Origin of the sequence: Pseudomonas sp. UMAB-08 (assembly GCF_900095225.1) — a bacterium.
GTDB lineage: Bacteria > Pseudomonadota > Gammaproteobacteria > Pseudomonadales > Pseudomonadaceae > Aquipseudomonas.
Genome location: NZ_LT607427.1, coordinates 1 through 109,184, shown reverse-complemented (window position 1 = coordinate 109,184; position 109,184 = coordinate 1). Strand labels below are relative to the sequence as shown.

Sequence of the window (109,184 nt, the reverse complement as noted above, 5' to 3'; positions counted from 1 at the left end):
AGCCGTTTGAGCAGCCGTTACCCATCACGCTGTATTGGAGGGTGTGACGCTGACCTTGATGGTCTTCGTAAGTCATGTGCACTGGAACAACACCGCAGGTATCCGGAACCGCATCCATGCTGATAACTTTAGCAACATCAAGTTTCATGGAGTACGTGTATTGTTCAACAGCTGCGTTGTTAACAGCTTGCACTTCGTCAGCAGCGGCGATTGTAGAGAAACCGACCAACGCAAGTACGATTAAGCTTTTCATTTTATTTACAGGCCTTTAAATCAATCACAACTGACTGACTTCACTTGCCGAGGAGGCGGAAGAAGTTGTTAAACCGTTTAGAGTTAGGTCTAACACGAAGTACCATCCCTGCGGGGTTCGTGTGCTAGGGAATGTGCGTAGTTTACAAGGATGGTTATTTAGTTATACCCAAAAGAAGCATAATGTTCTTTACCGAAACGGTAACAATCCCTGGCGCAGCGTTTTGAGGCCGGCAAACCGGCCTCTGGCCCCCGTCTTAAGGCAGCAGAACTACCTTGTTCCCGCTCCCCTTATTGACCTCCTCATACCGCGCCAGCCCCTCACTCAATGGCGACTCAAACAACCCGGTCGGCAAGGGCAATAATCCTTCATCAAAAAACCGCCCGAATTGATCGAGCATTCCGGCACACGCTTCTGTCCCGTAGAGCAATGAGTTGATCCCCACAACAGACCCTCCTTTGCGATACAGCGCCAACGCAGGCAGGTGCACGTGCCCATCCGCAGGCGCAGCGATGATGGCGATGCGGCCGAAAGGGGCCAGGGCAGTGACGGCGGCAGGGAGCCAGAAGCCCGTGGTGTCGAAGATGACGTCGGCGCCGCCGGTGAAGACTGTGTTGACGCTGGCGGCGAGGTCTTCGGGTGTGTCGAGCTGGATGGCGTTGAAGCCTTGGTCGTTGAGCGCTTTAACGTGCTCGGGGCGACGCACCGCGCCGAGCACGTGGGCACCACGGATTTTTGCCAAGGCCAGGGCGGCGCTGCCGACTGCACCGTTGGCGCCGATCACCAGCAGGCGCGTGTCAGCGGTCACCAGGCTACGTTCCAGTGCATCCCACGCAGTGGTGAACGGGACGCCGAGGCTGGCAGCCTGGGCAAAGCTCAAGGCTTTGGGTTTGAGGGCGACGCCTTTGGCGGGCAGAGTCAAATACTCCGCATGCGAACCGTCGCGGAAGAAGCCCGGCTCTTTACCGGTCCCCCAGACTTCCTGACCGATCAGTGCCTGCGGACCTTCCACGACGATACCGGCGAAGTCCCGACCAGGGATGCGCGGCAAGGTGGTGTAGGGAAAGCGCCCGAGTACATTTTTCACGTCGCTGGGGTTGAGGCCGGCGGCTTTCACCTGGATCAGTACTTCGCCCTGAGCAGGAGTGGGCTTGGGCACGTTGAGGTAGTGCAGGGCCGCGAGGTCACCGGTTTTGGCAAATTGCAGGGCATTCATGAGGGCTCCATCTCTGGGTGTCGCGTTGCGCTATGGGGTTGAGCGACCGCGTTTTAGGTGTCCAGAGTGTAGGAGGGAGCGCAGATAGCTGTCGGTCAACTGCTTCTGCTTTACTGCCAAACAACGTCAGACAATCGCGCAGACCGTCGTCAGACCGCACCTTCGCCGACCGGGTACTGCGAAGGGCTCATGCCAAGTTCACGACGGAACATATCGCTGAAACTGCTGGGCGAATAACCGAGATCACGCGCGATGGTGCTGATCGGCACCCCCTGAATCAACTCGGCGATCGCCGTTGCCAATTGCACCTGTCGCCGCCACTCAGCGAAGCCCATGCCCAGTGCAGCTTGAAACAGACGCGCCAGCGTACGCACGCTGGCGCCGGCATTTTCCGCGTGCTGCTCGAAGGACACATCCAGCGACGGCGACGCCATTACCGCCTGGCACAGGTTGATCAGACGACGGTCAGAGCTATCGGGCATGGGGATTTTCAGCACGGTGCGCCTGGCTCGCCTCAACTCCAGCAACGCAAGGCCTACAACCGCGTCGTAATAGTCCTGGCCCTGTTGATCCTGCCCCTCTTGAGCCTGAGCCTGCCCCACCAGATTGAGGATCAGCTCACGCAGCAGGCGCCCGACTTCGATGACCTGCACGGTGCTTTCCAGCGTCGCGGCAATCGCCGGGCGCAGGTAGATGTTGCGCATTTCCAGGTCCGACACCACCCGAATCCCATGCACCACGCCCGGCGGTAACCACACCGCACGTTGCGGCGGCACGACCAGCGCTTCGTGCGGGGTTTCAAGCCACATGACGCCGGACATGGCGTACAGCACTTGCCCCCAGACATGCTCGTGCGGCTCGATGTACAGGCCACGCGGGTACGTCCGCGCCAGAGGCTGCACGGGGACGGCGGTGTCACTGAGGTCGGGCGGTGCAGCGAGGGCCATTGCGGTGACCGGGAGCGAGAGGATGTGCGCATGGTAACGAGCGCCATGAGTTGTCGCCATCAATGCGTGATGGCTGCATCTACGCGCTTAAAGGCAAGCTGCGAGTACGCCAACCCAAACTAAGCACAGCCTAAAAAGGCGGCCGTATCACCCACCCAGCGTGCTTGTCGCTGAGTAATGTAGTCCTCGGATTGAAGAGCGCAGCGAAGCACGGCGCAAAACACGGGACTGGGAAGGGTTTGAGTGATCAGGCGTTTGCGACCTGCATTGGCATGAAGCGCCAAGTCAAAAACATCCAACGTTTCGACGCTGCTGAACTCAACCCAGCTCTGCAATGGCAGATCACTCCCTTGAACGCCCACGTAATATCCAGCGCGCGGCGGGCCAAGGAAACAGGCTGGATTTTCGATCAGGCCATTGGATTTTGAGGTGAATACGGCAGTGACTGCATCCCCTGTTTGAGGATCCACCGCGAGGATCAGTACATATTTACGCTTACATTCGCCTGTGTTCGAGTCGAAGTAGTAACAATCGTCTCGCCAGATTTGCCCCGCGACAGCAACAACCTTAGGCATCAAGCCTCCAGGCTCGAACGCGCGGCATCTAACGCGGATTGATACATAGCCTGCTCGGAAGCGATTTTGAGGAATGCATCACGGTCAGGCATATCCTCTGCTATGGCCAACGAATAGGGGATGACTTTATGACTCCCCCTGCCACCATTCCAAATCTTGTCCCATGCACCGTTTTGCTCATGGGTGACATCGATCATTTTCGGAGAAAAGGTACTTTTGTAACGGGCTGCCAGCGCTTGCATAATATTTAGCTGACGAGTGGTGAAGTCATCAGGATCGAACTGGACAGCAGGATTAACCTCAACCGTCAGACGTTCAAAGTCCACAACCTTCTCAGGAACGATGCGAATCGCCCGAGCGAGGTCTGCCCCCAAGTCCTCCCACTCCTCCATAAGATCCACGGGTACCGGACCGAATTTCCAAGCCTGATATTCAAAACCTGTGACGCTTTTACCCGTCTGTTTGAAGTGCTCGAAATCCAGCAGATATAGCAGTTTGAAGAGCTTTATCTTGCCGCAGCACTGCGTGTTCTCTGCAAAGAAAACAATCGCATTGATCAGACGGTATCGATTAGCTTTGGACATAGGCGCTCTGTTGGATCCTGGAACATTGAAGCGTAGACGATGCAAACGCTGCATTCTACCCCTATTAATACCGCAGGCGGCGGTCCAGTTTCCCTGCATTGATACACCCCACACACAAAAACGCCCCGATCAACTCGAGGCGTTTTATCAGCGCTTCACACGTTCAAGCATCAGAAAATGTTGATCGGGTAGTCGACGAAGATACGGGTTTCGTTACCTTCGTCGTTGTAGGCGCTGGCGTTGTCCGAGACGCGCAAGAAAGAGTTGCGCAGGCGCACGGAGAGGTTTTTCGCCGGGCCAGTCTGTACGACGTATTGCAGCTGGCTGAAGATTTCGCGCTCTTCGCCATTGCCGCGGCCAGTGCCGTCGTCGATGTGGTCGCCACGTACGTAGGCGACTTTATAGGTCAGGCCTGGCACCACGAGCGTGCCCAGGTTGATCCCGTAACCCAGTTGCCAGGAACGTTCGTCTTTGGCGTTGAAGTCAGACCAGTAGGAGTTGGCGAGGTAGATGGTGTTGCCGCCGTCGCCCGTACCGCCCGCGTTGCGATAACCGCCGTAGTTGTAGCCGGTATCGCCGGTGCTGCGCTGGTGAGCGAGGGTGAAGGAATGGATACCGAGGGCGTAGGTCGCCGCCAGGCTCCAGATTTTGTTGTCGCGCGCGTCGTCAACGGCGAAGTCTTTGTCCAGCCGGGTTTTGTACCCGTTGAAATCGAACGTCAGCGACTCATCGTTCTGGAGTGCAACCACGTAGTTGAGGTTGAGGTATTGCTTCTTCAGTACGTCTTCATCGTTGGACGCGTAGAACGCGGCGCTGAAGCTGTCGGTAAATTTGTAGCTACCGCCGTAGACGTCGATCTTCTTCAGATCGCCGCTGTCATGGCCTTCGGCGCTTTTACGAGATTCAGCGGTGAATCGACCCAGGTTCAGTTCAAGGCCTTTGATTTCCTTGGACGTGATCAGCGTGCCGGTGTAGCTCTCCGGCAGCAGGCGCGAGTTGTCGTAGCTCAATACCGGCAGCGACGGCATTTGATCGCCGTACTTGATCACTGTATTGGAGAAACGTGCCTTGATCGCTGCGCCACCTTTGGACAGGTCGCCAGCCGCTTCGCCGCTGTCGCCCTGCTTGAAGAAGTCGATGCCGGCTCGGCCGCTTTTGCCCTTGCCGCCGTCCAGGCGAACGCCGTACAGCGCGAATGCATCGACGCCCACGCCGACAGTGCCTTGGGTGAAACCGGATGCGAAATCGGCAGTAATGCCTTGGCCCCATTCGGCCTTGTCCTGAACGCCGTTCTTGTAATCACGGCTGATGTAAGCGTTGCGCAAGAGCAGGTTGAGGCTGCTGTCTTCGACAAACCCTTTGGAATCCGCTTGTCCATCGGCCATAGCCTGAGTGGCGCACATGACGCCCAAGGCGATCACGCCAATACGTACATTCAACATCTTGTTTTCCTTAATACGAGTTGATCACGCGCTGTGGCCTTGGCCGAACAGGGGTTGCGGCCTTTGAGTCTGGTCAATCGGACCGACTCAGAAGGCCCGCACGAAATCATCGCAGTGGACTACTGATGCTACGTACATGGCGGGTAGCCACAGGCGGGCGCGAATCCTAGCCGTGGGTTGGCCGGGGTGTCAATTTTGAAAACTCAGTGATCCAGAATCAGTATCAATACATCCAGCTCGGCGTCGCTGATCAGCCCAACCGGGTAGCGAGCCTGCAGCAATTGTCGTGAATCAGGCTCCGGCGCCTGGGATCTTCTGGTTGTCCTTAACCAGTCCGCCATCAACTGGCGTGATTCGCTACTTGCAGACAAACTACGAGCAAGGGGCTGCTCAATACCTGCGTTCATGGGGACAACCTCTTGAGTCTTGAGCGGCTAAATGTACCTGTGCTTTATGACAGCGCCGCGAAGGACAGTGCAGGTCAGCGATTTGACGCCAACAAAAAGCCCATCGATTGATGGGCTTTAGAAAGCAAGAACAAGACCAACTCAGCCCTTGTGCGGGGCCGGTTGCTGCTGCGTCAGGCAATGGATATTCCCGCCACCCAGCAACAGTTCGCGACCCGGCACCATGACGACCTCATGCTCCGGAAACAAACGCTGCAAAATCTCACGCGCCGTTTCGTCGAGAGGGTCGTCGAAGCTAGGCGCAATAAGGCCGCCATTGACGATCAGGAAGTTAACGTAAGAGCCGGCCAGCCGCACAAAAGGGTTGCGTTCCTGACTGCCGTGCACCTGATCGACGCCTGCGCACTCTTCTTCGGTGGCGAACAGCGGGTCGGGGATTGGCATTTTATGCACAATAAACGGGCGGCCCTTGGCGTCGCGCGCGTGCTCCAGGACACGCATTGCCGCCTGGCAACGTGGGTAGTTGGGGTCTTTTGGATCATCGGTCCACGCCAGTAACACTTCGCCGGGACGCACGTAGCAACAAAAGTTATCCACATGGCCGTCGGTTTCGTCGTTGTACAGGCCGTCCGGCAACCAAATGACCTTCTCTACCGCCAGATGATCACGCAGCACCGCTTCGATCTCTTCGCGAGACAGGTGCGCATTACGGTTGCGATTGAGCAGGCATTCTTCGGTGGTAATCAGCGTGCCTTCGCCGTCGACGTGAATCGAGCCGCCCTCAAGCACAAAGCCTTCGGTCACATAGCGTGGGCTGCGTTCGATTTCCAGCACCTTGCTGGCCACCTGCTCGTCGAGGTTCCACGGCGAATACAGCCCACCGTCGAAACCACCCCACGCGTTGAAGCCCCAGTCGACGCCGCGCACTTCGCCCTTGTCATTAATGACGAAGGTCGGCCCGGTATCGCGTATCCAGGCATCGTTGTTACTGATCTCAACGACGCGAATGTTCGGCACATCGAGGCGCGCACGAGCGTTGTCGTACTGCGCGGCAGAAACACCCACGGTCACCGGTTCGAAACGCGCGATGGCTTTGGCCAGCGCGACATGGGCGCTCTGTACCGGCTTGCCGCCCAGGCGCCAGTTGTCCGGGCGCTCGGGCCAGATCATCCAGGTCTGGGTCTGCTGCGCCCATTCGGCCGGCATGTAGAAGCCATCGGCGCGTGGCGTGCTTTTCAGCGTGGTCATGGCGATCAGGACTCCAGCGAACCGTCGAGCGTTTTGATTGCGCCGTACAGGTTAGGGCGACGATCACGGAAAGTGCCCCACGCGCTACGGGTGTGCTCAAGTTCGTCGAGGTCGAAGCTATGGACCAGCACGCCCTCTTCTGTTTCATTGAGTTCTGCGACTTTTTCGCCGAACTGGTTAGCGATAAACGACGAGCCGTAGAACGTGATGTCGTAGCCGTCCTGCTCTTCGTTACCGATACGGTTGCTGGCGATCAGCGGCATCAGGTTGGCGCCGGCATGGCCTTGTTGCACACGCTGCCAGTGGTCGCGGGAGCTGATGGTTTTGTCATGCGGCTCGCTGCCGATGGCCGTTGGGTAGAACAGGATTTCCGCACCCAGCAACGCCATGCTGCGGGCGCATTCCGGGAACCACTGATCCCAGCAAATGCCCACGCCGATTTTTGCGTAACGGGTTTGCCAGACTTTAAAGCCGGTGTCGCCCGGGTTGAAGTAGTACTTCTCGTGATAGCCAGGGCCATCCGGGATGTGGCTTTTACGATAAATCCCGAGGTTGGTGCCGTCAGCGTCGATGATCACGATGCTATTGAAGCGTGCACGTCCCGCCAGTTCGAAAAAGCTGATCGGCAGCACGACTTTCAATTCTTTGGCGATTTTCTGGAAGTGCTTGATGGCAACGTTTTCTTCCATGGACGTGGCCAACTGCAGATAGTCCGGGTTCGGCTTCTGGCAGAAATACGGGGTCTCGAACAATTCCTGAATCAGGATGATCTGCGCGCCTTTGGCAGCGGCTTCGCGCACCAGCTTTTCAGCGGTTTCGATGTTTGCTTCAAGATCCCAGGAACAGGCCATCTGGGTGGCGGCGACGGTAACGATACGGCTCATGGAAATCTCCTCCTGGGAAAATGCGGTGGGGCCATCACCTTAGCAGACGGCCCGTGACAATCTTGGCAACTTTATAGCCGATAAAAATCGGCTTTGGAAGGGCGATTAGACGACATGCCAAAATAATCAGCCTTTTAGGTCGATAACAATCGATTATCAGGCTTGATTTCCTTGTCTCCCGCCTCGCGAATGAATTCGACTCAGCCGAGCTCGTCCAACACCTTCGACACCGTATCCACAAAGAAATCCACGCTCTGCCGGGTGGTGCACATCGGCGGCTTGATCTTGAGGATGTTCAAGTAGTCACCGGTCGGCTGCATGAAGATCCCCAACTCACGTAGACGATCACACAGGTAGGCGGTTTCCTCAGTGGCCGGCTCGAGGGTTTCACGGTCGCGGATCAGCTCCACGCCCAGATAGAAGCCAGAGCCATGCACCGCACCGACTAATGGATGTTTATCGATCAAGGCTTCGAGGCGCGCCTTGAAATGACCGCCCACCACTCGGGCGTTTTCCCACAGCTGTTCCTTGTCCATCACATCCAGGACGGCCAGGCCGATGCGGCAACTGACCGGACTACCGCCCGCCGATGAGAAGAAATAACCCTCGGCCTCCAGCGCTTCGGCAATTTCCCGACGGGTGATGACCGCGCCCAATGGCTGGCCGTTGCCCATGCCCTTGGCCATGGTGATGATGTCCGGCACCACGCCCTGCTCTTCGAAGCCCCAGAAGTAATGGCCCAAACGGCCGTAACCGACCTGCACTTCGTCCGCGATGCACACCCCGCCTTGCGCGCGGACCTTGGCGTATACCTGCTGCAGATAGCCCGGTGGCAACGAGATTCCGCCCGCGTTGCCGTACACCGGCTCACAGATGAACCCGGCCACCTGACGTTCCTGCCCGGCCAGCTTCGCCAGCGTGTGCTCGACGCTGCGCACGTAATCCGGCGCGCTGTCGCTGCCACGGAACTCACCGCGATAGGTATTCGGCGCCGTCACCGGGTGCACCCAGTCAGGCCGGGTGCTCAGGGCTAGCGGGTTGTCGGCAATCGAGGTGGAGATGGCATCGGTCGCCACCGACCAGCCGTGATACGCCTCCAGCACGCTGAGCATGTCGCGCCCGCCGCTGTAAGCCCAGGCGAGGCGAATCGCCAGGTCATTGGCTTCGGTGCCGCTGTTGACCAGAAACACCCGGTCCATGGCGTCCGGCGCCAGTTCCAGCAAGCGCTCGGAGAATTCGGCGATGGCCGCGTAATGAAAGCGCGAGTTGGTGTTTAGCAACGACCACTGGCGTGCCGATTCTTCGGCCATGCGCGGATGCCCATGCCCCAGCACCGCGACGTTGTTGAGCATGTCCAGATAAGACCGGCCCTGCATATCAATCAGGTGATTGCGCCAGCCCCGCTCGATCTGCGGCGGATCCTGGTAATAGTGCTTCTGCGACCGGGCAAAGCTGGCATCGCGACGTGCCAGCAGCTTCGCCGAGTCTTCAATCGGCGGCGCATCACAATCGAATCCCAGTAACGCGGCGGGCGAAGGGCACACCACTTGCCAGGCCGACGCCCACGAAGGCGTACTGAACAACGGCGGACTGATATCGGCCACGCGACACAGCTGGACCATCAACGAGCCGCTGCTCTGGCCAATCTCCTGACCTGCACGCACGGCACACCCTGAGTCCAGCGCCGAGGTCACGCCCCACACGCGCAGATTCATCTGCTCGCCGACCAGCCACAGCGCAGCATCAGCGGTCAGGCGCAACGTACCGCCGAATGGCGCATGCAGCTCAGTGCCTGAAGGCACATGCAGTTCGACATGCAAGGCGCAGGTGTCAGGCTCTTTAGCGCTGTCGGGGACGGTGCGCGACAAGCGATATTCGCCGTATCGGGTGGAGGCCAGCCCGCTTTTGATGCCCGCTTCAAGCAACAACTGCTCATCGATACCGGGCTGCTCCCAATTGCCAGCGGTGAAGTGCGCGCTGAGTACACCCAGGTCGACAGGGGTGAATTCGCGACCACTCAGGCTCGGTAGCAAGGGCAAGAACGACTCAACACCGGTCTCTGGTTGAGCCAGCCCGACGCTGGCCAGAATCGCCGCTTCCATCAATTCGAGAGGCACCGAAGTGGCCACATCGAAGATGCCCCACTCGCTCTGCAAGTTGGCCTGGATGTAGGTGTTGTGCGGCTCGATGCTGGCCTGCTGCTCGCTGCTGAGCACCAGAATCGCCGCCCGCGCGACGATCAATGGCCACAGCGCCTGCAACTCTTCGGGTTGCAACGGGTTGATGGCCTGATACGCCTGGATCGCCGGCAGGATGTACAGCGGATTGCCATCGGCATGGTGCAACAACGCCGCGCACGTCACGGAGAGATCGGCAACTCGCCAGGTCGTGACCAAATCCCCGAAATCAATCAAGCCCTGCAACTGCCATTGGCGCTGCTGATCGCGCTCCCAGACCACGTTGTATTCGGTGATATCCAGGTGAATCGCCTGCACCGGCAGCTTCGCCACCAGCGGCCGTAAGCGGTGCTGCGCCTGCTCGGCAGCGTGCGCAAGCAAGGCGCGCTCTTCGGGGTTTTTGATGACCGGTAATAGATGCTTGATCAGTGCATCGGCATGCCGCGGGTCCCACTGCAGGGTTCGCTCCAGGCCCGCGTGTTGAAAACTCACCAGCGCCCGATCGACCTGAGCGCACAGCTCGCCCAACCCCACCACCACGTCGCGGCTCAGGTGGGGCAAATGGGCCAACGACTGGCCGTCGATGAACTCAAGCAACCGCGCCTGCACAGCCCGACCACCGATCTCCAGCGAGAGCAATTCCTCACCGTTGCTGGCCGCCATCACCCGAGGCACACGCACCCCTGGCTCCGCCCCTAAATGCCCCAACGCCGCGTGCTGTGCCTGAAGCTCGCGCAGCGAATAATCACCGTGGCAAATCTTCAAGACATAGCGCCCTTGAGCGCTGTCGAGCAGGTAGTTACGGTCCTGCTGACTGCCCAGCTCCTTGAGCGTCCCGCTCAACCCGTAATGCTGTTCAAGCAACAGCAACGCCTGCTCGGCGCTGACTTCCGGGCACGGCAGACTGGAACGATGAATCAACGTGGCGAGCGGCATAACGACCTCAACGGTTCTTGTTAGCGGCCTATATCGCCAGTTGGCTGGGCGATGCGCAAGGGGTGTGTTCAGAAAAAACCACAATGAGGAAGAAATGGACGGCTTCTATGAACGGCAGAGAGGACGTAGGGGGCATGCTCATTAAGGGTTAATACGGTATCTACAGGATCGTCGGCGATCTTCAGCGTTTTTTTCGCCGCACTTAACTCGCGGGAAAACTCAAAAAATTTAGGCGTTTATGGTCACCGACTTCAGCCGCGACAGTTTTATGGCGCACCGCCCGCTCCCCATGTGTTTTTTTCATGGCTTTGTAGCCGTTTCTCGATCAATCGCACTTGCACCGACCCTCTCCTGCCGACAAGCTATGTCTCATCCGCTTAACGTCCATCCAAGGAAGAAGGCAAACCCATGCGAATACTCGTTACAGGCGGTGCCGGCTTTATCGGTTCGGCGCTGATCCGTCACCTGATTCAGAACACCGATCACGAAGTCCTCAATTACGACAAACTGACCTACGCCGGCAATCTGGAGTCGCTGCAAAGCATTGCGACCAACACCCGCTATGAGTTTGTGCAGGCCGATATCGTTGATCAGGCCGCTGTCAGCGCTGTGCTGGCACGCTTCAAGCCCCACGCGATTATGCATTTGGCTGCTGAGTCCCACGTTGACCGTTCTATCGATGGTCCGGCGGAATTCATTCAGACCAACATCGTCGGGACCTACAGCCTGCTCGAGGCCACGCGCGCCTACTGGGGCAAGCTGCCTGAAGCCGAACGTGCTGCGTTCCGCTTCCACCATATTTCCACCGACGAGGTGTACGGCGACCTGCACGGCGTCGACGACCTGTTCACCGAAACCACGCCTTACGCACCCAGCTCGCCGTATTCGGCCAGCAAAGCGGCGTCCGATCACCTGGTTCGGGCCTGGCATCGCACCTACGGCTTGCCGGTGGTTGTCACCAACTGCTCCAATAACTACGGGCCGTTCCACTTCCCGGAGAAGCTCATCCCGCTGGTGATCCTCAACGCGTTGGCCGGTAAACCGCTGCCGGTGTATGGCAATGGCCTGCAAGTGCGTGACTGGCTGTATGTTGAAGATCACGCCCGGGCGCTGCTTAAAGTGGTCACCGAGGGTGTTGTCGGCGAGACGTACAACATCGGTGGCCACAACGAGCAAAAGAATATCGATGTGGTGCGCGGCATCTGCGCGCTGCTGGAAGAGTTGGCGCCAGAGCACCCGCCAGGTGTAGCGAATTTCGCTGATCTGATCACCTACGTAACCGATCGCCCGGGCCACGATATGCGCTACGCCATCGACGCCAGCAAGATCGAACGCGAGCTGGGCTGGACCCCTGAAGAAACATTCGAATCGGGTCTGCGCAAAACCGTGCAGTGGTATTTGGATAACCTAGACTGGTGCCGCAGGGTCCAGGACGGCAGCTACCAAGGCGAACGACTGGGATTCACTGACCTAAAGGATTTGATCGCATGATGAAAGGCATCGTTCTGGCTGGCGGTTCGGGCACGCGCCTGCACCCCATCACCCTTGGTGTTTCCAAGCAATTGCTGCCGGTCTATGACAAACCGATGATCTATTACCCGATCTCGGTGCTGATGCTGGCCGGCATCCGTGAAATTCTGGTCATTTCCACCCCGCAGGACTTGCCGCAATATCGCAACCTGCTGGGTGATGGCAGCCAGTTTGGCGTGCATTTTCACTACAAGGAACAGCCCACTCCGGACGGTCTGGCCCAGGCGTTTCTGATCGGCGAAGAATTCATCGGCGATGACCCGGTGTGCCTGATTCTCGGCGACAATATTTTCCACGGACAGCATTTCAGCGAGCAGCTGCAAAGTGCCGCCGAGCACCCTAAAGGCGCAACGGTCTTCGGTTACTGGGTCAAGGATCCAGAGCGTTTTGGCGTGATTGACTTCGATGAGAGTGGCCGTGCGCTGTCCATCGAAGAAAAACCGAAAAAGCCGAAATCCAGCTATGCCGTGACCGGTCTGTATTTCTACGACAACGATGTTATCGAGATCGCCAAAGCGGTGAAACCTTCGCCCCGTGGCGAGCTGGAGATTACCGACGTCAACAACGCCTACCTGGAACGCGGCGATCTGCGGGTCGAGCGCTTCGGTCGGGGTTTTGCCTGGCTTGATACCGGCACCCACGACAGCCTGCTGGAAGCTTCGCAATACGTTCAGACCATCGAACATCGTCAGGGCCTGAAAGTGGCTTGCCTGGAAGAGATCGCGTTCCAGAACGGCTGGATCGACCGCGAGCACCTGCTCAATCGCGCCGATGCATTCGGCAAGACCGGCTATGGTCAATACCTGTTCAAGCTTGCCGGGGAATATCAATAATGAAGGTGGTACCGACTGAGCTGCCAGGGGTCCTGATTCTGGAACCCAAAGTATTTGGCGACGAGCGCGGGTTTTTCTATGAAAGCTTCAATGCGCGCGACTTTAAACAAGACACAGGCATAGAAGCGGACTTCGTTCAGGACAACCATTCACGCTCGCAAAAGGGCGTGTTGCGAGGCCTGCATTACCAACTGGAACAAGCCCAAGGCAAATTGGTTCGGGTCACGGCGGGTGAAGTGCTGGATGTCGCGGTGGATATTCGCCGCAGCTCGCCGACCTTCGGACGCTGGGCCAGCGTCCTGCTTTCCGCCGAAAACAACCGTCAGTTATGGATCCCGCAAGGCTTTGCCCATGGGTTCCTGGTACTCAGCGACTACGCCGAATTTCTCTACAAGACCACCGATTACTATCAGCCTCGTGCCGAGCGCTGCATTCGCTGGGATGACCCGGACCTGGCAATCGACTGGCAGCTCACCGACATCCCGAAACTGTCGGAGAAGGATCAAAACGGTAGAAGCCTGAACGAGGCTGAGCTGTTCTCATGACGCAATCCTCCACACCACCCCTGAAGATACTGATCAGCGGACAGCACGGTCAGGTGTCACGTGAGCTGCAGAACAGCCTGGCTGATCTCGGCGAACTGCACGTGCTGGGGCGCGATCAACTGGACCTTGGCCAGCCCGAGGCCATTCGTGACCACGTGCGTGCACTACGTCCGGACTTGATCATTAATGCGGCAGCGCACACCGCCGTTGATCAGGCTGAAAACGAGCCCGAGCTGGCCTTCGCGATCAATGCCACGGCACCCGGCATTTTCGCTGAAGAGGCTGATCGGCTGGGCGTCCCCCTGATTCACTACTCCACCGATTACGTGTTCGACGGCAAAAAAGACTCGGCCTATACCGAGCAGGATGTGCCGAACCCGCTGGGTGTGTATGGCCGTAGCAAACTGGCAGGCGAACAGGCGATTGCGGCGGGGGGGGGCAAACACCTGATCCTGCGCACCAGCTGGGTTTACTCCCTGCACGGGCGCAACTTCCTGCTGACCATGCAACGCCTGCTGCAAGAGCGGGCAGAGTTGCGCATCGTCTCGGACCAGATCGGCGCACCCACCTGGGCTGGCACCATCGCCCACAGCACGCGTTTGCTGATCGAACGCTGGCGCGACGGACAGGCTGGCGCCTGGGGTACGTATCACCTGGCCGCCAGCGGCGAGACGTCGTGGTTCGGTTTTGCTCAGGCCATTGGTGAGCAACTGATCAAACAAGGCAAGCCTTGCGCGACGCTGGAAGCGATTCCGTCCAGCGCCTACCCGACTCCCGCCGAACGCCCGCTGAACTCACGCCTCGATTGCAGTCTTCTGCACCGCGAATGGCAGGTGCAGCAGCCTGATTGGCATCACGCGTTGCTGGAGTGCTTAGCCGGTCAGCAGTAGGCATAATGGGTTGATCAGCTTCTGCCCGGAGGGCGTGGGCGCTGACGTGTCTGCGAACGGCGTCACGCGGAGTGCCTGAGGCACCGCGTTCGCAGACACGTCAGCGCCTGCCAATAATCCGTGTCAGGCGAACATCATCTGGCGCATTTTTATGATCACGACGTCCACCGTTGCCCGACGCCCCCGCTGGCGTAGCCTTGCGTTGCTGGCGCTTTGTCTTGCGCCGCTGTTGTGGCCACTGCAGCATCTGGCCGAACGCTATTACCGCAATGAGCTGGTCAGCCAGAACCGCCAGACGCTTGATCTCTACGTCGCCAACCTGCTCGGCACCCTGCATCGCTATGAAGTATTGCCACAAATTCTCGGCGATCTGCCAGCCCTGCGCGCGGTGTTGGCGAACCCGGAGCAAAAGGTCACCCTGGAAGACGCCAACCGGTTGCTCAAGGATATATGCGAACAGACCGGGGCAGAGGTGATGTACCTGATGGACCCCAGCGGCAATACGCTGGCAGCGTCCAACTGGGACAAACACGACAGTTTCGTGGGCCGCAACTTTGCCTTTCGCCCTTACTTCAGTGAAGCCATGGCCGGCCGCCTGGGGCGTTTTTTCGGCTTGGGCACGACGTCGGCCAAACGTGGTTACTTCTTTGCCGGTGCCGTGCACGATGGCGACAAGGTGATCGGTGTGCTGGTGGTCAAGGTCGATCTGGATCGCACCGAGACCTTGTGGGGCAAGACCCCGGAGCAATTGCTTCTGACCGATCACAATGGCGTGGTGATCCTGACCTCGAACCCGGAATGGCGCTTTCGTGCGACCCGTCCGTTGAACCAGGACGAACAGCAAGCCATCAACGCCATCCAGCCCTATCCGACCCGGAACCCGAAGCCGCTGAACCTCGACGCAAAGGCCTGGCTGACGCAAACCCAGCAGATCGACGAGACCGGCTGGACCGTGAACATCCTTGCCCCTCGCGGGCTGATCGACCGACCGGTGCGCACCGCCGTCGCTGTCGGCGGCGCGACCCTGTTGGTGCTGATGCTGCTGCTGGGTCTGATGATGCAACGCCGACGCCATTACCTGGACCGCATTGCCTTCGAAGCCAAGGCCCGTCGCGAGCTGGAAATGCGCGTAATCGAACGTACCGCCGACCTCGAAGGCCTGAACAGCCGACTCAAGCAAGAAGTGCTGGAACGCGAGCAGGCGCAGCAGGAACTCGTCCGCGCGCAAGACGAACTGGTGCAGGCCGGCAAACTCTCGGCACTCGGGACCATGTCCGCGAGCATTAGCCATGAACTCAATCAACCGCTGGCGGCGATCCGCAGCTATGCGGAAAACGCCGAAGTGTTGCTCGATCACGAACGCACCGAAGACGCTCGGGGCAATCTCAAGCTGATCAGCGAACTCACCGGACGCATGGCCTCGATCATCGCCCACCTGCGCGCTTTCGCCCGACGCGACCGGCATGCACCGGAAAGTGTCGCCCTGCAACCGGCGCTCGACGATGCCTTGGCGCTGCTGTCCAAACGCCGTCGGGCGATGGAGGTCGAACTGATCCGCGACTTGCCGGACGCGACATTATGGGTTCAGGCCGGTGAAACCCGCTTGCGTCAGGTACTCGGTAACCTGTTGGCCAATGCCCTTGATGCGCTCACCGAAAAAGGTCCGCCACGCAAACTCTGGCTGAGTGCCGAACAGACCCCCGAAGGCGTCAATCTGTATATCCGCGATAATGGCCCGGGGTTTTCCAAAGAAGCACTGGCCCGTGCCCGCGAGCCGTTTTTCACCACCAAGACCCGCACCCAGGGTTTGGGCCTCGGCCTGGCGATTTGCGATACGCTGATGCGCGCGTTGGGCGGCGAGTTACTGCTCGCCAATCATCCTGACGGCGGCGCCCTGCTGACCCTGCACCTGCGGGCCGGGGCGTCCGGGGTCAATCTTCAACCGCCAGAGGATCTATCTGCATGAGTACGGACCACGCCATCGACAGCCGGATTCAGGTGGTGCTGATCGACGACGACCCACATCTGCGAGGCGCCCTCAGCCAGACCCTGGACCTTGCCGGCTTGCACGTTCTGGCGTTGGCCGACGCCAAGGGCCTGGCGAGTCGCATTGAGCGCGACTGGCCGGGCGTGGTGGTGAGTGATATCCGCATGCCGGGCATAGACGGGCTCGAACTGCTCACGCAACTGCATACTCAGGACCCGGAACTGCCCGTGCTGCTGATGACCGGTCACGGCGACGTGCCGTTGGCGGTGCAAGCCATGCGCGCCGGTGCCTATGACTTCCTGGAAAAACCGTTCTCCAGCGACGCGATGCTCGACAGCGTGCGCCGCGCGCTCGATCTGCGCAGCCTGGTGCTGGACAACCGCAGCCTGCGCCTGGCCTTGAGTGATCGTACGCAATTGAGTACGCGCCTGGTCGGCCAGTCCGCGCCAATGTTGCGTCTGCGTGAACAGATCGGCGCCTTGGCCGCGACCAAGGCCGACGTGCTGATACTCGGCGAAACCGGCACCGGCAAAGAAGTGGTTGCCCGCGCCTTGCACGACCTGTCCAACCGCCGTGCCGGTCCTTTTGTCGCGATCAACGCCGGCGCTCTGGCCGAGTCCGTCGTCGAAAGCGAGCTGTTCGGGCATGAACCGGGGGCGTTCACAGGCGCGCAAAAACGCCGGATCGGCAAGTTCGAATTCGCCAACGGCGGTACGCTGTTTCTCGATGAAATCGAGAGCATGAGCCTGGAGGTACAGGTCAAATTGCTGCGCTTGCTGCAAGAGCGCGTGGTCGAGCGCCTGGGCGGCAATCAGCAGATTCCACTGGATATCCGGGTAATTGCCGCGACCAAAGAAGACCTGCGTCAGTCTGCCGATCAAGGACGCTTCCGCGCCGACTTGTATTACCGGCTGAATGTCGCGCCGCTGAAAATCCCACCGCTGCGCGAGCGTGGCGAAGACGCGTTGATGCTGTTCCAGCACTTCGCCGACTCAGCCAGCACTCGCCACGGGTTGCCCAAACACGAACTGCAACCGGGCCAACGCGCCCTGCTGTTGCGGCACACCTGGCCGGGCAATGTGCGCGAACTGCAAAACGTCGCCGAGCGCTTTGCCCTTGGCCTGGAACTGGCCCTTGAAGGCAATGAAGTCCCTAACATGCCAACCACCGGAGGCGGGCTCAGCGAGCAGGTTGAAAGCTTCGAACGGTCTCTGATCGCAGCAGAGCTGACCCGGCCTCACAGTTCCGTGCGCAGCCTCGCCGAAGCCCTGGGGCTGCCACGCAAAACCCTGCACGACAAGTTGCGCAAACACGGCCTGAGCTTTGGTGACAGCAGCGGCAGCGCTGCCGATGAACTCGATTGATTGAAAGGAGCCCGCATGAATAATGACAGCCATCATTTGCAGAAGGTGCTGCACCACGACATTCCGCTGACCCGCGAGATGGGCCTCAAGGTGCTCAGCTGGCAAGGGCGACAGCTGCGTCTGCAGTTACCCCTGGCCCCCAACACCAATCACAAAAGCACGATGTTCGGCGGCAGCCTGTACTGCGCGGCCGTGCTGGCAGGTTGGGGCTGGCTGCATTTGCGCCTGCGCGAAGAAGGGATCGAAGACGGGCACATCGTGATTCAGGAAGGGCAGATCAGCTATCCGCTACCGGTCACCGTCGATGCCATCGCCACGTGCGAGGCGCCGGAGGATGCGGTATGGGAAAAGTTTCTAAGCACATACCGCCGCTATGGCCGCGCCCGCTTGACCTTGCCGACGCACATTTTCAATCAGGGCAGCGACGACGCGGCAGTACGTTTCAGCGGGCAGTTTGTGTTGCACCGTTAAGCCCTATAGCCCGGACTTGGCCAGCGCCAACAGCTTGCTGCGCCACGGCGCATTCGCCGGCAACGCGAGAAACGAGGTATTGAGTAGCGACTCACGCGACGGGTAGCTGAACGTCTCGCCTGCCAGGTCGAGCACTTCGCCGCCTGCGCCTTCGAGTACACCTTGAGCGGCGGCGGTGTCCCACTGCGACGTCGGCGCCAGGCGCGGATAACAATCGGCGGCACCTTCGGCCAGCAGGCAGAATTTCAGTGAGCTGCCCACGCTGGTCAGTTGCAAATCACCCAGGCTCTCGGACAATCCCGCCAACAAGCGTTCCTGTTCCGGGCTGGTATGACGACGGCTGGCGACCACGGTAAACGCTTCGCCGGGTGCTGGCGCCGTTCGCACGCGGATCGGCGCAGCATGGTCCTCATCGTCACTGCGCCACGCGCCCAACCCTGCACCGCCGAAGTAGCAGCGATTGTTGGTGGGCATCGAGACCACGCCAAACACCACACGCCCCTGTTCGATCAGGGCGATGTTGACGGTGAATTCTTCGCTGCCGGAAATGAATTCCTTGGTGCCATCCAGTGGATCGACCAGCCACCATCGCTCCCAGGTGGCGCGCTCACGGAGGGGAATGTCGGCATCTTCTTCGGACAGCACATGAATGTCAGGCGCCAGCGCCTGCAAACCCGCGACCAATAGATGATGGGCCGCTATATCCGCAGCGGTGACGGGCGATGCATCGGCCTTGGCGACAACGGCCACATTTGCGCGCCAATACGGCAGGATCACTTCGCCGGCACGTCTGGCCAGTTCAATCACGGGCGCCAACAACGGATGCGGCAGATGGGCGAACACTTGAGTCATGGCTGGAATACTCCACGCTGGGTCAATAAGTCACGGACCAGGTACAGCGCCGCCAACGCACGGCCCTCGCTGAACTGGGGGTGTTGAATCAGGCTGGACAGTTCGCGCAGATTGACCTTGTCGACGCGCATCGGCTCTGGTTCATCGCCCGGCAGGCTCTCTTCATACAAATCAGTGGCCAATACCACCTGAATCTTCTGGCTCATGTAACCGGGCGACAGCGACAGCTCGGTCAGATGCTCAAGCTGATGAGCGCCAAACCCGGCCTCCTCCTTGAGCTCACGATTGGCAGCGGCCAGAATGTCTTCACCCGGTTCGATCAGGCCCTTGGGCAAGGACAACTCGTACTCGTCGGTCCCCCCGCAGTACTCCTCGACCAACACCGCGTGGTCGGCATCGAGCATCGCGACGATCATCACTGCGCCATAACCAACGCCTCTGCCCACTAGACGCTCGTAAGTGCGCTCAACGCCGTTGGCGAAACGTAACTGCAACGCTTCGACACGGAACAGATGGCTACTGGCGACGATTTCGCGGGCGAGGATGGTGGGTTTCTGTCGCATGGCAAGCTCCTTGGCGTGGACGGAGTACTATACCGTGGCTTTCCCGATTGTCTGTGTCGGATATGCTGACGTGGCTCATTCACCGCCCGAGAGACCTGAATGCCTTCTTTACCCTGGCGCGACATTGATACCGTTCTGCTCGATATGGACGGCACCCTGCTCGACTTGCATTACGACAACCATTTCTGGATGGAACACCTGCCACAGCGCTACGCCGAACTGCACGGGGTCAGCCGCGCCATGGCCGAACTGGAAATGGCGCCGCTGTTCGAGCAGAACGCCGGCACGCTCAACTGGTACTGCCTGGACTTCTGGAGCGCCGAACTGAAGCTGCCGCTGCGCGAGCTGAAACTGGAAACTGCGCACCTGATCTCCCTGCGCCCGGATGCCGAAACGTTTCTGATGGCGATCAAGCAGGCCGGCAAACGCGTGATCATGATCACCAACGCCCACCGCGACTCGCTGTCATTAAAGATGGAGCGGGTGCAACTGGCGCCCTACTTCGAACGCATGATCAGCTCCCACGACTATGGGTTCGCCAAAGAGAACGCGCAGTTCTGGGACGCGTTGCACGCCGACATCGCCTTCGAACCGGGTCGCAGCCTGTTTATCGATGACACCCTGCCGATCCTGCGCAGCGCCCGGACATTCGGGGTCGCCCATCTGCTGGCCGTCAGCCAACCCGACAGCCGCAAAGGCCCGAAGAACACCGAAGAGTTTGCCGCGGTAGCGGATTATCGGGCATTGATTGCGGGGCTTTAGCTGCGCGGACTGGAGCGGGCTTGCCCGCGATGGCGTTTTAACTGAGACACCGCGTCAACCTGATCGCAGGAAAGCCAGCTCCTACGGGATGAACTGCCTGCATAACGCCCCCGGAGCGTAGATGGACATCAAACAGCTTAAATTCCTCATCGCCCTCGACGAGACCCGGCACTTCGGCCAGGCGGCGGCGCGCTGCCACATTACCCAGCCGACCCTGTCGATGCGCCTGCGCAGCCTGGAAGAAGAGCTGGAATTGCCGCTGGTCAATCGTGGTCAGCGCTTCGAAAGTTTTACCGCGCCGGGTGAACGGGTACTGGCCTGGGCGCGGACGGTACTCGCCGCCTATGACGGCTTGTATGCAGAGGCGGCAGCGTGTCGGGGGCATCTGGTCGGCACGTTGCGCCTGGGCGTGGTGCCGCTGTCGAGTTTCGATCCACTGCAACTGATGCAACGCATGCATCAGTTGCACCCCAACCTGCGCTTCGAACTGTCGGCGCTCAGCTCCGAGCAGATTCTGGAGCAACTGGCGAGCAATCAGCTGGATCTGGGCGTGTCATATCTGGACAGGCTCGACGGCGAGCGCTTTGATTCCCTGGCACTCGCACAAACACGCATGGGCCTGCTTTACGATCACCGTCACTTCAGCTTCGGTGAAGATCCACTCAGCTGGGAAAGCCTGATCGAGCTGCCCCTCGGCCTGCTGACCAGCGGCATGCACTTCCGTCAGTCCATCGACCACAATTTCCACAGTCGCGGCCTTAACCCCCTGCCCTTGTTGCAAACCGACGCGGTCCATCAATTGCTGCAAGCGGTGCATGGCGGTTTCTGTTGCGCGATCATGCCGCTTGATGGCGGTCTGGAGACCCTGACCGAGCACCTGCGCCTGCACCCCATCGCGGATGCCAAGACCCTGGCCCGGCTGGGTTTGATCATGCGTCGCAGCGCGCCGCGATCCGCACTGGCCGAAGCATGCTTCGCTGCTTACCAGAAAATCATCGAGGCATCTTGATCGACGTCATCTATCAAGGCATCAGCACTAGCGATTAGACGTTATCGGACGACAGGCCTAGGCTAAAGGCTACTAATCTGCCGGTACTTTCCCATGCCCGCCAAGCGCACGGTCAGCACGGCGCCCGCATTGCACTCGCCAGCGTCCGCCGCAAGCCACACCTACAGCTACTCAAACCTTGAGCGCGAAGACTCGGGGAGCACGGCGCTGGCTGAAGAGGTGGCGCTGGCCATTGCCTACAATGGCATCAGCCAGGCGGTGATGCTGGTCAGCCCGACCGACCTTGAAGACTTCATCGTCGGCTTCAGTCTGGGCAGCGGCATCATTGCCTCTCCCGACGAAATCTATGACCTGAAGCTCAGCGGCTCGGGTTCTGCGCAGCACGCGCAGGTGGAGATCGCCAGCCGTGCCTTCTGGAACCTCAAGCAGCAGCGTCGCCAACTGGCCGGGACCAGCGGCTGTGGCCTGTGCGGCGTGGAAGCGGTCGAGCAAGCGTTACCCGAACTCGATGTATTGCCGGGCGCGCCATTGCCGCCGGCGATCTGGCTGGAAGGGCTGCGCCAACGCATCAGCGCATTCCAGCCGCTGGGCCAGCATTGCGGCGCGGTACATGCCGCGCTGTTCATGGACAGTACTGGAGAGCTGCTGCTGGGCCGCGAAGACATTGGCCGGCACAACGCCCTCGACAAACTGATCGGTGCGTTGACCCGCCAGAACATTCCATTGACTGGCGGGATTGCCATCGTCACCAGCCGCTGCAGCCTGGAACTGATCCAGAAAGTACTGCGCGCCCGGATCCAGACGCTGGTCAGCCTGTCCTCACCCACCGGCCTCGCCCTGCAATGGGCTCGCCGACACAACCTCAATTTAATCCACCTGCCGCAACACAGTGCGCCGCGGGTCTATAGCCCTGCGATGGAGAATCAAGCGTGAGCACTCGTCACCAAACCGACAAAGCCCCGACACCCCGCTACAAACCGTACAGAGGCGCGGCGGGCGGCTGGGGCGCACTGGTCAGTGTGACGCAGGCCTGGCTGGGCAGTGATAACGCACTGAAGAACCTGCGCATGATGCTCAAGACCAACCAGAACGGCGGTTTCGACTGCCCAGGCTGCGCGTGGGGTGATTCGCCGGAAAGTGGCATCGTGAAGTTCTGCGAGAACGGCGCCAAGGCGGTCAACTGGGAAGCCACCAAGCGCCGCGTAGACGCCTCGTTCTTCGCCCGCTACAGCGTCAGCGCCCTGCGTGAGCAAAGCGACTACTGGCTCGAATACCAGGGTCGTCTGACCGAGCCGATGAGCTACAACGCTGAAACCGATCGTTACACGCCGATCAGTTGGGACGACGCGTTCGCCCTGATCGGCAAGCATCTGCGCAACCTGCCAAGCCCGGACATGGCCGAGTTCTATACCTCGGGCCGGGCCAGCAATGAAGCAGCGTACTTGTATCAACTGTTCGTGCGCGCCTACGGCACCAACAATTTCCCCGACTGCTCGAACATGTGCCACGAGGCCAGCGGTGTTGCCATGGCGCAAAGTGTTGGCGTCGGCAAAGGCACGGTAACGTTCGATGACTTCGAACACGCCGATGCGATTTTCGTCCTTGGCCAGAACCCTGGCACCAACCACCCGCGCATGCTCGAACCGCTGCGTGAAGCCGTCAAACGTGGCGCGCAAGTGGTGTGCATCAACCCGCTCAAAGAGCGCGGCCTGGAACGTTTCCAGCATCCGCAACACCCGCTGGAAATGCTCACCAACGGCTCGGAACCGACCAACACCGCGTACTTCCGCCCGGCATTGGGTGGCGACATGGCGCTGTTGCGCGGCATGGCCAAGTACCTGCTGCAATGGGAACGCGAAGCTCAGGCCAACAACGCACCGTCGGTCTTCGATCACGCCTTCCTCAACGAACACACCCACGGCGTGCTTGATTACCTGGCGACCGTCGATGACACCTCGTGGGAAGCGATCATTGAGCAGTCCGGCCTGCCCCTTGCCGATATCGAGCAAGCGGCAAAGATGTACTGCAAGGGTCAGAAAGTCATCATGTGCTGGGCGATGGGCATCACTCAGCATCGCCATTCGGTGCCGACCATTCAGGAAATCGCCAACCTGATGCTGCTGCGCGGCAACATTGGCAAGCCTGGCGCGGGCCTGTGCCCAGTGCGCGGTCACAGTAATGTGCAGGGCGACCGGACCATGGGCATCAATGAGCGTCCACCTGCGTTCTTCCTTGATGCACTGGAAAAACGCTTCCAGTTCAAAGCTCCACGCGCACCGGGTCATAACGTGGTGGAAGCCATCCACTCGATGCTCGCGGGCAAATCCAGGGTCTTTATCGGCCTGGGTGGCAACTTCGCCCAAGCCACACCAGACAGCACACGCACCGTTGAAGCCTTGAACAACTGCGACCTGACGGTGCAGATCAGCACCAAGCTCAACCGCAGCCACCTGACTCACGGCGCACAAGCGCTGATCCTGCCGTGCTTCGGCCGCACCGATATTGATATCCAGGCCGAAGGCCCGCAAGCGGTGACGGTGGAAGATTCGTTCAGCATGGTCCATGCGTCCAACGGCCAGCTACAGCCCTTGTCCAGACAGATGCGTTCGGAGCCGGCAATCATCGCCGGTATCGCTGCCGCGACCTTGGGCACGCAGCCTGTGGACTGGTTGTGGCTGACCTCGGATTACAGCCGCATTCGCGACCTGATCGCCGACACCATCCCCGGCTTCAAGGACTTCAATGAGCGCCTGAAAAATCCGGGGGGCTTCTATCTCGGCAACGCGGCCAGTGAGCGCCGCTGGAACACACCCACCGCCCGAGCCAACTTCAAGGCCAACGTCCTGCCGCTGGACCTGGTGCATGAGAACGTACGCTCTACCGGCCGGATTCCCGACCTGATCATGCAGTCCATGCGCTCGCACGATCAGTACAACACCACTATTTATGGGCTGGACGACCGTTATCGCGGGGTCAAAGGTCAGCGGGATGTGCTGTTCGTCAACGAGGCCGATATTATTCGCCTGGGCTTCAAGCCGGGGCAGAAGGCGGACCTGGTGTCGATCTGGGACGATGGTCGCGAGCGCCGCGTAAAAGGCTTCACCCTGCTGGCATTCGATATTCCCGCCGGACAAGCAGCCGCTTATTACCCGGAAGTGAACCCGTTAGTGCCACTCGAAAGCGTGGGTGACGGCAGCCATACACCAACGTCAAAGTTCATCGCTATCCGCCTGGAAACAGCAAGTGACGACGGACGGATTATGTAAACTGACAAGGAACAATGGCATACAGCGACTAACGGCATGTATGCCAAGTAAGCTCAGAGTGCTATTTACAACTAAAGTTCCCGTTAAAAAACAGCATGTTAGTGTTTTCTTATAATACGTGTTACTCGTCGGATTTAGATTGTAGCAATACTGACATGGCCTCAGGATCGCGCCGTCATCCCTATGAGGTTCCATACATGAAGTATTCCTCGATTCTGTTGTTGTCTCTCTCCCTGGCCAGTGGTTTTGCCTCAGCTGGCGGCACCGCTGAAGCCGGCGTGGGCGGTGCATTGGGTGGGGTACTCGGTTCCGTTGTCGGCCAACAATTGGGCGGCAGCACAGGTTCAGCGATTGGCGCTGGCCTAGGCGGTGCGGCAGGTGGCGCAGTGGGCGCAGACCGTCGCAACCGTGGTGAAGCAGCTATCGGTGGTGGCTTGGGCGCAGCAGGCGGTAACGTGCTTGGCCGCAGCGTCGGCGGCACTACCGGCAGCCTGATCGGCGCAGCAGCCGGTGGCGGCGCAGGTGGTGCTCTTGGTAACTACATGGGCAACGAAAGCCGCGACGATGGTCGTGACGACCGCCGCTACCGTGGTCGCGATGACCGTCGTGATTACCGTGGCGACCATCGCGGTCGTGGCCATGCCTATGGTCATCGCAAACATTGGGATCACGATCGTCGCCGTTGAGTGATCGCACGTGTCGCTACATTGCCGCTGGCTGCACTCCCCTGCAGCCAGCGCTGCTTTAAAGTCCGCTAAAACCAACCCTTCAATCAACACCGGTCGCCTGCCCGCTGGGGAGCCGTGTCGGTCATATACAGTCTAATTGGCGTTCGAGTAGGCCAACTCCGTCAAACCTGACGCGCCACTCTTACAGCCTTTCTGACATTTCCCAGACAAACAAAAACGCCCCCGACCTTGCGGTCGGGGGCGTTTTTTTAACAGCTAACTAATGAATCAGTTGCCGTTTTTCTTGGCAGAGCGGGTACGCTCGCTTTCGCCAAGGATTTTCTTACGCAGGCGGATCGACTTCGGCGTTACTTCGCAGAGTTCGTCTTCTTGAACGAATTCCAGCGCTTGTTCCAAAGTGAAGCGGATAGGCGGAACCAAAGCGATGGTTTCGTCTTTACCGGAAGCACGCATGTTGTCGAGCTTCTTGCCTTTGGTTGGGTTAACGCCCAGGTCGTTGTCACGGCTGTTGATGCCGACGATTTGACCTTCGTACACGTCTTCACCGTGACCCAGGAACAGCTTGCCACGCGCCTGCAGAGTTTCCAGCGAGTAGGTCAGAGCCTTACCGGTAGCAACCGAAACCAATACGCCGTTCTGACGACCGGACATGTCGCCGGACTTCATTACATCGTAACGGTCGAAGATGCTGGTCAGGATGCCGGCACCGGACGTCAGGGTCAGGAATTCGTTACGGAAACCGATCAAGCCACGAGCCGGGATGTTGTACTCAAGGCGAACGCGCCCTTTGCCATCCGGAACCATGTTGGTCAGGTCGCCTTTACGGATACCGATTTGTTCCATGATCGCGCCTTGCGCAATTTCCGGCAGGTCGATGGTGACGTTTTCGTACGGTTCGTGCTTAACGCCGTCAACCATACGGATGATCACTTCTGGACGACCAACACCCATTTCGAAGCCTTCGCGACGCATGGTTTCGATCAGTACCGAGAGGTGCAGCTCACCACGGCCGGAGACTTTGAACTTGTCAGCCGAGTCGCCTTCTTCAACGCGCAGAGCAACGTTGAACAGCAATTCTTTGTCCAGACGTTCCTTGATGTTACGGCTGGTGACGAACTTGCCTTCTTTACCGCAGAAAGGCGAATCGTTTACCTGGAAAGTCATGGAAACGGTTGGTTCGTCAACGGTCAGCGGCTTCATCGCTTCGACGTTCAGTGGGTCGCACAGCGTGTCGGAGATGAACAGCTGGTCGAAGCCGCTGATGCAGACGATATCGCCGGCAGCTGCTTCGTCAACGTCGATACGGTGCAGACCGTGGTGACCCATCAGCTTGAGGATACGACCGTTACGGCGCTTGCCGTCGATGTCGATAGCCACAACCTGGGTGTTCGGCTTGACGCGACCACGAGCGATACGGCCAACACCGATGACGCCCAGGAAGCTGTTGTAGTCCAGAGCGGAGATTTGCATCTGGAACGGACCGTCACGGTCGACTTTTGGAGCCGGTACGTGGTCGACGATGGCCTGGTACAACGGGGTCATGTCTTCAGCCATATCGGTGTGCGACAGACCGGCAATACCGTTCAGTGCAGACGCGTAAACGACGTGGAAGTCCAGTTGCTCTTCAGTAGCACCCAGGTTGTCGAACAGGTCGAAGATCTGGTCCAGAACCCAGTCCGGACGTGCGCCTGGACGGTCAACCTTGTTGATCACGACGATCGGACGCAGGCCGGCTTCGAAAGCCTTCTTGGTCACGAAACGGGTTTGCGGCATAGGGCCGTCTTGAGCGTCAACCAGCAGCAGAACGGAGTCAACCATCGACATTACGCGTTCAACTTCGCCGCCGAAGTCGGCGTGGCCCGGGGTATCCACGATGTTGATGTGGTAGCCGTTCCAGTTGATAGCGGTGTTCTTGGCAAGAATGGTAATACCGCGTTCTTTCTCCTGGTCGTTGGAGTCCATCACGCGCTCGTCGTTGAGCTCGTTGCGCTCCAGAGTGCCGGATTGACGCAAGAGTTTGTCTACCAGGGTGGTTTTACCATGGTCAACGTGAGCAATGATGGCGATGTTACGTAGATTTTCGATCACTTGTGTATCTCGATCAGAGGATTCGGTCAGCTACCTATTGTAGGCAGCTATTAACAGTAGAGTCGGCGAAAGCCATGACGGCTTGACGACTGGCGTCGGGGGGCCGGTGACGCAAGCCACAGGCAAACAGCCCCGGGCACTTAGCTCGGTCGATAAACGCGCACATTGGCATGCCCCTCACTGAGCAAATGGTGGGCATGCAGGCGACTCATCACGCCTTTGTCGCAATACAACAGGTACTGGCGAGTTTCATCCAGTTCCTTGAAGCGGCTGTTCAATGCATAGAACGGCAGCGTCTGTATTTCAATGCCAGGCAACTCCAGCGGTTCGTCATGCTGAGCATCCGGATGACGGATGTCGACGATGACCTGACCGGCCAGTGCTTCACTGACTTCCTCGATTTCAATGTCCTGGCCCAATTCGTCGATAACGCGATCGATCGGCACCAGCTTGGCTTGCTCGAGCGCACGCTCGAGTACCGCCATATCAAACTGCTGTTCTTCATACTCCACGCGGTTGCGCTTGGCGTGGGTCTTGGGGTTGACCGAAATCACCCCACAATACTCGGGCATGTGCTTGGCGAAATCGGCAGTGCCTATATCGTAAGCCTGATCAATGATGTCCTGCTTGTGGCTGGCGATCAGTGGACGTAAAACCAGCTTTTCCGTGACCGAATCGATCAGCGACAGATTGGGCAGGGTCTGGCTGGAGACCTGTGAGATCGCCTCGCCTGTTACCAGCACATCAATCTCGAGCCGATCAGCAATACGGGTTGCTGCGCGCAACATCATACGCTTCAACACCACGCCCATATGACTGTTATCGACTTTACCGAGAATTTCTCCCAGTACTTCTTCAAACGGGACGCTGACAAATAGCACGCGTTGCGAGCTACCGTACTTCTTCCACAGGAAATGGGCGACTTCCATCACCCCCAATTCGTGGGCGCGACCACCGAGATTGAAGAAGCAGAAGTGGCTCATCAGCCCACGGCGCATGATCTGGTAGGCCGCGACAGTCGAATCGAAACCGCCGGACATCAGCACCAGCGTCTGCTCGAGCGCACCCAGCGGATAACCGCCGATGCTGTTGTGCTGACCGTGAATCACAAACAACCGTTGGTCGCGAATTTCCATGCGCACTTCGATTTCGGGTGCTTTCAGGGAAATTCCGGCAGCGCCGCACTGCTGACGAAGCTGGCTACCGACGTATTTCTCGACATCCATGGAGCTGAAACTGTGTTTGCCGGCACGCTTGCAGCGCACCGAAAACATTTTACCGGCCAGCGATGCGCCGACGTGTTCTTTACACTTGGCGACGATGTCGTCCATATCGCCCAGCGGGTATTCATTGACCTGCAAAAAATGGGCGATGCCCGGCATGCAGCTCAGGCGCTCAATCATCTCCTGCAAGGCTTTCGGCTCGCTAACCCTGGTTTCAACCTCAAGGTTGTCCCACACGCCTCCCACCACCAATGCCGGGTCCAGATCACGGAGCACGGTACGGATGTTTTTGGCCAACTGGCGGATGAAACGCTTACGCACCGGCCGGCTTTTGATAGTGATTTCGGGGAAGACTTTTACGATTAGTTTCATGTAAAAAACGCGCGAGGTGCCAGCCGAAAAAGAGGGGGCAGGATTATAGCGGAAATTGTTCAAGGTTTAACCAGTTATCGTACAGTCAATATTGCACGCACCAAAAAAGACCGTCCGCCCGGCAATGCGCATCATATCGGTGCATCTAATTTTCGATTTATCAGCTTTAATGCGCGCAATGCCTGCGTTTGGCGCGAAAAACCCAAGTCGGGGCACTGGCATGCAATTTGCTCCCTTGTGAGGCAGGTTGCCTTGGCAGAGTATTCGCGCCGGCATCACCCAAATTCTAAGGGCCAAACCACTACGTGGCCCGAAGCCACCCGGAGGACACCATGTCGAAGTCGGTTCAACTCATCAAAGATCATGACGTTAAATGGATTGATCTGCGCTTCACTGATACCAAAGGCACTCAGCACCACGTGACCATGCCGGCTCGCGATGCGCTGGATGAAGATTTCTTTGAAATCGGCAAAATGTTTGACGGTTCCTCCATTGCTGGCTGGAAAGGCATCGAAGCGTCCGACATGATCCTGATGCCTGACGACAGCACTGCCGTGCTCGACCCGTTCACCGAAGAGCCAACCATCATCCTGGTTTGCGACATCATCGAACCTTCGACCATGCAAGGCTATGACCGCGACCCACGCGCCATTGCCCGCCGCGCCGAGGAATACCTGAAGTCCACTGGCATCGGCGACACTGTTTTCGTGGGTCCAGAACCAGAATTCTTCATCTTCGACGAAGTGAAGTTCAAGTCCGACATCTCCGGCTCCATGTTCAAGATCTTCTCCGAACAAGGCTCGTGGATGTCCGACCAGGACGTCGAAGGCGGCAACCGTGGCCACCGTCCAGGTATCAAAGGCGGCTACTTCCCGGTTCCACCGTTCGACCACGACCACGAAATCCGTACCTCCATGTGTAATGCCATGGAAGAAATGGGCCTGGTCATCGAAGTTCACCACCACGAAGTGGCGACTGCCGGTCAGAACGAAATCGGCGTGAAATTCAACACCCTGGTTGCCAAGGCTGATGAAGTTCAGACCCTGAAATACTGCGTACACAACGTAGCCGATGCCTACGGCCGTACCGCTACCTTCATGCCTAAGCCTCTGTATGGCGACAACGGTTCAGGTATGCACGTACACATGTCCATCTCCAAAGAGGGCAAGAACACCTTCGCAGGCGAAGGCTATGCCGGCCTGTCCGATACCGCCCTGTTCTTCATCGGCGGCATCATCAAGCACGGTAAAGCACTGAACGGCTTCACCAACCCGTCGACCAACTCCTACAAGCGTCTGGTCCCAGGTTTCGAAGCACCGGTAATGCTGGCCTACTCGGCTCGCAACCGTTCCGCTTCGATCCGTATTCCTTACGTGTCCAGCCCTAAAGCTCGCCGTATCGAAGCTCGCTTCCCGGATCCAGCAGCTAACCCGTACCTGGGCTTCGCTGCACTGTTGATGGCTGGCCTGGACGGCATCCAGAACAAAATCCACCCAGGCGACGCTGCTGACAAAAACCTGTACGACCTGCCGCCTGAAGAGGCGAAAGAGATCCCACAAGTTTGCGGCAGCTTGAAAGAAGCCCTGGAAGAGCTGGACAAAGGTCGTGCATTCCTGACCAAAGGCGGCGTATTCAGCGATGACTTCATCGACGCTTACATCGCTCTGAAAAGCGAAGAAGAAATCAAAGTACGCACCTTCGTACACCCACTGGAATACGAGCTGTACTACAGCTGCTAATCCAGTTACGTCAGCCGCATCGACGTAATAGAGGCCTCCTTCGGGAGGCCTTTTTTATGCCCGCGATAAACCGAACGATAAAATAGAGCCGTTCGTAAGGCCCTGTTTCCGAATTTTCTTGAAACCGTCAAAGGCTGGTGCTTGATCCACCACATAACGTTAACTCGGCGACGTCCGGGACATTCGTCCCTGACAACACAAGGACGTTTGGAATGATCAAATACGCTCTACTTCCCATTGCGGGCCTGATGATGGCGGGTATCGCCCACGCGCAACCGGCCGAAGCGATCAATTCGCAGATTCTGCTGAAAACCACATCATCCTGGGACGGCACGCCCTATGTTGCTTACCCACAGGGACAACCAGAGCTGACTGTTCGAAACAGTAACCATGGCACCCGGCAGCAGCTTCGATTGGCATTCCCACCCAATGCCGTCGGCCGGTTATGTGGTCTCGGGCGAGCTGATCGTTCAAGCGCGGGATAGCGATAAAACCGTAACATTGACAGCCGGACAGGTTTTACCTGAAATGAAGAACATTGTTCATCGCGGCCTCAGTGGCAATAGCCCCACCGAACTCATTGTGTTCTATGCTGGCACCCCCGGCATGCCGATATCGGTGGAGCCCGCCAACTAAAACCCGCGCTATTGCCATTGGACGATTCCATGCATCGAAGCCTTATATTTCTGCTGCTGTTGATCGCCTTGCCCGCCGCAGCGCAGATATATAAATACATCGACGCCAATGGCAATCCCGCCTACAGCAATCAACCACCCGACGGCACGCCAAGTGAAACCGTGCAGTTGCCGCCGCTGAACAGTGTCGATACCAAGAAGCCTGCCGCTCAGCAAAATAGCCCCACAACCAGCGCCAATCAGGGCCAGTCATCCGACGCCTATGGCGTGCTGACGCTGAGTGACCTGCCGACCGATGAAGCACTGCGCGCCAACAACGGCACCTTCACGATTGGCGTCCAGCTGCAACCGCGCCTGCAACCCGGGCACCTCTTGCAACTGGTGCTCGACGGCAACGCTTACGGACAACCCAGCAACGTCCCACGGCTCCAGGTAGTGAACATTGACCGAGGGGAACACAGCCTGGCGGTCCGCGTAATAAACGACCAGCAGATCATCCAGCAAAGCCCGACCGTCACGATCACCGTGCAGCGCGTCCATCTCGGTAAACCTTAAGATGCCCTCCCGACCAAACCCTGTGCGCAGCCTCTTATTGCTGTGCCTGCTATTGATCGCGTTGCCAGCAGCTGCCGATGTCTATACCTACGTCGATTCGCAAGGCAATCGGGTGTTCACCGACCAGGCGCACCCTGGCAACGCGCGTCGCGTCGAGATCCCGCCCAGCAACATGAGCTCCCAGCCACGCAAGCACGCCGTGCAGAAAGCCCACGCCCCCGCAAAACCCGCGCCCATATTCCGCTACCAACTCCTGCGGATCCTGGTGCCCGAGCCGGACGCAACGGTGCGCAGCATGACGGGCGAACTGATCGTCAGCGTCAGCAACGACCCGGCCCTGCAGAACGGTCACACGTATCGCTTGCTGGTCGACGGCCAACCGTACGGGCAAGCAGGTCGCAGCCCGGTGTTCCCGCTGATTAACATTGATCGCGGCACGCACCAGTTGGCCGTCGAAATTCTGGATGAAACGGATCGCATCGTAGAGCGAACACCCAACCAGCCCTTCCATATGTTGCGCATCACCCTGGCGCAAAAGCGTCTGGCGCAGCCGTGCAAAGAAGCGGATTACGGCGTACGCCCCGAATGCGCCCTTGCTGACAAGCCCGCAGAGAAAAAAAGCAGCCTCCTGCCTTTCTTCTGACCACTCAACAGCGCAAGGCACTATATTGGTGCGATAGCTTGCAGCGTGATCGACGACGCCACCCATTTTGGTTCGAAAATCCCTGCGGAGAGCGGCCCGAGACGACCCAATGTCCGAAAAAAGCCCGATTTTGCGGGTTTGGCGCTTCTTTTCGGAGCCTTGGTTTGGTTTTTGCAGATTCGTACTATCTGTTCCGTATCAGCGGCTAAACCCATGCTGGCGAAGACCAACCAGCGCCTGCGATCCGGGCCCGCCTGGGGTTGCAATGTGCCAAAAGAGGTCAACGACAAGTAATGACTATCAGTGACGCGCTGCACCGGCTTTTACTCGACAACCTGACCACTGCCACCATTCTACTCAACTCGAATCTGCGTCTTGAGTACATGAATCCAGCAGCGGAAATGCTGCTGGCCATCAGCGGCCAACGCAGCCATGGACAGTTCATCAGCGAGCTGTTCACCGAATCGGCTGAAGCACTGAACTCGCTGCGGCAGGCTGTCGAACAGGCTCACCCGTTCACTAAGCGCGAAGCGATGCTCACGGCGTTGACCGGGCAAACCTTGACCGTCGACTACGCCGTCACGCCGATCCTCAGCGGCGGCGAGACCATGCTCCTGCTGGAAGTCCACCCACGTGATCGCTTGCTGCGAATTACCAAGGAAGAGGCTCAGCTGTCCAAGCAGGAAACCACCAAAATGCTGGTGCGCGGCCTGGCCCACGAAATCAAGAACCCGCTCGGCGGGATTCGCGGCGCCGCCCAACTGCTGGCGCGGGAGCTGCCTGAAGAGAGCCTCAAGGATTACACCAACGTCATCATCGAAGAAGCCGACCGCCTGCGTAACCTGGTCGACCGCATGCTGGGTTCCAACAAATTGCCTTCGCTGGCAATGACCAATGTGCATGAGGTCCTGGAGCGCGTGTGCAGCCTGGTCGATGCCGAAAGCCAGGGTTGCATCACCTTGGTGCGCGATTACGACCCGAGCATCCCGGACGTATTGATCGACCGCGAGCAAATGATTCAGGCCGTCCTCAACATCGTACGCAACGCCATGCAGGCCATCAGTGGTCAGAACGAGCTGCGCCTGGGCCGGATCAGCCTGCGCACCCGCGCCTTGCGCCAGTTCACCATAGGCCACGTTCGCCACCGCCTGGTGTGCAAGATCGAGATCATCGACAACGGCCCGGGCATTCCGGCCGAGCTTCAGGAAACCATTTTTTACCCCATGGTCAGCGGCCGCCCAGATGGCACCGGGCTCGGCCTCGCGATTACCCAGAACATCATCAGTCAGCATCAGGGCCTGATCGAGTGTGACAGCCATCCTGGCCATACCACCTTCTCGATCTTCCTGCCGCTAGAACAAGGAGCCGCGTCGACATGAGCCGTAGTGAAACTGTATGGATCGTCGATGACGACCGTTCTATCCGCTGGGTGCTGGAAAAAGCCCTGCAACAAGAAGGCATGACCACGCAAAGCTTCGACAGCGCCGATGGAGTGATGAGCCGCCTGGCCCGCCAGCAGCCTGATGTGATCATTTCCGACATTCGTATGCCGGGCGCCAGTGGCCTGGAGTTGCTGGCCCGAATCCGCGAACTGCATCCGCGCTTGCCGGTCATCATCATGACCGCGCATTCGGATCTCGACAGCGCGGTAGCGTCGTATCAAGGCGGTGCATTCGAATACCTGCCCAAGCCGTTCGATGTCGATGAGGCCGTATCGCTGGTCAAACGCGCCAATCAGCATGCCCAGGAACAACAAGGCATGCAGGTTGTGCCAACCCTGACCCGAACCCCGGAAATCATCGGTGAAGCACCGGCGATGCAGGAAGTGTTTCGCGCCATCGGGCGTCTGAGCCATTCCAACATCACCGTGCTGATCAACGGCGAGTCCGGCACCGGTAAAGAACTGGTCGCCCACGCATTGCACCGCCACAGCCCGCGCGCCGCGTCGCCGTTCATTGCGTTGAACATGGCAGCGATTCCTAAGGACTTGATGGAGTCCGAACTGTTCGGCCACGAAAAAGGCGCCTTTACCGGCGCGGCCAACCTGCGCCGCGGCCGTTTCGAACAAGCGGACGGCGGCACGCTGTTCCTTGATGAAATCGGCGATATGCCGGCAGACACCCAGACGCGCTTGCTGCGGGTACTGGCTGATGGCGAGTTCTACCGTGTGGGTGGGCATACCCCGGTCAAGGTCGATGTACGCATCATCGCCGCGACTCACCAGAACCTGGAAATTCTGGTGCAAGCGGGTAAATTCCGTGAGGACTTGTTCCACCGCCTCAACGTGATCCGCATCCACATTCCACGGATGTCCGACCGTCGCGAAGACATTCCGACCCTGGCCAAGCACTTCCTCGCCCGTGCCGCGCAAGAGCTGTCGGTCGAGCCGAAACTGCTCAAAGCCGAAACCGAGGAATACCTCAAGCACCTGCCATGGCCGGGCAACGTCCGTCAGCTGGAAAACACCTGCCGCTGGATCACCGTCATGGCGTCCGGGCGCGAGGTGCACATCAGCGACCTGCCGCCGGAGCTGCTTAGCCTGCCGCATGACGCCGCACCGGTTACCAACTGGGAACATGCGTTGCGCCAATGGGCCGATCAGGCGCTGGCACGTGGTCAGTCCAGCCTGCTGGACAGCGCGGTGCCGACGTTCGAGCGGATCATGATCGAAACCGCCCTCAAGCACACCGCTGGCCGCCGTCGCGATGCCGCCGTGTTGCTGGGCTGGGGCCGCAACACCTTGACCCGCAAGATCAAGGAATTGGGGATGAAGGTCGACGGCGGCGACGAGGACGAAGGCGACGACGCCTGAGTTGTGACCATGCTCCTGCAGAGGGTTCTTAGTCTCTGTGGGAACGAATTCATTCGGGAAGCAGGTGTAGCGGTGTGTCAGACACACCGCTACACAATCCCCGCTACTGATCAGTCGACGGTTTTTCCCAAAGATTGATCCCGCCTTCAACAGCGAAGCGGTCGATTTCGGCCAGTTCTTCGCTACTGAACGTCAGGTTTTTCAAGGCGCCAACGTTTTCGATGATTTGCTCCGGGTGACTGGCGCCGATCAGCGCCGAGGTCACGCGTGGATCACGCAGGGTCCAGGCCAGCGCCATTTGCGCCAGGCTCTGGCCACGACGCTGGGCGATTTCATTGAGGGCACGCACGTGAGCGATGTTGCTCTCGGACAGGTGCGACGCCTGCAATGACCCACCGCCCGGGCGATTGACCCGCGAATCCTTCGGCACGCCATTCAGGTATTTGTCGGTCAACAAACCTTGCGCCAGCGCCGTAAAGGCGATCACCCCTGCGCCGAGTTCTTCGGTGGCGTCCAGCAGGTCCTTTTCGACCCAGCGGTTGAGCAGGTTGTAAGCCGGTTGATGAATCAACAGCGGCACTTTCCATTCTTTGAGCAACGCCGCCATTTCGCGGGTTTTCGCCCCGGAATAAGACGAGATGCCGATGTACAGGGCCTTGCCTTGCTGCACGGCGGTTGCCAGGGCGCTGGCGGTTTCTTCCAGCGGGGTCAGCGTGTCGAAGCGGTGCGAATAAAAGATATCGACGTAATCGAGGCCCATGCGCTGCAAGCTCTGATCTAGGCTGGCCAGCACGTATTTGCGCGAGCCGCCGCCCTGACCATAAGGCCCCGGCCACATGTCCCAACCGGCTTTGCTGGAGATGATCAGCTCATCTCGGTAATGCTTGAAGTCTTCGCGCAGCAGACGACCGAAGTTGATCTCGGCGCTGCCATAGGGCGGGCCATAGTTGTTGGCCAGATCGAAGTGGTTGATGCCCAGATCGAACGCGGTGCGCAGCAGTGAACGCTGGGTGTCCATCGGCGTGCTATCGCCGAAGTTGTGCCAAAGCCCGAGGGACAAGGCCGGCAAAACCAGGCCGCTACGGCCGACGCGGCGGTACGGAATGGATTCATAACGGTTTTCGGCAGCGATATAAGTCATCGAATCCTCTTTCGTTAAAGGTGCATGGGTGCGACCCCTGAAAGCAGCTCGCAGTTCCTGCTTTCTATGCGCACTGATCGCTTCATCTGAGCCAGTCGAGTTGGCCGAGCATACGCGCAAGCGCCCGACACTCAATAGTCCGACTAATCAAGATGTCCAGCATGGCGCTTTATTGTTGAGATTTATTGAACAGTAAAGGCAATTTACGGCCATTTATCGCCCTGAATAAACATGTGAATCTACAACCACATTCAGTCAGGAGGTGCCGCATGATCCCTACTACTCAGAACCAGGCCACTCACACTCCCGCGCGCAAAGTCGCCATCGTTACCGGCGCATCACGCGGCATTGGCGCTGAAATCGCCAAACGTCTGGCTGCCGACGGCTTCGCCATTGCCGTCAACTACGCTAACAGCGCTGCCGAAGCCGATACCTTGGTCGCCCGGATCGTCGCCAGCGGCGGTCAGGCCGTCGCCATCAAGGCCGATGTGTCGAACGCTGCCGACGTGCGCACGCTGTTCGACGTGACCGAACAGCAACTGGGCCGCGTCGACGTGCTGGTCAATAACGCTGGCGTGATGAATCCCACTCCCTTGGCCGACACCAGCGACGAGCTGTTCGAACAGACCTTCGGGATCAACACGCGCGGCACCTTCAACACCCTGCGTGAAGCCGGTACACGGATGAATGACGGCGGTCGTATCGTCAACTTCTCCAGCACCGCCCTGGCGCTGAAACTTCCGGGCTACGCGATCTACAACGCCACCAAAGCGGCCGTCGAATCCTTCACCCATGTGTTCGCCAAAGAACTGCGCGGCCGCAGCATCACCGTCAACGCCGTCGCGCCTGGGCCCGTTGCGACTGAGCTGTTCCTGCACGGTAAAAGCGAAGAGCAGATCCAGCAGTTCGCCAAGATGCCACCGTTGCAACGTCTGGGTCAGCCCGAAGACATCGCCAACGTCGTCTCATTCCTCGTTGGCCCGGACGCTGGCTGGGTCAACGGGCAGATTTTGCGCGCCAACGGCGGGCTGGCCTGAAGCCCGATCATCAGGGCATTCAGGCGTTTTTTGCCTCAGCGCACCAAGTGCAGGAACTGCAAGTGCCGCTCGTACTGGTCGAGAATGTCGTTGATCACCTGCTCCTTGGTGTAGCCGACCAGATCGTAATCCTGGCTGCCTTCACTCAAGTGAACTTCGGCGCGGTAGTAACGCCGATTGTTCATGCCTTTCGAACCCATGCCGGCGCGAGCAAAGGTCGGCGTGAAATAACCGCGCATCATCACGTGATAGATGAACGGACGCTCTTCGCCGTGGCCGACTTCCAGACTGACACTGTCGTTGCTCGGATCGGGTTGGGTCACCACCTTCAGGCCCTTCTCGACGAACACCGCCGTGACCTCTTCAATGGCAGGACGCACCGTCTGCTCAAGGAAACGATAAACCTCGTCGCGTGACGGAAAATGCACCGCCTGGGTCAAGCGCTGTCGCCATCCGCCACGCCCAAGGCGCGAACCGGACACCGGCGCCAGCGAATGCAGCTGGGCAATTTGCCGCTGCGACTCTAGATAGAAAGCCTTGTGCAGCCCCCACATCATCAACAACAGAATCAGCGAGAACGGCAGCGACGTCAGCACCACCGCCGATTTCAGCGAATCGATACTGCCGGCAAACAACAACCCGCTGGTGATCAACGCCGTCGCCACGCCCCAGAACACCCGCAGCCATTTCGGTCCGTCCTCGTCGGCACTCCCGCCGCGCGCGGACAGAGTCGACAGCACCACGGTGCCGGAATCCGCCGAGGTGACGAAGAACACAAAGCTGATGAACACCGTCACGGCAATGACGGTTTTGCTCCAGGGGTAGTTTTCCAGCAGCAGGTAGAGGGTCATCGAAGGGTCGTCGATGGCTGACTGCCCGAGCGCGACCATGCCGTGATTGAGCACCTGGTCGATGGCGCTGTTACCGAAAATCGACATCCAGGCCAAAGTGAAACCCAGCGGAATCAGGAGCACGCCGCAGACGAACTCACGGATGGTGCGGCCACGAGAAATACGCGCAATAAACAGCCCGACAAAGGGCGACCACGCGATCCACCACGCCCAATAAAACACCGTCCAGCTACCCAGCCAGTCGCCGGTTTTGTCGTAGGCATAGACATCGAAACTCTTGGTGGGCAACGCGCCCAGATAATCACCGATGTTCTGCACCAGCGTGTTCAGCAAATGCTGGGTGGGGCCCGCGAACAACACGAACAGCAGCAGCGCGCAGGCCAGCAACATGTTGATGTCGGACATGACCCGCACGCCCTTGTCCACGCCCGCGATGGCCACCAGAATCGCCGCGCCCATCATCAGGGTGATCAACCCCACCTGAATCCATTGGGTATGCGGCACACCGAACAGGTAGTCGAGGCCTGAATTAAGGTGAAGTACGCCAAAGCCCATGTCAGCGCCCAGCCCGAACACCGTGGCGATAATGCCGAAACCATCCACCGCATAACCAATCGGGCCGTTGATGCGCTTGCCGATCAGTGGATACAGCGCCGAGCGCAAGGCCAGCGGCAAATTGTGTCGATAGGCGAAATACGCCAGCGCCATGCCGACAAACGCGAACACCCCCCAACCGTGCAAACCCCAATGCAGAAACAGCAGCTGCATGGCCTGTCGCGCCGACTCGGTGGTACCACCCTCGCCCTGCGGCGGTTGCAGCATGTGGGTCAGAGGTTCTGAAACGCAAAAGAAGAACAGGGTGATGCTGATCCCCGCGGCGAACAACATGCCGGCCCAGGACAAATAGCTGAACTCGGGTTCGTCGTGGTCGGCACCGAGCTTGATCTTGCCGTAGCCAGACAACGCGGTGACCACCACGAAGACCAGATACAGGGTCATCGCCAGCATGTAATACCAGCCAACCGTGTTGGCCGCCCAGTTTTGCGCCGCCAGCAACCACTCGCCGGAGCGTTGCGGAAAGACAATCACCAGCAGCCCGAACAGCAGAATAAAACCCGCCGCAAAGTAAAAAACCGGCGGATTCATCCGGACCTGGCTGCTGACCTGCGGGGTGGGCGCACTCATAAGGACTGCGCCTCATGGAAGAGGGAAGTAACGGGGAAAAACGAACTCAAGGGGTAAGCCTCCTGTTGTGAGCGGGCAGCGAACCACCGGGTTTAACTTGAACGAACGGTCAAGTTAAACATGAATGGCCCCGCGAGGACTAATCGCAGGCGGGTTGCCGCTCGCTTGGCATGGAGGTCTGACGCATGGAGGGCACTGATCGTTCCCACAGAAGATCGCAATCTCTGTGGGAGATTCTATGGGTGTGATCAAGCCCTACTTCTGACACCCATCATCCTGTTGCAACAGGTTGGCCTGAGTCAGGTTGCAGCCCGCCGGAACGCTGCGGGTCAGCCAGACGTTGCCGCCGATGGTCGAGCCTTCACCGATGGTGATGCGCCCAAGAATGGTCGCGCCGGCATAGATCACCACGTCGTCTTCGACTATCGGGTGACGGGCGTGGCCTTTTTGCAATTGACCGTCTTCGTCCGCCGGGAAGCGTTTCGCGCCCAAGGTCACAGCCTGATAGATGCGCACACGTTCGCCGATGATCGCGGTTTCGCCGATGACCACACCTGTCCCGTGATCGATAAAGAAGCTCTGGCCGATCTGCGCGCCGGGGTGGATGTCGATGCCGGTGGCCGAGTGCGCAATCTCCGAACTGATCCGTGCCAGCAACGGCAGACCAGCGCGATACAGGTGGTGCGCCAAGCGGTGATGAATGACCGCCAGAATGCCGGGATAGCACAGCAACACTTCGTCGACGCTGCGCGCAGCCGGGTCGCCGTGATAGGCCGCCAGTACGTCGGTGTCCAGCAAACGGCGAATCACCGGCAAGGCGCTGGCGAAATCCTGAATCAGCTGCACCGCGTGCGTGTCGGCAGCACTGACGTTCTCGCCATGCTGACGCGCCACATAGCGCAGCTCCAGGCGAGCCTGCGCCAACAGCGCATTGAGCGACACGTCGAGGGTATGGCCGACGTAGAAGTCCTCGCTCTCTTCGCGCAAGTCCACCGGGCCGAGGCGCATCGGGAACAACGCTCCACACAGCGCTTCGAGAATATCGCGCATGGCCGCTCGTGAAGGCAGTTCACGACCGCCATGCTCACCACTCACACGGCCATTACGCGTGCGCCAGTCATCACGGGCTGTACGCAATTGGTTGACGATTTGCTGCAACTGCCAGTTATCGGTACGGCTGTCGGCCGATGCCTCTGGAATATCGCTCACGCTCACTACTCCTTCTGCTTTCAAGGTAAGAGCCAGGATCGCGGTCAAGATGACGGCCGCTGATGCCCCCACTCTACGGCAAACTTTTGCGCCGAAAAATTAACAATTTCCGTAGGGCCTTTGCCGAACACCGTCCATTCCTGCAAATGTTGCGCAGGGCTCTGTCGGTTGCCTATAGTCCATCGACTTACTTCCCGGCCAATTGACCACCATGATTAAACACCAGCTCGCTCGTTTTAACCGTCTGGAACTACTCGGCGCCCCCACTCCACTGGAAAAACTGGAGCGTCTGTCTGCCTGGGCCGGCCGGGATATTTATGTCAAACGCGATGACACCACAACGCTGGCACTGGGCGGCAACAAGGTGCGCAAGCTTGAATACCTGGCCGCCGACGCGTTGGCCCAAGGTGCTGACACCTTGATTACCGCCGGCGGAATCCAGTCCAACCACGTGCGCCAGACGGCCGCGCTGGCGGCACGTCTGGGCCTGGGTTGCGTCGCGCTGCTGGAAAACCCCATCGCCAGCACCGACACCAGTTACCTGAGCAATGGCAACCGCCTGTTGCTGGACCTGTTCGACGCCAAGGTCGAGCTGGTCGAGAACCTGGATAACGCCGATGAGCAACTGCATGCCCTCGCCGCCCGCCTGCGGGCTGGCGGCAAAAAGCCTTATTCGGTGCCGATTGGCGGCTCCAACGCGTTGGGCGCGCTGGGGTATGTGCGTGCAGGGCTGGAGTTGGCCGAACAAATCGAACAGACCGGGCTGACATTTGCCGCCGTGGTCCTCGCGTCGGGCAGTGCCGGTACGCAAAGCGGCCTGGCCTTGGGACTCAGTGAAGCGTTGCCCCAGTTGCCGGTGGTGGGCGTTACCGTGTCACGTAGCGAAGAAGCCCAGCGGCCGAAAGTCGAAGGACTGGCGCAGAGAACCGCAGAGTTGCTGGGCATCAACCTGCCGAGCAGCTTCAAGATCGACCTGTGGGATGAGTATTTCGCACCGGGTTACGGCGCGCCTAACGCGGGCACCCTGGCCGCAATCAAGCTGGTCGCCAGCCAGGAAGGCCTGTTGCTCGATCCGGTGTATACCGGCAAAGCCATGTCAGGCCTGCTCGATGGTATCGGTCGCCAGCGCTTCAATGAGGGCCCGCTCATCTTCCTGCACACAGGCGGCGCGCCGGCCTTGTTCGCTTATCCCGACGTCTTTTCGGGCTGATTTTCTAGCCGGCCTTTATAGATCAATTAGAAATATATAAATCATTTTTAATTATTTTAATTCATATGCAACAGCCCCTATAGTCACACGGCGTGCAGGATCAGCCACGCCCTGTGAAGGTTCACGAAGGGAATAAGGTCGCCTGAAATAGCTGGATTAAGTTTCAAGGCCGCAGTAGCGTTCGTTGGGTCTGATTCTTGCCTGACGCTCAAAACACCATAAGGGGCTCGTCATGAACATTGCTGCCATCCGCCGGACATTTCTTCTTTCCACATTGAGCCTTGTGCTCGGCTCCAGCCTGATAGGGCAAGCCGTCGCCGGGGACCAGCTGCAAAAAATCAAGGACAGCGGCACGATCAATGTCGGCCTTGAAGGCACGTATCCACCGTTCAGCTTCGTGGACGAGAAAGGTGATCTCAACGGCTTTGAAGTCGAGTTCTCCCAAGCCCTGGCCAAAGAGCTGGGGGTGAAAGCCAAACTGCAACCGACCAAATGGGATGGCATCCTCGCGGCGCTGGAATCCAAACGCCTCGATGTGGTGATCAATCAGGTGACCATCTCCGAAGAGCGCAAGAAGAAGTACGACTTTTCCGAGCCCTACACAATCTCCGGGATTCAAGCGCTGACCCAGAAGAAGGACGCAGGCAAGTTCCCGACACCTGACTCCCTTGCAGACAAGAAAGTCGGCGTCGGCCTGGGCACCAACTACGAACAATGGCTCAAGGAAAACGTACCTAAAGCCATCGTCAAAACCTATGACGATGACCCTACCAAATTCCAGGACCTGATCGCAGGCCGCACTGACGCGATCCTCGTTGACCGTCTTGCCGCATTCGAAATGGTCAAGAAAACCAATGACAAACTAGCCGTGTCCGGCGCGCCGTTTTCCCGCCAGGAGTCCGGTATCGCGATACGCAAAGGCGAGCCTGAGTTGGTCGCCGCCATCAACAAAGCCATCGACAAACTGCGTGCCGACGGAACCCTCGCCAAGTTGTCGCAGAAGTACTTTGGCTCTGACGTGACCCAATGATTGAAGAGAGTCTGAAGCTAGCGCTGGACTCCGCGCCCTTTCTGCTCAAGGGCGCGTATTTCACGGTCATCCTCAGTCTGGGCGGGATGTTCTTCGGCTTGCTGCTGGGCTTCGGCCTGGCATTGATGCGTTTGTCACACCTCAAACTGCTGAGCGGCATCGCGCGGGTGTATGTGTCGTTCTTTCGCGGCACACCGTTGCTCGTCCAGTTGTTCATGATCTATTACGGCCTGCCGCAACTGGGGATTGAACTGGACCCGTTGCCCGCAGCCCTGATCGGTTTCTCCCTGAACATGGGCGCTTATGCCTGCGAAATTCTGCGTTCAGCCATTGGCGCAGTGGATCGCGGGCAATGGGAAGCAGCGGCCAGCATCGGCATGACCCGTGCGCAAACCATGCGTCGGGCGATTCTCCCGCAAGCAGCGAGAACCGCCTTGCCGCCGTTGGGCAACAGCTTCATTTCACTGGTCAAGGACACCGCGTTGGCGGCAACCATTCAGGTGCCCGAGCTGTTCCGTCAGGCACAGCTGATCACTGCGCGGACCTTCGAAATTTTCACCATGTACCTTGCCGCCGCACTGATCTACTGGATCCTTGCCAGCCTGCTCGCGCACCTGCAGCACCGCCTGGAAGCGAGGGTCAACCGACATGATCAGGAGTCTTGAAGCATGATCGTGGTTGAAAAACTGACCAAGAAATTCAAAGGGCAAACGGTGCTCAACGGCATTGATTTGACCGTCGAAGCCGGCGAGGTAGTGGCCATCATCGGCCCCAGCGGTTCCGGCAAAACCACCCTGTTGCGTTGTCTCAATTTTCTCGAAGAACCCACCAGCGGCAAGATCATCGTCGGCGACATCGAGATCGATGGCAGTCGCCCGCTGAGTCAGCAGCAAGGCTTGATTCGGCAACTGCGCCAGCACGTGGGTTTCGTCTTCCAGAACTTCAATCTGTTCCCCCATCGCACTGCGCTGGAAAACGTGATGGAAGGCCCGCTGGTGGTAAAAAAAATGCCACGCCCGCAAGCCGAGGCGCTGGCGCGTAAGCTGCTGGCGAAGGTCGGCCTGGCTGGCAAGGAAGACGCGTACCCACGGCGACTGTCCGGCGGCCAGCAACAGCGGGTAGCGATTGCCCGCGCCTTGGCCATGGAGCCTGAGGTGATTCTGTTCGATGAGCCCACCTCTGCGCTGGACCCGGAATTGGTGGGTGAAGTATTGACGACCATCCGCGCCCTGGCGGAAGAGAAACGCACCATGGTCATCGTGACTCACGAGATGAGTTTTGCGCGGGATGTGGCCAACCGGGTGATCTTTATCGACAAGGGCGTGATCGTTGAGCAAGGCGACGCCAAGGCGCTGTTTGCCAACCCCAAGGAAGAGCGGACTCGCCAATTTCTGGAACGCAGCAGGAACTGATCAGCCCTGCAGATAACAAAAAAACAGCGCCCATGCAGCGCTGTTTTTTTTTGCGCCTGACATTTCTTAGGGTTGCTGAGTAGGACGCAGTACTGAGGCCCAAGTAACCCACAAGCCGTACAAATGTAGGAACCGTCTGATTCCATCCGACGCTCGCGTTTCACTCGCGCACTGCCTTGACACTCGTTCCCATCCTCTCTTAGCTGGCTATCAAGATTCATCAACATCCATTCATAGAGGTATCCGCGGCACCGCGTGTCAGCCGCTGATCATGAGGAGTATTCAACATGGCTTGTGAGACCCCAACGTCCCATCAGATCAAACTGCATGCCCCTTATTTGCCCCAGGCAAACAAACACGGTATCGGCGTGAGTGCCGCCGCGCATCTGCGGGTCACTATCAAGCCTTATGCGGCCATGGACGAGGGCGATCTGATTGAACTGTTCTGGGGTGGCCGTTACGTTGCGTCCAAGCTGCTGACGACTGCCGATATCGGCCAGACCCTGGCCCTGCGTGTGCCTGAAAGTTTTTTACAGAGCGGCAAGGTCAAAACCTGGTACCAGATCCAGAAGGTCGGCAGTGCGCCGTCGCTCTCCGCGAGCGTGGATGTATGGGTAAAGCTCGATTGCCCTGGTGGTCACCCCAACCCGTTGAGCCCGGAAGAAAACCAGAGCCTCGCGCCCTTGGCTGTACCCGACGCCCTGCTGCGCCACGGGTTGACTGCAACACAGCGGCGACGGGGTATCGAGCTGACCATCGAGGCGTATCAAAACATGGCCGCCAAAGATGAAATCACCCTGCGCTGGGGGGATGTACGCATGGATCTACCGGCCATCGATGCCAAGGATGTTGGCAGGCCCATTACATTGAATGTTCCGCCAGCATTGATTCTGGAAGGCGGCGAAGACCATCAGCTGGAAGTGACTTATTGCATTATCGACCGGGTGGGCAACACGTCACGCTGGGCGCCACCACGCGCACTTAACGTCAGTGGCGCCGCTGATTAAATATACAACGGAGCTTTAAATCACGACCTGCAACTCTCCCGTCTATGCTTATTCCAAAAAGTAAGTTTATTTAATTTTTATACACGCTTAGGGTATATAGACCGGACCACCGGACCACCGTCAGTTTGTTTTCGCCGCAGAGACGCGGCTTATGTCGATGTGAGGTTTGGAATGGTCACTGTCACAATTACCCCCGTGCAGATCGCCAGGGCATTGCGTACCGCCACGGAGCGGCGCTGATGTCGGATCTCGTGGCTACACCCCTCCAGAGCGATCTGGACATCGCCCCGCTGCTATTGCCAGCGAAGGTCCTGAGTAACGACGCCCAAGCCATCGCCGCCGCTCACGAGCTGGCGCAACTCGCGCGCTTACAGGCGGCACAACGTGATCGTCAGCGCAAATTGCCGTGGGCCCAAATCGAACACTTCACCCGCAGCGGGCTGGGGAGCATTTCCATCCCCCGTGAATACGGCGGCCCGCAGGTTTCATTCGTGACCCTGGCGGAGGTGTTCAAGATCATTTCCGCCGCCGACCCCGCGCTGGGGCAGATCCCGCAGAACCAGGTCGGCATTCTCCATTCACTGCTGGGCAGTGCCAGCCCGACACAAAAGAAGCAGCTGTTTCAAAGCGTGCTGGATGGCTGGCGCATCGGCAATGCCGGGCCTGAACGCGGCACCAAAAACACCCTGGATATCAAAGCGAGAATCACCGCCAAGGGCGACGGGTTTGTCCTCAACGGCCAGAAGTTCTACTCCACTGGCGCACTGTTCGCACATTGGGTCGCGGTCAAGGCGCTGAACGATGACGGTCAACAAGTGCTGGCATTCGTCCCGCGTGGCACGCCGGGTTTGCGCATCGTCGATGACTGGTCCGGCTTTGGCCAGCGCACCACCGCCAGCGGTACGGTGCTGCTCAATAACGTGCCGGTGGAAGCCCAGCACATCGTCGAGAACTGGCGCCTGGCACAAACGCCGAACATTCAGGGGGCCGTATCGCAATTGATCCAGGCGGCCATCGATGTCGGGATCGCTCGAGAAGCCATCGACGACAGCATTCGTTTTGTCCGCGAGCGCTCGCGTCCGTGGATCGATGCCAACGTCGAACGCGCCAGCGACGATCTGTACGTGATCGCCGACATCGGCAAACTGAAACTCGAACTGCACGCCGCCGAAGCATTACTGCGCAAAGCGGGTCAGGTGCTGGATGAGGTCAACGCCGCGCCCGTGGACGTAGCCTCTGCCGCTCGCGCCTCGATTGCCGTTGCAGAAGCCAAGGTCCTGACCACTGAAATCTCCCTGCTCGCCAGCGAAAAGCTGTTCGAGCTGGCAGGCAGCCGCGCCACCCTGGCCGAGTTCAACCTCGACCGCCACTGGCGCAACGCTCGCGTTCACACGCTCCACGACCCGGTGCGCTGGAAATACCACGCCGTCGGCGCCTACCACCTGAACGGCACTGTGCCGGCCCGGCATTCCTGGATCTGACCAGACCACTGGAGAACGTATGAGCCTTTTATCGCACCTGCCGCAAAAGACGGCAGTGATCGACAGCGACGCCCAAGCCTTGAACGTGGCCGCCGAGCTGGCTGAACATTTTAAGCGCGACAGCGCCCTGCGTGACCGTGAACGCCGTCTGCCGCACGAGGAACTGGAACTGTTTTCCCGCTCTGGCCTGTGGGGCATCAGCGTGCCGAAAGCCTTCGGCGGCGCGGGTGTTTCCACCGTCACCCTGGCCAAGGTCACACAACTGATCGCCGAGGCTGACTCGTCCCTCGGACAGATTCCTCAGAACCATTTCTATGCCCTTGAGGTGCTGCGCGTGAATGGCAGCGCTCAGCAGCAAAAACGCCTCTACGCAGACGTATTGGCCGGGCAACGCTTCGGCAATGCACTGGCCGAGTTGGGCACCAAAACCGCCCACGACCGCACTACGCGCCTGACCCGGGACGGCGATGGCTATCGCATCAACGGCCGCAAGTTTTACGCGACCGGCGCCTTGTATGCGCAGCGCATACCGACCTCGGTGGTGGACGAACAGGGTGTGCAGCAACTGGCCTTCGTCCCGCGTGACGCAGCGGGCCTGACGGTGATCGATGACTGGAGCGGCTTCGGCCAACGCACCACCGGCAGCGGTTCGGTGGTGTTCGATAACGTGTTTGTCAGCGCCGATGACGTAGTGCCGTTTCAAACCGCCTTCGAACGGCCGACCACCGTAGGCCCGCTGGCACAGATTCTTCATGCGGCCATCGACACCGGCATCGCCCGCGCAGCCTATGAAGACGCGTTGCACTTCGTCCGCACGCGCACCCGGCCATGGATTGATTCCGGTATCGAAAAAGCCGTGGACGACCCGCTGACCCTGCACAGCTTCGGCAAGCTCGGCATTCGCCTGCACGCGGCCGAAGCGCTGCTGGAACGTGCCGGTGAGTTCCTTGATCGCGCTCAGGCCGACAGCACCGTTGAATACGTCGCCGCCGCGTCCATTGCGGTGGCCGAAGCACGCGCCATCAGTACCGAAATCTCTCTTGCAGCGGGCAGCACTTTATTCGAGCTGGCTGGCAGTCAAGCCACATTGGCCGAGCATGGCCTGGACCGTCACTGGCGCAACGCCCGCGTGCACACCCTGCACGACCCGGTGCGCTGGAAATATCACGCCATCGGCAATTACTACCTCAACGATACAAACCCGCCGCTGCGGGGGACCCTCTGATGACCAAGAAAAAGATCCTCCTTAATGCGTTCAACATGAACTGCATTGGCCATATCAACCATGGCCTGTGGACGCATCCCAGGGACAACTCCACCGAGTACAAGACCCTCGAATACTGGACTGAGTTGGCGCAACTGCTGGAGCGCGGTTTGTTCGACGGCTTGTTCATCGCCGATATCACCGGCGTGTACGACGTGTATCAGAACTCGGTGGATGTAACGCTCAAAGAGTCGATCCAGTTGCCGGTCAATGACCCACTGATGCTGCTGTCGGCCATGGCCGCAGTCACCAAGAATCTGGGGTTCGGCCTGACCGCCAACCTCACATATGAAGCGCCGTATCTGTTTGCCCGGCGCATGTCGACCCTCGACCACCTGAGCCGTGGCCGAGTGGGCTGGAACATTGTTACCGGTTACCTGGACAGTGCGGCGAAGGCCATTGGCCTGAGCGAACAGGTCGAACACGACCGTCGTTATGATCAGGCCGATGAATACCTGGAGGTGCTGTACAAACTCTGGGAAGGCAGCTGGGAAGATGACGCGGTGATCAATGATCGCCAGCAACGGATCTATGCCCAGCCCGAAAAAGTGCACAAGGTTCGGCACAAGGGTGAGTTCTATCAGGTCGAGGGTTATCACCTCTGCGAACCGTCACCGCAGCGCACGCCGGTGTTGTTTCAGGCAGGCACTTCTGATCGCGGTTTGCAGTTCGCCGGACGCCATGCGGAGTGCGTGTTCATCAGCGGACAAAACAAGGTCGCGACCCGCGAGCAAGTGGACAAGGTTCGCGCCAGCGCCAAGGCCGCCGGGCGTAACCCCGAGGACATCAAGGTGTTCATGGGCTTGAACGTGATTGTCGGCGCCACCGAGGAGCTGGCACGCGCCAAGCAGCGGGAGTATCTGGAATACGCCAGCGCCGAAGCAGGCGTTGCACACTTTGCGGCCTCTACCGGGATCGACTTCGCGGAGTACAAACTGGACGAGCCGATCCAGTACGTGAAAAGCAACGCGATCCAGTCGGCGACCAAAAACCTGAAAAACAACGACTGGACCCGCCGCAAACTGCTCGATCAACACGCGCTGGGTGGACGCTACGTCACCCTGGTCGGTTCGCCTGAACAGGTCGCTGACGAGCTGGAATCCTGGATCGCCGAAACCGGCCTCGACGGCTTCAACCTGACCCGCACCGTGACCCCGGAAAGCTATGCGGATTTCATCGATCTGGTGATTCCGGAACTGCAACGCCGTGGCTCTTACAAAACCGCTTATGACAGCGGCACCCTGCGGGAGAAACTGTTTCCCGAGGGTGGAGCGCGGTTGCCGGGGCAACACCCCGGAGCAGGCTACCGGCATGTCTCCGAATATCGGGGCGACCGCTGCGCAGTCGATCGCGGGCAAGCCCGCTCCTACAAATGATCGAGGTCCTTGTAGGAGCGGGCTTGCCCGCGATGACGGCCTATCGAATGACATCAAACTCCAGCCCTTATTACTCCCAGGATTTCAGCCATGACCAAAACCCTCATCACCCTGGCCCTCGCGCTTTTCACCCTCAACGCCCACGCCGACGATAAACCGCTCAAAGTCGGCACCACCGCCGCCTTTGCCATCCCGCTGGAAGCAGCCGTCGAAGAAGCCGGCAAGCAAGGCCTGAAGATCGAGCTGGTGGAGTTCAGCGACTGGATAGCCCCGAACGTCAGCCTCGCGGCCGGCGATATCGACGTGAATTACTTCCAGCACGTCCCGTTCCTGGAAAATGCCAACGCCGCAGCGGGCTTCCATCTGGTGCCTTACGCGTCCGGGATCATCAACAACGTCGGGCTGTATTCGAAGAAATACAAAAGCTTCGATGAGCTACCGACTGGCGCCACCGTGGCCATCGCCAACGACCCAATCAATAGCGGACGCGGCCTGCAACTGCTGGCCAAAGCCGGGCTGATCACCCTCAAACCGGGCGTCGGCTACAAGGCCACCGAAGAAGACATCATCGCCAACCCGAAAAAAATAAAACTGATTCAGGTCGAAGCCGTGCAACTGGTGCGCGCCTACGATGACGCCGATCTGGTGCAGGGCTACCCGGCCTATATTCGTCTGTCGAAAACCTTTGATGCCGGTTCCGCGTTGCTGTTCGACGGGCTGGATCATAAGGAATACGTGATCCAGTTCGTGATCAAGCCCGAGAACAAAAATGACCCGCGTCTGGCCAAGTTCATCGACATCTATCAGCACTCGCCGGTTGTTCGCGCCGCCCTGGATAAAGCCCACGGCAAACTCTATCAAGCAGGCTGGGAAGGCTGAACATGAACGCGACTGCCCAACGCCAGTTACCGCATGAGTCCCCCAAGGCCGAGCAGCCCTCGGAGCTGCACCCTGACTTGAATCGGGCCCATGTGCGCTTTATCAACCTGGGCAAAACCTATGACAGCCAGCACGGGCCGGTGGATGCACTGCAGAACATCGACCTGGCGATTCAACGCGGCGAAGTGTTTGGCATCATCGGCCGCAGCGGCGCGGGCAAGTCATCATTGATTCGGACCATCAACCGTCTGGAGCGCCCGAGCAGTGGTCGGGTGCTGATCGATCAGGTGGACATCAGCGAGTTCGACGAAGACCATCTGGTGCAGCTGCGGCGACGCATCGGGATGATCTTTCAGCACTTCAACCTGATGTCGGCCAAGACCGTGTGGCAGAACGTCGAGCTGCCGCTCAAGGTCGCTGGCGTGCCACGTGAACAGCGCCAGCGCAAAGTCGCCGAACTGCTGGAACTGGTCGGTTTGCAAGACAAGCACAAGGCCTACCCGGCGCAACTGTCGGGCGGACAAAAACAGCGCGTGGGGATTGCCCGCGCCCTGGTCCATGACCCGGCGATTCTGCTGTGCGACGAGGCCACCTCGGCGCTCGACCCGGAGACCACGCAATCAATCCTCGGCCTGCTGCGCGAGATCAATAAACGGTTAGGCCTGACCATCATTTTGATTACTCATGAGATGGCGGTCATCCGCGATATCTGCGACCGGGTGGTGGTGCTTGAACACGGTCAAATCGTCGAGCACGGCCCCGTGTGGCAAGTGTTCGGCAACCCTCAGCACGACGTCAGTAAAACCTTGCTGGCGCCGCTGCAACACGGGCTCCCCGAAGACGTGCAAGCACGCTTGAACCCCGAGCCACAGCACCCCACGGCTGCGGTGGTACTGGACCTGCATTTCACTGGCGTTGGCGGCGAAGAGCCGGACCTGGCCGCGCTGTTCAATTCCCTTGGCGGGCGGATCAGCCTGTTGCAGGGTGGGGTTGAGCGCATCCAGGGCCGTGCACTGGGGCATCTGGTGATCGAGGTCGCCCACTCGCCCCATGACCGAAACGAATTACTCAATCGCGCCCGCACACTGGCGCAACGCGCGGAGGTATTGGGTTATGTGGTTTGATCGACTGCTTCAAGGCGTCATCGATACGTTTTTGATGGTCGGTGTGTCGTCATTGATTGCCCTGCTGCTGGGGATTCCGCTGGCGGTGATTCTGGTCACCAGCGCCAAAGGCGGGATCTATGAAGCGCCCACTCTGAATCGCGTGCTGGGCGGCTTCGTTAATCTGTTCCGCTCGATTCCGTTCCTGATCCTGATGGTCGCGCTGATTCCGTTCACCCGGCTGATCGTCGGTACTACCTACGGCGTCTGGGCGGCCGTGGTACCGCTGACCATCGCAGCGACGCCGTTCTTTGCACGCATCGCTGAAGTCAGCCTGCGCGAGGTCGACCATGGCCTGATCGAAGCCGCGCAAGCCATGGGCTGCCGCCGGTGGCACATCATCTGGCATGTGCTGCTGCCCGAAGCGCTGCCGGGTATCGTCGGCGGATTCACCATTACGCTGGTGACGATGATCAACTCGTCGGCCATGGCCGGGGCTATCGGCGCAGGTGGATTGGGTGACATCGCCTACCGCTATGGTTATCAGCGCTTCGACAGCCAGGTGATGCTCACTGTGATTGCCTTGTTGGTGGTGCTGGTCGCAGTGATTCAGTTTGGCGGTGATCGGCTGGCTCAGGTGCTGAACAAACGTTGAGTGATTGAACAACGGCTGGGCGGGGGTATATTTAACGCTTACCCACGCCCAGACAGACCCGCAATGAAACTCGCCCCGCAGGACCTCGCCAAAATCACCGCCACCACCGTCGGCCACTACAACGAAGTGGCTGACGACTTCCGCGAAGGCACCCGTGACCACGACGTCAGCCAGAACATAGCCGCGCTGCTGCGGCATATCGAAGGCGAGGCGCCGTGGCATATCCTCGATTTTGGCTGCGGACCGGGGCGCGATCTGAAAACCTTCAGCGCCATGGGCCATATTGCGGTGGGTCTGGACGGCGCTGAGCGTTTCGCCGACATGGCCCGCGCCGAGACCGGCTGTGAAGTCTTGCAGCAGAACTTTCTCGAACTCAATCTACCGGCCGAGCGCTTCGACGGCATCTTCGCCAACGCGGTGTTGTTCCACGTCCCCCGCCAGGAGCTGCCACGGGTCTTGCGCGAACTGCACGCAACGCTGAAACCGGGCGGGGTGCTGTTCAGCTCCAATCCACGGGGCGAGAACCAGGAAGGCTGGAACGGCAGCCGTTATGGCGCTTATCACGACCTGGAAACCTGGCGCGAACTGCTCAATGACGCAGGCTTCACCGAGCTCGAACACTACTACCGCCCCGAGGGCCTGCCCCGCGAGAAACAGCCGTGGTTGGCGAGTGTGTGGCGCAAGTGATGCTTGATGAGCCAGCGTGCATCGGCCGGACAGAGCGGGAGGTTTTAAAGCCGCGTAACCTGTAAGTCACTGCGGATTTCCTGACCGGTTTTTATGACTCCGTTGGCAACCTTAAAAAGCGACAGCATATTTTTATTAATCGCAGTCTTTGTTGCGATCCTGGCCTGCACAGCCGCTGCCCTTTGCCCTACTTTGGTGACCACCTGCGCTGAAATACGCAATCCCAGGGACGGAACGCCAAAACCCACCGCGACCCACATGAGCGGTTCCAGCGCAGCAGAGCCAGGCTTCATTTCGTTAATAATCCGGTTCGCCGTAAACGCAGTGCTGGCCACCACCTGTGCAGTCGCCCCCACAGCGGCAAGCATCTGCGCAGTAGGGACAGGAGCCCCGCTTTTTAGCGCTTTCGTGACCGCTTTCATGGCGGGCACCGCCGCATAAAGACCTAGCGCCGCCCCCGCGAACCCCACGCCAACCCAGACAAACCCCAGAATTTTATTCCTGTCGGCCGCATGCCCGGTTGGATCACGGCTATTGATCGGATCTCCAATGCAGTACGCATAAGCATTCAATCCACCCTCACCAAACGGACTCAAGCTGTCGGGGCTGTTGAAGCGCATCAACACCGGGTTGTAGGCCCGATAGCCGTTGCCGAGCAAATAGTGCCCCGTCACAGGATCGGGTTGTTCGCCGTTGAAGCCGGGTAAGCCTGGCACCGCGTCGACAACGTCGTGATGACCGTAGGGGGAGTAGGCCATGCGCAGGTGTTGTTCGGCAGTCACCGCGTTCAGCACAGAGCTCTGCTGGTCAGTGGTCATCAACGCGCAGCTGACCCGATCCCTCACTTGATTATTCTGTGCAGCCATAGCAATTTTCGGCTTTGGAACAACGGACTATTAGAGTGGGCGGCTTCGTTCACGTCGTCTAGCTAGCAGAAATGCTAGGTTTTTACAGCGCGCCTGTGTCAGCTCCCCGGCGTGCCATGTGCCTCTTCGAAGAAGAAGTCTTTCCAACTGTCAGCCTTGTTTTTCAGTACGCCCAGTTCGTGCAATTTGCTGGCGTAGATGAAGGTGCGCTGAGGGGTGATGGTGAAATCGATTTCCGGGTCGGCGACGATTTTTTCGACGAAGGCCAATGGCAATTTCGATTGCTCTACCCGGAGGTAGGTTTGGGCGGCGGCAGGCTTGTCGACCTTGATGATGTGCTCGGCTTCAGCCAGGGCGTCATAGAACGCCTTGTAGGTCTTGGGGTTTTCATCGTGAAATTTTTCGGTGGTGTAGAGCACGTTGAACGTGGCCTGACCGCCGAGCACGTCATAAGAGCTGAGCACCTTATGCACCTTCGGGTTTTCCAGCTCCTGATACTGGAACGGCGGGCTGGAGAAGTGTGAGCTGATTTCAGACCCGCCGGCGATCAATGCCGAGGTGGCGTCCGGGTGCGGCAGGCTGACGGAGATCGTATCGAAGCGTTTGAAGTCGGCATCGCCAAACTGTTTGGCCGTTTCGATCTGCAACGTGCGTGACTGGAAGCCGACACCTGCGGCGGGCACGGCGATACGGTCCTTGTCAGTGAAGTCTTTCAACGACTTCACGTTCGGATTGTTGCTCAGCAGGTAGTTGGGCATCGAACCCAGCGAAGCGATGGCCTTGACGTTCTGTTTGCCCTTGGTCCGGTCCCATAGGGTCAACATCGGAGGAACCCCGGCCGAGACCACATCCAGCGCACCGGCCAGCAATGCTTCGTTCATGGCCGTAGACCCCGAGATGCTGTTCCAGTCGACCTTGATGTCCAGGCCCTGCTGTTTGCCGTGTTTCTCGATCAACTGCTGATCGCGCACCACGTCGAGAATCAGGTAACCGATACCGAATTGTTGGGCGATGCTGATGCTGCCTTCTGCTTGCGCGCCGCTGCTCAGGAGTGCCCCGAATAAACCGAATGCCGTCGCAAGTGCTGTAAGCGCCGGACGCTTGAAAGAAGTGGCCATGAAATCCTCACACTGTAGATAAGAAGGTAATAAGAGAGGCGACATGTCCGGTGGTCCGGTCCATACGGCGTGTTGTCAGCGCTGCATGCCCCAGCGTTTTACGGTCAGGCGTTCGATGTTGTTGAACAGCAGGTTTTCCACCAGCAAGCCGATCAAAATCACCGCTGCCAATCCGGCGAATACTTTGTCGGTGTACAGCTCGTTGCGATTCTGAAAGATGTACCAGCCCAATCCGCCTTTGCCCGACGACGCACCAAACACCAGCTCTGCGGCGATCAACGTGCGCCAGGCGAAGGCCCAGCCAATTTTCAGCCCGGCCAGAATCGATGGCAGCGCGGCAGGGATCAAAATGAACCAGACGAAGCGCAGCCCCTTGAGACCGTAATTGCGCCCGGCCATGCGTTGGGTTTCCGAGACGCCGAGAAAGCCCGCATACGTATTCAGCGCCAGCGCCCACAGCACCGAATGCACCAGCACGAAAATCAGGCTGTTCTCACCCAGGCCAAACCACAGCAACGACAACGGCAGCAAGGCAATCGCCGGCAGCGGATTGAGCATCGCGGTTAGCGTGCTGAGCAGGTCGCGGCCCAATTGCGTTGACACCGCCAGCGTCGTCAAGCCGAACGCGAGGACGATCCCGATCAGGTAGCCCTTGACCAGCACGGTCAAGGAAATCCAGACCTTGCTCAGCAATTCACCGGTGATGATGCCGTCGTAGAAAGCAGCGGCGGTCTGCAAAAAACTCGGCAGCAGCAGGTCATTGTTTTGCACACGCGCAGCCAGTTCCCAGATCACCGCCAGGGCGATCAGGATCACGCTTTTGCGCACCCAGCTCAGTTGCCAGATACGTTGCGTCAGCGGGATATCACGCGCCAGTGCCGCCTGGGTAAAAGGCGCCAGGGTGATTTCGTATTCCTCTCGGATACTCATGCTCGAATTCTCTTTGTGGATCATGTTTAGGAACTCGGCGTTTCAGTACGCTATGCGCACATCCTGGAAGCTCAGTTCGCGGTCTGTCGGTTCGGTCCCGGCCTCATCGAACAGCAGGCGATGAATACGTTGCGCGGCGGTCTGAAAACCGACACCACCGAGGCTATTCAGGTCGTATTGATGGCTGTTGATTTCAGCCCGAACGCGGCCCGGATGGGGCGACAGCAGCAAAATCCGGTTACCGACCACCAGCGCTTCTTCGATGGAGTGGGTGACGAACAGCAAGGTAAAGCGCACCTCGTCCCACAGCGCCAGGAGCTCTTCCTGCATCTTGCGTCGGGTCAGTGCATCGAGGGCGGCAAAGGGTTCGTCCATCAACAGGATTTTTGGCTGCATGGCCAAGGCGCGAGCAATCGCCACCCGCGCTTTCATACCGCCAGACAAGGTGTGCGGATACGCATCGGCAAACGCGCTCAGGCCGACTTTGTCCAGGTAGTAACGCGCACGCTCTTCGGCCTCGCGACGCTTGAGGGTGCGAGACGCCACCAACGGGAAAATCACGTTCTGGATCACGGTTTTCCAGGGCGGCAACTGATCGAACTCCTGGAACACCACTATCCGGTCCGGGCCAGGTTCTTTGATTTGCACGCCCGCCAGACGGATCTGCCCTTCGCTGGGCTGAATGAAGCCGGCCACCGCTTTGAGCAAGGTGGATTTGCCGCAACCCGAGGGCCCCAGCAGCACGAAGCGATCCGCCGGGTCGATTTCAAAACTCACTTGATGGGTCGCCCGCACCACCCGCTCGGGGGTGCGGTACTCCAGGCTCACGCCCTGTACTTGCAACAAGGGCTCAGCGGTCCGCTGATTGACCTTGTCTGCGATCAAGCTATCGCTGGCCGTGTGGCCCTGCAAAACGGCATTCATGAAACAGACCCTCGATCAGAACGGCGCATCACCTTGAATGGTGGTACGGAACAACTTGCGGCGCAGTTCAGTGGGGCAACCCGCAGCCAAATGGATCAGCGAGCGGTTGTCCCAGAACACCAGATCATGGGGCTGCCATTGGTGCCGATAGACATGCTCTGGACGCACGCTGTGGGCGTAGAGCTCATCCAGCAGCTGGCGACTTTCGTCCTCCGGCAGGCCAACGATGCGCGTGGTGAATCCTTCGCTGACGAACAACGCCTTGCGCCCGGTTTCTGGGTGGGTGCGCACAATCGGGTGAGTCACTTCAGCCACTTGTGCAAGCTGCTCGGACGTCAGCGTCGGGCGCCAGTTCGCAGCATTTTTGCCTTCGCTGTAGCGCGAGGTGTAGGAATGCACCGCCGAGAGGCCTTCGACCGCCTCACGCAGGGCGTGCGGCAACGTATCCCAGGCAAGGTGCAGGTTGGCGAACAACGTGTCACCGCCTTCGTCAGGCAGCTCCTGAGCGTGCAGCATCGAACCGAGGCTCGGCAGTTCCTTGTAGGACAAGTCCGAGTGCCAATACTTGCCGGCATCACCCAGGCCAATCGGCTGACCGTCCTCGACGATGTTCGAAACGATAAGAATTTCCGGGTGATTTTTTAGCAGGAACTGCTTGAGCACATGGATTTGCAGGACGCCGAAACGCCGACTGAAATCAATCTGCTGCTGCGGGGTGATGTGTTGATCGCGAAACACCGCGACGTGGTAGTCCAGGTGCGCCTGATGGACACGGGCGAAGTCCGCATCGCTGAGAGGCCGGGACAGATCCAGGCCGATGATTTCCGCACCCACTTTTTCGGCGAAGGGGCGTATGTCGAATGCTTGATCGGCTAGGTATGCAGATGAGGACGCTTGGGAGGCTGCTGGCATGAGAACTCCGACTCCAGGTGTGCTGGGTAACAAGAGTCAGAACTTTATAGGTATAAGAAACTTAATTTAAATACCGTTAAGGAATATTGATATCACTGAACACGCTAGCGATCCGGCTGCGCAGGTCATGGAGATAACCTCCTGCTCCAAACGCAAAAACGCCGACGCTAATGAAAGCCGCCGGCGTAAAAAACGTTAACGCTTGAATTCAGATCAGAACGCCGGCAGTACCGCGCCGTCGTACTTCTTGGCAATGAATGCTTTGACTTCAGGGCTGGTCAGCGCCTTGGCCAGTTTCTGGATTGCATCGCTGTGGGCGTTGTCTGGACGCGCCACCAGGAAGTTCACGTAAGGCGAATCAGCGCCTTCGAGAATCAGTGCATCCTTCTTCGGGTTGAGCTTGGCTTCCAACGCATAGTTGGTGTTGATCATGTCCAGATCAACCTGGTTGTAAGCGCGCGCCAACATGGCCGACTCCAGCTCCTTGAACTTCAGGTTCTTGGGGTTGGTCTTGACGTCCTTTACCGTTGCCAGTGCGTCAGTCGGGTCGTTCAGGGTGATCAGACCGGCTTTCTCCAACAGCAGGAGTGCGCGGCCAGCGTTGCTGCCTTCGTTTGGAATGGCAACAGTTGCGCCGTCCGGCAGGTCAGCCAGGGATTTGTACTTGGACGAGTAGCCGCCGAACGGTTCGACGTGAACGCCGACGACGGTGACCAGATCAGCCTTCTTGCCTTTGTTGAAGCCATCCAGGTACGGCTTGGTCTGGAAGTAGTTGGCATCGAGCTTCTTCTGGAAAACCTGCAGGTTCGGCTGCACGTAGTCGTTGAAGACTTTGATTTCCAGGTCCACGCCTTCTTTTGCCAGCTCAGGCTTGATCAGCTCAAGAATCTCAGCGTGCGGAACCGGTGTAGCGCCGACGACCAGTTTTTCACCCGCGTGGGCCAGGCCAATCGAAAGCGCAGCAGCGAGGGCGGTCAACAACAACGTCTTTTTCATGCGGTGTCCTTAGCGAAAATCGCGGTCGTCACAAACGACGGCTTATCAGTGAGTTGCCGCTGCTCATCGGTTGAACCTGATGACTCAGCGGCGTGAAACGGACATTACCGATATTTCTTATTCCATGACAATATTTTTTATGCGACTGCTTATGCTTTTTTGTGCTGATTAGGGTCAAGCACCATTCTCGGCACGAAACACAGCGTCTAACGTGGGGCTTGCGACACGCGTTGGCTCAGGCGCTCGAGCAATCGTTGCAATTCCGACAGCTGACCGGGACGCGCGAAAGCGAGCAATTGCTCAACCTGTTGCTCGATCTGCGTCAGAGGGTTGGTACTGTCGGGCAGATTGAGGTGTTCGGGGAGAATTTCATCGCCACTGCTGACCAACAGCGCGAAGTGAATAACGTTCTCCAGCTCGCGGGTATTGCCCGGCCAACTGTGTCGCTCCAATACCTGTTGCGCGGCTTCACTGATCAATGGCACCGGCAAACTCAAACGCTGGCTGTAGATGCCGAGGAAATATTCGGCCAGTGACAGGATGTCACCCACTCGTTCGCGTAACGCGGGCAGGTCCAGTCGACCTTCGCTGAGGTAGTGATAGAGCCGCTCGTTAAATTTACCGACGGCCACCGCCTGCGCCAGATCGATGCTGGTGGCGGCGACCAGGCGCACGTCCACCGGGCTGGGTTGCTGGGCGCCAACGCGGGTCACTTCATGGTTCTCCAGCGCAGCCAACAGTTTGATCTGTATCGGCAGCGGCAAATCGCCGATTTCATCCAGGTACAAGGTCCCGCCATTGGCCGAGCCAAACCATCCCGCACGGCTGCTGGCGGAACTGCTGTGAGCGCCGGCGGCATAGCCGAACAGCTCGGCATCAGCGTACGTCGGGCTGATCGCCCCGCAGTTCACTGACACGAACAAGCCCCCACGGTCGCTGGCGCGGTGGATGTGCCGGGCCAGCAGCTCCTTGCCGCTGCCGGTTTCGCCCCGGATCAGCACCGGTAACGAGCGCGGCGCCAGTTGCTCCAGCTCTTCGCGCAACTGACGCGAGCGTGGGTCGACGAACACCAGCGCCTTGGCGCGAATGCTCAGCGGGCTTTTTTCCGCATCGGGGAAGGTCAATAACGGCTGACCAAAGGTTTCGTGAAGGCTCATGGCAAACTCCCGCCTGAGCCCTTGCGACGACTCACGCGTTAAAAATAGACAATAGGGCCCAAGGGCCCGGCGTAAAAATTATTGAGGTCGATGAGTGAAGCGCGACATCTGCCGCGCCGATTGAATTCAAGCGCGACGCAGAGCGTGGTGTTCCATTCGGTTTTGCAGGCGGTACAGATAGGCGAAGCCCTGCTCCCAGCGCTGATGGCCGGACTTCACATTGATGTGCCCAGCCCCCCTGAGAATGCCGGCTTCGGCGCCCCAGTTATGGGCCAGTTCCAGTGCGCGCTGAGTACAGACCGCCGTGTCGTTATCCGAGCTGACCACTTGGGTCGGGAACGGCAGCAGGTGCCCTGGAATCGGTGCGAAATTACGTAACGCAGGCGAGCAGTTCGGCCGTTCAACGTCAGCCGGCGCCACCAGCAAGGCACCGCGCACCTGACGCAGCGACTGCAAAGGTGCGAGCTCGGCCCAATGCGCAACGGTGATGCACCCCAGGCTATGAGCGATCAGGATCACCGGTGTGCTGTCAGCGGCAATCGAGCGCTGCAATTCACCGACCCAATCCTCGCGCCGTGGTTTGAGCCAGTCGGCCTGCTCCACGCGCGCGCTGTTGGGCAAACTGTTCTGCCAATGCGTTTGCCAATGGTCGTCAGGCGACCCCTGCCAGCCTGGCACGATCAGATAGCGGATCGACTCGTTACGCATGGGGTGCGCCTCCTGCCTGTTTGCGTTCATGGGCAAAGTATAAGGACGCGACATATATTCGTTAAGGAATAAGAAGCTATTTGTTAAGACCCTAAAAGAATATAAGGATTGGCGATTCGGCAGGCAAAAAAAAGGGCCGCCCCCTGCCTAAGGAGCGGCCCATAAATAAACTTACAATTCGAGCTTATCCACACGCTGTGACAGAAACGTTACCGGGCAGTCAGGCTGCCCCAATGTCGTTAACCGCAATCACTTTGTGCGCCACAGGCGCAGCCATCTGACGGACATAGAACGGCCCCTTCAACACGTAGTGATGAAGGGGCCGTTCTACCGGGAGGGGTTGGGCAGATAGATAACGTCAAGCCCTTCACCAACACGTTGGCGCCTACAGATTTTAGAGCTTAAGTGCTAGATGCAATGTTGATTCTTTCTGAATATTGTAATCGGACAACGTACGGCCGTCTTCTAACTGTTTTCCGGCACAAATAAGGCGTTGGCGAATGGCGGGGATGCCTTCATTTTTCTCAATTGTAGCTTTAACATGCTCGATGGAGTCAATGGGCTCCACGTTTAATTCAAGCGTTTTTCCTTCAAGTGTTATTATAAAAATAAGCATGCGATATTCTCCAATGGATCACGGCAGGGTATTTTCAGGACAACTTGTTGGAACGATGGTAGCGCCACATTCCATTTTGATTGCTCCCGTCGATTTATTTTTTCTGAGAGGCCCATCATTTTGTTAATAGACCCCTCACTGCATTTCAATGCTTATCTAGTTAATCATTAACTTCAACGCTATCGAACTCAATTGCTACGGGACGGATAACAGGTTCACCCGCTTTACGATTATGGATTTCTCGCTCAAGGGGTGGGATACCGACGTGGCGTCTAGTTAGAAACCCGACAGCAAGCCAGCCGGCGGAGTGAATTCGTACTCTAGGCTGGACCATTCGCTGCACGCGCGCCCTACTAAAGGCACTATAAAGCGCTCGTTTCCGGTTCCCCCCGGCAAGTAGCACTCCGTAAAGCTCGATTTCGTCAGGGACTTTAAGATCGGAGGCTCGTACACTGAGTTTCACGATGAACATGTTCTGTGGGGCATTTTATATTAGCTGTTCGTTCTGAGCGCCCGGACTAAACCTTATAGCAGCATGGCCATGCCACGAAGGGGCCCGCTTGATAAGCTTTATATTCGGAGTATTCTAATCGGCAAATCTTTTGATAAAGTCACCGTTGAGCACATGACTGCGGAGAATGGTACTGATTGAGACTGGCATACGGTTACATCCTTGTTCAATAGCAGGTTTTATTATTTCGCCATCCAATGTTTGCGAAAACAAAATATAAAGCTTTTTGTTTTTATTAGGTACTGTCAAAAGTAACAGGTTTCTAGAATAATTAGCGATAACCCACACACGCTCAATATCGGTTGATCACCAAAAGTTGGCTCCTACAGGGGTTCTGCAGGAGCCAGCCAACAGGGCTCAATCAGTCTTCCAGCACCGCTAACTGATAGCCCACAACACCTTCGGTATGGATCAGTTTAGGCAGGTAGCGCTCATCGATTTTCGAGCGCAGGCGATGGATGGCGATTTCGACCTTGTCGATGTCATTGTTGAACACCTGCGAAGCGATCAGCGTGCGTGAAATGACATCGCCCTGACGGCTGACCAGCAACTGCAGGAGTTCGAACTCCTGATCGCTCAACGAGATCCGTTGCCCGCCACGGCTAACGCGCTGGAGTGGCACGTCGATTTCCAGGTCGGCGATAGAGTAGCTGTCGGCAGTGCCGGTTGGCCCGCGTCGCAGCAAGGTCCGCACCCGGACCAGCAGTTCTTCAAGGGTAAAGGGCTTGAGCAGGTAATCATCGGCACCCAGTTCCAGCCCGCGCAGCCGGTCTTCCATGGTATCGCGGGCAGTCAGGAACAACACGGGCGTGTTGCCGCGCTGACGGACCAGTTGCAGCAGTTGCCAGCCATTCAGGCCCGGCAACATGGCATCGAGGATGATCAGGTCGTAGGCCTTCTCTTCAACGAAATGGCGGCCGGACAGGCCGTTTTCCGCGACGTCGACCCTAAACCCCGACTCGCCAAGCCCCTTGGCCAAGTGATTGGCGGTACTGAGATCGTTTTCCACTAACAGCAAACGCATGGTGCACCTCATTTATCGTGCGTCTAGGCTAGGCTGATTACGAGGCCGCCGCACGCAGTTTATCCAGGTCTAGAATCCTGATTTCGCCATAACTGATGTCCAGGATGCCTTGAGCCTGAAAATCGTTGAGGATTTTGTTGATGGTCTGGCGAGACATCGACAGCATTTGCGCCAACTGCTCCTGGGGCAGCTCGATCACCTCTCGCGAGCGATTGATCTCGCCATACCCTTCGGCGATCAACAGTAAGCGACAGGCCACGCGGGCGGCAGCGGGCAACAGGCTTTGCTGCTCGAGGTGAACGAACGTCAGGCGCAGCTTCTGACTCATCAACAAAGCGAAATGGCGCCAATACTGAGGCTCTTTTTCCAGCAGAGTCACCAGCGCCGACTGCGGGACCTGCAACAGAATACTGTGGGCTTCGGAAAATGCATCATAGGTGCGCGGCAGGCCGTCGAACAACGACACTTCGCCAAACCAGTAAGGCAGCTCGATCCGCGACAGCAACGTCTGCTTGCCTTGCTCGCTGACCGAGCCAATACGAATCGCGCCTTCGAGCACCGCATACAACCCGCACGGCGGATCGCCGCGCCGGAACAAGGGCTTGCCTGGCGTCAGGCGTCGCGTTTTCGCGGCATCGAGCAAGCTGTCCTGTAAACCAGCCGGCAGATTGCTGAACCAGTACCCGGTCAGCAGTCGGGTCCGCCATACGGCTCCGCTCATATGAACTCCTTAATTGCAGACTTTGTCGGGTAACAGACAAAGCCCTTTCAAATCCCGAGGCATGATCATCGTTCCACAGGAGGAATAACAATGAAAAACCTCGTTGATCATCTCAGTCAATACGCCGCCTACCATCGCGACACACGCAACATCGTCAGTCACTTTATCGGCATTCCGCTGATTGTCATTGCGGTGGCCGTGCTCCTTTCGCGCCCCGGCGCCGTGATAGGCGGCGTATGGCTTTCGCCCGCAACCCTGCTGGCGCTGGCGTCTACAGGGTTCTATTTGCGCCTGGACATGCGGTTCGGTGTGGTGATGGGCGCCCTGCTCGGCCTATCCCTTTGGCCAGGTCACATGCTCGCCGTGCAGTCGACGCTGGTCTGGCTGAGCAGCGGCGTCGGTTTGTTTGTCGTGGGTTGGGCGATTCAATTTGTCGGCCATTTTTACGAAGGGCGTAAACCGGCGTTTGTTGACGATGTGTCGGGGCTGATCGTCGGGCCCCTGTTCGTGGTGGCCGAAGCCGCGTTTTTGCTGGGGCTGCGGCAGCCACTCAAGCACGCCATAGAAGAGCGTGTCGGGCCTACCGGTGTTCGCGGGAAGAAAGCGCTGGTTTGATTGACGTCATTCGCGGATGAACTGGCTCCGCGCAGCCTGCACAGGTGAAAGGTTTGACGCGGCGTGCCTGACACGCCGCGTCAAACAAATCAGATACCCGCCTGTTTCTGCCAGACCTTCGGCTTGAAGAACAAGGTGTCCCCGCGCGTCAGACCGATCAGGCTGTCGTGGTCTTTCACCACTTCGGCTTCGATCAGTTCGCTTTGACCTTCGACCTTCAAGGTCACGCGAGTGGTGGCGCCCAACGGCCGGATATCACGCACTTCGGCCGCGTGGTGGTCTTCCAGCTCATGCCGCGACAACGACACCTCATGCGGACGGAACAGCACATGGTTATCGTCGTCCAGGTGCAGGCGGTTGGAGTCACCCAGGAAGTGGTAGACGAAATCGCTGGCCGGGTTTTCATACACCTCACCCGGTGAGCCGATCTGCTCGATCACGCCCTTGTTCATCACCACGATGCGGTCTGCCACTTCCATGGCTTCTTCCTGGTCGTGGGTCACGAAAACAGAGGTCAGGTTGATGTCTTCGTGCAGGCGCGCCAACCAGCGGCGCAGCTCTTTACGGACCTTGGCATCCAGCGCGCCGAATGGCTCATCGAGCAACAGCACTTTAGGCTCGACCGCCAACGCACGGGCCAGCGCGATACGCTGACGCTGACCGCCGGACAGTTGCTCCGGGTAACGGTCCGACAACCAATCGAGCTGCACCATGTTCAGCAGCTCATGAACCTTGACCGCAATCTGACTTTCGGTCGGACGCTGGTTTTTCGGTTTCATGCGCAGACCGAACGCGACGTTGTCGAACACCGTCATGTGGCGAAACAATGCGTAGTGCTGGAACACGAACCCGACATTGCGATCCCGCACATCGTGCCCGGAGACGTCTTCTCCGTGGAAAACGATGCTGCCCTGATCAGGGGTTTCCAGGCCGGCAATAATGCGCAACAAGGTGGTTTTGCCACAGCCTGACGGACCCAGCAGGGCCACCAGCTCACCGCTTTGAATGTCCAGATTGATTGAGTTCAGAGCCTGGAAGGCGTTGAAACGCTTGCTGACGTTACGGACTTCGATCGACATGAATTATTCCTCCGCCGCACTTTGGCGCAGACGGGTAATGCGCGACTCGCTCCACTGCTTGAGCAGCAGGATGAACAGCGCCAGGATCAGCAACAGGCTCGCCACGGCAAACGCTGCGACGTGGTTGTATTCGTTATAAAGGATCTCGACGTGCAGCGGCAGGGTGTTGGTGACGCCGCGAATGTGCCCGGAAACCACCGAGACCGCGCCAAACTCACCCATCGCCCGCGCGGTACACAGCACCACGCCGTAGATCAAACCCCACTTGATGTTCGGGACCGTGACGTGCCAGAACATCTGCCAGCCGTTGGCACCCAACAACCGCGCCGCCTCTTCTTCCTGCGTGCCTTGCTCCTGCATCAACGGGATCAGCTCGCGGGCAACAAACGGCACGGTGACGAAAATCGTTGCCAGCACGATACCCGGCAAGGCAAACACGATCTGGATGTCGTGATCCTGTAGCCACGGCCCGAACAAGCCTTGAGCGCCAAACATCAGGACGTAGACCAGACCGGCGATCACCGGTGACACCGAAAACGGCAAGTCGATCAGGGTTACCAGCATACTTTTGCCACGGAACGAGTACTTGCTCACGCACCAGGCAGCGCTGACGCCGAACACGACGTTGAGCGGTACCGAAATCAGCACGGCGATCACGGTGAGTTTGAGCGCCGACAATGCGTCCGGCTCGAAGATCGCGGAGAAGAACGCGCCCAGTCCGTTTTTCAGGCCTTGAGAGACCACAATGAACAACGGCAGCCCTAGAAACAGGATGAAAACCAGCCAGCCGAGGCCGATCAGAATCCGTCGAGACACTGCGCTGCCACGACGGGCAGCGTTGGCGGAGGCGGCAGCAGAAACAGTTGAGTAAGACATGCACGCCTCCTTAGGATGGGGTTTCGATGCGGCGCTGCAACAAGTTGATCAGCAGCAGCAAGACGAAAGAAACCATCAGCATCATCACGCCAATGGCAGTGGCGCCGGTGTAATCGTATTGATCGAGCTTGACCATGATCAGCAGCGGCAGAATCTCGGTTTTCATCGGCATGTTGCCGGCAATGAAAATCACCGATCCGTACTCGCCTACGCCACGGGCAAACGCCAGGGCGAACCCGGTCAGCCATGCGGGGAGCAGGGCCGGCACCAGAATATAGCGGAACACCTGCAACGGCCTCGCGCCCAGGCAGGCAGCGGCCTCTTCGACTTCACGCGGGATATCGGCCAACACTGGCTGCACCGTGCGCACCACGAACGGCAGCGTGACAAAGGTCAGTGCCAGGGTGATGCCAAGCGGGGTGTAGGCAATCTTGAAGCCCAAGTCCGCAGCGAACTGCCCTACCAGACCTGTCGGCGTATACAGTGCCGTCAGGGCGATACCGGCGACAGCGGTCGGCAGCGCGAACGGCAGGTCGATCATCGCATCGATAATCTTGCGCCCAGGGAAGGTGTAACGCACCAGCACCCAGGCCAGCAGTGTGCCGATCACACCATTGATGATGGCGGCATAAAATGCGGTGCCAAAGCTCAGCTTCAAGGCAGCAACCACACGCGGGGCAGTAACAATTGCCCAGAATTGATCCCACGTCAGTTGGGCAGCATGGATGAACATGGCAGCCAGCGGGATCAGCACAATCAAGCTGAGGTACACCAAGGTGTAGCCCAGCGTCAGCCCGAAGCCGGGTATGACGGGGGAAATACGACGCGACATAAAAGTCCTTGGTTAACGCACGAAGCCCGGAAATAAATCCGGGCTAAAGGCCAAACTAGGCGACACGCTTTTCAACGTAGCGCTGCACAGGCTATTGCGCCTGGTAAATCTGGTCGAACACGCCGCCATCATTGAAGAATTTCGGTTGCGCAGTTTTCCAGCCACCGAAGTCTTTGTCGATAGTCACCAGGTCCAGTTTCGGGAATTGCCTGGCATATTTGGCCGCCACTTCTGCGTTACGTGGGCGGTAGAAGTTTTTCGCGGCAATTTCCTGACCGGCCGGGCTGTACAGATGCTCCAGGTAAGCCGTGGCGATTTCACGGGTGCCTTTCTTGTCGACGTTCTTGTCGACAATCGATACCGGTGGCTCGGCCAGGATAGACAGCGAAGGTACGATAATGTCGAACTTGTCGGCACCGCCGTCTTCTTTCAGTGCCAGGAAGGCTTCGTTTTCCCACGCCAGCAACACGTCACCCTGACCATTGTTGACGAAGGTAATGGTCGAACCGCGAGCGCCGGTGTCGAGAATCGGCACATGCTTGAACAAGGCCTGCACGTATTCACGTGCCTTGGCTTCGCTACCACCGGCCTTCAGGCCATAAGCCCACGCGGCAAGGAAGTTCCAGCGCGCGCCGCCAGAGGTTTTCGGGTTCGGGGTGATGACCGACACATCATTCTTGATCAAGTCGCCCCAGTCTTTGATGCCTTTAGGGTTGCCCTTGCGTACCAGGAACACGATGGTTGAGGTGTATGGCGTGCTGGCATCCGGCAGGCGGGTTTGCCAGTTCTCGGGCAAGGTCTTGCCGATTTTCGCGATTTCGTCGATGTCGCCAGCCAGGGCCAACGTCACCACATCAGCGCGCAGACCGTCGATCACCGCACGCCCCTGCTTGCCCGAGCCGCCATGGGATTGCTGAATTTTCACGGTGTCATCAGCGTGGGTTTTCTTCCAGAAACTGATGAACTCCGCGTTGTAATCCTGGTACAGCTCGCGCGTCGGGTCATAGGACACGTTAAGCAGCTCAATGTCCTTGGCGACGGCGGAACCTGCAAAAACAGCGCTGGCAAGCGCAGCCAAGGCAAAACGACGAATAGACATGGTGAAGCTCCTGGACAATTCTTTGATTGTTGGCTTTTGCTTGGCGGGTCGAGCTCATCTCCCTGTGGGAGCTGGCGAACGCCTGGGTCCGCAGATCAACTGGTCTTGTTGTTCGGGGCCTGCAGGCGGAATTTTTCTTTGCGTTCGATCTGAACCACTTGCGCGTTATGCACAGTGATTTCCACTGCACCGAAGCGCAGGTCGCGCAACGCACTCTGAATTTCGCGCAGGATGCTTGCTTCGTCCTGGCCGTCAACACTGCGTAGAGATGCGCTCATGGTTCTGCTCCTTGATAAGAAGTGCCTGCAGTAGCGATTCGCGGGCAACTGCTTGTGGCGTGGAGGCAATCTTAGAGAGGCGCGGTTATTCTTAAAAATACTATTTAAGAATGCAGATATAACCAAAAAGAATTTAGAGGCATTTCCCGGCAAGGAAACGCATTGCGCGTTTCCAGCAACGTGACATTCGGGGACTCAGGACAACGTCACCACATGGTGTAAATCCAGCTTTTCAGTCGGCTGTGGACGACCAAACCAGTAGCCCTGGCCCTGCTCGCAATGGTTTTCCAGCAGGAAACTCGCCTGCTCGGGACGCTCGATGCCTTCGGCCAGCACCTGCATGCCCAACGTTTGCGCAAGCGCGATGATCACTCGAACGATAGCGACATCATCCTCGTCATGGGGCAAGCCGGCGATAAAGCCCTGATCGATTTTCAATTTTTGCACCGGCATGCGCTTGAGCCGCAGCAACGACGAATAGCCCGTGCCAAAGTCATCAATGGCCAGTCGCAGGCCCAACTCGCGCAGGCGATGCAGTTGCTCGATGGCCATGTCCGGGTCTTCCATAACCGCACTTTCAGTGACCTCCAGCTCCAGAAAACGCGAATCAAGCCCTGTGTCGCGAAGAACCTCCGCGACATGCTGATACAAATCACTGCGACCAAACATTCGACTGGAAACATTCACCGCGACAAATTCAAGGGTGATCCCGGCCTTTTGCCAATCACTCATCTGCTGGCAGGCGTGCTTGAGCACCCAAATGTCGATATCGGCGATCAAACCACTTTGTTCGGCAATCGGGATAAAGTCGCCAGGGGACACCAGGCCGCGTTCAGGATGCTGCCAGCGCACCAGTGCTTCGACCCCGGACATACGGCCGCTGGAGAGGTCATGTATCGGCTGATAAAACACCCGCAACTCCTCGTGCTCAATGGCGCGACGGAGTTCACTGGCCAATTCGACCCGCTGCTGCGCATGCGCGGTCAGCTCTTCGGTATATAAGGCATAACCTTCGCGGCCTTCGTTTTTAGCCTTGAACAGCGCCGAATCGGCGTTGCGCAATAGTTGCTCGGCATTCAGGGCGTCACTGGGGAACAGGCTGATACCCACGCTCGCGCTGATGAACAACTGATGGCCCTCGAACACGAACGGCTTTTTCAAACCCTCAATAACTCTTTGAGCCAGTTCTGCGGCCTGAGCCACCTGCTGGCAGTTTTCTGCCAACACGGCGAACTCATCCCCCCCGAGCCGGGCCAGAGTGATGCCGTTACCGAACAATGTATTCAGCCGCTCAGCCACAATTTTGAGGACCTGATCGCCGACGTTATGCCCAAGACTGTCGTTGATGTTCTTGAAGTGATCCAGATCGATCAGCAATAACGCACAGCCACGCTTGTTGGCCTGGGCATGCTCCAGAGCTTGCTCGGTACGGTCGGTAAACAACAGACGATTAGGCAAACTGGTCAGCGGATCGAAGTGCGCCAGGTGCACCAGTTCGCGCTGCGAACGCTTGATGGCAGAGATGTCTGAAAACACCGCCACGTAATGGCTGATTTCGCTGTTCTCGTCCTTGATGACACGGATGCTTTGCCATTGCGGAAAAATCTCGCCGTTTTTACGACGGTTCCAGATCTCGCCGCTCCATTGACCGCTGGCGTTCAACGCCTGAAACATGGTCTGGTAGAAATCAGGCCCGTGGCGGCCAGACTTGAATTTTTTCGGGTTAAGCCCGAGCACTTCGTTTTCCTGGTAACCGGTAATTTCCATGAAGGCCCGGTTCACATGCACGATCGAACCTTGCTTGTCAGTGACCACGACGCCTTCGCGCGTGCAATCGAACACCGCCTCCGCTTGGCTCAAGCGCTCCTGGTCCTGCTTTTTCAGCCCTGCGCGCGCAGCCGCGGCCATACAGCCGAGGAGCCGGGTACGGGCGAAAAAAATCAGCACGGCGCTGAAAATCAGCCATGCGTAGGCATTCACCAACTGCCATTGGTCGAAACTAGCCTGATCCTGGATCAGATGCCGGAGCGAGGCATTGCTGATCTCAAGCCACAAAGCCGACACCAGCGCGTAGAGCAGGGCCGTCCGCAGCGCATTGCGAGAAGAAACTGACATAAAATTAAAAAAAACCTTACGGAATGCGCGGATTATAGGGTAGAAACATCCGGCGACTCATATCTAAAAGTGCGACTGGTTTTATCAGCTGAGTCAGTGATAATGCCTGCTGCTGCTTTTATATTCATCGAGCATTTTTGAGGGCAACACATTTTATGTGGAACAACGGTCTTCTTGATCTATCAGTTTGGCAACTGGTGGTAGCCATCCTGTTGATGACCCATGTGACCATTGTCGGCGTCACGGTCTATCTACATCGCTACTCTGCCCACCGTTCACTGGAACTCAACGCCGGGCTCAAACATTTTTTCCGCTTCTGGCTGTGGCTGACCACTGCCCAGAACACGCGTGAGTGGACCGCCATTCACCGCAAGCATCACGCCAAATGCGAAACCGTCGATGATCCGCACAGCCCAGTGATCAAAGGACTGTCTACTGTACTGCGCAAAGGCGCAGAATTATATCGCGCTGAAGCAGAGAATCCGGACACACTTCGCATCTACGGTAAAAACTGTCCAGACGACTGGATCGAGCGCCACTTGTACACGCGTTTCCCGATTCTGGGAATCTCGATAATGGCGGTGATCGACCTCGCGTTGTTCGGCGTGATCGGTATCACCGTCTGGGCGATACAGATGATGTGGATTCCCTTCTGGGCCGCTGGCGTCGTCAATGGTCTTGGTCATGCCGTGGGCTACCGTAATTTCGAGTGCCGTGACGCGGCGACCAATCTGGTGCCATGGGGCATCCTGATCGGCGGCGAAGAGCTGCATAACAACCATCACACCTACCCGAACTCAGCCAAGCTGTCGGTCAAGAAGTGGGAATTCGACATGGGCTGGGCCTGGATCAAGGTCTTCAGCTTCTTCCGCCTGGCCAAGGTTCAGCGCGTCGCGCCTATCGCCCACCGGGTTGAAGGCAAGGGTCATGTGGACATGGATACCGCCATGGCGATCCTCAACAATCGCTTTCAGATCATGGCCCAGTACCGCAAATTGGTGATCGCGCCGCTGGTCAAACAAGAGCTGGCCAAGGCCGATGCGTCGGTACGTCATCAGTTCCATCGCGCCAAACGCCTGCTCTCTCGAGAAACCAGCCTGCTTGAAGACAAACACCATTTGCACATACAGACCATGCTCGAACACAGCCAGGCACTGAGAGTGATCTACGAGAAGCGTCTGGCACTGCAACATATCTGGCTAAAAACCAGCACCAACGGTCACGACATGCTCGCCGCGATTAAAGAGTGGGTCCATGAAGCCGAAGCCAGTGGCATCCAGTCACTGCGTGATTTCGCCAGCCAACTGAAAACCTACTCGCTACGGCCTGTCGCCGCCTGACACCGTTGATCGGCGCGCCCCGCCCGGGAGCGCGCCTGCTGGAACTTCATCTCCTACTTTCTATCTGAATGAATAGCTCACTATTTCGGTGGGTTCACTTGTGGCTGTGCGCCGCACATCTTCTAGAGATGCAGTGCTCATGGACAGACAGACACCCTTTAACCAGCCGTCCCCCACCGATCTGCCGCCCTCCGCGGAAACCCTCCTGGCGTTGATGCACGCCCAAGCAGAAGTCGCACGCCTGAGCGAGCGCGAACAGCTTTTCAGTTCGCTGCTGGTCAGCGTCAACGCGGTGTTATGGGCGTTCGATTGGGAAACCCAGCAAATGATTTACGTCAGCCCGGCCTATGAGCAGATTTTCGGACGCTCGGCCGGCCTGCTGCTCGCCGACTACAACGAGTGGCGCGACAGCATTTACCCCGACGACCTGGACTACGCCGAACGCAGCCTGACCCAGGTGCTGGACAAGGGTGCCATCGAAGACCGCGAATACCGGATCATCCGTTCAGACGGGCAGGTTCGCTGGCTGAGTGACAAATGCTTTATCAGTCGCCAGGAACGCGGACAGCGCCTGATTGTGGTGGGTATCGCCGAAGACATTACCGAAAAGAAGCAGCTTGAAGGTGAGCTTCAACGTCTCGCCACCACTGACGTACTGACCCAGAGCAGTAACCGTCGGCATTTTTTCGAATGCGCTCAGCATGAATTCGAACAGGCTCGCTTGCAGGGAACACCCTTGGCGTTTTTGCTCCTGGACATCGATGATTTCAAGCTGGTCAACGATACATACGGCCATCAGGAAGGCGACCAGGTACTACAACGTATCGCCGAGAGTGGACGTTCGGCACTGCGTCGAGGCGATGTGTTCGGACGTATCGGCGGGGAAGAGTTTGCCGCCGTGCTCCCAGGGTGCTCACCGGACATGGCCAAGCAAATCGCCGAACGGCTGCAACGGGAAATCCAGCGCTTGAGCTTCCAGTGCAACAACACGGCATTCGGCATCACCGTCAGTCAGGGCCTGACCAACCTGCGCGACGACGACCCTGGCCTGGAAGTTCTCTACGCACGGGCCGATGCTGCGATGTACCAAGCCAAGCGTCAGGGCAAGAATCAGATTGTTTTGGTCTGAAGGTTTTCTGCGCCAGATGCAGTCCTTTCGCGAACTCATTGGCGAAAACGGCTTGTCGACCAACAAAGGCTTACGCCTTGCGCAACCGCCCCAGCTCCGATGCCCCGACCTTCAGTAAGCGGGCCGATTTGCTGTTGGCCAAGGCCTCAACGCCCTCTTCCGGGCCGAGCAGCGCCAGTTGCGCCGCCACGTTCATCGCCAGGGCTTCGCGCGAGTAGACGCCGCCACCGAAGTGATAGACCGCCGCAATCAACTCACGCAGCTCCAGCGGCAAGCGCCAACGTGTGCGCAGTGCCGAGCCGAACCCCGCACCGAATTGCGCCAACGACTCGCTGACCGCCGTCTCATCCAGCTCACCGCCGGCCAGCATCCAGTCCTGCAAGCAACGCAACACCGTCAAATCCCCCAGACTGTGCAGCAACCCGGCACAGAAACAACGCTCCTGGTCCAGGTCGAGCAACCGCGCGAGCGAGCGTGCATATTCAGCCGTGCTACGCGATTGCTCCCAAAAACGCTGGGCGTGGGTGATCAGCCCTTTGTCCGTCAGCCTCGCCCCGCGCTTCATGGCGAGGCCAAGGAGCAGATTGACGCTCTGCGTCGGGCCCAGCGCCTGCAGCGCCTGCGGCAAGGTCTGTACGCCTTTGCCCAGGTGCTGCGCCGCACTGTTAGCGGCAGCGATCAATACTGCCGTGATATGTGGGTCAGCACGCAGTTCTTGCTCCAGCAGCTTCAAATCCGCGCCGGTCGCACCTTGACTGCTCCTCAGCGCCTTATGCACATCCACCCACAAGGGCGCGCCATCCGCGCTTTCCCGGCGACTTTCGAGGAACTGCGACAAGCTCAAACCAGGTGCCAATGCCGGAATCTCAACAGCGACCGGCTCACTCGCTTGAAGCAATAAATCCTCCAGGCGTTGACGCAGACCGTCCATATTCAAGGGCTTGGTCAAGTAAGCCGTGGGGGCCAGCGGCAATGCCTCGCGCACACTGGCGCTGTCATTGCGGCTACTCAGCAGGATAAAAGGCAACGCTGGCTGACGACGCTGTTGACGCACCCCGCGCAGCAGGCTCAAGCCATCGGAGCCCGGCAGCTCCCAACCGGCAATCACCAGATCGGGTTGCTGATGACTCAACCAGTCTTGCGCCTCCAACCCTTCGGAGCACACCTTCAGATCAGCATCACTGCGCACACTCAGGACTAATTCGGTCAGCATGTCGCGCACCCAAGGGTCAGCCTCGGCGATCAAAACACGGGGTGCAGTGGGCAGTTCAACAACGGTCATTCCAAACTCTCCGACAGCGATACCCGCACTTTATCCAAACAAACCGTGGGGATATAGCCGCGAAGCGCAAATGCTTGTCCTAAAACAAGAAAAACCCGCCGAAGCGGGTTTTTTTGTTTACTGACTCACATTTATGCGAGTTCGGCGAAGCACTCTTCGATGATCGCCAGACCTTTGTCCAGCAACTCGTCAGGAGCCGTCAGCGGGACCAGAACGCGCAGCACGTTGCCGTAAGTACCGCACGACAGCAGGATCAGACCCTTGTCGCGCGCTTTGGCTACAACCTGAGCCACAGCAGCGGCGTTAGGCTTGTGCGGGTCGCCGCCTTCGAACAGCTCGACAGCGATCATTGCGCCCAAGGCACGAACGTCACCGATCACCGGGTACTTGGCTTGAATAGCACGCAGGCCCGTTACCAGACGCTCGCCAACCGCTTTGCAACGGTCCAGCAGGTGCTCTTCTTCAAACACTTCCAACACGGCCAGTGCAGCAGCACAAGCAACCGGGCTACCGGCATAAGTGCCACCCAGGCCGCCTGGAGCGATGGCGTCCATGTACTCGGCTTTGCCGCACACGCCAGCCAACGGGAAACCGCCAGCAATAGACTTGGCGAACGTGGTCAGGTCGGCAGAAACGCCCATCTGTTCCATTGCGAAGAACGTACCGGTACGGCCAGCGCCCGTTTGTACTTCGTCCGCGATCAGCAGAATGCCGTGCTTGTCGCACAGGGCACGCAGGCGAACCATGAACTCTTTCGGCGCGACGTAGAAACCACCTTCGCCCTGAACGGGTTCAATGATGATTGCAGCGATGTCACGTGGCTCGGCGTCATTTTTGAAGATGCGCTCGATGCTGGCGATGGAGTCGTCAACCGTCACGTCATGCAGTGCGCACGGGTACAGCGCGCGGAAGATGCCGCCTGGCATCAGGCCCATGCCGGCCGAGTAAGGCACGACTTTACCGGTCAGACCCAGGGTCATCATGGTACGGCCGTGGTAAGCGCCAGTGAACGCGATGATGCCGGCACGGCCAGTGGCGGCGCGGGCAATTTTCACAGCGTTTTCTACCGCTTCGGAACCGGTGGTGACCAGCAGGGTTTTCTTCTCGAAATCACCTGGCACCTTGGCGTTGATCTTTTCGCACAGCTCAACGTACGGTTCGTAGGCCAATACCTGGAAGCAGGTGTGGGTCAGCTTGGTCAGTTGTTCTTGCACGGCCGCGATAATTTTCGGGTGCAGGTGACCGGTGTTCAGTACCGCGATACCACCTGCGAAGTCGATGAACTCACGACCTTCAACGTCGGTAACAGTAGCGTTCTTGGCGGAAGCCGCGAAGATCGGGTGGATCTGGCCCACGCCGCGCGGAACAGCGGCATTGCGGCGTTGCATCAAGGATTCGTTGGTCTGGCTCATAATGTCCTCATTCACCGCTCATCGGGCGGCGTCGTTCAAGGATTAAGCAGTCGGGTGGCAGTTGCAGCAGCATACGATGATCGACTGCTGCAACGTTCCAACTACAGGTGAAATTACGTGTCGCTACTGTGCTGACAGAATTAGATGCCCAGGCACAGGTACTTGATTTCCAGATAATCTTCGATGCCGTACTTCGAGCCTTCACGGCCCAAACCCGACGCCTTGATGCCGCCAAACGGCGCGACTTCGTTGGAGATCAGGCCAGTGTTAACGCCAACCATGCCATATTCCAGCGCCTCGGAAACACGGAACACGCGGCTAAGGTCACGGGCGTAGAAGTACGACGCCAGACCGAATTCGGTGTCGTTGGCCATCGCGATCACTTCGTCTTCATCTTTGAAGCGGAACAGCGGAGCCAGCGGGCCGAAGGTTTCTTCCTTGGACACAGCCGCATCTTTAGATACGTTGACCAGAATGGTCGGCTCGAAGAAGTTGCCTTCCAGGCTGTTGCCGCCAGCCAGTACGGTCGCGCCTTTGCTGATGGCGTCAGCGATGTGTTCCTTGACCTTGGCCACGGCTTTTCCGTCGATCAACGGGCCAGTGGTGGTGCCGACTTCCAGTCCGTTACCGATCTTGAGCTTGGACACCGCGACTTTCAGCTTCTCGGCGAACGCGTCATAGACGGCGTCCTGCACGTACAAGCGGTTGGCGCAAACGCAGGTCTGACCGTTGTTACGGTATTTGGAGATGATTGCACCTTCGACCGCCTTATCCAGATCGGCGTCGTCGAACACGATGAACGGCGCGTTGCCGCCCAACTCCAGGGACACTTTCTTGATGTCCTTGGCGCATTCGGCCATCAGTTGGCGACCGACTTCAGTCGAGCCCGTGAAGGACAATTTACGCACGATCGGGTTGCTGGTCAGCTCGCCGCCGATGTCGCCAGCACTGCCGGTGACAACACTGAACACACCATTCGGGATGCCAGCGCGGTGCGCCAGCTCAGCCAACGCCAGCGCCGAGAACGGAGTCTGCGAAGCCGGCTTCAGCACCATGGTGCAGCCAGCAGCCAACGCCGGGCCCGCTTTACGGGTAATCATCGCTGCCGGGAAGTTCCACGGCGTAATCGCCGCCGTCACGCCGATGGGCTGTTTGATCACAATCAGACGCTTGTCTGGCTGGTGACCCGGAATCACATCACCATAGATGCGCTTGGCTTCTTCAGCGAACCACTCGAGAAACGACGCGGCGTAAACGATTTCGCCCTTGGCTTCAGCCAGCGGCTTACCCTGTTCCAGGGTCATCAGGCGAGCGAGGTCATCCTGGTTTTCGATAATCAGTTCGAACCAACGACGCAGCTTGTTCCCACGGTCCTTGGCGGTCAACGCACGCCAGGCCGGCAGGGCCTTGTTAGCAGCTTCGATCGCACGGCGGGTTTCAACAGCACCCATCTTCGGAACAGTCCCGAGGATCTCATTGGTAGCCGGGTTGTTCACCTTGATCGTCTGACCATTGTCCGCATCCAGCCAAACGCCATCAATGAAGGCTTGCTGACGGAACAATTGGGTGTCTTTAAGCTGCATGTCGGTCTCCTAAACAGCACCGCGCACGCGCGGAGCGAATTTTTTTGTTTGTTCAAAGGCGCCTATAAAGGCTGCCGTCAGGAAATCATTCACCGTACTCAAGCACAAATAGCGCACTGATCGTAGAACGTGCGGTTCAGCACCCAGCCAAAAGCGTTTGAAATCTCAAACGAATCCTAGGGTCTGCGGGGGTAAAGGACAATAGTCTGTTCGAAAAAAAGAACGAAAACGGAGTTTTGCCGATTAATTTCAGATCAACGTCACATTCACACCCTGTTACGTGCGAAATCAACAACAGCACTCGCCAGCATGGACGCCCGCCAGCCAGATGAGTATCATGGCGCCCGCATTGCACCAGTAGCTCAGCTGGATAGAGTACTGCCCTCCGAAGGCAGTGGTCGTGGGTTCGAATCCCGCCTGGTGCACCAAATAGCAGTCTAGACCTGTCTCAGACAGTCTACGAAACACCCCAAGAAGCCCGCCCCGTGCGGGCTTTCTTGTTTTCGTCTTGCTACCGATTGACTGTAGGAGCTGCCGAAGGCTGCGATCAGTCGATATCGCGAAGGTCGTTCCGATCTTACCCCCTGAAACTCCGGAAACCACAACTCGGGCATTTTCAGGTAGTTTCATTCTTCGTTGTCATTCATCACCCGTTTTGTTTTTCTCGGCTGTCGTGGGCTCGGCCAGCGTCTTCACCACTGCATCGAAATCACTCACAAACACCCGGTCCCTCTCACAGCACCACCCCCTGTTCTGCAAGCCATGCACGGCCGGCCTCGGTGGTTCGATAGGCCTGTTGCGGGTGATTGATCACTTCGGGGTGCACGTATTCCAGCAAGCCTTGCTGTTCACGCAGCGGGTTTACATGCCCGGTCTTCAGCGGGACCACTTGCCTGTTTAATTGCCTGGCCAATTGCTCGGCGCTTTGCGGACGGATGGCGCAAAGCCAGAGTATTAATGGGCGCAGCTTTTCCTTGCGTGGCTTGGGCGAGAGCGCAGCAATGGCAGCAAGCAGTGGCGGTGGTAGCTCACTCGTATCTGCACCGAGGTCACTCGCATTTGCACCGAGGTCACTCGCATTTGCGCCGGGGTCACTCGCATTTAGGGTTGAAGTCGCATTGAGCTCGCACGGCGAGGAGGCCTGCGGCGCGTCAAAAAGCGGGAGTACTGGCAATTCGGCGAGTTGATAGTAAGTGGAAGGTCCGCCGCCGCCCTTCACCAGCAAGCCGCGATCATGATGCAGTCGCCGCAGCGTTTGGCTGGCCGCCAGAGTATCGAGCCCGCTGATGGCCCGTAGCGCGGCATTATCCACCGCGCCGGTTTCCGCCGCCAATATCAACGCTTTGGCCTCGTCGTCTGTCAGGTGTAGATGGCTGAACTGATGCAGCCAGCGTAACTGTTCCTCTCCCAATAGCTGATGAAGCAGGTAGATAGCCGTAAACTGGTTTTCCAACTGATGGCTGCTGAACACCGGGGCCGTCAATCCCAATTCCTGAAGCAGGCGGCGCATGGTGCGGATACCGGTGCCTTTAGTTTCGGCAAAATCCAGGTCATAGAGCACGCTGGCAATCACCGGATTGCGCAACAGCGATCCCATTTCACCCAGCATCGCCGTAGGTTTGAGTGAGTAGCCCGCGTTGCGGATTTCCAGTCGATTGCTGTAACGCACCACGAGTGTCGGCTGGTTTACCTGATAGTCCCGGTGCATCAGAGCGTTCACAACAGCCTCGCGAATCACCTTCTGCGGCAGCAGCGGCTGATCAGAGCGCTGCGTTTCTCCCTCGCGCAAACGAAAATGCCGGGGCATATCGTCGAGAATTGTTGCTTCCAGCCGCGCTATCAACCGAATCAGCGGCTCACGAAAATCCTGGGTCGTCGCAAAACGTTGCGACGGATCCTGTACCCACTGCACACCCTGAATGCGCACATAATCCACCCGTACTGCGGGTAGAAGACGACGCAGGGACAGTGGCTTACCTAACAGCAGCAAACCCGCAACATTGGGTCGCCAATGACCATCGACTCGCTTGACCAGATTCAGCGCACGCAGCATTTCCTCATCGGTAGCCAGCAATTCCTCGGCCTGCGGGCGCACCCGTGCGCGCAACTGGCGATACAGCGAAATCGCACCAACATCCAGGTCATCCCACTCGGCGTCCGGGAGGACAACCTGCTCGAAACTCAACCCTGACTTGGCCAGTAGCAACGGTTCAAGCTCTTGTTGCGAACACTCGTAGTCACCATTGAGCCTACGCCGCCAGACGCCTGTCTTACGCTTGTTTTTGCTGTCGAACTTGCCCTTGAACACACAGGGCTTCGCCGCCGCATCCAGCTCTGGCACGTAAACCGCAACGACCCGTTTATCTTCCAGCAATGCTGTCTCGCATTGCACCGGAATTGGCGTCTCGAACTGCTCGCGACAATTGCACTGAATATCATTCAGCAGCTTATCGATATCGGCCACGCCTTCAAGCCAGAACTTATCATCCAGCTCGTTCGGCTCGCACACGCCCAGCAGCAGATAACCGCCACCCAATCCAGGCTCGTTGGCGAAAGCACAGATGGTCTGCATCACCGAGCTGCCGACCTGCCCGGCACGCTTGGCTTCGATGCGCGGATGCTCGTCAAGTGCGCGCAGCTCTGCAAGCAGGGACTCCACGGATTGCATCAACATAGTGCACCTGCGAAATGGTCCGCCACACGTTCGATTGACGCCTGGGCATGCGCTACGGCATGAAGGACGTTGTGAGGGACTACAGGCTGCATGAGAGGTCCTATTACGACGGTTTGAGAAGGGCTAAGCGAGCGCGATACACGAACGATAACAGAGGCACGACTTCAACTCCGGCACCATCGCTAACGTGAGCGTCTTACCTATTCGGAAATCAAACGCTGGACGGCGCCTAATCGACATAGTCGAACTCCTCCTCCCCTGACTTGACTACCGCCTTTGCTCGACACATTCTTCAGGTACACCCACGACTCCTGAAGGAACGAGAGAGCATGAAACTGGAAACCATGGCTATCCACGCTGGCTATAGCCCCGACCCGACAACTAAAGCAGTAGCGGTGCCGATCTACCAAACCGCATCCTACGCATTCGACGATACACAGCATGGTGCCGACCTGTTTGACCTGAAAGTCGCAGGCAATATTTACTCGCGCATCATGAACCCTACCAACGACGTGCTCGAAAAGCGCGTTGCCGCCATGGAGGGCGGTGTCGGTGCCTTGGCGGTGGCCTCTGGTATGGCCGCTATTACTTATGCGATCCAGACCGTGGCCGAAGTCGGTGACAATATTGTCTCGGTGGCCAAGCTTTATGGCGGGACTTACAACCTGCTGGCGCATACCCTGCCGCGCTTTGGTATCCAGACGCGTTTCGCTGCCCATGACGACATCGCGGCGCTTGAGGCGCTGATCGATGACAAGACCAAGGCGGTCTTCTGCGAATCCATTGGCAACCCGGCCGGCAATATTATTGACCTTCAGGCACTGGCCGATGCCGCCCACCGGCATGGTGTGCCGCTGATCGTCGATAACACCGTTGCCACGCCCATCCTTTGCCGCCCCTTCGAGCACGGTGCCGATATCATCGTGCACTCGCTGACCAAGTACATCGGCGGACACGGGACCAGCATCGGCGGCATCGTCGTCGACTCCGGCAAATTCCCATGGGCTGACAACAAAGAACGTTTCCCCCTGCTGAACACGCCTGACCCGTCCTACCACGGCGTGACCTACACCGAAGCCTTCGGCCCAGCAGCCTTCATCGGCCGCTGCCGGGTAGTGCCACTGCGCAACACGGGTGCTGCATTGTCGCCTTTCAACGCTTTCCTGATCCTGCAAGGCCTGGAAACGCTTGGGCTGCGCATGGAGCGCCACACAGAAAATGCGCTCAAAGTCGCCCACTATCTCAATGCTCATGACCAAGTAGCCTGGGTGAAATACGCCGGGTTACCTGACCATCCAGAGCATGCACTTGCTCTACGTTATACCGGCGGCAAGCCTGCATCGATCCTGTCGTTCGGCATCAAGGGCGGACAGGAAGCCGGGGCACGCTTTATCGATGCCTTGAAACTGGTGGTGCGCCTGGTCAACATCGGTGATGCCAAATCACTGGCCTGCCATCCTGCTTCCACCACTCACCGCCAGTTGAACGACGAAGAGCTGGAAAAAGCCGGCGTACCGAGGGACATGGTCCGACTCTCCATCGGCATCGAACATTGCGACGATATCCTCAGCGACCTCTCCCAAGCCCTGGAGGCTGCGGTTCTCCGGTAACTTTTTGAAGCTGAGGACTGGCGCCTGGCGCCTGGCGTCAGTCCAGGAGCTCAAAAACGAATAACCCCATCAAGGTGACTTGAGCCGTTCAAGGCCTGACGGGATTTCCGTCAAGCGGACGAAGCATCAATCACGTTTGCAGGTATTAAGGCCCAGCAGTGAATAGGCTGGGCAGAAGCGGAAGATGCCGGTCGCCAGTGGTACTACGCCAATCCAGCCCCACACGCCAATGGCGCCGGACACTGTCAGTCCGATGAGAATAATGCCCAGTGCGACGCGCAGCGCGCGGTCGATGGTTCCAACGTTTGCGTTCATGATGATCTCCCGATCAATGTGCGCGCCGGGCTTCCAGCGCGGTGAATAACAGCATGCCGACCAGCATGGCCAACACGAAAACAAATGCTTGCCAGTGTGCCGTCAGCAGAAGGACGACTGCCGGTCCCGGGCATATCCCGGCGATGCCCCAACCAATACCGAACAGCAGGCTGCCACCGATCAAGCGCACATCCAGCTCGCGTTTGACGGGCAACTGCATCGGCGCCCCCAGCAACGATTTCGATTGTTTGCCGGCCCAGCTGAACGGCACGCTCGCCACGGCGATGGCGCCGACCATCACAAACGCCAGCGACGGATCCCAAGCGCCTGCCAGATCGAGAAACCCCAGCACTTTGCCCGGGGTGGCCATACCGGCGAGCAAGAGGCCGATACCAAATAGCAGGCCGGCAATAAAGGCTGTCAGTTTGCGCATGGTTAGCTCCCGAGAAGATGACGCAGAACAAAGACGGTAATGAATCCCGCGAACATGAAGGTGATGGTGGCCGCGATGGAGCGCGGGGAGCGCCGGGAAATCCCGCACACCCCGTGCCCACTGGTGCAGCCCGACCCGTAGCGGGTGCCGACGCCCACCAGCAGCCCCGCCACCGCCAGGCCAAACCAACCGCTTTTGAACGCTATCAGCGGCAAGGCGGCAAACAGTCCCCACACCAGCGGCGCAATCAATAGACCCAGAAGGAAGAGTGCCTTTTCGCTGCGGCCTTCGCTGCCGGGCTGTAGAAGGCTGCCGAGCAGGCCGCTGATCCCGGAAACCCGTCCATTGGCCAGAACAAACAGGCTGGCGGCCAATCCGATCAGTGCGCCTCCGGCCAACGAAGTCCAGGGCGTGAAATTTAACCAGTCGATCATCATTGCGCCTCTCCGGTGCAGCAGGTTGTATCAGCAGTATTGCTGCTGCTCATCATTCTGAATGGCCTCAAGCAAAAATCCTCAATGCACTGAGCGCCAGCATCAGTGCGGCGATCCCCCCAACGATTGCAAACATCTGCTGCAGCCGTGGCCCGGCAAGGTAACCGGCGATCTGGCGACCGGCGATCAGGCCGAGCACCGCGCCACCCGCGAAAGGTGCCCCGACGGACCAGTACATCACGCCGGCCAACGTGGCCGTTGCGACGCTGCCTGCCGAGACTAGTGCGATCACGGCCAGGGAGGTGGCGACGACGCTTTTCATGTCCAGATTGGTATAACGCGTCAGCGCCGGGATGATCACAAATCCCCCACCCACGCCCAGCAAGCCTGAGAGCAAACCCGAGAGCATGCCGGTAAACGCCAGCGCGCGAGCGCAAGGCAAGGTCCAGCGCAGGCGGCCTTGCAGAGGATTGAGCACGCACGGCAGGACCTCTGCGCGCGGTGCGGCATGACCATGACGCAGCTCGCGCAGGGCGGTAGTGAATATGCGTGTGCTTACATAGAGAAGCAGCGCAGAAAAAGCCAAGGTCAGCGGCAGGTTTGGCAGACGATGCGCCAGCCATAGGCCTAACGGCGCCACAACAATACCGATGCCCGCGATAAACGCAGCGGCTCGGTACCGAACCACGCCTTGGCGCAAACCGAGCAATGCACCGACCCCGGCGGCCAGACCCACGGCCAGCAGCCCTATCGGTGCGGCTTGCACCATCGACAGGCCCAGGCCGAAGACCAAAAGAGGGACGGCCAGAATGCCACCGCCTGCCCCGGTCAACGCCAGAATCGCCCCGATGATTGCGCCTAGCCCAATCCCGAGCAGACTGTGCTCATTCATTTTTGCGCCTTAGTCCGTATTCAAATCGCGTTAAGCGGAATTTTCAGATAACGGACGCCATTGTCTTCGGGCTCTGGCAAATAGCCGCTGCGCATATTGATCTGCACCGAAGGCAAGATAAGGACAGGCATTTCCAGAGTGGCGTCGCGAGCTTCGCGCATCTTCACAAAGGCATCCTCATCGACGCCTTCGTGTATGTGGATATTGCTGGCGCGCTGTTCCGCGACGGTCGTCAGGTACTTGAGTTCGCGGCCATTGGGCAAGTAGTCATGGCACATGAACAGATGGGTCTGTGGAGGCAGACTCAGGATCTTTTTGATCGAGCGATACATCGTTCGTGCGTCGGCACCCGGAAAATCACACCGTGCAGTGCCGTAGTCCGGCATGAACAGGGTATCGCCCACGAACGCGACGGTTTCGCCCTCGACTTCGACGACATAGGTCATGCACGCCGGTGTATGCCCCGGTGTGTGTATCGCTTTGGCCTGCAGCGAGCCAATGCTGAAGCGCGCGCAATCATCGAGCAGTACATCGAACTGACTGCCATCGCGGGCAAAATCGCTGCCGGCATTGAAGAGCTTGCCGAACACTTCCTGCACGACGGTTATCAGGCTACCGATGGCGATTTTTCCGCCGAGCGTTTTCTTCAGGTAGGCCGCGGCGGAAATATGGTCGGCGTGCACATGGGTTTCCAGTATCCACTCTACCGATGCGCCCAGCTCACGAACCCGCGCGACCAATTGATCGGCCGAATCGGTACGGGTGCGTCCTGACTTAGGGTCGTAATCGAGCACGCTGTCGATCAGCGCGCACTGCTTCGTCGCGCGGTCCAGCACCAGGTAACTGACTGTCCACGTATGGCTGTCGAAGAACGCTTCTACCTGCAGTTGGTCACCGATGATCACTGCTGCTCTCCTGATGATGGGGTGACACGCGACTGGCCACCTGTATTCATCTCAATAAGCATGCCAATTTTCTTTTATCTGAATAAACTGACAACCAGCTGTTTTTATTGAGTTTTATTTATACGCCAAGCTGGGAATGGCACGAACTGGCAGTACCTATGGCAGTGTTTTGGCAGTCAGTGGCAGCTTATGGCAGTATCTTGCGCATTACGCCAATCCTGCGCTCGACTGAAGGGGCTGACATGTCCACATCCCGCACTGATATTTCCAGCCCGAACGTGCAAGCGCTGGTGTCGTATCTCGAACACGAAAAACAGCCGACCATCATTCTGGACACCGACTACAACATCATAGCCGCCAACCCGGCGTATCAGCGTCAGTTCGGCGTCAAAGGCAAGCCTCATATCGGCGCCAAGTGCTATCGCGTATCGCATCAGTTTTCGGTTCCCTGTGATCAGGCCGGCGAGCATTGTCCGATGCGCAAAGCCCATGCGTCTCACGCCCCGGAGCGCATGTTGCACATCCACCACACGCCGCGCGGCCCGGAGCATGTCGATGTCGAACTGCGCCCCATTATTGATGAGCAGGGCGATGTGGTTGCTTATGTCGAGCGCCTCAGTACCGTCGTCGCCGCCTCAGTCCAGCCGCAACAGAACGGTCTTGTCGGCAGTTCGGGTGCGTTCAAGGACGCGTTGACTGCATTGCAACGCGCAGCCCCGTCGCAAATCCCGGTATTGCTCCAGGGCGAGTCGGGCACGGGCAAGGAGCTTTTTGCCCGCGCGCTGCACGCCAGCAGCCCACGCGCCAACGGTCCGCTGGTGGTGGTCGATTGCACCGGGCTTACCGAGTCACTCCTTGAAAGCGAGCTGTTCGGTTATGAGAAGGGGGCGTTTACCGGCGCCACGCAACGCAAGATTGGCTTGGCGGAAACGGCGCATGGCGGCACGCTCTTCCTCGACGAAATCGGTGAAGTCCCCTTGGCGATGCAGGTCAAACTTCTACGGCTGATCGAGTCCGGCAGTTTTCGCCCAGTCGGTAGTTTAAGAACCGTGCATTCTGATTTTCGACTAGTCTCGGCCACCCATAAACCGCTCAAGGAAATGGTCGCGGCAGGCAGCTTCCGGCAGGACCTCTACTACCGGATCAGTGCCTTTCCGATTCACTTACCGTCGTTGCGAGAGCGCCGCGAAGATTTGCCGCTGTTGATCAACACCCTGTTGCAGCGACTGGCCGGCGTGGCGGCGCCCATTGTCGACGATCAGGCGATGCAGCTGCTGAGCCGCTACGCCTATCCGGGCAACATTCGGGAGTTACGCAATATTCTCGAGCGGGCGCGACTGTTCGCCGATGACAGCGTGATACGGGCTAAAGACCTGCCAGCAGAACTGCGCGACCCTGGCGAGAAAACAGTGCCCGTCATGCGCCGTCGTGGGCAGGCGGACCTGGAACGACTGGCGCAGGTGGCCAGCGCCTTTCAAGGCTCACGCAGTGAACTGGCCCAGGCGTTGGGGTTGAGTGAGCGAACGCTCTATCGCCGTCTTCGCGCCAGGCATGAGTGAGTAACGCCGCCGTCCGGGTGTGACGTTCCGTCACTCCCTTCGCTGCCAAAAGTATTGATCTGGATCAATATTAGCCGCCTTTGCCGTCGGGACAATTCCGCCATCCCTGCGAGTACCCGTCATGCCAGGCCCCTTCGATTTTCTAAAAAAACCATTAATGAAGGAAATTGGCCTGATATTGCTTATCAAGCTCGTCTTGTTGTTGGGGATCCGAAGCATCTGGTTCAGCGCTCCGGTTGAGGTCATGGATGACGGCGTCAAAGTAGGCCAACACGTGCTTGGCCCCCCTCCCGCACTTCCTGAGAAGAATCCCCAATGATCTCGGAATCAGTCGTCGACTTATCTCGACTGCAATTCGCCATGACGGCGCTGTATCACTTTCTGTTCGTCCCTCTGACCCTCGGCTTGACCTTCCTCCTGGCCATCATGGAGTCGGTCTATGTGATGACCGGCAAGCAGGTCTACAAGGACATGACCCGCTTTTGGGGCAAGCTGTTCGGCATCAACTTCGCCCTGGGCGTCACCACCGGCCTGACCATGGAGTTCCAGTTCGGCACCAACTGGGCGTACTACAGCCATTACGTCGGTGACATTTTCGGCGCCCCGCTGGCGATTGAAGGCTTGATGGCGTTCTTCCTCGAATCGACCTTCATCGGTCTGTTCTTTTTTGGCTGGGATCGCCTGACCAAAGTGCAGCATCTGGGAGTTACCTGGCTGGTCGCAATCGGTTCGAACATGTCGGCATTGTGGATCTTGATCGCCAACGGCTGGATGCAAAATCCGGTCGGCGCAGAGTTCAACTTCACCACTATGCGGATGGAGCTGACCAGTTTCAGCGCCTTGCTGTTCAACCCCGTGGCACAGGTCAAGTTCGTCCATACCGTTGCGTCCGGTTACGTGACCGGCGCGATTTTTGTCTTGGCTATTTCGAGCTGGTACCTGCTCAAGGGCCGCGACATCGGGTTCGCGCGGCGCTCCTTTGCCATCGCATCGGCTTTCGGTATGGCGTCGATTTTTTCGGTGATCATTCTGGGCGACGAGTCCGGGTATGAAATCGGCGATGTTCAAAAAACCAAGCTCGCGGCGATTGAGGCCGAGTGGGATACCGAGTCCGCACCTGCAGCCTTTACCCTGTTCGGGCTGCCGAACCAGGCCGAGCAACGTACCGATTACGCGGTGAAAATCCCTTATGTCATGGGGATTATTGCCACGCGCTCGCTGGACACGAAGGTGACAGGCATCAAGGACCTGGTTGCCCAGCATCAGGTACGGATTCGCAATGGCATGGTTGCTTATGACCTGCTTCGGCAACTGCGCGCAGGGGATAAAAGCGAGCAGACAGTCTCTGCCTTCAACGCGGTGAAAAAGGATCTGGGCTACGGTCTGTTGCTCAAGAAATACACGGACAAGGTAGTCGATGCCAGCGACCAGCAAGTCAAACAGGCTGCGCTGGATTCCATCCCCGGCGTGGCTTCGATTTTCTGGACCTTTCGCCTGATGGTGCTTAGCGGATTCCTGATGCTGGCCTTGTTCGTCTGTGCGTTCTGGGCATCTACCCGCAAGAACGAAATGAGCAAACCCTGGCTGCTCAAGTGGGCCCTGTTCAGCCTGCCGCTGCCGTGGGTTGCCACGCAGACCGGCTGGTTTGTCGCGGAGCATGGGCGTCAGCCGTGGTCTGTCGGTGAAATACTTCCGACTCATCTGTCCGCTTCAAGCGTTTCGACCGGTGATGTCTGGGGTTCTCTGCTGGCGTTGGTCGCGTTCTATAGCGTGCTGTTGGTGATCGAGATGTACCTGATGATCAAGTTCGCCCGACTCGGGCCGAGCAGTCTGCATACCGGGCGCTATCACCTGGAACGCGAGACAACACACGCCCACGCCACACAGCCGACCCTGGTCTGAGGAGCAAATAATGTTCGACTATGAAAGCCTCAAACTGATTTGGTGGGTCCTGGTTGGCGTCTTGCTGATCGGCTTCGCCCTGACCGATGGTTTCGACCTCGGTGCCGCCGCGCTGATGCCCTTCGTCGGCCGCAACGATAACGAACGACGCGTGGTGATCAACACTATCGCGCCGCATTGGGATGGCAACCAGGTTTGGCTGATTACCGCTGGCGGTGCGTTATTCGCCGCTTGGCCATTGGTGTATGCCGCCGCGTTTTCGGGCTTCTACTGGGCCCTGCTGCTGGTGCTGTTTGCCTTGTTTGTTCGCCCCGTAGGCTTCGATTATCGGAGCAAACTGAGCAACACCCGCTGGCGGCAAAGCTGGGACTGGGGCCTGTTTGTTGGCGGTGTGGTGCCTTCGCTGGTATTCGGCGTGGCGTTCGGCAACCTGCTCCTGGGCGTGCCCTTCCAGTTTGACGATACCCTGCGCTCCAGCTATCACGGTAGCTTCTGGCAATTGCTCAGCCCATTCGGGCTGCTCGCCGGCGTCGTCAGCTTGAGCATGCTCTGCCTGCACGGCGGCACGTGGTTGATGATGCGTACGGAGGGTGACATCGCCCGGCGTTCACGCAGCGCAGCTCAACTGTTCGCGGCGGTTTACCTGCTCGCCTTCATCGGTGCCGGTGTCTGGCTCTTGCTGGGCGGCATTGAAGGGCAAACCATCACCTCAGCCTTCGACCCCGGTACAGCCCTGAATCCACTGAGCAAAACCGTGGCCGCGACCAACCCTGGCTGGATGGCGAACTACGGGAAATACCCGCTGACCATCATCGCGCCGGTCGTCGGGATCGTCGGCGCGCTGCTGGCCCTGCTCTCGGCCAGCGGCGGTCACAGTCGCTGCGCATTCCTGGGCAGCAGCCTGGCCATCGTTGGCACACTCTGCACAGCCGGTTTCGCCCTGTTTCCGTTTGTCATGCCGTCGAGTATCGACCCTGCCTCTAGCCTGACCGTGTGGGATGCTGTTTCCAGCCGCATGACACTCAATATCATGCTGGTTGCCGCAGCGATTTTCGTGCCGCTGATCCTCTGCTACACCCTTTGGTGCTACGCCAAAATGTGGGGCAAAGTGACCACCCAGCACATCGACGCCAACCCCCACAGCCTTTACTGAGGAGCACACACTATGTGGTATTTCGCCTGGATCCTCGGCGTCTTATTGGCCTGTAGCTTTGGCATCATCAACGTCATGTGGCTCGAAGCCACCGACACGCTGGATAAGGAGCCGGCGGGTGACCTCTGAAGCCACACCGCGGTTGCGACGCGCCAGCAGCAGGGCCTTGTCCCTGTTGCTGGCCGTTCCGTTGAGCCTGATTCTACTGATCCACCCCATCACCATCCTCAACGCCCAAGGGCACTACAACCACAACCTGCTGATGCTGGTCATGTGGGGCGTGGCCGCGGGGTATGTGCACGGGGTGGGCTTCGACCCGCGTGCACGCGTGTGGCAAGTGGTGTTTCATCCGCTGGTGGCCTGGGGTCTGATGACCTTGGGCTATGCGGTGATGTGGGTGCATTAGGACATGCCGGAAGCCCGTGCCGGGCTTATTCGCAGACAAGTCAGCGCCTACAAATAATGTTTTATTTCAAATGATTATCGGAAAACTCACCCCCCAAGCACCCGCGCATAAACCTGCCGATCAATATTCGCCCCGCTCAAAATCACCGCCACTTTCTTACCTTGCTGCCGCTCACGCTCTTTGATCAGCGCCGCCAGGCCCGCAGCGCCGGCACCTTCGGCGGTGTTGTGGGTGTCTTCGTGGAAGATGCGGATCGCGTTGGCGACTTCGTCATCGTTGACCCGGACGATTCGTGCCGCGCCGTGGCGGATGATGTCGAACGCTTGCGGTAATGGCATGCGGCAGGCCATGCCGTCGGCGAAGGTGTTGGCGGTTTCGGTGGTGACGATTCGGCCTTGTTCGACGCTCTGCGCAAAGGCGTCGGCGTGTTCGGATACGACGCCGACGATTTCAGTTTTCAGGCCCAGTAAGTTGCGCGTCTGGATCAGGCCGCAAATGCCAGAACCCATGCCGATGGGGACGTAGACGGTCTGCAGATCCTGCACCGCTTCCAGCAATTCCAGCGCATAGGTCGCGACGCCTAAAATGAGGTCAGGATGAAACGCCGGGACACTCTGGTAGCCCTGCATTTCGGCCTGGCGTGCGGCCTCGGTGCGGGCCTCGTCGAAGTCTTGCCCGTACTCGATCAGTTGCGCGCCCATGGCCCGCATCGCGGCATTTTTTTCCTGAGAATTACCGAGGGGCACAACGATGATGATCGGCAGCCCGGCGTTGCGTGCGGCCGTTGCAAGGCTCTGCCCGTGATTGCCTCGGGTGGCAGTCACCAGCCCGGTAACGTTCGGTTTGCGCTTGAGCAATCCCTGTACGTACAGCAGGCCACCACGAACTTTGAAGGCACCGGTCGGTGCGTGGTTTTCGTGCTTGACCCAGACCTCGCAACCCAGGCGCTCGGCCAAACGCGGCCATGCGTATTGCGGGGTAGGCGGAACCAGCGGGCGAATGGTTTGCGCGGCGCGGCGCAACGAGGCGAGGTCAAACATCAGGTCACCGGGTTGTGGGTGGGTTTGACCTGATCTTAGGGCCGGGGCATTGTATGGGTTAAACCTTATATTGCATGAGCAACAATAAATGTGGACGCCGACGCTCAACGACAGTGCGCAGCCGAAGTACCTGGCCTTGGTTGAAGCGATCACACGCGCGATAGAAAGCGGCGAACTAAAGGTCGGTGAGCGGCTGCCACCGCAACGACGTCTCGCCTGGAGCCTGGGCCTGAACCCAAGTACGACGATGCAGGCCTACCGTGAGGCCGCGCGACGGCATTTGGTTTCGGGTGAAGTGGGACGCGGCACTTACGTATTGGCCGGGAGCAAAGAGGCGACGCTGTTCCGGCTCAAGCAGCCAAGCGAGCGCCCTGCCCTGATTGATCTTTGCACCAATGTGCCGGTGACCGATGAGGACAGTCAGGACGAAGTCTTGGCGCTCTCTGCGCTGATCAATAGCGGACAAGCACAGCGCCTGCAACGCTATCTCACGGCTGACGACCTGGCAGTTGGCCGGGCTCAAGGTGCCGCCTGGCTGCAAGCCAGGGGCCTGAGTGTGCCAACGGAAAACATCATGCTGTGCAACGGCGCCCAGCAGGGGGTGTTCACCGCGCTACTGTCGCTGTGTCAGCCCGGCGAACCGGTCATCGTGGAGGCCTTCACTGCGCCAGGGATCAAAGCGGCCTGCCGCCAATTGCGCTTGCCCATGCATGGCGTTGCGCTTGATCGATGCGGCATTCTTCCTGAAGAACTCGACCGGATGGCGCGGGCCACGGGGGCCAAAATCGTCGTGCTGACGCCCACGCTGCAGAACCCGACGTCGACGATCATGTCGCCCCAACGGCAACGCGAGATCGCGGAAGTCGCAAGACAGCATGACCTGCTGATTATCGAAGATGATGTCTATGGCGCGCTGACCTCCTCACCTCCACTGACGCGTCTGCTGGGCAAGCATGGCCTGTTGGTGACAAGCCTGTCGAAAACGGTCGCACCCGGTTTACGGGTTGGCTGGATCACGGCCGAACCGTCCGTGCTTGAACGTATCGACCCCCACGCGCAGGCCACGCATTGGGGCGTTTCACCGCTGTGCCTGAGCATCGCCTGCCAATGGATAAACGATGGAACTGCACAACGTCGTCTGGCGTGGCAGACCGAAGAAACCACCCAGCGCTGGCGCTTGGCAAAGAAGACCCTCGGCTCGGCGTTGTATCAGGCACAAAGCCCGTCTCCTCACATTTGGGTCACCAGCTCACTGCCCTCCATGAAGCTGGCTGAGGCCTGCCGGGCAGCGCAGGTCGACGTGGTGCCTGCTGAGGTTTTCGCGGTCAAGGAACACGATACCCACGCCATACGCATCAGCCTGTGTGCAGCCAGCAATCGAGCGCAATTGAAGATCGCATTGGAGCGGGTGGCGCAGATTGTTGGGGCCAACGGTACGTTGCAAATTGAACAAGACGGATCTACTTTTAATAGATAAATCCGTCTTGTTTTACTCCTGTACCGCAACCACTGCGAAGGAGATTTACCGATGGTCACTCACTACAGGCTCGCCGGGCACATTGCCTGCGGCCGCCATGGCGACAACATCATCTCCACCACCGAACTTGGACGTGTGAAGTGTCGCAACTGCCGTAATACCGATGCCTTCAAAGAGGCGAGGAAAACCGTGCGAAACGCAGCACGCAGAGCTGCGAGGAAAGCGAGGACTGCTCATGCATCGAGCGACTGGCGTGCCTCCTGGCAACAGCGGCTCACGGATATGCCCGGACCGCAGCGACTCCCTCGAGGGTTTCATGGTCAGCCCTTCGTCTAACCCTATGGAATGGCATACATCGGAGCGCTGATCTCGTCGGCATCGCTGACCGTAAACATGCAGAAAAAAGGGCGAGTTTATTTTCGATAAATAAACTCGCCCCTCTTTGTTAACTCAGCGACTTACTGATCCGTTCCACTCAACCCGCCAAGTCTGCTCATCACCATGCTGAAGAACTGCTGCACGGTCATTTTCTGGCCGTTGAAGTCGACGATGTCGTTGGCATAGTGAAGGTTCGAGACAACGTTCTCGCCCTCGACCTTGGCCAACTGGGTCATCACCGCCATGCCACTGACCATGTCGCTCGCGCCCTGCGCCTGTTCAGCGATAGCGTTGGGATCGGTCAGACCGTTGAGGCTGGCTTGCAGGCTGGCGACGTCCTTGATCATAGGTTGAGACAGCAGCAATTTGGCGTTCAGTTCGCCGATCATTTTCCTGCCCACTTCGGCAGGCGCCTGGTCGAGCGGGCCGGGATTTTTCAGGTCCACCGCAAGGCTGAAATGGCTTTCGCCGTTGGCGGTCTTGAGCGATATTTTTTCCAGTTCGATGTGCGGCTGGGCGGTCAGCAGTTTAGCCAGGTCGGCATTCATCTTTGCCTGATCGGCAACGCTCAGTTTCAACTTGAACGGTATGCCAGCCTGCGCGGCAGCCTGTTGTTGAGGCTGGACTTTCTCCTGGAAGAAATGGAGCAGTGCTTGCGTGGACGCAACGTCGAAGTTACTGAACTTCCACAGCATCTGCGAGGCGCCGACGTCCTTGCCGTTGTAGTTGATCATGCCGATGTCGTAGGTCACTTGCGCCGACAGGTTACTGTCTGCCTCTTGCATCAAGCTGGTGTTCACAAAGTCCTTGAACCGCACCGGTGGCTTGTCCCCGATCTGGAACAGCGAGCTGGCCACCTTGAGGTTGCTATGCCCGAGGTAGAAACCAGAGGCGCCTTTGGTACCACCGGTGTCGAAGGTCACGCCGTGGAGTTCAACACTCACAGGGCCTTGTTCCGACGCTACGTTGAGTTGCAGGTTGTCCATATTGCCGGTGACCTTGAGCTTCTCTGCATCGGCACTGGCCGCCACAGCGAGGTCAAGGCCGGAGAACTTGAACATGCCGTCTTTGTCATTGATGTCCAGCGGCAGCAGTTGCAGGGTGCCTTCGGTAGCGCGGTCGTAGCCGATGCTCGCACTGCCTTTGAGCGGCGCAGCACCATTGGTCAGGGCAAACCACTTTTCGGAGAAGGCGTTTTTCTCGATTTCATAGTTGCTGGCGGCCATGACCGGCAGCAGCTTCAACGACTTCAATCGCGAAAAAGGCAACGGGCCGTGCTCGATGTTATCCACGAACAACAGCTCGATTTTTTCGTTGTTTTTGCCCAGGCTTTTGCTTTGAACATTCACACGATAGTGCGCAGTGCTGGTGAACAGATGGCGCTCAAGCGACACCAGCTCGACGCTCATGCTGTCGTCGGTTCCGCTAAAAGACGACTTGAACTGCCGGTTGGCATTGTCGATTGAATCGCGCAAAACACCGTCCAGTTGAGTCCCGGTGTACCACGCACCAGCGGTGCCCAGTGCCGCCACCGCAATGACGACGCCCACTGCAACGTTTGCTGATTTGCTCATCTTCCGCCCCACTTCGCTGTCCATAATCGACCGAGATTATCATCCGCCGCTAGCCACGGTCTTCCCTTAGACGGTAGGCTGATGTTCGAATTTGAAAACGGGATCAAACGAGATGAGTGAGCAACGTACCGTTTTCGGCCCGATCAAGGCCGTTATTTTCGATATGGATGGCTTGTTGTTGGATACCGAGGGTATCTATACCGAAGTCACTCATATTATTGCCAGTCGTTACGGCCGGACGTTTGACTGGACGATCAAGCAGAACACCATCGGCCGTGGGGCGCGGGATTTCGCCGGTTACGTGATCGGCGCGCTGGAGTTGCCGCTGTCCATTGATGAGTTTCTGACCACTCGCGAACCCATGCTGGATGAGCGCTTCCCACGTTCGCCGGCAATGCCGGGCGCGGAGGCATTGGTCCGGCATTTGGCCGCGCACAATATCCCCATCGCCGTGGGCACCAGCTCTTCGATCCACTACTTCAAGGCCAAAACCACCCTGCATCGAGCATGGTTCGAGCTGTTCGATACCGTGGTAACGGCTGACGACTCGGAAGTGGGCGCCGCCAAACCCGCACCGGATATCTTCCTGGTCGCCGCCCGCCGCCTGGGCATTGCCCCCAAGGACTGCCTGGTGTTCGAAGACTCGCCCTTCGGCGTGACGGCCGCCAAGGCTGCAGGCATGTCTGCCGTGGCCGTGCCGGACGCTCATATGCCTATCGAGCAATACGTTCACGCCGATCTGCGCCTTGAGTCGCTGTTGGATTTCCCGCTTGAAGCATGGGGGTTGCCGGCGTTTTGAAGCGCGACACCGTACGTCTGCGAGCGTGTTTCTGGCAGGCATCGATTGCGGGGCAACGTCGTTGCCCCGGCTTCAATGAAAGTGGTCGTCGACTGTTTTATTGACATCGAAATGCCACTACTATCCCCCGACATTTTGTAACACCCGTCAAAGCACGCACTCTCGGATGCCACGCCAACCTGATTAACCGTCGGGCCGCCCACTCTGGCAGGGTCGCGTTCGTTGTGTGATGACACGGGATAGCAACGCGTTTTGCGTGGTATGGCACACCGACAAGTCTGTCAGGTGCCAAGGACAAAAAAGGAATCAGCAAGGGATGTTGAACTCAAGGAATGTGCGCCCGACAGCACTGGCTATGGCCATTGCTCTCGGTGTAACCGGTTGCGCCAGCGTCGATAACCAATTAGGCGGAATGGACAAGACCTCAGCATGCGTGGCTGGCGGCATGTTGGGTGCCGTGCTGGGCGCGGGTGTGGCGGTTGCCCTGGGCAAGAACGCTGCGGGCGGTGCAATCGCCGGTGCCGCTGTCGGATGCGGTGCGACGTTGGCGTATCAGGCACGCGTCAAGCGTCTGCAGGCGATTGCCACCGAGGAAGGCATGAGCATGCAGATCAAGGAGCTTGCAACTGCCCAGGCCCCCACTCAAGGCAAAAGCGCCCCCCAATCGCAACCCGTGGGCATAGAGGCACAAGTGCAGGACAGTGCAATGTTTGCCACTGGCTCTGCCGTGCTGACCGCCAATGGGGAACGTCAGCTGCGCAAGATGGCTGCGGTACTTGCGGAAGGCCAGAGCGGTACACAAACGTCGCCGAAGAAAATTCTGGTAGTGGGCCATACCGACTCCACCGGCAACGCCGAGCTCAACCAGCGGCTTTCGGAACAGCGTGCTCGCGCCGTGAGCACAATCCTCGCCCAGGCCGGTTTGCAGCCCGCAGACATCTATTACCAGGGTGCCGGCGCCTCGCGACCTGTGGCGGCTAACATCACGACCGAAGGTCGGGCGCAAAACCGTCGAGTGGAATTGACCCAGGTCGATAACCAGCAACTGTTGGTTGCCCGCGTGCGCGCCGAGCGCAACAACCCCAAATACCTGGAACACGGTACCCGGACCAGCCCGGCGGCAACGACTGCCAGCGCACCGGTCAAAACACCGACATTAAGCAAAGCCGACAAAGCCGAGCCCTCGCCTGTAACAGCCCAACCTGCACCCTCCACAGGCTTTCCGGTTCAGGGCAAAGGCGGTATCGATTTTGGCGGCCATCAGGTCGTTAGCATGGAGTCGGCACTGGCGCGCGGTATCGAGCCCAAGAAGTCGGTGTTCAGCGTTATTTCGCCGGCCTACGCCTCGGCTCCGGTAGGTTCCTGCGTCGCCGATATGCCCCGTATGGCGGGCGAAGTAAAAAACCTGGCCACTGATCGAGCGCTGGTGGATATCGCCACCACTGACTACCTGCCAGGCATGAACGGTCGCCCTTGGGGCCAGGCCATCAACGGGCATGTCGCCTTGGTCGGGCCAGTCGCCATTCTCAAAGAAGACGCGACGGTGGCAGTGCAGCCGTTCATGCAATTCATCCCTGACTACAAGACTTCAAAAAAGCAGTCGGAAAAGATTCAGTCGATTGCCAACACCTTCGACGGTGAAACCAAAGTGCTGTACCGGGTTTTCGCGGTCGATGCATCGAAGTCACCGGTGTCCTGCATGGACATCGTGTTCGACAAAAGAACAGGCACCGCGACAGCCGGGGAACTGTTCTATCCAAAACAAGGCGAGGCTTTCGTCGCTGAATTCGAGCCGGTTCGTCGCTAACCAGATGAAATAGGGAAATAACATGCTGCAGACAATTCAGGCGTTCTTCATCGCCTACTGGTACATCGTCGTGCCTATCCTGGCGACGCTCTTTCTCATGATTCCGGTGGTCATCTACTGGAACAAAGTGCGTTACGGTTTAATGCTGGCCCGGCACAACGTCCCGCTGTTCGGGAAGATCAAGCATTGGGTCAATCATCCGGGCGAACAGAACCCGAAAAACCACTTCCTCGACGCCGAAACCCAGCTGTGCAGCGCCTACTACCACTACTACGTGGGGCATGTAAAAAACGGTCAGTTCTTTCAGAAGTGCGAAGATTATCTGATGAAAGTCAGCGAGGATCACCGCACCGAAAAAAGCATGTGGTTGTGGATGCTGGTGATCATGCTGATGGTGATCGAAGCCTCTGCGTTCGGCTACGCGTTGTCGCCATACGCCATGACACTTGCCACGCCCAACACCGCGCTGGCGGGTGCGTTTGGTATTGGTCTGGTTATTTCGATCATCGCCTTGCTGCTGTCTGAACTGACCGGTCGCCAACTGTACCTGAACCACATGGTCGGACAGATCATGGCCTACGCCACCATGCGCAAGAAAGGTGAGGAAGGCGACTTCATCAAAAAAGACCGGCTCAACATCGACAAGACCTACGATGACAATGATCGCCCGGCGTATCAGCAGATGCTCAACCGCATCAAGGTCAACTACAGCAGGCAAACGCCAGCCAAGTCCTTCGGCATCACTGTCGCCTATGGCGTTTTCATCCTGATTCTGGCGGTTGCAGCCTTCTGGGTGCGGGCTGAAACCCTGCAAGCCCAAGAGGCCGAGTTGATCGCCAACCCTCCGGCCATCAGTGCTTCTGCCGATGACTTCCCGTCCTCGAACGACTTCCCTATCACCGACGACATGAAGTCGCTGGGCAACGATTCGAAAACCAAAAGCGCCCAGGACCAGATCGATTCGATGCACCGCGCGTCGATGATCACTTTCGGCGTGCTCAGCGCACTGTTCGTGTTCATTCAGTTCACCAGCACTTACCTGGCGTACTCCCGAGGTTTTGTTGGCAGCAAATCGAAAGAGGCCTGGGAGCAGACCGTCGGTTTTGCCAACGCCGATGAATATGTGGCCTATCACCGCCGCCTCGCAAGCTCCATTGCGGTTGACGCACAACAGGCGCTGAGCACGCTGCAAGCGCTGCTGTCGGCCCAGTTCCATATCTCTGGGACTGATCACAGCGAGAAGGAATCGAACAAGCACGCGCGTACCTTTGAGCGCTTCGTCGAAAATAAAAAGTCCGAACACCTGTCGGCCGCCACCGACACCGTCGCGGCTGAAACACGGCAAGCCTCTGTGGTGACCTCCGTGGTCGATGTCACGCCAGAGCCCATCGCACGGGTCCCCACCAAGGCTGCCGGTTTCGACCCGCACGCCTGGGGCAAACTGACCGGTTATGACGAGGACGACCTGGCCTATGTCGCAGGCAAGAAAGGCGTGGACGAAGCGCTGATCCGCCGTGCTTACAACCTCCAGATGCTGGACGAGCAGGAAAGCTGATGATGATCAAAACACTGATCGCTGTGCTGGCCTTTGTCCCGGTCATCGCATGGGGCGCTGAGCGCAACGACGTGCCAAGTTGCTATGAGCAAAGCAAGTTGACCGAGTTCAAGGCGCCCTCTTCGGGGCGTTTGTTGACGGTCATCATCGACCAGACCACGCCGCTGACCAAGGAACTGCAGCAGACTGCCTGGGGCCACATCAAGCGGTTCATACAGCCTGGGGACAAGCTGCGGCTTTACAGCTTCAGCGCCTACCTGGAAGGGCACTACACCCGGCTGCAATTCTCCGGCACCCTGGAAAATCCGTTGCAAGACAGTGTGATTGGCGATGTGCCGATGATGCCGGCGCGCAAACTGGGCAACTGCCTGAAAGCTCAACCGCAGGTGCTCTGGCAGAACTTCGGCAAGGCATTCGCAGCGACCATGGGCACCTCCAGCACGGACATTCCGCGCAGTGAGATCCTGTTCAGCCTGCGGGAAATTTCTGCCGACTTGCGCAATGCCAAAGACGCCAACGAACAGGTCATTTTCTTGATGTCCGACATGCTCGAATACAGCGATTTCGGCAGTTTCTATGCGGCTAACCGGATACGCGATATCAACCCCGCAGCTGAGTTGGCCAAGGTCGAAAAGCAAAATCTGTTTGCCGACTTCGCGGGTGCCCGCGTCTACGTTCACGGTGCGGCGTTCGTACCTCAAGACAACAAGAACGGCTACCGCTCCGGCAAACTGATCCAGAACTTGCAAAGCTTCTGGACAGGCTACTTTGAGCGCTCGCACGCCGAACTCAAAGGCTTTGGTACACCCGAGCTGACCGCGGTCGTGGAATAAAGGAGGGCATCGAGCCCCGACGGTTACAACAGGCTGCAACGGCTAATAATGACTGGCCGCTGCAGCCGACCTTGTTGCACTTTCCTGCCGCGTTTTCGGTTAAAAAATAGAACGCTGCGAACATCAAAAAAACCATATTCCTCGCAATACTCCCTCGCCCCGCCCCTAAAAAATCATTAACCCTATGATTTATATGATTTTTCAGCACTATCAATTTCAACGATAATCGATAGCAGCCTAATTAACTTCTTAATAAAAGGGAGCCGCGTAAAATTCACTCCACAGCAACAGACAACTTATAAACCTTGTGGAGCAAACATCATGAAAACTTCAAAACTGATCTTCGGCGTAGCGTTCTCGGTATTGGCCAGCAGCGCTTTCGCCCTCCCTGCTTTCGCCGAAAACGGCTCGGTTCATACCAGCGCGATTCATGTAGCTGCTGACGGTGCTGACCACGTCGGTGCAAACCGTGTAGCCGCTGATGGCGCTGACCACGTCGGTGCAAACCGCGTAGCCGCCGATGGCGCTGACCACGTCGGTGCAAACCGCGTAGCCGCCGATGGCGCTGACCACGTCGGTGCAAACCGTGTCGCCGCTGATGGTGCTGATCACGTCGGTGCAAACCGTGTCGCCGCTGATGGCGCTGATCACGTCGGTGCAAACCGCATGAGCTAACACCTCATGCAGGTCCTTTCAGCCCGGCTTTTGCCGGGCTTAAATTTGGGCGATGGAAAAGTTTTATCAGGTGCCGGAACGGTCACTTTGTCTGCTCAACTCGCTTGTGTTTGACAACGATCAGAAGATTGAGGACGGTAGCCAGGAAGAGTCGCTGCTGACGGTTCTGTTTTCCCCTTCCACTCATTGAAAAGGATATCGAGCATGACTTATCGCATTCTTGGCCAATCCGGCCTGCGGGTTTCTACGTTGACCCTCGGCTCCATGATGTTCGGCGAGCAGACCAGTACTGAAGAGTCCCTGCGCATCATCGACAAGGCCTGGGATCAGGGCGTCAATTTCATCGACACGGCGGATGTTTATGGCGGTGGGCGTTCCGAGGAAATCGTCGGGGAAGCCATCGCGTCACGGCGCAATGACTGGGTGGTAGCGACCAAAGTGGGCTATGGTCCCGCCAAAGGTGCGCCCAACTCCAGTGGGCTGAGCCGTAAACATGTTTTCAATGGCATCGAGGCCAGCCTGAACAGGCTGGGCACCGATTACGTAGACATCTATTACCTGCACCGCGAAGACCACGACACCCCGCTGGAAGTAACGGTGTCGGCCATCGGCGACCTGCTGCGCCAAGGCAAGATTCGCTACTGGGGCCTGTCCAACTATCGCGGCTGGCGCATCGCCGAAGTCGTAAATGTTGCCCAGCGCATGGGGGTGGACAAACCTGTGATCAGCCAGCCGCTGTACAACATCACCAACCGAATGGCCGAGATAGAGCAAATCACCGCTGCGGCTTTTCATGGTTTAGGCGTGGTGCCTTACAGCCCTCTGGCGCGCGGTGTGCTCAGCGGCAAATACGCTCCCGACGTCACCCCCGACAGCAGCACCCGCGCCGGGCGTCAGGACAAACGTATCCTGGAAACCGAATGGCGGGTCGAGTCCCTGCGTATTGCGCAGAAAATCCAGGCGTACACCCAAGCCAAAGGCGTCGGCATCGTCGAGTTCGCCATCGCCTGGGTGTTGAACAACCAGGCCGTCACTTCCGCCATTGTCGGGCCGCGCACCGAGCAACAGTGGGATGGCTACATCAAAGCTATGGACGTGAAAATCACTGCCGAAGACGAAGCGTTTATTGATTCGCTGGTCACACCGGGGCACTCATCAACACCGGGTTACAACGATATCGCGCACTTTGTTTCGGGCCGGGTGGTGCGCTGATTGGCTGATGTCTTGTAGGTGACTGTCGCACCGCTACCGCTCGTGCATTGCTTCAGCGCGTGCTTTAAGCACGGGCTTTAGCAGGTAGCTGAGGATGCTTTTCTTGCCGGTGATGATGTCGACCGAAGCAACCATGCCAGGGATGATGAGCAGCGGGTGCTCATCGGTCCCCAGGTGACTGCGATCGGTGCGGAGCTTGATGGATGGATGCGTAACATATGAGTCAGGCGCTCCCGAAGAAGCTCTGGGAGCGACTTGGGCTGATCTCGATATTGGATACGGTAAACCGGCTTAGTCGTATAACATGAACCGCCGTATACGGAACCGTACGTCCAAGTATGTGAGAGGACGGCGGATGTAAATCCGCCTCCTAAACGTCAATGCCTATCACTGCCGCCTGAAAGGCTGGTTGCATCCATTCCATGGTGTAGCCCCCAAGTATCTGGCCAATTACCTGGGCTGGCAGCGCCTGCTTGAACGTTATGGAAACTAAATCAATCCATTAATTTATTGAGGGAGTCACTCAGACATGAGCCTGTGCAACACTTAACGCAGGCATAGCTTTTTAAACGCAACAGGCACACCAGATATTTAGTGGGTATGATTGCAGAATGCCATTGTTTTTCCCGGATTGAACCCGCACCATCGACCGGTTCTCGGATGACCGAACGGACTAATTCAGTGGCGGTACGTTTTGCTTTTAATCGGTCGCAGCGAACCCGTTATTTAGGGTATTGGCTCTCATTCACGCTGTTACTGACCGGTATAGCGCTGGCAGGCAGCCTGAATGCCGATTGGGATTTTTCCGTTATCAGCCGAAAAGCCGAGGCCCTGTATGATCCTTTAGGCGAGGGTCGCGTTCGAATCGACGCTTGGCAACGCTTGCTATCGACCGAGAAGCAGGTCAGCGAGAAAGAAAAGCTCGAGGTCGTCAATCAGTTCTTTAATCACCAGATCCGCTATGTAGAAGACATTGATAACTGGCACGTAGAGGATTATTGGGCGACGCCTATAGAATCGCTTTGGAAAGGTGCTGGCGATTGTGAGGATTATGCAATCGCCAAGTACTTCAGCCTTCGGCACTTAGGGGTACCAAACGATAAACTGTTGATCACTTATGTCAAAGCCTTACGCCTCAACCGTGCACACATGGTATTGACGTACTACTCCAGCTCGAGCGCTGAACCGTTGGTACTTGACAGCCTTATCAATGAAATCAAACCGGCCAGCCAAAGAACAGACCTGTTACCGGTCTATGCCTTCAACGGCGAAGGATTGTGGTTGCCGGGTGCGACAGGCAATAAACGAGTGGGTGATACGAAACGACTGTCACGCTGGCAGGATGTGTTGAAAAAGATGCAGGCCGAAGGCTTCCCGGCCGAGCCTGATCTCTAGGAGTTCTGATGTCTCTGTTTAAACAGTTATTGCTCGCGATCTGTTTGTTCCTGGTCGTCGCCTTCAGCGGCAGCTTCATGGTCAGCGTGGAGACCTCGCGCGCGCAATACGTCAATCAGTTGCGCTCACACGCGCAAGACGCGGCGACTTCGTTGGCACTGTCGCTGACACCCAATATTGACGACCCAACGATGGTCGAATTGATGGTCAGCTCAATCTTTGACAGTGGCTATTATTCAAGCATTCGGGTTATCGACATCACCACCAACAAAGTCATCGTCGAGCGTTCAGGTGCTCCCGATAGCGGAAGTGTTCCGGGTTGGTTCGTTAAACTGATCGGCCTCGACGCGGCCGGAGGCGATGCAATTGTCAGCCGCGGCTGGCAGCAGGCGGCACGTGTTGAAGTGGTCAGCCACCCGATGTTTGCACTGGCTAAATTGTGGAACAGCGCGCTCGGCAGCCTGGGCTGGTTAGTAGTGTGTGGTCTGGTGAGCGCGGTTCTTGGCGCCTTGTTACTGCGCCGACAGTTAAAGCCTCTGGATTACATGGTCGCGCAATCTCAGGCTATCGCCCGACGCGAATTTCTTAGTTTGCCTGAGCTACCCAGTACGCCTGAGTTACGCCGGGTCGTTCAGGCCATGAACCAGATGGTCGAAAAACTCAAAGCACTGTTTCAGGAAAATACTGAGCGCAGTGAAAAACTACGCATCGAGTCTTATCAGGACAGCCTCACCGGCCTGGCCAACCGTCGTTATTTCGAAATGCAGCTCAATGCTCGGGTCAGTAACCAAGAAGAAGCCAGTTCGGGTTACCTACTGTTGGTGCGGGTGAAAGATCTGGCAGGGTTGAACCAGCGTCTAGGCGGCAAACGTACCGATCAACTGCTTCAGGCGATCACCGAACAATTGGTTCGCCAATGCGCACGCCATCCGGAAACCAACAACTTGATCACCCGCAGCCGAGGGGGAGAGTTTGCCGTATTGGCGCCTGGCCTGATGCGCGCAGAAGCGCTATTGCTGGCGCAAAATCTTGAAAACTCCCTGCTCAGCCTACAGGCCACCGGGGCGTCGGATGTTACCCCGGTGGCTTACATCGGACTGGCTCCGTACAACCCGGGTGATTTGCCGCAAACGTTGCTGGGTCTTGCCGATCAAGCATTGTCCCAAGCGGAAATCGAGGGTGAGCGCAGCTGGAGCTGCATCGAACACAGTGCAGCCGTCACCTTAGGTGATGACCAGCACACTTGGAACAAGCTGCTTGATGAGGCGCTGACCCAGCGACGTTTTCAGTTGTTCTTTCAGCCCGTGGTGGATAGCCGTAATCCAGCATACGTGCTGCATTACAAGGTACTGTCACGTTTGCTGGATGACCAGGGGCAAACCATCCCTGCTGGCCGATTCCTGCCGTGGCTGGAGCGTTTTGGTTGGTCGACACGGCTCGACCAACTCATGCTTGAACTGGTTCTGCAGCAAATGACGCTGCATAACCAATCGCTGGCGTTGAATCTCTCAGCGGCGACCCTGGCCGACCCGGTAGCCCTGAATCAGGTCTTTGAAACGCTCAAGCGTTATTCGCGATTGGGCAACCGGCTCACGCTGGAAATAGGTGAAGAGCAACTGCCCGAGCAGGCAGTACTTGAGCAACTTACCCGCCGCCTGCGCGAGTTTGGGTTCTCACTGGCGGTGCAGCACTTCGGTGGCCGTTTCAGCATGATCGGCAATTTGGCTCATCTGGGGCTCGCTTACCTTAAAATCGACGGCAGCTACATCCGAGCCATCGATGAAGAAAGCCATAAGCGTCTGTTTATCGAAGCCATCCAGCGCGCCGCGCACAGCATTGATTTGCCGTTGATCGCCGAACGTGTAGAAACTGAGGGGGAATTCCAGGTGATTCGAGAAATGGGTGTACAAGGCGTACAGGGCCAGTTGTTTGGTCAACCGGGGCCGTGGAGCCTGTAGGACCGAATTCATCGGGAAGCAGACGACGCGGTCTAATTGGATACCGCGTTGCTACTATCGCGAGCGAGCCCGCGCCTATAAGTGTCAGCGTGTCACATGTTGCAGATTCAAATCAGCCCCATTTCATCATCATTGATCAAATGGCTTAAGCCGCCCAGCGCTTCACGGGCCTGGGTCCGATCCATCAGCTTGGCTTGTGCGGCAGGGGGCAGGTCGGTCACGCGAATCACGCCCTTGCGGGTCAACACCTGAATCAAGTCGTCAAGTACCCGAATCATCTCCATGTCGCTTTGCTTGAGCTGATTCAGGCTGTTCTCTACCACTTCATTGGCGTACCAGGCCTGGATCTCATGATCATCGGCCAGCAGCATGTCGGTTGACTCGGCATAAGGTGCTGCTTCTACGCGCACGAGCAAACCTTGGGCATCACGTTGAACGTAGAACATTGAAGATCCCTCGTTGGAGTGCGCGGCGACTGCGTCGAGTCTCGGCAACATAGGCGTTTGGCGCGAGTATGCACGTCGCCGGCAACCGCGTGAACGGCTGCCGGCTCAGTCGTGATCAGCCGTGGGGTTCGACTTTGATCGTTGGGTCGGCACCGGCAATCAGCGAGTTGATGCTGGAGCCGGAGAAGCTGACGCCTTCAAGCTTGATCGTCACGTCCGCATTGGCGACACCACCGGCAGCATTGAGATTTCCTGCAGAACTGACCTGCAGCACCGCCGAACCGTCGCTGGCGCTGGCGAGCTTGAGGAAGTTATCGATCGTGCTTGCGGTTTCGTTATGCAAAAGGTCGGTCAAGTCGATGCTATCACCTTGCGCTACGTTGAAGTCCTTGATCACATCGTTACCGATATCACCCGACTTCCAGGCGAAGGTGTCGGCGCCCAAACCACCGATCAGCGTGTCGTTACCGTTGCCGCCCTCAAGAATGTCGTTGCCACCCTGACCGAACAGAATGTCGTTGCCATCGCCGCCCAACAGATGGTCTTTACCGTCGCTGGTACCCGAAATATCAAACGCACTGGCGTGCTGGGTAATGTACTGATGCACACCTTCGACAGTGTTAGCCCCGCCATTTGCCACTACATAAGCTTGCAGTGCCGCATAGCCGCCGTTAGTGGTGCCTGGCAGGTTCGCCAAGTCGCCGAAGATGATGTCGTCACCGCTGCCGCCGGTGATGGTATCGCTGCCGGCAGAACCATTGTGCGAAAGAATCGCACTAGCCAGGTTCGAAGGGTCGATGTTACCCAGTGGCGCATCACCAGTGCCGTGGCTGTTATACGGAACCAGAGCGGTCAGGCTCTGGCCGTTCAAACCGATGGCTTGAACATGTGACTGTGCGGCTAACACGTTGAACGCAGCTGTTGTGTCGCTGCCAGTTCCGTAACCGTTTTTGCTTGCTGTGGACAGCTCGTACGTAAGGTGATCACCCTCGTAGTGCAGGGTCCCATCCAATGGTTTACTGCTCCAGTCACCAGCGCTATTTTCAGTCCATAGGAGTACATGACCCGAAGTGTCAATAATTGTCTGGGGACCGCCAGTTTTACTCAGTTGCATGGTCAGCGCAGTGCCGAGGGTGTAATTATTCACGTTGATCAACGTGTCCAGCGTCAAGTCGGTCGCAGAGGTGGACTTATAGTCGATGACCAGTGGATTACTGAGAACGTTCACTTCATGGGTGTTTGGCTGGCCGTCAGTAATGAAGTACGTCAGGTTAGTCGCGCCCACATTGTTCTTGGCGGTTGCACTGTCAAAGAAGTTCGATGTGGTCTTGAACGCATCTTCGTAGTTGGTATTGCCAGACGACACGATAGTGCGTAAGGCAGCTTTCAACGCTGACAACGCATTCGGCGAAGACAGGTCAACAGTGAGCGAGTGTTTAACCTGAGTATTGAAGTCGGTCAGGAAGATATTCACAGTGCCGTGGTTAGTACCATTGAGGCTGGTATACAGCACATCAAACACCGTGCTCAGTGAATTGGTGGCAGCGGTCATTGCTGCCGTGCCCATGCTTCCAGAGGAGTCGACGATAAACGCGATGTTGTAGTTCTGGCCTGAGACTACTGGCAAGCCAGGATCGCCGACGATGATGTTGTTACTGCTGGTGACCGATATGGCGTCATTGCCTGTGGTGCCGGTAATCCCCGTGAAAGTACCGTGGTCCACAATCACATGGAGGGTGGCGGGTGCGGTACTGATCGTAGAGCCGTTAGCATGCTCGGTAGAGGTCGACGTCACGGTAAGGTCAAACGAACCGCTGTAATAAGCTGGCGGTTTGATGGTAAGGGTAGTCAGGTCCAAATCGGCAACGCCGGGAACACCTACCACGTTGGCATTGCCCAAGGCGTCGGCGGTTACCGTGTGGCCTGCGGCATCTGTAAGAACCGAACCTGGTGGCATACCGCCGATTTTGACGGTCAACGTTTCGGAACCATCAGTGTCGATTAATTTCGTGGTGATGGCGGCAAGCGAAATCGTCCTGTTTTCTGCGCCTTCGTTGGACCCGCTAGCGATGGTCAGCACCGGCATATCGGCTTTTGGCGTGATATCGATCACTAGGTTCGCTGCACTGCCGACAATTGTACCCAGCGTTGGCACAAAGCCAATCGCCGCGTAATCCGCCTGGTTGTTGCCCAGATGCGTAGGGTCGACTGAAGTTACCAGGCCGACAGTGCTGCTACCTGCAGCAAGAGGGATGCTCGATGCATAGGCTACTGGCGTGAAGACCAGATGCCCTGCGTCGATATCCGCTTTGCTGATGACCGTGCCCACGTCTGTAGCGGTCAACCCTTTATCGTTGAGAGACAGCGTGCCCTCGACCGGCAGTTGAGTCAGTTTGATGCCCGCACCGACCGCGTTCGGGTCGATATTGGTACCGAAGCTGGCCCATGTCAGCGCCAGAGGAGTGCTTTCTGTACCGGGAACGTGTTGGCCAGTCGCTGCGGGAAGATCATTGTCGATGATCGTAGTGGTGACGCTGCTTGCTGTGGTGCTTGGCACAATACTTTCGAACTGCCCGGTCGTGATCGAGCTAATCGCGATGGTGAGGGTTTCGTTGCCTTCGACGATGTGATCAGCGATGGTCGCGATGTCGAAGTGGGCAGAGGTAGAACCCGCAGCAATGAACACCGACGCCACACCGGTGTAGTCCGCACCACTGCTGGCGGTGCCGGTGTAAACCAGGTTGACCGTGGTGCCGGTCGGCGCCGCCTGCGACAGTGTTACGTCGAAGCCTGCAGTACCGCCTTCGCTAACGGTCGTACTACTCGTGCTGTGGTGAATACTGACCTCAGAAACCACTGGGGCGGAAACGCTCACCGGAATAGTCCCAACCACTGGTGTAGAGGTGTTGCCGTTGGCGTTTTCGGTCGACGTTGCGGTCACGATCAAGTTGAACGTACCGGTGTAGCCCGTCGGCGGCGTCAGGACCAGCGTGTTCAGGTCCAGGTTGACACCGGGAGTACCGGTGACAGTGGCAACGCCCGAAGCATCAACCGCGAACGTATGGCCCGCAGCGTCGCTCAACACAGAACCTGCCGGCATACCGGAGAAGCTGACTTTCAGCGATTCAGAACCGTCCGTGTCGGTCAGTTTTGCGACGACCTCGGACAAGTATACCTTGCCGTTTTCCACGCCTTCGTTGAGCTGATAACCCTGGTAGTAACCTTCGCCAGTACCACCGAGGCCGCTGGTTTGAAGGTCACTGATGTGCATGCCGGCTGCCGTCAGGCTAGCGACTGAGGTATAGATCGGCACACCCGAGGTGCTCAGGTCGGTCGCAGCCTTGCCGTCGACCGAAAGGTTCACGTCGTAGTTGCCAGGACCGTTCTGGTTGTAGTGGAAAATATCCAGCGTGTAATAACCGCTCACGGTCGGGATATAGGTGCCTTTGAGTATGTCGCCGCCTGCCCATGTGTCGGACGCAACCTGTTTGCCACCCACCGTCACCAGCAGGCTGTCATCACCTGTGCCGGTGAAGGTGTACGAATGGCCGGCTTCGAGGTAGATCAAGCCGGACGTTTTCGAGGCAATACCTACTGGCACATCTGTTTCGGCCACGTTAGTGACGGTGGTTTGGTTGGCCGTGTTGTGGGTGGCGCCGCCGATAACGGTCTGCAACAGGTTAGCCGAAGCTCCGCCGCCGGAGCCGTCCAGCTTGCTCAAGTCGGTCGTGCTGTTCGAGCTGCTCCAGGTTTCTTTGATCAAACCCGTCGCAGGCGGCAGGGCAGTGCCGATGCTCAGCGTCGGCAGGTCAGCTACAGGTGTGATATCGACGATAACGGTCGACGCAGCGCCGACTGTTGTACCTACTGTTGGCTCAAACCCGATCTGTGCGTAATCAGCTTTATTGTTGCCCAGGGTGCCGGCAGTAGCGCCATCAGCAGGGATGGCCGATGCATTGAGTGCCGGTGTGAAAATCAGATGGCCGTTGCTGAGATCGGCTGCGCTGATGAACAGAGGATGGCTTGGGTCCAACGACGTGATGACGTTGCCGTTGTAAGTCAGCGTGCCATCTAACGGCAGTTTGGTCAGTGTGATGCCAGCACCGACCGCGTTCGGGTCGATGTTGGTGCTGAAACCGGCCCATGTTAGAGCCAGGGGGGTATCTTCTGTACCAAGGATGTGGCCGTTCGCCGGTGCGGGCGCGTGGTCGGTGATAGTAGTGGAGATGGTGCCGGTGGCGATGGCCAGGGCCTCAAAGTTGCCGCCCACTGGATTGGAGAGGGTAATGACGAGGTTTTTACTGGTGCCCGCTAGCCCATTGTCGATAGTCGGGATAGTGAAATTGACGCTGCTGGAGCCTCCCGCAATGGTGGCGGTGGTCTGGCCGGTGAAATCCGTGCCATTGGCGGCGGTACCGCTGTAGTTCAAGGTGACGGTCACGGGGTGATTAGCTTGAGCCGCGTTCGTCAGTGTCAGCGTATAGGTTGCGGCGGCACCCTCTGCCACAGTCGTCGAGCCTTGGATGCCGATGTAAGTGGTGTCGATGGTGTCGTTGACGTTGGTGGTCGTGGGTGCGGTTGGCAGCACCAGGTTATCGAAGTTGC

At 58.2% G+C, this 109,184-nt stretch carries 100 protein-coding genes, 1 tRNA gene and 3 pseudogenes; 56 read left to right on the top strand and 48 right to left on the bottom strand.

The features are described 5' to 3' along the window. The 10 genes from K0F75_RS20420 to K0F75_RS20375 all read right to left on the bottom strand — a co-directional run. On the bottom strand, positions 1-253 hold a 253-nt coding region (locus K0F75_RS20420; protein WP_219063780.1), incomplete at its 3' end, for a DUF2790 domain-containing protein. Between the two features lie 256 nt (positions 254-509). Next, positions 510-1,469 carry a zinc-binding alcohol dehydrogenase family protein gene (locus K0F75_RS20415; RefSeq protein WP_219063779.1) on the bottom strand — a complete coding sequence of 320 codons (960 nt, stop codon included), beginning with the start codon at positions 1,467-1,469 and terminating at the stop codon, positions 510-512. Positions 1,470-1,618: 149 nt separating this feature from the next. After that, complete coding sequence (locus tag K0F75_RS20410) at positions 1,619-2,416, bottom strand: helix-turn-helix domain-containing protein (RefSeq protein WP_219063778.1); 798 nt, start codon at positions 2,414-2,416, stop codon at positions 1,619-1,621. Positions 2,417-2,535: 119 nt separating this feature from the next. Continuing rightward, entirely contained in the window at positions 2,536-2,991 is a 456-nt protein-coding gene (locus K0F75_RS20405; protein WP_219063777.1) for a hypothetical protein, read from the bottom strand. Then, entirely contained in the window at positions 2,991-3,575 is a 585-nt protein-coding gene (locus tag K0F75_RS20400) for a Panacea domain-containing protein (RefSeq protein ID WP_219063776.1), read from the bottom strand. Before K0F75_RS20400 ends, K0F75_RS20405 begins: the two co-directional genes overlap by 1 nt. Positions 3,576-3,745: 170 nt before the next feature. Beyond that, positions 3,746-5,017 carry an OprD family porin gene (locus tag K0F75_RS20395; protein WP_219063775.1) on the bottom strand — a complete coding sequence of 424 codons (1,272 nt, stop codon included), beginning with the start codon at positions 5,015-5,017 and terminating at the stop codon, positions 3,746-3,748. A 203-nt stretch (positions 5,018-5,220) separates the two neighbouring features. Continuing rightward, positions 5,221-5,424: a hypothetical protein gene (locus K0F75_RS20390; RefSeq protein ID WP_219063774.1), complete on the bottom strand. Its 204-nt coding sequence runs from the start codon at positions 5,422-5,424 to the stop codon at positions 5,221-5,223. A gap of 141 nt (positions 5,425-5,565) precedes the next feature. Further along, positions 5,566-6,672, bottom strand: a complete 1,107-nt coding sequence (gene aguA, locus K0F75_RS20385) for an agmatine deiminase (protein WP_219063773.1) — start codon at positions 6,670-6,672, stop codon at positions 5,566-5,568. 5 nt (positions 6,673-6,677) lie between these two features. After that, complete coding sequence (gene aguB / locus K0F75_RS20380) at positions 6,678-7,556, bottom strand: N-carbamoylputrescine amidase (RefSeq protein WP_219063772.1); 879 nt, start codon at positions 7,554-7,556, stop codon at positions 6,678-6,680. Between the two features lie 200 nt (positions 7,557-7,756). After that, positions 7,757-10,669 carry an aminotransferase gene (locus K0F75_RS20375; RefSeq protein ID WP_219063771.1) on the bottom strand — a complete coding sequence of 971 codons (2,913 nt, stop codon included), beginning with the start codon at positions 10,667-10,669 and terminating at the stop codon, positions 7,757-7,759. Between the two features lie 408 nt (positions 10,670-11,077). Between K0F75_RS20375 and rfbB the strand changes: the two genes are divergently transcribed. The 7 genes from rfbB to K0F75_RS20340 all read left to right on the top strand — a co-directional run bounded on the left by rfbB (position 11,078) and on the right by K0F75_RS20340 (position 18,289). Next, positions 11,078-12,160, top strand: a complete 1,083-nt coding sequence (gene rfbB / locus K0F75_RS20370; protein WP_219063770.1) for a dTDP-glucose 4,6-dehydratase — start codon at positions 11,078-11,080, stop codon at positions 12,158-12,160. Beyond that, positions 12,157-13,032, top strand: a complete 876-nt coding sequence (gene rfbA / locus K0F75_RS20365; protein WP_219063769.1) for a glucose-1-phosphate thymidylyltransferase RfbA — start codon at positions 12,157-12,159, stop codon at positions 13,030-13,032. Before rfbB ends, rfbA begins: the two co-directional genes overlap by 4 nt. Beyond that, positions 13,032-13,577, top strand: coding sequence for a dTDP-4-dehydrorhamnose 3,5-epimerase (gene rfbC, locus K0F75_RS20360; protein ID WP_219063768.1), 546 nt, complete (start codon positions 13,032-13,034; stop codon positions 13,575-13,577). Before rfbA ends, rfbC begins: the two co-directional genes overlap by 1 nt. Next, positions 13,574-14,467, top strand: a complete 894-nt coding sequence (gene rfbD, locus K0F75_RS20355; protein ID WP_219063767.1) for a dTDP-4-dehydrorhamnose reductase — start codon at positions 13,574-13,576, stop codon at positions 14,465-14,467. Before rfbC ends, rfbD begins: the two co-directional genes overlap by 4 nt. Before the next feature lie 151 nt (positions 14,468-14,618). Next, positions 14,619-16,433, top strand: a complete 1,815-nt coding sequence (locus tag K0F75_RS20350; protein WP_219063766.1) for an ATP-binding protein — start codon at positions 14,619-14,621, stop codon at positions 16,431-16,433. Further along, a complete protein-coding gene (locus K0F75_RS20345) occupies positions 16,430-17,818 on the top strand; it encodes a sigma-54 dependent transcriptional regulator (protein ID WP_219063765.1) in 1,389 nt (462 codons plus the stop codon). The genes K0F75_RS20350 and K0F75_RS20345 overlap by 4 nt, the downstream gene beginning before the upstream one ends. 15 nt (positions 17,819-17,833) lie before the next feature. Further along, on the top strand, positions 17,834-18,289 hold the full coding sequence (locus K0F75_RS20340; protein WP_219063764.1) for a thioesterase domain-containing protein: 456 nt from the start codon (positions 17,834-17,836) through the stop codon (positions 18,287-18,289). Between the two features lie 3 nt (positions 18,290-18,292). Here K0F75_RS20340 and cysQ read toward each other — a convergent pair whose 3' ends face one another. Beyond that, positions 18,293-19,141, bottom strand: coding sequence for a 3'(2'),5'-bisphosphate nucleotidase CysQ (gene cysQ, locus K0F75_RS20335; protein ID WP_219063763.1), 849 nt, complete (start codon positions 19,139-19,141; stop codon positions 18,293-18,295). After that, the gene (nudE, locus tag K0F75_RS20330) at positions 19,138-19,704 is read right to left on the bottom strand and encodes an ADP compounds hydrolase NudE (RefSeq protein WP_219063762.1); all 567 of its coding nucleotides are present in this window, start codon (positions 19,702-19,704) and stop codon (positions 19,138-19,140) included. The genes cysQ and nudE overlap by 4 nt, the downstream gene beginning before the upstream one ends. A gap of 99 nt (positions 19,705-19,803) precedes the next feature. On the opposite strand from nudE, the gene yrfG reads away from it, so the two are divergent. From yrfG to K0F75_RS20305, 5 genes are all read left to right on the top strand, one after another. Next, the gene (gene yrfG, locus K0F75_RS20325) at positions 19,804-20,466 is read left to right on the top strand and encodes a GMP/IMP nucleotidase (protein WP_219063761.1); all 663 of its coding nucleotides are present in this window, start codon (positions 19,804-19,806) and stop codon (positions 20,464-20,466) included. 121 nt (positions 20,467-20,587) lie between these two features. Then, the gene (locus tag K0F75_RS20320) at positions 20,588-21,475 is read left to right on the top strand and encodes a LysR family transcriptional regulator (protein WP_219063760.1); all 888 of its coding nucleotides are present in this window, start codon (positions 20,588-20,590) and stop codon (positions 21,473-21,475) included. A gap of 93 nt (positions 21,476-21,568) precedes the next feature. Continuing rightward, the gene (fdhD, locus tag K0F75_RS20315) at positions 21,569-22,408 is read left to right on the top strand and encodes a formate dehydrogenase accessory sulfurtransferase FdhD (RefSeq protein WP_219063759.1); all 840 of its coding nucleotides are present in this window, start codon (positions 21,569-21,571) and stop codon (positions 22,406-22,408) included. Continuing rightward, positions 22,405-24,741, top strand: a complete 2,337-nt coding sequence (locus K0F75_RS20310; protein ID WP_219063758.1) for an FdhF/YdeP family oxidoreductase — start codon at positions 22,405-22,407, stop codon at positions 24,739-24,741. Before fdhD ends, K0F75_RS20310 begins: the two co-directional genes overlap by 4 nt. 197 nt (positions 24,742-24,938) lie before the next feature. Then, a complete protein-coding gene (locus tag K0F75_RS20305; protein WP_219063757.1) occupies positions 24,939-25,427 on the top strand; it encodes a glycine zipper domain-containing protein in 489 nt (162 codons plus the stop codon). Positions 25,428-25,697: 270 nt separating this feature from the next. On the opposite strand, the gene typA is transcribed toward K0F75_RS20305, so the two are convergent. Together typA and thiI are read right to left on the bottom strand one after the other, a co-directional pair. Continuing rightward, positions 25,698-27,518, bottom strand: a complete 1,821-nt coding sequence (typA, locus tag K0F75_RS20300; protein ID WP_219063756.1) for a translational GTPase TypA — start codon at positions 27,516-27,518, stop codon at positions 25,698-25,700. Positions 27,519-27,658: 140 nt separating this feature from the next. Then, the gene (gene thiI / locus K0F75_RS20295; RefSeq protein WP_219063755.1) at positions 27,659-29,113 is read right to left on the bottom strand and encodes a tRNA uracil 4-sulfurtransferase ThiI; all 1,455 of its coding nucleotides are present in this window, start codon (positions 29,111-29,113) and stop codon (positions 27,659-27,661) included. A 332-nt stretch (positions 29,114-29,445) separates the two neighbouring features. Between thiI and glnA the strand changes: the two genes are divergently transcribed. The 8 genes from glnA (at position 29,446) to ntrC (ending at position 35,497) form a co-directional block, all read left to right on the top strand. Then, on the top strand, positions 29,446-30,852 hold the full coding sequence (glnA, locus tag K0F75_RS20290) for a glutamate--ammonia ligase (protein WP_219063754.1): 1,407 nt from the start codon (positions 29,446-29,448) through the stop codon (positions 30,850-30,852). A 212-nt stretch (positions 30,853-31,064) separates the two neighbouring features. Beyond that, positions 31,065-31,337: a hypothetical protein gene (locus K0F75_RS25905; RefSeq protein WP_257604455.1), complete on the top strand. Its 273-nt coding sequence runs from the start codon at positions 31,065-31,067 to the stop codon at positions 31,335-31,337. Beyond that, a complete protein-coding gene (locus K0F75_RS25900; RefSeq protein WP_306823057.1) occupies positions 31,243-31,488 on the top strand; it encodes a cupin domain-containing protein in 246 nt (81 codons plus the stop codon). Before K0F75_RS25905 ends, K0F75_RS25900 begins: the two co-directional genes overlap by 95 nt. 29 nt (positions 31,489-31,517) lie before the next feature. Continuing rightward, entirely contained in the window at positions 31,518-32,042 is a 525-nt protein-coding gene (locus tag K0F75_RS20280; RefSeq protein WP_219063753.1) for a DUF4124 domain-containing protein, read from the top strand. Between the two features lie 22 nt (positions 32,043-32,064). Further along, a complete protein-coding gene (locus K0F75_RS20275; RefSeq protein WP_219063752.1) occupies positions 32,065-32,685 on the top strand; it encodes a DUF4124 domain-containing protein in 621 nt (206 codons plus the stop codon). 45 nt (positions 32,686-32,730) lie between these two features. Further along, the gene (locus K0F75_RS20270) at positions 32,731-32,979 is read left to right on the top strand and encodes a hypothetical protein (RefSeq protein ID WP_219063751.1); all 249 of its coding nucleotides are present in this window, start codon (positions 32,731-32,733) and stop codon (positions 32,977-32,979) included. Beyond that, a complete protein-coding gene (glnL, locus tag K0F75_RS20265; RefSeq protein WP_219063750.1) occupies positions 32,979-34,064 on the top strand; it encodes a nitrogen regulation protein NR(II) in 1,086 nt (361 codons plus the stop codon). Before K0F75_RS20270 ends, glnL begins: the two co-directional genes overlap by 1 nt. Beyond that, the gene (gene ntrC / locus K0F75_RS20260; protein ID WP_219063749.1) at positions 34,061-35,497 is read left to right on the top strand and encodes a nitrogen regulation protein NR(I); all 1,437 of its coding nucleotides are present in this window, start codon (positions 34,061-34,063) and stop codon (positions 35,495-35,497) included. Before glnL ends, ntrC begins: the two co-directional genes overlap by 4 nt. 103 nt (positions 35,498-35,600) lie before the next feature. Here the strand turns inward: ntrC and mgrA are convergent, their stop codons facing one another. Further along, complete coding sequence (gene mgrA / locus K0F75_RS20255; protein ID WP_219063748.1) at positions 35,601-36,638, bottom strand: L-glyceraldehyde 3-phosphate reductase; 1,038 nt, start codon at positions 36,636-36,638, stop codon at positions 35,601-35,603. Positions 36,639-36,907: 269 nt separating this feature from the next. Here mgrA and K0F75_RS20250 point away from each other — a divergent pair, with 269 nt between their 5' ends. Beyond that, entirely contained in the window at positions 36,908-37,675 is a 768-nt protein-coding gene (locus K0F75_RS20250) for an SDR family oxidoreductase (protein ID WP_219063747.1), read from the top strand. Between the two features lie 35 nt (positions 37,676-37,710). Here the strand turns inward: K0F75_RS20250 and betT are convergent, their stop codons facing one another. Continuing rightward, positions 37,711-39,711, bottom strand: coding sequence for a choline transporter BetT (gene betT, locus K0F75_RS20245; protein ID WP_257604452.1), 2,001 nt, complete (start codon positions 39,709-39,711; stop codon positions 37,711-37,713). A gap of 255 nt (positions 39,712-39,966) precedes the next feature. Beyond that, positions 39,967-40,920, bottom strand: a complete 954-nt coding sequence (epsC, locus tag K0F75_RS20240) for a serine O-acetyltransferase EpsC (protein WP_219063746.1) — start codon at positions 40,918-40,920, stop codon at positions 39,967-39,969. Positions 40,921-41,131: 211 nt separating this feature from the next. On the opposite strand from epsC, the gene K0F75_RS20235 reads away from it, so the two are divergent. From K0F75_RS20235 to K0F75_RS20180, 12 genes are all read left to right on the top strand, one after another. Next, positions 41,132-42,130, top strand: a complete 999-nt coding sequence (locus K0F75_RS20235) for a D-cysteine desulfhydrase (protein ID WP_219063745.1) — start codon at positions 41,132-41,134, stop codon at positions 42,128-42,130. A 232-nt stretch (positions 42,131-42,362) separates the two neighbouring features. After that, positions 42,363-43,160, top strand: a complete 798-nt coding sequence (tcyJ, locus tag K0F75_RS20230; RefSeq protein WP_219063744.1) for a cystine ABC transporter substrate-binding protein — start codon at positions 42,363-42,365, stop codon at positions 43,158-43,160. Further along, positions 43,160-43,825, top strand: coding sequence for a cystine ABC transporter permease (gene tcyL / locus K0F75_RS20225; protein ID WP_219063783.1), 666 nt, complete (start codon positions 43,160-43,162; stop codon positions 43,823-43,825). Before tcyJ ends, tcyL begins: the two co-directional genes overlap by 1 nt. A gap of 3 nt (positions 43,826-43,828) precedes the next feature. Beyond that, on the top strand, positions 43,829-44,572 hold the full coding sequence (gene tcyN, locus K0F75_RS20220; protein ID WP_219063743.1) for an L-cystine ABC transporter ATP-binding protein TcyN: 744 nt from the start codon (positions 43,829-43,831) through the stop codon (positions 44,570-44,572). A gap of 287 nt (positions 44,573-44,859) precedes the next feature. Beyond that, a complete protein-coding gene (locus K0F75_RS20215) occupies positions 44,860-45,579 on the top strand; it encodes a hypothetical protein (RefSeq protein WP_219063742.1) in 720 nt (239 codons plus the stop codon). Between the two features lie 239 nt (positions 45,580-45,818). Further along, the gene (locus K0F75_RS20210) at positions 45,819-47,060 is read left to right on the top strand and encodes an SfnB family sulfur acquisition oxidoreductase (RefSeq protein WP_219063741.1); all 1,242 of its coding nucleotides are present in this window, start codon (positions 45,819-45,821) and stop codon (positions 47,058-47,060) included. A 19-nt stretch (positions 47,061-47,079) separates the two neighbouring features. Then, positions 47,080-48,285 carry an SfnB family sulfur acquisition oxidoreductase gene (locus tag K0F75_RS20205; protein ID WP_219063740.1) on the top strand — a complete coding sequence of 402 codons (1,206 nt, stop codon included), beginning with the start codon at positions 47,080-47,082 and terminating at the stop codon, positions 48,283-48,285. Continuing rightward, the gene (locus K0F75_RS20200; RefSeq protein ID WP_219063739.1) at positions 48,285-49,700 is read left to right on the top strand and encodes an LLM class flavin-dependent oxidoreductase; all 1,416 of its coding nucleotides are present in this window, start codon (positions 48,285-48,287) and stop codon (positions 49,698-49,700) included. Before K0F75_RS20205 ends, K0F75_RS20200 begins: the two co-directional genes overlap by 1 nt. A gap of 90 nt (positions 49,701-49,790) precedes the next feature. Continuing rightward, positions 49,791-50,579, top strand: coding sequence for a MetQ/NlpA family ABC transporter substrate-binding protein (locus tag K0F75_RS20195; protein ID WP_219063738.1), 789 nt, complete (start codon positions 49,791-49,793; stop codon positions 50,577-50,579). Positions 50,580-50,581: 2 nt separating this feature from the next. Then, positions 50,582-51,703, top strand: coding sequence for a methionine ABC transporter ATP-binding protein (locus K0F75_RS20190; RefSeq protein ID WP_219063737.1), 1,122 nt, complete (start codon positions 50,582-50,584; stop codon positions 51,701-51,703). After that, a complete protein-coding gene (locus K0F75_RS20185; RefSeq protein ID WP_219063736.1) occupies positions 51,693-52,337 on the top strand; it encodes a methionine ABC transporter permease in 645 nt (214 codons plus the stop codon). The genes K0F75_RS20190 and K0F75_RS20185 overlap by 11 nt, the downstream gene beginning before the upstream one ends. Before the next feature lie 63 nt (positions 52,338-52,400). After that, positions 52,401-53,024: a bifunctional 2-polyprenyl-6-hydroxyphenol methylase/3-demethylubiquinol 3-O-methyltransferase UbiG gene (locus K0F75_RS20180; protein WP_219063735.1), complete on the top strand. Its 624-nt coding sequence runs from the start codon at positions 52,401-52,403 to the stop codon at positions 53,022-53,024. A 44-nt stretch (positions 53,025-53,068) separates the two neighbouring features. Here K0F75_RS20180 and K0F75_RS26325 read toward each other — a convergent pair whose 3' ends face one another. The 11 genes from K0F75_RS26325 to K0F75_RS20125 form a co-directional block, all read right to left on the bottom strand. Then, positions 53,069-53,842 carry an RHS repeat-associated core domain-containing protein gene (locus K0F75_RS26325; RefSeq protein ID WP_257604451.1) on the bottom strand — a complete coding sequence of 258 codons (774 nt, stop codon included), beginning with the start codon at positions 53,840-53,842 and terminating at the stop codon, positions 53,069-53,071. 146 nt (positions 53,843-53,988) lie between these two features. Then, entirely contained in the window at positions 53,989-55,008 is a 1,020-nt protein-coding gene (locus tag K0F75_RS20170) for an ABC transporter substrate-binding protein (RefSeq protein ID WP_219063734.1), read from the bottom strand. Positions 55,009-55,083: 75 nt separating this feature from the next. Continuing rightward, on the bottom strand, positions 55,084-55,938 hold the full coding sequence (locus tag K0F75_RS20165) for an ABC transporter permease (RefSeq protein ID WP_219063733.1): 855 nt from the start codon (positions 55,936-55,938) through the stop codon (positions 55,084-55,086). A 42-nt stretch (positions 55,939-55,980) separates the two neighbouring features. Continuing rightward, entirely contained in the window at positions 55,981-56,862 is an 882-nt protein-coding gene (locus K0F75_RS20160; protein ID WP_219063732.1) for an ABC transporter ATP-binding protein, read from the bottom strand. 15 nt (positions 56,863-56,877) lie between these two features. Further along, positions 56,878-57,774: a TauD/TfdA family dioxygenase gene (locus K0F75_RS20155; protein ID WP_219063731.1), complete on the bottom strand. Its 897-nt coding sequence runs from the start codon at positions 57,772-57,774 to the stop codon at positions 56,878-56,880. Between the two features lie 213 nt (positions 57,775-57,987). Further along, positions 57,988-58,770: a MetQ/NlpA family ABC transporter substrate-binding protein gene (locus K0F75_RS20150; RefSeq protein WP_219063730.1), complete on the bottom strand. Its 783-nt coding sequence runs from the start codon at positions 58,768-58,770 to the stop codon at positions 57,988-57,990. A 206-nt stretch (positions 58,771-58,976) separates the two neighbouring features. After that, positions 58,977-59,927 (bottom strand): sigma 54-interacting transcriptional regulator, encoded by a 951-nt coding sequence (locus tag K0F75_RS20145; protein ID WP_219063729.1) that lies wholly within the window; start codon positions 59,925-59,927, stop codon positions 58,977-58,979. A gap of 126 nt (positions 59,928-60,053) precedes the next feature. Then, entirely contained in the window at positions 60,054-60,635 is a 582-nt protein-coding gene (locus K0F75_RS20140; RefSeq protein WP_219063728.1) for an alpha/beta hydrolase, read from the bottom strand. 394 nt (positions 60,636-61,029) lie between these two features. After that, positions 61,030-61,251 carry a ubiquitin-like protein gene (locus K0F75_RS20135; protein ID WP_219063727.1) on the bottom strand — a complete coding sequence of 74 codons (222 nt, stop codon included), beginning with the start codon at positions 61,249-61,251 and terminating at the stop codon, positions 61,030-61,032. 872 nt (positions 61,252-62,123) lie between these two features. After that, positions 62,124-62,786, bottom strand: a complete 663-nt coding sequence (locus tag K0F75_RS20130; protein ID WP_219063726.1) for a response regulator — start codon at positions 62,784-62,786, stop codon at positions 62,124-62,126. A 37-nt stretch (positions 62,787-62,823) separates the two neighbouring features. Continuing rightward, positions 62,824-63,507: a Crp/Fnr family transcriptional regulator gene (locus tag K0F75_RS20125; RefSeq protein WP_219063725.1), complete on the bottom strand. Its 684-nt coding sequence runs from the start codon at positions 63,505-63,507 to the stop codon at positions 62,824-62,826. A 90-nt stretch (positions 63,508-63,597) separates the two neighbouring features. On the opposite strand from K0F75_RS20125, the gene K0F75_RS20120 reads away from it, so the two are divergent. Further along, positions 63,598-64,122, top strand: coding sequence for a DUF962 domain-containing protein (locus tag K0F75_RS20120; protein WP_219063724.1), 525 nt, complete (start codon positions 63,598-63,600; stop codon positions 64,120-64,122). Positions 64,123-64,211: 89 nt separating this feature from the next. Here the strand turns inward: K0F75_RS20120 and K0F75_RS20115 are convergent, their stop codons facing one another. The 6 genes from K0F75_RS20115 to dibA form a co-directional block, all read right to left on the bottom strand. Next, positions 64,212-65,201 (bottom strand): sulfate/molybdate ABC transporter ATP-binding protein, encoded by a 990-nt coding sequence (locus K0F75_RS20115; RefSeq protein ID WP_219063723.1) that lies wholly within the window; start codon positions 65,199-65,201, stop codon positions 64,212-64,214. Positions 65,202-65,204: 3 nt separating this feature from the next. Next, a complete protein-coding gene (gene cysW / locus K0F75_RS20110) occupies positions 65,205-66,077 on the bottom strand; it encodes a sulfate ABC transporter permease subunit CysW (RefSeq protein WP_219063722.1) in 873 nt (290 codons plus the stop codon). 10 nt (positions 66,078-66,087) lie between these two features. Beyond that, positions 66,088-66,909 (bottom strand): sulfate ABC transporter permease subunit CysT, encoded by an 822-nt coding sequence (gene cysT / locus K0F75_RS20105; protein ID WP_219063721.1) that lies wholly within the window; start codon positions 66,907-66,909, stop codon positions 66,088-66,090. Positions 66,910-67,000: 91 nt separating this feature from the next. Beyond that, entirely contained in the window at positions 67,001-68,008 is a 1,008-nt protein-coding gene (locus tag K0F75_RS20100; RefSeq protein ID WP_219063720.1) for a sulfate ABC transporter substrate-binding protein, read from the bottom strand. A 95-nt stretch (positions 68,009-68,103) separates the two neighbouring features. Further along, entirely contained in the window at positions 68,104-68,286 is a 183-nt protein-coding gene (gene oscA / locus K0F75_RS20095; protein ID WP_219063719.1) for a sulfur starvation response protein OscA, read from the bottom strand. Positions 68,287-68,481: 195 nt separating this feature from the next. Continuing rightward, entirely contained in the window at positions 68,482-70,401 is a 1,920-nt protein-coding gene (dibA, locus tag K0F75_RS20090; protein WP_219063718.1) for a phosphodiesterase DibA, read from the bottom strand. A gap of 155 nt (positions 70,402-70,556) precedes the next feature. On the opposite strand from dibA, the gene desA reads away from it, so the two are divergent. Then, positions 70,557-71,741: a delta-9 fatty acid desaturase DesA gene (gene desA / locus K0F75_RS20085; RefSeq protein WP_219063717.1), complete on the top strand. Its 1,185-nt coding sequence runs from the start codon at positions 70,557-70,559 to the stop codon at positions 71,739-71,741. Positions 71,742-71,880: 139 nt separating this feature from the next. Continuing rightward, complete coding sequence (locus K0F75_RS20080) at positions 71,881-72,870, top strand: sensor domain-containing diguanylate cyclase (RefSeq protein WP_219063716.1); 990 nt, start codon at positions 71,881-71,883, stop codon at positions 72,868-72,870. 70 nt (positions 72,871-72,940) lie between these two features. On the opposite strand, the gene K0F75_RS20075 is transcribed toward K0F75_RS20080, so the two are convergent. The 3 genes from K0F75_RS20075 to gabD form a co-directional block, all read right to left on the bottom strand. Continuing rightward, positions 72,941-74,152, bottom strand: coding sequence for an HDOD domain-containing protein (locus tag K0F75_RS20075; RefSeq protein WP_219063715.1), 1,212 nt, complete (start codon positions 74,150-74,152; stop codon positions 72,941-72,943). A 131-nt stretch (positions 74,153-74,283) separates the two neighbouring features. Continuing rightward, on the bottom strand, positions 74,284-75,564 hold the full coding sequence (gene gabT / locus K0F75_RS20070; RefSeq protein ID WP_219063714.1) for a 4-aminobutyrate--2-oxoglutarate transaminase: 1,281 nt from the start codon (positions 75,562-75,564) through the stop codon (positions 74,284-74,286). A 140-nt stretch (positions 75,565-75,704) separates the two neighbouring features. Beyond that, positions 75,705-77,147 carry an NADP-dependent succinate-semialdehyde dehydrogenase gene (gene gabD, locus K0F75_RS20065; protein ID WP_219063713.1) on the bottom strand — a complete coding sequence of 481 codons (1,443 nt, stop codon included), beginning with the start codon at positions 77,145-77,147 and terminating at the stop codon, positions 75,705-75,707. Positions 77,148-77,498: 351 nt separating this feature from the next. Between gabD and K0F75_RS20060 the strand changes: the two genes are divergently transcribed. Next, positions 77,499-77,575, top strand: a tRNA-Arg gene (locus tag K0F75_RS20060). A 305-nt stretch (positions 77,576-77,880) separates the two neighbouring features. Here K0F75_RS20060 and K0F75_RS20055 read toward each other — a convergent pair. Continuing rightward, entirely contained in the window at positions 77,881-79,821 is a 1,941-nt protein-coding gene (locus K0F75_RS20055) for an ATP-binding protein (protein ID WP_219063712.1), read from the bottom strand. A gap of 329 nt (positions 79,822-80,150) precedes the next feature. Between K0F75_RS20055 and K0F75_RS20050 the strand changes: the two genes are divergently transcribed. Further along, complete coding sequence (locus K0F75_RS20050) at positions 80,151-81,431, top strand: bifunctional O-acetylhomoserine aminocarboxypropyltransferase/cysteine synthase (RefSeq protein WP_219063711.1); 1,281 nt, start codon at positions 80,151-80,153, stop codon at positions 81,429-81,431. 126 nt (positions 81,432-81,557) lie between these two features. Here the strand turns inward: K0F75_RS20050 and K0F75_RS20045 are convergent, their stop codons facing one another. From K0F75_RS20045 to K0F75_RS20025, 5 genes are all read right to left on the bottom strand, one after another. Next, the gene (locus K0F75_RS20045; protein WP_219063710.1) at positions 81,558-81,746 is read right to left on the bottom strand and encodes a DUF2892 domain-containing protein; all 189 of its coding nucleotides are present in this window, start codon (positions 81,744-81,746) and stop codon (positions 81,558-81,560) included. A 13-nt stretch (positions 81,747-81,759) separates the two neighbouring features. Beyond that, the gene (locus K0F75_RS20040) at positions 81,760-82,179 is read right to left on the bottom strand and encodes a DUF6691 family protein (protein ID WP_219063709.1); all 420 of its coding nucleotides are present in this window, start codon (positions 82,177-82,179) and stop codon (positions 81,760-81,762) included. A gap of 2 nt (positions 82,180-82,181) precedes the next feature. After that, on the bottom strand, positions 82,182-82,616 hold the full coding sequence (locus tag K0F75_RS20035; RefSeq protein WP_219063708.1) for a YeeE/YedE family protein: 435 nt from the start codon (positions 82,614-82,616) through the stop codon (positions 82,182-82,184). Positions 82,617-82,680: 64 nt separating this feature from the next. Further along, a complete protein-coding gene (locus tag K0F75_RS20030) occupies positions 82,681-83,505 on the bottom strand; it encodes a sulfite exporter TauE/SafE family protein (protein ID WP_219063707.1) in 825 nt (274 codons plus the stop codon). A gap of 20 nt (positions 83,506-83,525) precedes the next feature. Then, positions 83,526-84,410 carry an MBL fold metallo-hydrolase gene (locus K0F75_RS20025; RefSeq protein WP_219063706.1) on the bottom strand — a complete coding sequence of 295 codons (885 nt, stop codon included), beginning with the start codon at positions 84,408-84,410 and terminating at the stop codon, positions 83,526-83,528. A 242-nt stretch (positions 84,411-84,652) separates the two neighbouring features. Here K0F75_RS20025 and K0F75_RS20020 point away from each other — a divergent pair, with 242 nt between their 5' ends. From K0F75_RS20020 to K0F75_RS20000, 6 genes are all read left to right on the top strand, one after another. Further along, on the top strand, positions 84,653-85,969 hold the full coding sequence (locus K0F75_RS20020) for a sigma-54-dependent Fis family transcriptional regulator (RefSeq protein ID WP_219063705.1): 1,317 nt from the start codon (positions 84,653-84,655) through the stop codon (positions 85,967-85,969). 121 nt (positions 85,970-86,090) lie between these two features. Next, on the top strand, positions 86,091-86,288 hold the full coding sequence (gene cydP, locus K0F75_RS26320) for a cytochrome oxidase putative small subunit CydP (RefSeq protein ID WP_374029030.1): 198 nt from the start codon (positions 86,091-86,093) through the stop codon (positions 86,286-86,288). Continuing rightward, positions 86,285-87,871, top strand: coding sequence for a cytochrome ubiquinol oxidase subunit I (locus tag K0F75_RS20015; RefSeq protein WP_219063704.1), 1,587 nt, complete (start codon positions 86,285-86,287; stop codon positions 87,869-87,871). The genes cydP and K0F75_RS20015 overlap by 4 nt, the downstream gene beginning before the upstream one ends. A gap of 10 nt (positions 87,872-87,881) precedes the next feature. Further along, a complete protein-coding gene (gene cydB / locus K0F75_RS20010) occupies positions 87,882-89,024 on the top strand; it encodes a cytochrome d ubiquinol oxidase subunit II (RefSeq protein ID WP_219063703.1) in 1,143 nt (380 codons plus the stop codon). Positions 89,025-89,036: 12 nt separating this feature from the next. After that, positions 89,037-89,153: a cytochrome bd-I oxidase subunit CydX gene (gene cydX / locus K0F75_RS20005; RefSeq protein WP_219063702.1), complete on the top strand. Its 117-nt coding sequence runs from the start codon at positions 89,037-89,039 to the stop codon at positions 89,151-89,153. Beyond that, positions 89,143-89,430, top strand: coding sequence for a cyd operon YbgE family protein (locus K0F75_RS20000; protein WP_257604450.1), 288 nt, complete (start codon positions 89,143-89,145; stop codon positions 89,428-89,430). The genes cydX and K0F75_RS20000 overlap by 11 nt, the downstream gene beginning before the upstream one ends. Positions 89,431-89,516: 86 nt before the next feature. Here the strand turns inward: K0F75_RS20000 and K0F75_RS19995 are convergent, their stop codons facing one another. Further along, positions 89,517-90,470: a threonine dehydratase gene (locus K0F75_RS19995; protein ID WP_219063701.1), complete on the bottom strand. Its 954-nt coding sequence runs from the start codon at positions 90,468-90,470 to the stop codon at positions 89,517-89,519. Positions 90,471-90,558: 88 nt separating this feature from the next. Here K0F75_RS19995 and K0F75_RS19990 point away from each other — a divergent pair, with 88 nt between their 5' ends. Together K0F75_RS19990 and K0F75_RS25890 are read left to right on the top strand one after the other, a co-directional pair. Then, the gene (locus K0F75_RS19990; RefSeq protein WP_219063700.1) at positions 90,559-91,947 is read left to right on the top strand and encodes a PLP-dependent aminotransferase family protein; all 1,389 of its coding nucleotides are present in this window, start codon (positions 90,559-90,561) and stop codon (positions 91,945-91,947) included. A gap of 51 nt (positions 91,948-91,998) precedes the next feature. After that, positions 91,999-92,283 carry a hypothetical protein gene (locus tag K0F75_RS25890; RefSeq protein ID WP_257604449.1) on the top strand — a complete coding sequence of 95 codons (285 nt, stop codon included), beginning with the start codon at positions 91,999-92,001 and terminating at the stop codon, positions 92,281-92,283. 122 nt (positions 92,284-92,405) lie between these two features. On the opposite strand, the gene K0F75_RS19985 is transcribed toward K0F75_RS25890, so the two are convergent. Beyond that, positions 92,406-93,899, bottom strand: coding sequence for a YdgA family protein (locus tag K0F75_RS19985; protein ID WP_219063699.1), 1,494 nt, complete (start codon positions 93,897-93,899; stop codon positions 92,406-92,408). Positions 93,900-94,011: 112 nt separating this feature from the next. On the opposite strand from K0F75_RS19985, the gene K0F75_RS19980 reads away from it, so the two are divergent. The 6 genes from K0F75_RS19980 to K0F75_RS19955 all read left to right on the top strand — a co-directional run bounded on the left by K0F75_RS19980 (position 94,012) and on the right by K0F75_RS19955 (position 100,780). After that, positions 94,012-94,698, top strand: coding sequence for an HAD-IA family hydrolase (locus K0F75_RS19980; RefSeq protein ID WP_219063698.1), 687 nt, complete (start codon positions 94,012-94,014; stop codon positions 94,696-94,698). A 316-nt stretch (positions 94,699-95,014) separates the two neighbouring features. Further along, complete coding sequence (locus tag K0F75_RS19975; protein WP_219063697.1) at positions 95,015-96,505, top strand: OmpA family protein; 1,491 nt, start codon at positions 95,015-95,017, stop codon at positions 96,503-96,505. Between the two features lie 22 nt (positions 96,506-96,527). Further along, on the top strand, positions 96,528-98,060 hold the full coding sequence (locus K0F75_RS19970) for a hypothetical protein (protein ID WP_219063696.1): 1,533 nt from the start codon (positions 96,528-96,530) through the stop codon (positions 98,058-98,060). Continuing rightward, entirely contained in the window at positions 98,060-98,893 is an 834-nt protein-coding gene (locus K0F75_RS19965) for a hypothetical protein (protein WP_257604448.1), read from the top strand. Before K0F75_RS19970 ends, K0F75_RS19965 begins: the two co-directional genes overlap by 1 nt. A 321-nt stretch (positions 98,894-99,214) precedes the next feature. Beyond that, a complete protein-coding gene (locus K0F75_RS25885) occupies positions 99,215-99,568 on the top strand; it encodes a hypothetical protein (protein WP_257604447.1) in 354 nt (117 codons plus the stop codon). A 204-nt stretch (positions 99,569-99,772) separates the two neighbouring features. Beyond that, positions 99,773-100,780 (top strand): aldo/keto reductase, encoded by a 1,008-nt coding sequence (locus K0F75_RS19955; protein WP_219063694.1) that lies wholly within the window; start codon positions 99,773-99,775, stop codon positions 100,778-100,780. A 33-nt stretch (positions 100,781-100,813) separates the two neighbouring features. Here K0F75_RS19955 and K0F75_RS19950 read toward each other — a convergent pair. Then, positions 100,814-100,987: pseudogene (locus K0F75_RS19950) on the bottom strand (HlyD family type I secretion periplasmic adaptor subunit); the annotation flags it as partial. An 8-nt stretch (positions 100,988-100,995) separates the two neighbouring features. Between K0F75_RS19950 and K0F75_RS25880 the strand changes: the two are divergent. From K0F75_RS25880 to lapD, 4 genes and pseudogenes are all read left to right on the top strand, one after another. Next, positions 100,996-101,088: pseudogene (locus K0F75_RS25880) on the top strand (maturase); the annotation flags it as partial. Positions 101,089-101,153: 65 nt separating this feature from the next. Beyond that, positions 101,154-101,341 (top strand): annotated as a pseudogene (locus tag K0F75_RS25875) (IS1595 family transposase); the annotation flags it as partial. A gap of 120 nt (positions 101,342-101,461) precedes the next feature. Beyond that, on the top strand, positions 101,462-102,175 hold the full coding sequence (gene lapG, locus K0F75_RS19940; protein ID WP_374029061.1) for a cysteine protease LapG: 714 nt from the start codon (positions 101,462-101,464) through the stop codon (positions 102,173-102,175). 8 nt (positions 102,176-102,183) lie between these two features. Continuing rightward, positions 102,184-104,133 (top strand): cyclic di-GMP receptor LapD, encoded by a 1,950-nt coding sequence (lapD, locus tag K0F75_RS19935; RefSeq protein WP_219063692.1) that lies wholly within the window; start codon positions 102,184-102,186, stop codon positions 104,131-104,133. Positions 104,134-104,240: 107 nt separating this feature from the next. Here the strand turns inward: lapD and K0F75_RS19930 are convergent, their stop codons facing one another. Both K0F75_RS19930 and K0F75_RS26060 read right to left on the bottom strand, forming a co-directional pair. After that, positions 104,241-104,579, bottom strand: a complete 339-nt coding sequence (locus K0F75_RS19930) for a tryptophan synthase subunit beta (RefSeq protein ID WP_219063691.1) — start codon at positions 104,577-104,579, stop codon at positions 104,241-104,243. 115 nt (positions 104,580-104,694) lie between these two features. Next, a partial coding sequence (locus tag K0F75_RS26060) for an S-layer family protein (protein WP_219063690.1) occupies positions 104,695-109,184 on the bottom strand: 4,490 nt, incomplete at its 5' end.

Bases quoted from the DNA above. Each gene is read 5' to 3' on its own strand.
- thiI (WP_219063755.1), bottom strand. From the start codon at position 29,113: ATGAAACTAATCGTAAAAGTCTTCCCCGAAATCACTATCAAAAGCCGG.
- cydX (WP_219063702.1), top strand. From the start codon at position 89,037: ATGTGGTATTTCGCCTGGATCCTCGGCGTCTTATTGGCCTGTAGCTTT.
- aguB (WP_219063772.1), bottom strand. From the start codon at position 7,556: ATGAGCCGTATCGTTACCGTCGCCGCCACCCAGATGGCCTGTTCCTGG.
- K0F75_RS20130 (WP_219063726.1), bottom strand. From the start codon at position 62,786: ATGCGTTTGCTGTTAGTGGAAAACGATCTCAGTACCGCCAATCACTTG.
- fdhD (WP_219063759.1), top strand. From the start codon at position 21,569: ATGCCCGCCAAGCGCACGGTCAGCACGGCGCCCGCATTGCACTCGCCA.
- K0F75_RS20030 (WP_219063707.1), bottom strand. From the start codon at position 83,505: ATGAATGAGCACAGTCTGCTCGGGATTGGGCTAGGCGCAATCATCGGG.
- cydB (WP_219063703.1), top strand. From the start codon at position 87,882: ATGTTCGACTATGAAAGCCTCAAACTGATTTGGTGGGTCCTGGTTGGC.
- K0F75_RS20280 (WP_219063753.1), top strand. From the start codon at position 31,518: ATGCATCGAAGCCTTATATTTCTGCTGCTGTTGATCGCCTTGCCCGCC.
- K0F75_RS20415 (WP_219063779.1), bottom strand. From the start codon at position 1,469: ATGAATGCCCTGCAATTTGCCAAAACCGGTGACCTCGCGGCCCTGCAC.
- K0F75_RS19930 (WP_219063691.1), bottom strand. From the start codon at position 104,579: ATGTTCTACGTTCAACGTGATGCCCAAGGTTTGCTCGTGCGCGTAGAA.
- K0F75_RS20150 (WP_219063730.1), bottom strand. From the start codon at position 58,770: ATGAAAAAGACGTTGTTGTTGACCGCCCTCGCTGCTGCGCTTTCGATT.
- K0F75_RS20200 (WP_219063739.1), top strand. From the start codon at position 48,285: ATGACCAAGAAAAAGATCCTCCTTAATGCGTTCAACATGAACTGCATT.
- K0F75_RS20305 (WP_219063757.1), top strand. From the start codon at position 24,939: ATGAAGTATTCCTCGATTCTGTTGTTGTCTCTCTCCCTGGCCAGTGGT.
- K0F75_RS25900 (WP_306823057.1), top strand. From the start codon at position 31,243: ATGGCACCCGGCAGCAGCTTCGATTGGCATTCCCACCCAATGCCGTCG.
- K0F75_RS20215 (WP_219063742.1), top strand. From the start codon at position 44,860: ATGGCTTGTGAGACCCCAACGTCCCATCAGATCAAACTGCATGCCCCT.
- K0F75_RS20080 (WP_219063716.1), top strand. From the start codon at position 71,881: ATGGACAGACAGACACCCTTTAACCAGCCGTCCCCCACCGATCTGCCG.
- K0F75_RS20045 (WP_219063710.1), bottom strand. From the start codon at position 81,746: ATGAACGCAAACGTTGGAACCATCGACCGCGCGCTGCGCGTCGCACTG.
- K0F75_RS20235 (WP_219063745.1), top strand. From the start codon at position 41,132: ATGATTAAACACCAGCTCGCTCGTTTTAACCGTCTGGAACTACTCGGC.
- K0F75_RS20135 (WP_219063727.1), bottom strand. From the start codon at position 61,251: ATGCTTATTTTTATAATAACACTTGAAGGAAAAACGCTTGAATTAAAC.
- cydP (WP_374029030.1), top strand. From the start codon at position 86,091: ATGCCAGGCCCCTTCGATTTTCTAAAAAAACCATTAATGAAGGAAATT.
- oscA (WP_219063719.1), bottom strand. From the start codon at position 68,286: ATGAGCGCATCTCTACGCAGTGTTGACGGCCAGGACGAAGCAAGCATC.
- K0F75_RS25905 (WP_257604455.1), top strand. From the start codon at position 31,065: ATGATCAAATACGCTCTACTTCCCATTGCGGGCCTGATGATGGCGGGT.
- rfbC (WP_219063768.1), top strand. From the start codon at position 13,032: ATGAAGGTGGTACCGACTGAGCTGCCAGGGGTCCTGATTCTGGAACCC.
- K0F75_RS20390 (WP_219063774.1), bottom strand. From the start codon at position 5,424: ATGAACGCAGGTATTGAGCAGCCCCTTGCTCGTAGTTTGTCTGCAAGT.
- K0F75_RS20195 (WP_219063738.1), top strand. From the start codon at position 49,791: ATGACCAAAACCCTCATCACCCTGGCCCTCGCGCTTTTCACCCTCAAC.
- rfbD (WP_219063767.1), top strand. From the start codon at position 13,574: ATGACGCAATCCTCCACACCACCCCTGAAGATACTGATCAGCGGACAG.
- K0F75_RS20125 (WP_219063725.1), bottom strand. From the start codon at position 63,507: ATGAGCGGAGCCGTATGGCGGACCCGACTGCTGACCGGGTACTGGTTC.
- K0F75_RS20155 (WP_219063731.1), bottom strand. From the start codon at position 57,774: ATGCCAGCAGCCTCCCAAGCGTCCTCATCTGCATACCTAGCCGATCAA.
- tcyN (WP_219063743.1), top strand. From the start codon at position 43,829: ATGATCGTGGTTGAAAAACTGACCAAGAAATTCAAAGGGCAAACGGTG.
- K0F75_RS20350 (WP_219063766.1), top strand. From the start codon at position 14,619: ATGATCACGACGTCCACCGTTGCCCGACGCCCCCGCTGGCGTAGCCTT.
- K0F75_RS19975 (WP_219063697.1), top strand. From the start codon at position 95,015: ATGTTGAACTCAAGGAATGTGCGCCCGACAGCACTGGCTATGGCCATT.
- rfbA (WP_219063769.1), top strand. From the start codon at position 12,157: ATGATGAAAGGCATCGTTCTGGCTGGCGGTTCGGGCACGCGCCTGCAC.
- K0F75_RS20140 (WP_219063728.1), bottom strand. From the start codon at position 60,635: ATGCGTAACGAGTCGATCCGCTATCTGATCGTGCCAGGCTGGCAGGGG.
- K0F75_RS20040 (WP_219063709.1), bottom strand. From the start codon at position 82,179: ATGCGCAAACTGACAGCCTTTATTGCCGGCCTGCTATTTGGTATCGGC.
- K0F75_RS20395 (WP_219063775.1), bottom strand. From the start codon at position 5,017: ATGTTGAATGTACGTATTGGCGTGATCGCCTTGGGCGTCATGTGCGCC.
- K0F75_RS20035 (WP_219063708.1), bottom strand. From the start codon at position 82,616: ATGATGATCGACTGGTTAAATTTCACGCCCTGGACTTCGTTGGCCGGA.
- glnA (WP_219063754.1), top strand. From the start codon at position 29,446: ATGTCGAAGTCGGTTCAACTCATCAAAGATCATGACGTTAAATGGATT.
- K0F75_RS19995 (WP_219063701.1), bottom strand. From the start codon at position 90,470: ATGTTTGACCTCGCCTCGTTGCGCCGCGCCGCGCAAACCATTCGCCCG.
- dibA (WP_219063718.1), bottom strand. From the start codon at position 70,401: ATGTCAGTTTCTTCTCGCAATGCGCTGCGGACGGCCCTGCTCTACGCG.
- K0F75_RS20210 (WP_219063741.1), top strand. From the start codon at position 45,819: ATGTCGGATCTCGTGGCTACACCCCTCCAGAGCGATCTGGACATCGCC.
- K0F75_RS20170 (WP_219063734.1), bottom strand. From the start codon at position 55,008: ATGGCCACTTCTTTCAAGCGTCCGGCGCTTACAGCACTTGCGACGGCA.
- K0F75_RS20185 (WP_219063736.1), top strand. From the start codon at position 51,693: ATGTGGTTTGATCGACTGCTTCAAGGCGTCATCGATACGTTTTTGATG.
- K0F75_RS20165 (WP_219063733.1), bottom strand. From the start codon at position 55,938: ATGAGTATCCGAGAGGAATACGAAATCACCCTGGCGCCTTTTACCCAG.
- K0F75_RS20180 (WP_219063735.1), top strand. From the start codon at position 52,401: ATGAAACTCGCCCCGCAGGACCTCGCCAAAATCACCGCCACCACCGTC.
- K0F75_RS20405 (WP_219063777.1), bottom strand. From the start codon at position 2,991: ATGCCTAAGGTTGTTGCTGTCGCGGGGCAAATCTGGCGAGACGATTGT.
- K0F75_RS20115 (WP_219063723.1), bottom strand. From the start codon at position 65,201: ATGTCGATCGAAGTCCGTAACGTCAGCAAGCGTTTCAACGCCTTCCAG.
- K0F75_RS20160 (WP_219063732.1), bottom strand. From the start codon at position 56,862: ATGAATGCCGTTTTGCAGGGCCACACGGCCAGCGATAGCTTGATCGCA.
- K0F75_RS20340 (WP_219063764.1), top strand. From the start codon at position 17,834: ATGAATAATGACAGCCATCATTTGCAGAAGGTGCTGCACCACGACATT.
- aguA (WP_219063773.1), bottom strand. From the start codon at position 6,672: ATGACCACGCTGAAAAGCACGCCACGCGCCGATGGCTTCTACATGCCG.
- desA (WP_219063717.1), top strand. From the start codon at position 70,557: ATGTGGAACAACGGTCTTCTTGATCTATCAGTTTGGCAACTGGTGGTA.
- cysQ (WP_219063763.1), bottom strand. From the start codon at position 19,141: ATGACTCAAGTGTTCGCCCATCTGCCGCATCCGTTGTTGGCGCCCGTG.
- K0F75_RS25885 (WP_257604447.1), top strand. From the start codon at position 99,215: ATGAAAACTTCAAAACTGATCTTCGGCGTAGCGTTCTCGGTATTGGCC.
- K0F75_RS20020 (WP_219063705.1), top strand. From the start codon at position 84,653: ATGTCCACATCCCGCACTGATATTTCCAGCCCGAACGTGCAAGCGCTG.
- K0F75_RS19985 (WP_219063699.1), bottom strand. From the start codon at position 93,899: ATGAGCAAATCAGCAAACGTTGCAGTGGGCGTCGTCATTGCGGTGGCG.
- K0F75_RS20250 (WP_219063747.1), top strand. From the start codon at position 36,908: ATGATCCCTACTACTCAGAACCAGGCCACTCACACTCCCGCGCGCAAA.
- gabD (WP_219063713.1), bottom strand. From the start codon at position 77,147: ATGCAGCTTAAAGACACCCAATTGTTCCGTCAGCAAGCCTTCATTGAT.
- mgrA (WP_219063748.1), bottom strand. From the start codon at position 36,638: ATGACTTATATCGCTGCCGAAAACCGTTATGAATCCATTCCGTACCGC.
- nudE (WP_219063762.1), bottom strand. From the start codon at position 19,704: ATGCGACAGAAACCCACCATCCTCGCCCGCGAAATCGTCGCCAGTAGC.
- betT (WP_257604452.1), bottom strand. From the start codon at position 39,711: ATGAGTGCGCCCACCCCGCAGGTCAGCAGCCAGGTCCGGATGAATCCG.
- cysT (WP_219063721.1), bottom strand. From the start codon at position 66,909: ATGTCGCGTCGTATTTCCCCCGTCATACCCGGCTTCGGGCTGACGCTG.
- lapD (WP_219063692.1), top strand. From the start codon at position 102,184: ATGTCTCTGTTTAAACAGTTATTGCTCGCGATCTGTTTGTTCCTGGTC.
- K0F75_RS20075 (WP_219063715.1), bottom strand. From the start codon at position 74,152: ATGACCGTTGTTGAACTGCCCACTGCACCCCGTGTTTTGATCGCCGAG.
- glnL (WP_219063750.1), top strand. From the start codon at position 32,979: ATGACTATCAGTGACGCGCTGCACCGGCTTTTACTCGACAACCTGACC.
- K0F75_RS20410 (WP_219063778.1), bottom strand. From the start codon at position 2,416: ATGGCCCTCGCTGCACCGCCCGACCTCAGTGACACCGCCGTCCCCGTG.
- K0F75_RS19955 (WP_219063694.1), top strand. From the start codon at position 99,773: ATGACTTATCGCATTCTTGGCCAATCCGGCCTGCGGGTTTCTACGTTG.
- K0F75_RS20100 (WP_219063720.1), bottom strand. From the start codon at position 68,008: ATGTCTATTCGTCGTTTTGCCTTGGCTGCGCTTGCCAGCGCTGTTTTT.
- K0F75_RS25890 (WP_257604449.1), top strand. From the start codon at position 91,999: ATGGTCACTCACTACAGGCTCGCCGGGCACATTGCCTGCGGCCGCCAT.
- K0F75_RS20345 (WP_219063765.1), top strand. From the start codon at position 16,430: ATGAGTACGGACCACGCCATCGACAGCCGGATTCAGGTGGTGCTGATC.
- K0F75_RS20375 (WP_219063771.1), bottom strand. From the start codon at position 10,669: ATGCCGCTCGCCACGTTGATTCATCGTTCCAGTCTGCCGTGCCCGGAA.
- rfbB (WP_219063770.1), top strand. From the start codon at position 11,078: ATGCGAATACTCGTTACAGGCGGTGCCGGCTTTATCGGTTCGGCGCTG.
- K0F75_RS20055 (WP_219063712.1), bottom strand. From the start codon at position 79,821: ATGTTGATGCAATCCGTGGAGTCCCTGCTTGCAGAGCTGCGCGCACTT.
- K0F75_RS20120 (WP_219063724.1), top strand. From the start codon at position 63,598: ATGAAAAACCTCGTTGATCATCTCAGTCAATACGCCGCCTACCATCGC.
- K0F75_RS20400 (WP_219063776.1), bottom strand. From the start codon at position 3,575: ATGTCCAAAGCTAATCGATACCGTCTGATCAATGCGATTGTTTTCTTT.
- gabT (WP_219063714.1), bottom strand. From the start codon at position 75,564: ATGAGCCAGACCAACGAATCCTTGATGCAACGCCGCAATGCCGCTGTT.
- K0F75_RS20145 (WP_219063729.1), bottom strand. From the start codon at position 59,927: ATGAGCCTTCACGAAACCTTTGGTCAGCCGTTATTGACCTTCCCCGAT.
- K0F75_RS19970 (WP_219063696.1), top strand. From the start codon at position 96,528: ATGCTGCAGACAATTCAGGCGTTCTTCATCGCCTACTGGTACATCGTC.
- K0F75_RS19990 (WP_219063700.1), top strand. From the start codon at position 90,559: ATGTGGACGCCGACGCTCAACGACAGTGCGCAGCCGAAGTACCTGGCC.
- cysW (WP_219063722.1), bottom strand. From the start codon at position 66,077: ATGTCTTACTCAACTGTTTCTGCTGCCGCCTCCGCCAACGCTGCCCGT.
- K0F75_RS20205 (WP_219063740.1), top strand. From the start codon at position 47,080: ATGAGCCTTTTATCGCACCTGCCGCAAAAGACGGCAGTGATCGACAGC.
- K0F75_RS20190 (WP_219063737.1), top strand. From the start codon at position 50,582: ATGAACGCGACTGCCCAACGCCAGTTACCGCATGAGTCCCCCAAGGCC.
- K0F75_RS26325 (WP_257604451.1), bottom strand. From the start codon at position 53,842: ATGACCACTGACCAGCAGAGCTCTGTGCTGAACGCGGTGACTGCCGAA.
- K0F75_RS20320 (WP_219063760.1), top strand. From the start codon at position 20,588: ATGGACATCAAACAGCTTAAATTCCTCATCGCCCTCGACGAGACCCGG.
- yrfG (WP_219063761.1), top strand. From the start codon at position 19,804: ATGCCTTCTTTACCCTGGCGCGACATTGATACCGTTCTGCTCGATATG.
- K0F75_RS19965 (WP_257604448.1), top strand. From the start codon at position 98,060: ATGATGATCAAAACACTGATCGCTGTGCTGGCCTTTGTCCCGGTCATC.
- ntrC (WP_219063749.1), top strand. From the start codon at position 34,061: ATGAGCCGTAGTGAAACTGTATGGATCGTCGATGACGACCGTTCTATC.
- tcyJ (WP_219063744.1), top strand. From the start codon at position 42,363: ATGAACATTGCTGCCATCCGCCGGACATTTCTTCTTTCCACATTGAGC.
- K0F75_RS20050 (WP_219063711.1), top strand. From the start codon at position 80,151: ATGAAACTGGAAACCATGGCTATCCACGCTGGCTATAGCCCCGACCCG.
- K0F75_RS20015 (WP_219063704.1), top strand. From the start codon at position 86,285: ATGATCTCGGAATCAGTCGTCGACTTATCTCGACTGCAATTCGCCATG.
- K0F75_RS19980 (WP_219063698.1), top strand. From the start codon at position 94,012: ATGAGTGAGCAACGTACCGTTTTCGGCCCGATCAAGGCCGTTATTTTC.